108 protein-coding genes, 2 tRNA genes and 1 other RNA gene (2 of these 111 running past the window's edge) are annotated in these 113,789 nt (G+C 58.7%); 67 read left to right on the top strand and 44 right to left on the bottom strand.

The annotated features are described in order from the left end of the window. Positions 1–1,979: the 5' portion of an acyl-CoA dehydrogenase gene (locus EV660_RS10445; RefSeq protein WP_071480427.1), read on the bottom strand. 286 nt of this gene lie to the left of the window's left edge; only the first 1,979 of its 2,265 coding nucleotides appear in the window; the start codon lies at positions 1,977–1,979; its stop codon lies beyond the left edge, outside the window. Positions 1,980–2,352: 373 nt separating this feature from the next. On the opposite strand from EV660_RS10445, the gene galU reads away from it, so the two are divergent. The 3 genes from galU to EV660_RS10460 are packed head-to-tail and all read left to right on the top strand — an operon-like array spanning position 2,353 to position 3,654. Further along, a complete protein-coding gene (gene galU, locus EV660_RS10450; protein WP_071480428.1) occupies positions 2,353–3,252 on the top strand; it encodes a UTP--glucose-1-phosphate uridylyltransferase GalU in 900 nt (299 codons plus the stop codon). Positions 3,253–3,257: 5 nt separating this feature from the next. Beyond that, entirely contained in the window at positions 3,258–3,452 is a 195-nt protein-coding gene (locus EV660_RS10455; protein WP_084634825.1) for an NAD-dependent epimerase/dehydratase family protein, read from the top strand. A 1-nt stretch (position 3,453) separates the two neighbouring features. Further along, positions 3,454–3,654, top strand: coding sequence for a hypothetical protein (locus EV660_RS10460; RefSeq protein WP_084634826.1), 201 nt, complete (start codon positions 3,454–3,456; stop codon positions 3,652–3,654). A 152-nt stretch (positions 3,655–3,806) separates the two neighbouring features. Here the strand turns inward: EV660_RS10460 and EV660_RS10465 are convergent, their stop codons facing one another. Next, positions 3,807–4,130, bottom strand: a complete 324-nt coding sequence (locus EV660_RS10465) for a 2Fe-2S iron-sulfur cluster-binding protein (protein ID WP_071482025.1) — start codon at positions 4,128–4,130, stop codon at positions 3,807–3,809. Positions 4,131–4,303: 173 nt separating this feature from the next. Between EV660_RS10465 and EV660_RS10470 the strand changes: the two genes are divergently transcribed. Continuing rightward, positions 4,304–4,741: a peptidoglycan-binding domain-containing protein gene (locus tag EV660_RS10470; RefSeq protein ID WP_157798924.1), complete on the top strand. Its 438-nt coding sequence runs from the start codon at positions 4,304–4,306 to the stop codon at positions 4,739–4,741. Positions 4,742–4,813: 72 nt separating this feature from the next. Here the strand turns inward: EV660_RS10470 and EV660_RS10475 are convergent, their stop codons facing one another. From EV660_RS10475 to EV660_RS10505, 7 genes are all read right to left on the bottom strand, one after another. Beyond that, a complete protein-coding gene (locus EV660_RS10475) occupies positions 4,814–6,286 on the bottom strand; it encodes a Do family serine endopeptidase (protein ID WP_084634828.1) in 1,473 nt (490 codons plus the stop codon). A 145-nt stretch (positions 6,287–6,431) separates the two neighbouring features. Then, positions 6,432–6,635, bottom strand: a complete 204-nt coding sequence (locus EV660_RS10480) for a DUF2065 domain-containing protein (protein WP_071480431.1) — start codon at positions 6,633–6,635, stop codon at positions 6,432–6,434. 12 nt (positions 6,636–6,647) lie between these two features. Next, positions 6,648–7,652, bottom strand: coding sequence for a protease modulator HflC (gene hflC, locus EV660_RS10485; RefSeq protein ID WP_084634830.1), 1,005 nt, complete (start codon positions 7,650–7,652; stop codon positions 6,648–6,650). Further along, positions 7,652–8,776: an FtsH protease activity modulator HflK gene (gene hflK, locus EV660_RS10490; protein ID WP_071480432.1), complete on the bottom strand. Its 1,125-nt coding sequence runs from the start codon at positions 8,774–8,776 to the stop codon at positions 7,652–7,654. Before hflK ends, hflC begins: the two co-directional genes overlap by 1 nt. A 70-nt stretch (positions 8,777–8,846) precedes the next feature. Next, a complete protein-coding gene (gene gorA / locus EV660_RS10495; RefSeq protein ID WP_071480433.1) occupies positions 8,847–10,211 on the bottom strand; it encodes a glutathione-disulfide reductase in 1,365 nt (454 codons plus the stop codon). 9 nt (positions 10,212–10,220) lie between these two features. After that, positions 10,221–11,009, bottom strand: a complete 789-nt coding sequence (rpiA, locus tag EV660_RS10500; RefSeq protein WP_071480434.1) for a ribose-5-phosphate isomerase RpiA — start codon at positions 11,007–11,009, stop codon at positions 10,221–10,223. A gap of 99 nt (positions 11,010–11,108) precedes the next feature. Further along, complete coding sequence (locus EV660_RS10505) at positions 11,109–11,501, bottom strand: c-type cytochrome (protein ID WP_071480435.1); 393 nt, start codon at positions 11,499–11,501, stop codon at positions 11,109–11,111. A 150-nt stretch (positions 11,502–11,651) separates the two neighbouring features. On the opposite strand from EV660_RS10505, the gene EV660_RS10510 reads away from it, so the two are divergent. Together EV660_RS10510 and cutA are read left to right on the top strand one after the other, a co-directional pair. Continuing rightward, positions 11,652–13,022 carry an L-serine ammonia-lyase gene (locus EV660_RS10510; RefSeq protein ID WP_071480436.1) on the top strand — a complete coding sequence of 457 codons (1,371 nt, stop codon included), beginning with the start codon at positions 11,652–11,654 and terminating at the stop codon, positions 13,020–13,022. 416 nt (positions 13,023–13,438) lie between these two features. Then, entirely contained in the window at positions 13,439–13,771 is a 333-nt protein-coding gene (cutA, locus tag EV660_RS10515) for a divalent-cation tolerance protein CutA (protein WP_071480437.1), read from the top strand. Here cutA and EV660_RS10520 read toward each other — a convergent pair. Together EV660_RS10520 and EV660_RS10525 are read right to left on the bottom strand one after the other, a co-directional pair. Then, the gene (locus tag EV660_RS10520; protein ID WP_071482027.1) at positions 13,747–14,160 is read right to left on the bottom strand and encodes a VOC family protein; all 414 of its coding nucleotides are present in this window, start codon (positions 14,158–14,160) and stop codon (positions 13,747–13,749) included. The genes cutA and EV660_RS10520 overlap by 25 nt on opposite strands. 77 nt (positions 14,161–14,237) lie before the next feature. Continuing rightward, a complete protein-coding gene (locus EV660_RS10525; RefSeq protein ID WP_184409753.1) occupies positions 14,238–15,200 on the bottom strand; it encodes an L-threonylcarbamoyladenylate synthase in 963 nt (320 codons plus the stop codon). A gap of 129 nt (positions 15,201–15,329) precedes the next feature. On the opposite strand from EV660_RS10525, the gene EV660_RS10530 reads away from it, so the two are divergent. The 7 genes from EV660_RS10530 (at position 15,330) to fdhF (ending at position 24,269) form a co-directional block, all read left to right on the top strand. Next, positions 15,330–17,036 carry an acyl-CoA dehydrogenase gene (locus tag EV660_RS10530; RefSeq protein WP_071480438.1) on the top strand — a complete coding sequence of 569 codons (1,707 nt, stop codon included), beginning with the start codon at positions 15,330–15,332 and terminating at the stop codon, positions 17,034–17,036. Beyond that, a complete protein-coding gene (locus EV660_RS10535) occupies positions 17,033–18,109 on the top strand; it encodes an MBL fold metallo-hydrolase (protein WP_084634831.1) in 1,077 nt (358 codons plus the stop codon). The genes EV660_RS10530 and EV660_RS10535 overlap by 4 nt, the downstream gene beginning before the upstream one ends. A 57-nt stretch (positions 18,110–18,166) precedes the next feature. Next, entirely contained in the window at positions 18,167–18,301 is a 135-nt protein-coding gene (locus EV660_RS10540) for an aa3-type cytochrome c oxidase subunit IV (protein ID WP_071480439.1), read from the top strand. A gap of 30 nt (positions 18,302–18,331) precedes the next feature. Continuing rightward, positions 18,332–18,964, top strand: coding sequence for a hypothetical protein (locus EV660_RS10545; RefSeq protein WP_071480440.1), 633 nt, complete (start codon positions 18,332–18,334; stop codon positions 18,962–18,964). Between the two features lie 7 nt (positions 18,965–18,971). Further along, the gene (locus tag EV660_RS10550; RefSeq protein WP_071480441.1) at positions 18,972–19,622 is read left to right on the top strand and encodes an RluA family pseudouridine synthase; all 651 of its coding nucleotides are present in this window, start codon (positions 18,972–18,974) and stop codon (positions 19,620–19,622) included. A gap of 174 nt (positions 19,623–19,796) precedes the next feature. Next, positions 19,797–21,488: an NAD(P)H-dependent oxidoreductase subunit E gene (locus tag EV660_RS10555; RefSeq protein ID WP_071480442.1), complete on the top strand. Its 1,692-nt coding sequence runs from the start codon at positions 19,797–19,799 to the stop codon at positions 21,486–21,488. Positions 21,489–21,491: 3 nt separating this feature from the next. After that, positions 21,492–24,269 (top strand): formate dehydrogenase subunit alpha, encoded by a 2,778-nt coding sequence (gene fdhF, locus EV660_RS10560; protein WP_071480443.1) that lies wholly within the window; start codon positions 21,492–21,494, stop codon positions 24,267–24,269. Between the two features lie 121 nt (positions 24,270–24,390). Here the strand turns inward: fdhF and EV660_RS10565 are convergent, their stop codons facing one another. Together EV660_RS10565 and EV660_RS10570 are read right to left on the bottom strand one after the other, a co-directional pair. Further along, on the bottom strand, positions 24,391–25,695 hold the full coding sequence (locus EV660_RS10565; protein ID WP_071480444.1) for a DEAD/DEAH box helicase: 1,305 nt from the start codon (positions 25,693–25,695) through the stop codon (positions 24,391–24,393). A 212-nt stretch (positions 25,696–25,907) separates the two neighbouring features. Then, positions 25,908–26,264 (bottom strand): hypothetical protein, encoded by a 357-nt coding sequence (locus EV660_RS10570; RefSeq protein WP_071482030.1) that lies wholly within the window; start codon positions 26,262–26,264, stop codon positions 25,908–25,910. A 211-nt stretch (positions 26,265–26,475) separates the two neighbouring features. Between EV660_RS10570 and EV660_RS10575 the strand changes: the two genes are divergently transcribed. Further along, the gene (locus EV660_RS10575) at positions 26,476–26,682 is read left to right on the top strand and encodes a cold-shock protein (RefSeq protein WP_071480445.1); all 207 of its coding nucleotides are present in this window, start codon (positions 26,476–26,478) and stop codon (positions 26,680–26,682) included. Between the two features lie 27 nt (positions 26,683–26,709). Here EV660_RS10575 and EV660_RS10580 read toward each other — a convergent pair whose 3' ends face one another. Continuing rightward, the gene (locus EV660_RS10580) at positions 26,710–27,027 is read right to left on the bottom strand and encodes an arsenate reductase family protein (protein ID WP_071482031.1); all 318 of its coding nucleotides are present in this window, start codon (positions 27,025–27,027) and stop codon (positions 26,710–26,712) included. Between the two features lie 125 nt (positions 27,028–27,152). Here EV660_RS10580 and EV660_RS10585 point away from each other — a divergent pair, with 125 nt between their 5' ends. After that, positions 27,153–27,746, top strand: a complete 594-nt coding sequence (locus EV660_RS10585; protein ID WP_071480446.1) for a thymidine kinase — start codon at positions 27,153–27,155, stop codon at positions 27,744–27,746. On the opposite strand, the gene EV660_RS10590 is transcribed toward EV660_RS10585, so the two are convergent. Together EV660_RS10590 and EV660_RS10595 are read right to left on the bottom strand one after the other, a co-directional pair. Continuing rightward, positions 27,737–28,675 (bottom strand): alpha/beta fold hydrolase, encoded by a 939-nt coding sequence (locus EV660_RS10590; protein ID WP_071480447.1) that lies wholly within the window; start codon positions 28,673–28,675, stop codon positions 27,737–27,739. The genes EV660_RS10585 and EV660_RS10590 overlap by 10 nt on opposite strands. Then, a complete protein-coding gene (locus EV660_RS10595; RefSeq protein WP_071480448.1) occupies positions 28,675–28,962 on the bottom strand; it encodes an SCP2 sterol-binding domain-containing protein in 288 nt (95 codons plus the stop codon). The genes EV660_RS10590 and EV660_RS10595 overlap by 1 nt, the downstream gene beginning before the upstream one ends. 64 nt (positions 28,963–29,026) lie before the next feature. Here EV660_RS10595 and EV660_RS10600 point away from each other — a divergent pair, with 64 nt between their 5' ends. The 6 genes from EV660_RS10600 to EV660_RS10625 all read left to right on the top strand — a co-directional run bounded on the left by EV660_RS10600 (position 29,027) and on the right by EV660_RS10625 (position 34,784). Continuing rightward, complete coding sequence (locus tag EV660_RS10600) at positions 29,027–29,596, top strand: tetratricopeptide repeat protein (RefSeq protein ID WP_071480449.1); 570 nt, start codon at positions 29,027–29,029, stop codon at positions 29,594–29,596. Positions 29,597–29,636: 40 nt separating this feature from the next. Then, the gene (locus EV660_RS10605; RefSeq protein WP_071482032.1) at positions 29,637–32,384 is read left to right on the top strand and encodes a helicase-related protein; all 2,748 of its coding nucleotides are present in this window, start codon (positions 29,637–29,639) and stop codon (positions 32,382–32,384) included. 4 nt (positions 32,385–32,388) lie between these two features. After that, positions 32,389–32,766, top strand: coding sequence for an RNA-binding S4 domain-containing protein (locus EV660_RS10610; protein WP_071480450.1), 378 nt, complete (start codon positions 32,389–32,391; stop codon positions 32,764–32,766). A 71-nt stretch (positions 32,767–32,837) separates the two neighbouring features. Beyond that, a complete protein-coding gene (gene fdxA / locus EV660_RS10615) occupies positions 32,838–33,176 on the top strand; it encodes a ferredoxin FdxA (protein ID WP_071480451.1) in 339 nt (112 codons plus the stop codon). A gap of 220 nt (positions 33,177–33,396) precedes the next feature. Next, complete coding sequence (locus tag EV660_RS10620; RefSeq protein WP_071480452.1) at positions 33,397–33,906, top strand: CarD family transcriptional regulator; 510 nt, start codon at positions 33,397–33,399, stop codon at positions 33,904–33,906. A gap of 137 nt (positions 33,907–34,043) precedes the next feature. Next, positions 34,044–34,784, top strand: a complete 741-nt coding sequence (locus EV660_RS10625) for a YebC/PmpR family DNA-binding transcriptional regulator (protein WP_071480453.1) — start codon at positions 34,044–34,046, stop codon at positions 34,782–34,784. Between the two features lie 6 nt (positions 34,785–34,790). Here the strand turns inward: EV660_RS10625 and EV660_RS10630 are convergent, their stop codons facing one another. The 4 genes from EV660_RS10630 to EV660_RS10645 all read right to left on the bottom strand — a co-directional run bounded on the left by EV660_RS10630 (position 34,791) and on the right by EV660_RS10645 (position 40,004). Further along, a complete protein-coding gene (locus EV660_RS10630) occupies positions 34,791–35,690 on the bottom strand; it encodes a DMT family transporter (RefSeq protein WP_071480454.1) in 900 nt (299 codons plus the stop codon). A 77-nt stretch (positions 35,691–35,767) separates the two neighbouring features. Continuing rightward, positions 35,768–38,041 carry an ATP-binding protein gene (locus EV660_RS10635; protein ID WP_134013932.1) on the bottom strand — a complete coding sequence of 758 codons (2,274 nt, stop codon included), beginning with the start codon at positions 38,039–38,041 and terminating at the stop codon, positions 35,768–35,770. Between the two features lie 185 nt (positions 38,042–38,226). Beyond that, the gene (locus EV660_RS10640; protein ID WP_071480455.1) at positions 38,227–39,384 is read right to left on the bottom strand and encodes an RsmB/NOP family class I SAM-dependent RNA methyltransferase; all 1,158 of its coding nucleotides are present in this window, start codon (positions 39,382–39,384) and stop codon (positions 38,227–38,229) included. A 209-nt stretch (positions 39,385–39,593) separates the two neighbouring features. After that, on the bottom strand, positions 39,594–40,004 hold the full coding sequence (locus EV660_RS10645) for a PaaI family thioesterase (RefSeq protein WP_071480456.1): 411 nt from the start codon (positions 40,002–40,004) through the stop codon (positions 39,594–39,596). A gap of 107 nt (positions 40,005–40,111) precedes the next feature. Here EV660_RS10645 and EV660_RS10650 point away from each other — a divergent pair, with 107 nt between their 5' ends. Continuing rightward, positions 40,112–40,903: an enoyl-CoA hydratase gene (locus EV660_RS10650; RefSeq protein WP_071480457.1), complete on the top strand. Its 792-nt coding sequence runs from the start codon at positions 40,112–40,114 to the stop codon at positions 40,901–40,903. Between the two features lie 64 nt (positions 40,904–40,967). Here EV660_RS10650 and choV read toward each other — a convergent pair whose 3' ends face one another. The 3 genes from choV to choX all read right to left on the bottom strand — a co-directional run bounded on the left by choV (position 40,968) and on the right by choX (position 43,838). After that, positions 40,968–42,005, bottom strand: a complete 1,038-nt coding sequence (gene choV / locus EV660_RS10655; RefSeq protein WP_071480458.1) for a choline ABC transporter ATP-binding protein — start codon at positions 42,003–42,005, stop codon at positions 40,968–40,970. After that, a complete protein-coding gene (gene choW, locus EV660_RS10660; RefSeq protein WP_071480459.1) occupies positions 42,002–42,853 on the bottom strand; it encodes a choline ABC transporter permease subunit in 852 nt (283 codons plus the stop codon). The genes choV and choW overlap by 4 nt, the downstream gene beginning before the upstream one ends. Positions 42,854–42,914: 61 nt before the next feature. After that, entirely contained in the window at positions 42,915–43,838 is a 924-nt protein-coding gene (gene choX / locus EV660_RS10665) for a choline ABC transporter substrate-binding protein (protein ID WP_071482034.1), read from the bottom strand. 102 nt (positions 43,839–43,940) lie between these two features. On the opposite strand from choX, the gene betI reads away from it, so the two are divergent. From betI to EV660_RS10685, 4 genes are all read left to right on the top strand, one after another. After that, positions 43,941–44,525 carry a choline-binding transcriptional repressor BetI gene (gene betI, locus EV660_RS10670; protein WP_071480460.1) on the top strand — a complete coding sequence of 195 codons (585 nt, stop codon included), beginning with the start codon at positions 43,941–43,943 and terminating at the stop codon, positions 44,523–44,525. Then, positions 44,522–45,973 carry a betaine-aldehyde dehydrogenase gene (betB, locus tag EV660_RS10675; RefSeq protein WP_071480461.1) on the top strand — a complete coding sequence of 484 codons (1,452 nt, stop codon included), beginning with the start codon at positions 44,522–44,524 and terminating at the stop codon, positions 45,971–45,973. The genes betI and betB overlap by 4 nt, the downstream gene beginning before the upstream one ends. Before the next feature lie 156 nt (positions 45,974–46,129). Further along, the gene (gene betA / locus EV660_RS10680; RefSeq protein WP_071480462.1) at positions 46,130–47,779 is read left to right on the top strand and encodes a choline dehydrogenase; all 1,650 of its coding nucleotides are present in this window, start codon (positions 46,130–46,132) and stop codon (positions 47,777–47,779) included. A 129-nt stretch (positions 47,780–47,908) separates the two neighbouring features. Next, positions 47,909–48,571: a thermonuclease family protein gene (locus EV660_RS10685; protein ID WP_157798925.1), complete on the top strand. Its 663-nt coding sequence runs from the start codon at positions 47,909–47,911 to the stop codon at positions 48,569–48,571. A 154-nt stretch (positions 48,572–48,725) separates the two neighbouring features. Here the strand turns inward: EV660_RS10685 and rpsU are convergent, their stop codons facing one another. Then, positions 48,726–48,932 carry a 30S ribosomal protein S21 gene (gene rpsU, locus EV660_RS10690; RefSeq protein ID WP_037207819.1) on the bottom strand — a complete coding sequence of 69 codons (207 nt, stop codon included), beginning with the start codon at positions 48,930–48,932 and terminating at the stop codon, positions 48,726–48,728. Positions 48,933–49,040: 108 nt separating this feature from the next. Between rpsU and EV660_RS10695 the strand changes: the two genes are divergently transcribed. The 8 genes from EV660_RS10695 to katG all read left to right on the top strand — a co-directional run bounded on the left by EV660_RS10695 (position 49,041) and on the right by katG (position 58,254). Continuing rightward, positions 49,041–49,736, top strand: coding sequence for a COQ9 family protein (locus EV660_RS10695; RefSeq protein ID WP_071482036.1), 696 nt, complete (start codon positions 49,041–49,043; stop codon positions 49,734–49,736). Between the two features lie 60 nt (positions 49,737–49,796). After that, a complete protein-coding gene (locus EV660_RS10700) occupies positions 49,797–50,660 on the top strand; it encodes a branched-chain amino acid aminotransferase (RefSeq protein WP_071480463.1) in 864 nt (287 codons plus the stop codon). 85 nt (positions 50,661–50,745) lie between these two features. After that, positions 50,746–51,738 (top strand): NAD(P)H-quinone oxidoreductase, encoded by a 993-nt coding sequence (locus EV660_RS10705; RefSeq protein ID WP_071480464.1) that lies wholly within the window; start codon positions 50,746–50,748, stop codon positions 51,736–51,738. A gap of 192 nt (positions 51,739–51,930) precedes the next feature. Further along, entirely contained in the window at positions 51,931–53,040 is a 1,110-nt protein-coding gene (locus tag EV660_RS10710) for a polyamine ABC transporter substrate-binding protein (RefSeq protein WP_071482037.1), read from the top strand. 62 nt (positions 53,041–53,102) lie between these two features. Then, complete coding sequence (locus EV660_RS10715; RefSeq protein ID WP_071480465.1) at positions 53,103–54,236, top strand: ABC transporter ATP-binding protein; 1,134 nt, start codon at positions 53,103–53,105, stop codon at positions 54,234–54,236. 53 nt (positions 54,237–54,289) lie between these two features. Further along, positions 54,290–55,180 (top strand): ABC transporter permease subunit, encoded by an 891-nt coding sequence (locus EV660_RS10720; protein WP_198510688.1) that lies wholly within the window; start codon positions 54,290–54,292, stop codon positions 55,178–55,180. Continuing rightward, positions 55,180–55,980 (top strand): ABC transporter permease subunit, encoded by an 801-nt coding sequence (locus EV660_RS10725; protein WP_100319137.1) that lies wholly within the window; start codon positions 55,180–55,182, stop codon positions 55,978–55,980. The genes EV660_RS10720 and EV660_RS10725 overlap by 1 nt, the downstream gene beginning before the upstream one ends. A gap of 108 nt (positions 55,981–56,088) precedes the next feature. Then, positions 56,089–58,254 carry a catalase/peroxidase HPI gene (gene katG, locus EV660_RS10730; protein WP_071482039.1) on the top strand — a complete coding sequence of 722 codons (2,166 nt, stop codon included), beginning with the start codon at positions 56,089–56,091 and terminating at the stop codon, positions 58,252–58,254. A 318-nt stretch (positions 58,255–58,572) separates the two neighbouring features. Here katG and EV660_RS10735 read toward each other — a convergent pair whose 3' ends face one another. Then, the gene (locus tag EV660_RS10735; RefSeq protein WP_071480468.1) at positions 58,573–59,337 is read right to left on the bottom strand and encodes a lipopolysaccharide kinase InaA family protein; all 765 of its coding nucleotides are present in this window, start codon (positions 59,335–59,337) and stop codon (positions 58,573–58,575) included. 102 nt (positions 59,338–59,439) lie between these two features. On the opposite strand from EV660_RS10735, the gene EV660_RS10740 reads away from it, so the two are divergent. Next, entirely contained in the window at positions 59,440–59,847 is a 408-nt protein-coding gene (locus tag EV660_RS10740; RefSeq protein WP_071480469.1) for a fluoride efflux transporter FluC, read from the top strand. Next, a complete protein-coding gene (locus EV660_RS10745; protein WP_071480470.1) occupies positions 59,847–60,224 on the top strand; it encodes a fluoride efflux transporter FluC in 378 nt (125 codons plus the stop codon). The genes EV660_RS10740 and EV660_RS10745 overlap by 1 nt, the downstream gene beginning before the upstream one ends. On the opposite strand, the gene EV660_RS10750 is transcribed toward EV660_RS10745, so the two are convergent. The 3 genes from EV660_RS10750 to gltX all read right to left on the bottom strand — a co-directional run bounded on the left by EV660_RS10750 (position 60,221) and on the right by gltX (position 63,669). Then, complete coding sequence (locus EV660_RS10750) at positions 60,221–61,009, bottom strand: enoyl-ACP reductase FabI (protein WP_071480471.1); 789 nt, start codon at positions 61,007–61,009, stop codon at positions 60,221–60,223. The two genes, EV660_RS10745 and EV660_RS10750, sit on opposite strands and share 4 nt — an antisense overlap. Positions 61,010–61,021: 12 nt before the next feature. Then, on the bottom strand, positions 61,022–62,251 hold the full coding sequence (fabB, locus tag EV660_RS10755; RefSeq protein WP_071480472.1) for a beta-ketoacyl-ACP synthase I: 1,230 nt from the start codon (positions 62,249–62,251) through the stop codon (positions 61,022–61,024). Between the two features lie 83 nt (positions 62,252–62,334). After that, the gene (gltX, locus tag EV660_RS10760; protein ID WP_071482040.1) at positions 62,335–63,669 is read right to left on the bottom strand and encodes a glutamate--tRNA ligase; all 1,335 of its coding nucleotides are present in this window, start codon (positions 63,667–63,669) and stop codon (positions 62,335–62,337) included. 218 nt (positions 63,670–63,887) lie between these two features. Between gltX and EV660_RS10765 the strand changes: the two genes are divergently transcribed. Then, a complete protein-coding gene (locus EV660_RS10765; RefSeq protein WP_071480473.1) occupies positions 63,888–65,912 on the top strand; it encodes an AsmA family protein in 2,025 nt (674 codons plus the stop codon). A gap of 102 nt (positions 65,913–66,014) precedes the next feature. Here the strand turns inward: EV660_RS10765 and EV660_RS10770 are convergent, their stop codons facing one another. After that, positions 66,015–66,197: a PLDc N-terminal domain-containing protein gene (locus EV660_RS10770; protein ID WP_071480474.1), complete on the bottom strand. Its 183-nt coding sequence runs from the start codon at positions 66,195–66,197 to the stop codon at positions 66,015–66,017. Positions 66,198–66,370: 173 nt separating this feature from the next. On the opposite strand from EV660_RS10770, the gene murB reads away from it, so the two are divergent. The 6 genes from murB to ffs all read left to right on the top strand — a co-directional run bounded on the left by murB (position 66,371) and on the right by ffs (position 73,154). Next, the gene (gene murB / locus EV660_RS10775; protein ID WP_084634844.1) at positions 66,371–67,345 is read left to right on the top strand and encodes a UDP-N-acetylmuramate dehydrogenase; all 975 of its coding nucleotides are present in this window, start codon (positions 66,371–66,373) and stop codon (positions 67,343–67,345) included. 52 nt (positions 67,346–67,397) lie between these two features. Further along, positions 67,398–68,318: a D-alanine--D-alanine ligase gene (locus EV660_RS10780; protein ID WP_184409752.1), complete on the top strand. Its 921-nt coding sequence runs from the start codon at positions 67,398–67,400 to the stop codon at positions 68,316–68,318. Beyond that, positions 68,306–69,631: a cell division protein FtsQ/DivIB gene (locus EV660_RS18905; protein ID WP_232727393.1), complete on the top strand. Its 1,326-nt coding sequence runs from the start codon at positions 68,306–68,308 to the stop codon at positions 69,629–69,631. The genes EV660_RS10780 and EV660_RS18905 overlap by 13 nt, the downstream gene beginning before the upstream one ends. Beyond that, positions 69,631–70,965 (top strand): cell division protein FtsA, encoded by a 1,335-nt coding sequence (ftsA, locus tag EV660_RS10790; RefSeq protein WP_071482043.1) that lies wholly within the window; start codon positions 69,631–69,633, stop codon positions 70,963–70,965. The genes EV660_RS18905 and ftsA overlap by 1 nt, the downstream gene beginning before the upstream one ends. 185 nt (positions 70,966–71,150) lie before the next feature. Further along, positions 71,151–72,869 carry a cell division protein FtsZ gene (ftsZ, locus tag EV660_RS10795; protein ID WP_071480475.1) on the top strand — a complete coding sequence of 573 codons (1,719 nt, stop codon included), beginning with the start codon at positions 71,151–71,153 and terminating at the stop codon, positions 72,867–72,869. A gap of 186 nt (positions 72,870–73,055) precedes the next feature. Next, positions 73,056–73,154: signal recognition particle sRNA small type (gene ffs / locus EV660_RS10800), an RNA gene on the top strand. A gap of 18 nt (positions 73,155–73,172) precedes the next feature. On the opposite strand, the gene EV660_RS10805 is transcribed toward ffs, so the two are convergent. Both EV660_RS10805 and EV660_RS10810 read right to left on the bottom strand, forming a co-directional pair. Then, on the bottom strand, positions 73,173–73,577 hold the full coding sequence (locus EV660_RS10805; RefSeq protein ID WP_071480476.1) for a c-type cytochrome: 405 nt from the start codon (positions 73,575–73,577) through the stop codon (positions 73,173–73,175). A gap of 85 nt (positions 73,578–73,662) precedes the next feature. Further along, entirely contained in the window at positions 73,663–74,478 is an 816-nt protein-coding gene (locus EV660_RS10810) for an ABC transporter permease (protein WP_071480477.1), read from the bottom strand. Positions 74,479–74,642: 164 nt separating this feature from the next. Here EV660_RS10810 and EV660_RS10815 point away from each other — a divergent pair, with 164 nt between their 5' ends. Further along, on the top strand, positions 74,643–75,323 hold the full coding sequence (locus EV660_RS10815; RefSeq protein WP_071482044.1) for a GcrA family cell cycle regulator: 681 nt from the start codon (positions 74,643–74,645) through the stop codon (positions 75,321–75,323). Between the two features lie 70 nt (positions 75,324–75,393). Here EV660_RS10815 and EV660_RS10820 read toward each other — a convergent pair whose 3' ends face one another. The 5 genes from EV660_RS10820 to EV660_RS10840 form a co-directional block, all read right to left on the bottom strand. Then, positions 75,394–75,690, bottom strand: coding sequence for a hypothetical protein (locus tag EV660_RS10820; protein WP_071480478.1), 297 nt, complete (start codon positions 75,688–75,690; stop codon positions 75,394–75,396). A 143-nt stretch (positions 75,691–75,833) separates the two neighbouring features. Further along, entirely contained in the window at positions 75,834–77,486 is a 1,653-nt protein-coding gene (gene recN / locus EV660_RS10825) for a DNA repair protein RecN (protein ID WP_071480479.1), read from the bottom strand. A 40-nt stretch (positions 77,487–77,526) separates the two neighbouring features. Then, a complete protein-coding gene (locus EV660_RS10830; RefSeq protein ID WP_071482045.1) occupies positions 77,527–78,369 on the bottom strand; it encodes an outer membrane protein assembly factor BamD in 843 nt (280 codons plus the stop codon). Between the two features lie 108 nt (positions 78,370–78,477). Next, positions 78,478–79,398 (bottom strand): UDP-3-O-acyl-N-acetylglucosamine deacetylase, encoded by a 921-nt coding sequence (gene lpxC / locus EV660_RS10835; RefSeq protein WP_071480480.1) that lies wholly within the window; start codon positions 79,396–79,398, stop codon positions 78,478–78,480. 197 nt (positions 79,399–79,595) lie between these two features. Continuing rightward, a complete protein-coding gene (locus tag EV660_RS10840) occupies positions 79,596–79,805 on the bottom strand; it encodes a DUF6324 family protein (RefSeq protein ID WP_071482046.1) in 210 nt (69 codons plus the stop codon). 115 nt (positions 79,806–79,920) lie between these two features. Here EV660_RS10840 and EV660_RS10845 point away from each other — a divergent pair. From EV660_RS10845 to dacB, 3 genes are all read left to right on the top strand, one after another. Beyond that, positions 79,921–79,997: transfer RNA gene (locus EV660_RS10845), tRNA-His, on the top strand. Between the two features lie 101 nt (positions 79,998–80,098). Beyond that, positions 80,099–80,746: a nicotinate-nucleotide adenylyltransferase gene (locus EV660_RS10850; RefSeq protein WP_071482047.1), complete on the top strand. Its 648-nt coding sequence runs from the start codon at positions 80,099–80,101 to the stop codon at positions 80,744–80,746. Between the two features lie 196 nt (positions 80,747–80,942). After that, complete coding sequence (gene dacB / locus EV660_RS10855) at positions 80,943–82,361, top strand: D-alanyl-D-alanine carboxypeptidase/D-alanyl-D-alanine endopeptidase (protein ID WP_246028976.1); 1,419 nt, start codon at positions 80,943–80,945, stop codon at positions 82,359–82,361. Positions 82,362–82,406: 45 nt separating this feature from the next. On the opposite strand, the gene accC is transcribed toward dacB, so the two are convergent. Then, positions 82,407–83,756: an acetyl-CoA carboxylase biotin carboxylase subunit gene (gene accC / locus EV660_RS10860; RefSeq protein ID WP_071482049.1), complete on the bottom strand. Its 1,350-nt coding sequence runs from the start codon at positions 83,754–83,756 to the stop codon at positions 82,407–82,409. Positions 83,757–83,766: 10 nt separating this feature from the next. Then, positions 83,767–84,264 carry an acetyl-CoA carboxylase biotin carboxyl carrier protein gene (gene accB / locus EV660_RS10865; RefSeq protein WP_071480481.1) on the bottom strand — a complete coding sequence of 166 codons (498 nt, stop codon included), beginning with the start codon at positions 84,262–84,264 and terminating at the stop codon, positions 83,767–83,769. Positions 84,265–84,459: 195 nt separating this feature from the next. Between accB and EV660_RS10870 the strand changes: the two genes are divergently transcribed. From EV660_RS10870 to preA, 6 genes are all read left to right on the top strand, one after another. Beyond that, the gene (locus EV660_RS10870; protein WP_071480482.1) at positions 84,460–85,800 is read left to right on the top strand and encodes a helix-turn-helix domain-containing protein; all 1,341 of its coding nucleotides are present in this window, start codon (positions 84,460–84,462) and stop codon (positions 85,798–85,800) included. A gap of 128 nt (positions 85,801–85,928) precedes the next feature. Further along, the gene (locus tag EV660_RS10875) at positions 85,929–86,297 is read left to right on the top strand and encodes a response regulator transcription factor (protein WP_071480483.1); all 369 of its coding nucleotides are present in this window, start codon (positions 85,929–85,931) and stop codon (positions 86,295–86,297) included. Continuing rightward, positions 86,294–86,599: a hypothetical protein gene (locus tag EV660_RS10880; protein ID WP_071480484.1), complete on the top strand. Its 306-nt coding sequence runs from the start codon at positions 86,294–86,296 to the stop codon at positions 86,597–86,599. Before EV660_RS10875 ends, EV660_RS10880 begins: the two co-directional genes overlap by 4 nt. 4 nt (positions 86,600–86,603) lie before the next feature. Beyond that, a complete protein-coding gene (locus EV660_RS10885) occupies positions 86,604–89,330 on the top strand; it encodes an ATP-binding protein (protein ID WP_071480485.1) in 2,727 nt (908 codons plus the stop codon). Between the two features lie 218 nt (positions 89,331–89,548). Then, positions 89,549–90,892, top strand: coding sequence for an NAD(P)-dependent oxidoreductase (locus EV660_RS10890; RefSeq protein ID WP_071480486.1), 1,344 nt, complete (start codon positions 89,549–89,551; stop codon positions 90,890–90,892). A 27-nt stretch (positions 90,893–90,919) separates the two neighbouring features. Continuing rightward, positions 90,920–92,221, top strand: coding sequence for an NAD-dependent dihydropyrimidine dehydrogenase subunit PreA (gene preA / locus EV660_RS10895; RefSeq protein WP_071480487.1), 1,302 nt, complete (start codon positions 90,920–90,922; stop codon positions 92,219–92,221). Here the strand turns inward: preA and EV660_RS10900 are convergent, their stop codons facing one another. Further along, a complete protein-coding gene (locus EV660_RS10900; protein WP_071480488.1) occupies positions 92,222–92,872 on the bottom strand; it encodes a TetR family transcriptional regulator C-terminal domain-containing protein in 651 nt (216 codons plus the stop codon). A 156-nt stretch (positions 92,873–93,028) separates the two neighbouring features. Between EV660_RS10900 and EV660_RS10905 the strand changes: the two genes are divergently transcribed. The 6 genes from EV660_RS10905 (at position 93,029) to EV660_RS10930 (ending at position 99,678) form a co-directional block, all read left to right on the top strand. Further along, positions 93,029–94,279 carry a Zn-dependent hydrolase gene (locus EV660_RS10905; RefSeq protein ID WP_071480489.1) on the top strand — a complete coding sequence of 417 codons (1,251 nt, stop codon included), beginning with the start codon at positions 93,029–93,031 and terminating at the stop codon, positions 94,277–94,279. 58 nt (positions 94,280–94,337) lie between these two features. Beyond that, positions 94,338–95,789 (top strand): dihydropyrimidinase, encoded by a 1,452-nt coding sequence (hydA, locus tag EV660_RS10910; RefSeq protein ID WP_071480490.1) that lies wholly within the window; start codon positions 94,338–94,340, stop codon positions 95,787–95,789. Next, positions 95,789–96,580: an ABC transporter ATP-binding protein gene (locus EV660_RS10915; RefSeq protein WP_071480491.1), complete on the top strand. Its 792-nt coding sequence runs from the start codon at positions 95,789–95,791 to the stop codon at positions 96,578–96,580. Before hydA ends, EV660_RS10915 begins: the two co-directional genes overlap by 1 nt. Positions 96,581–96,653: 73 nt before the next feature. Next, positions 96,654–97,550, top strand: a complete 897-nt coding sequence (locus tag EV660_RS10920; protein WP_071480492.1) for an ABC transporter permease — start codon at positions 96,654–96,656, stop codon at positions 97,548–97,550. A gap of 278 nt (positions 97,551–97,828) precedes the next feature. Continuing rightward, positions 97,829–98,641, top strand: coding sequence for an ABC transporter permease (locus tag EV660_RS10925; protein WP_071482050.1), 813 nt, complete (start codon positions 97,829–97,831; stop codon positions 98,639–98,641). 47 nt (positions 98,642–98,688) lie between these two features. Further along, positions 98,689–99,678: an ABC transporter substrate-binding protein gene (locus tag EV660_RS10930; RefSeq protein ID WP_071480493.1), complete on the top strand. Its 990-nt coding sequence runs from the start codon at positions 98,689–98,691 to the stop codon at positions 99,676–99,678. Between the two features lie 398 nt (positions 99,679–100,076). Here EV660_RS10930 and pepN read toward each other — a convergent pair whose 3' ends face one another. Both pepN and EV660_RS10940 read right to left on the bottom strand, forming a co-directional pair. Beyond that, on the bottom strand, positions 100,077–102,638 hold the full coding sequence (gene pepN, locus EV660_RS10935; protein WP_071480494.1) for an aminopeptidase N: 2,562 nt from the start codon (positions 102,636–102,638) through the stop codon (positions 100,077–100,079). A 64-nt stretch (positions 102,639–102,702) separates the two neighbouring features. Continuing rightward, positions 102,703–103,152, bottom strand: a complete 450-nt coding sequence (locus tag EV660_RS10940; protein WP_198510676.1) for a CAP domain-containing protein — start codon at positions 103,150–103,152, stop codon at positions 102,703–102,705. A 189-nt stretch (positions 103,153–103,341) separates the two neighbouring features. Between EV660_RS10940 and gatC the strand changes: the two genes are divergently transcribed. The 4 genes from gatC to EV660_RS10960 are packed head-to-tail and all read left to right on the top strand — an operon-like array spanning position 103,342 to position 106,638. After that, a complete protein-coding gene (gene gatC / locus EV660_RS10945; RefSeq protein ID WP_071480495.1) occupies positions 103,342–103,632 on the top strand; it encodes an Asp-tRNA(Asn)/Glu-tRNA(Gln) amidotransferase subunit GatC in 291 nt (96 codons plus the stop codon). Beyond that, positions 103,629–105,110, top strand: a complete 1,482-nt coding sequence (gene gatA / locus EV660_RS10950) for an Asp-tRNA(Asn)/Glu-tRNA(Gln) amidotransferase subunit GatA (RefSeq protein WP_071480496.1) — start codon at positions 103,629–103,631, stop codon at positions 105,108–105,110. Before gatC ends, gatA begins: the two co-directional genes overlap by 4 nt. A gap of 34 nt (positions 105,111–105,144) precedes the next feature. Then, positions 105,145–105,945, top strand: a complete 801-nt coding sequence (locus tag EV660_RS10955; protein ID WP_071480497.1) for a RodZ family helix-turn-helix domain-containing protein — start codon at positions 105,145–105,147, stop codon at positions 105,943–105,945. Positions 105,946–105,954: 9 nt separating this feature from the next. Then, entirely contained in the window at positions 105,955–106,638 is a 684-nt protein-coding gene (locus tag EV660_RS10960) for an N-acetylmuramoyl-L-alanine amidase (RefSeq protein WP_244927319.1), read from the top strand. Here EV660_RS10960 and EV660_RS10965 read toward each other — a convergent pair. The 3 genes from EV660_RS10965 to lipB form a co-directional block, all read right to left on the bottom strand. Continuing rightward, the gene (locus tag EV660_RS10965; protein ID WP_244927318.1) at positions 106,612–107,049 is read right to left on the bottom strand and encodes a DUF2244 domain-containing protein; all 438 of its coding nucleotides are present in this window, start codon (positions 107,047–107,049) and stop codon (positions 106,612–106,614) included. The genes EV660_RS10960 and EV660_RS10965 overlap by 27 nt on opposite strands. A gap of 117 nt (positions 107,050–107,166) precedes the next feature. Beyond that, the gene (ctaD, locus tag EV660_RS10970) at positions 107,167–108,834 is read right to left on the bottom strand and encodes a cytochrome c oxidase subunit I (protein ID WP_071480500.1); all 1,668 of its coding nucleotides are present in this window, start codon (positions 108,832–108,834) and stop codon (positions 107,167–107,169) included. A gap of 268 nt (positions 108,835–109,102) precedes the next feature. After that, positions 109,103–109,765 (bottom strand): lipoyl(octanoyl) transferase LipB, encoded by a 663-nt coding sequence (lipB, locus tag EV660_RS10975; protein ID WP_071482052.1) that lies wholly within the window; start codon positions 109,763–109,765, stop codon positions 109,103–109,105. A 90-nt stretch (positions 109,766–109,855) separates the two neighbouring features. On the opposite strand from lipB, the gene EV660_RS10980 reads away from it, so the two are divergent. The 4 genes from EV660_RS10980 to EV660_RS10995 all read left to right on the top strand — a co-directional run. After that, positions 109,856–111,529, top strand: a complete 1,674-nt coding sequence (locus EV660_RS10980; RefSeq protein WP_071480501.1) for a peptidoglycan-binding domain-containing protein — start codon at positions 109,856–109,858, stop codon at positions 111,527–111,529. 159 nt (positions 111,530–111,688) lie between these two features. Then, positions 111,689–111,775 (top strand) — tRNA-Leu (locus EV660_RS10985). A gap of 266 nt (positions 111,776–112,041) precedes the next feature. After that, positions 112,042–113,154: an ABC transporter ATP-binding protein gene (locus EV660_RS10990; RefSeq protein ID WP_134047589.1), complete on the top strand. Its 1,113-nt coding sequence runs from the start codon at positions 112,042–112,044 to the stop codon at positions 113,152–113,154. A 95-nt stretch (positions 113,155–113,249) separates the two neighbouring features. After that, on the top strand, positions 113,250–113,789 hold the 5' portion of the coding sequence (locus EV660_RS10995) for an ABC transporter substrate-binding protein (protein ID WP_071480503.1). It continues 564 nt past the right edge of the window; only the first 540 of its 1,104 coding nucleotides appear in the window; the start codon lies at positions 113,250–113,252; the stop codon falls past the right edge of the window.

Consider the following 113,789-nt stretch of genomic DNA (forward strand, 5'->3'; position numbering starts at 1 on the left):
GACAGGTCTTTTCCCAACCGGTCACGCACCGGGCCTGGTTCGCTGACAAGCGCGGCGCAACGCGCTGTCAGTGCATCTGACGGGGGGCGCGCAACGGCGCGTGGGCGGGTAATGGCGCGCAAGATCAATGCCGCCCCGCGAGAGGGAAAGTTGGCAATCGTCTCGTCCAGCGAGGCGCTGATCCGTGCGAAAGAGCTTTGCGCGTTGTACAGGACCAGATCAAAATCCTCTGCCCGTCTGCCATCGTCCTGCCACCGCTTCAGCACGGCGGAGGTGAGATACAGCTCGCTCAGGATATCAGCCATGCGCCCTGACAGCATTTCCATCCGCTTCAGCCCGCCGCCGATTGTCAGAAACGCCATATCTGCGGTGATGGCATAGGCCGAGGACCAGCGCGCCAACTCGCGATACAGCGGCGCATCGCGTGCTTCGGTCGCGCGCGCCGGTGCAGGCGCGAAGCGCGCGCCTGTCAGCGCGCGGCCAAGACTGCGGCCGACTGTGCGGATCGAATGGCCGACATGAGCCCAAAAATGTTTATCAAACGCGGCCAAGCCTTCGTCTTCCTGCCCGTCTTCCAGCGCAAGAATTTCATTCAGCAGATGCGGGTGCGCCCGGATCGCGCCCTGTCCAAACACCATAAGCGACCGAGTCACAATATTCGCCCCCTCCACGGTGATGCCGATCGGCACCGCGCGGTAATTGGCAGAGAGGTAATTCATCGGCCCATCTATGACTGCTTTGCCTGCGTGGATATCCATCGCGTCGTCAATTGCTGCGCGCATCCTGTCGGTTGCGGTGTATTTCATCAGCGCTGAAATAACTGATAAAGCACGCCCTTCATCAAGGCCCGCGCAAGTCAGATGGCGTGCAGCCTCAACCGCATAGGCGCTGGCGGCAAGCCGCGCGAGGGGTTCCTGAATGCCGCCGAACTTGGCGATTGGCAGGTTGAACTGTTCGCGTATGCGCGCGTAAGCGCCGCTGGAATACGCTGCCAGGGTTGTGCCCGCACATGCAAGCGATGGCAGCGACACACCCCGGCCTGCCGCGAGTGCACTCATCAGCATCATCCAGCCCTTGCCTGCCTGTTCCGCGCCGCCAATGATGTTGTCAATCGGGATGAACACATCCGTGCCGGTGGTTGGTCCATTCTGGAACATTGTGCCGGACGGAATATGCCTGCGCCCGGTCTCGACCCCCGGCAAATCGGTTGGCACAAGGGCGCATGTGATGCCCGGCTCAGGGTCTTCCCCCAAAAGGCCATCGGGGTCCTCTAATTTGAATGCCAGACCCAGCAGCGTGCAAACAGGCGCAAGCGTGATATAGCGTTTGGCCCAATTCAGCCGGATACCCAGAACCTCTTTTCCCTGCCATTGGCCATGACCGACAACGCCGGTATCCTGCATCGCAGAAGCATCGGACCCGCCTTCGTCGCTGGTAAGGCCGAATGCCGGCAGTTCGCGGCCATCCGCCAGACGCGGCAACCAATGCTCTTTCTGTGCGTCTGTGCCAAACAGATGCAGCAATTCGCCCGGACCCAGAGAATTGGGCACCATTACGGTGACCGCAGCAGGGATGGACACCATTGATATGCGGCGCACCACCTCGGAATGGGCATAGGCCGAGAACCCCAGCCCGCCATATTTCTGCGCAATGATCAGACCAAAAAATTTGTGCGTGCGCATGAAAGCCCAGATTTCAGGGCTTAGATCACCATCGATGCGGTTGATTTTCCAGTCGTCCAGCATTCCGCATAGCGTTGTGCAAGGGCCGTCTAGGAAATCCTGCTCTGCCTCGCTGAGTGTCGGCGGGCTGACGGATAGCAGCTTTTGCCAATCAGGATTGCCCGACATCAATTCTGCGTCCCACCAGACTTCACCGGCTTCCAAGGCTTCTCTTTCAGTCTGGGAAAGTCCGGGCATGGCGCGCTTGGCCCAGTGATAGATAGGGCGGGTGATGTGCTTGGTGCGGAATGATGGCATGATGTCCTCCAGACAAACCAACGTTCCGGCACGCGATCCGTTCCGTGGTTAGCGCGAGCTGCAGGGTCTGAACTGGGCACGTGCTGCGCGCCGGATTTGGATTATTGCGAAGGGATGGACGCACTGAATGCAGCCAGACTTTGGAACAAGAGTTCACCGTGAATGATCGGTGAAAATTTACACGTGCCGCAGAGAATTCTTCGCATCATCACTGTTGCAGTGTCACATGGTGTTCAAGAAAACCGCATAAATAATGGTCAAATATACAGAAACTCCTGTGGATTGTTGACAACTCGCCTAAAGGTTGGATGTTTGTCTGAAACTCGGTATCTTCGCTCAGAACTCAGGATCTGACCCCAAAAGAAAGTGAGATATGTCATCAATCACAAAAGCCGTGTTCCCAGTTGCAGGCTTCGGAACAAGATTTTTGCCGGCGACCAAAGCAATGCCGAAAGAGCTTTTGCCGATTATCGACAAGCCGATTGTGCAATATGCCGTCGAAGAGGCCGTTCAGGCTGGTATAACCGAGTTGATTTTTGTCACCGGGCGCAACAAGCGCGCTGTGGGCGACCATTTTGACGCCAATCTGGAACTTGAAAGCCAGCTTCTTGCCAAAGGCAAAAGCGACTTGCGCGATATGGTGCGCAATATCGTGCCAGAAGGGGTGTCGTGTATTTTCGTCAGGCAGCCAGAGCCGCTGGGGCTTGGCCATGCGGTTCTGTGTGCGGCCCCGGCGGTGGGGAAAAACCCATTTGTGGTGCTTCTGGCCGATGACCTGATGCAGGGCAGTTATTTGCCGACGCAAGCTTTGGTCGAAGCGTTTTCGCGTTATCCGCATACGATCCTGTCCGTCTCAGAAGTGGATGCGGAAGATGTTTCAAAATACGGGATATTGAAGCCGGGTGTCACCGGTGACGACGGCATGATCAATGTTGATGGTCTGGTCGAGAAGCCTTCGATAGAAGATGCCCTGTCCCGAATGGCATCTTTCGGGCGCTATGTGTTCACGCCAGAGATTTTCGATATTCTGCGCGGATTGGCCCCGGGGGCGGGCGGTGAAATCCAACTTGCTGATGCGATTGATCATCTGGCCAGACAAGGCAAGGTGTCTGCTATTCTGAATGCGGCAAAGCGCTATGATTGCGGTGATAAATTCGGCTATCTGACTGCGATTGTTGATGTTGCTCTGTCCAACCCGGTTTATGGGGCACAGTTTCTTGCCTTGCTTCGGGATCGGTTGGAACGCCCTGAGAGTGGAAATCCAGATGGGTAAGCGTCATGCAAGCTGAACTGATCGACGCATCCGCGCCGCATGTTCATGTGACCGGCAGCGCGGGTTATATTGGTCGGCATGCTTGCAAGCAGTTGGCGCGCGCCGGGTATGTTCCAGTCACATTTGACAATCTGTCCACGGGCTGGGCGGGGCAGTCAGGTCTTCAATCTTGGCACGGGCGAGGGGTTTTCAGTTGGTGATGTGATCGGGCATTGCGCCTCTGCCATTGGCATTGATGCCCCCCATGAATACGGACCGCGCCGCGCAGGCGATGCCGTGGCGCTGGTCTCTGGCAGCCAGCGCGCTTGTGATGAACTGGGCTGGATTGCCGAGCGCTTGACCCTGGGTCTGATGTTCGCAGATCCGTGGCGGTGGCATCAGACAGGCGGGTATTCAGGCTAGATTCTGACAGCGCAGGTGCGGGCAGCTGGCGTTACTGGCCAAGCCCTGTACAAAACAGGTGACACGTCACGCAGCGGCGGGATGTCCCGCCACTGTAGCATTTCAACAATCTATCCAACGTCAAACCGACTGCCTGCAAAAGGCAAAATCGTTCAGATTTGCTTTTCAGGCATATGAACGGTCAGGCCGTCAAGCGCATCGCTGACCTTGATCTGGCATGTCAGACGAGAGCGCGCGGGGTCTGGTTCATAGGCAAAATCCAGCATGTCTTCTTCCATCGGATCTTTTGCCGGCAGTTTTTCGACCCAATCAGCGGCCACATAAACATGGCATGTGGAACATGCACATGCACCGCCGCAATCGGCTTCAATGCCGGGAATGCCGTTGTCGCGTGCACCTTCCATAACGGTCAATCCGTTGGCAACTTCGACGACATGTTCTTTACCGTTAAATTCGACATAGGTGATCTTGGCCATGAAACCCTCTTTCTGACGCATCTCGCAGGGCGGAGATAAGCCAGCAGACGGGGTTTGACCAGCCGAATTTCTGCCGTGATATTCGTGCCATTTGTCACACAACGGACCATTTTTGGCCGGAATCGGATGTCATGTTTTCAGAAAGTTGCGATATGCGTTACCTTGAGGAAGATATGTCACACAGAGAATCACATACACGCTGGAGTGGTGCAGCCCTTGCCTTGCTTGCTGCCGTTATTGCCGGTCCGGCCAGCGGCGATTCTGTCATGGTCACTCAGGCCAAGGTGCAATTGGCAAGTATTTCATTATCTGCCCCCACCGCACGCGAATGCTGGGCGCGGTATTCCTCTGCGTCTTCTTCCACTGTTATCGAGGAGGTCGCCTTTCGTGTGCCTTGCCCGGAACAGATCACACATGATTTCATGCAGGCGTTGCAACGCAGCCTCGCGGCGCGCGGCTTTTATGACGGGCAGGTGACCGGTAAACCGGATGCGCAAACGCGCGCGGCCGTGCAGGCATTTCAGGGCGCAAACGGGTTCAATAGTCCGATCCTTACGCTAGAGGCGGCGCAACAACTTGGCTTGCTGCCGATAGATGTGCAGCGCAATTGATCTGCAAGTGATGACATGAAAAACGCGCGCCTGTCGGGCGCGCGTTTTCTGTTATTGCATGTCTGAGTTGCCTCAGTCCTCCAAGCTTAGCGCCACAAACCGTGGGTCACCATCGCGGCGCAGCAGAACCAGCAAGGAACGGCGGCCCGCATCGCGCGCTTCTTCTGCACGTGCTTCCAGATCTTCGATTGTAGCGATTGGCTGTTGGTTGGCCTCGGTAATCAGATCACCTGCCATGATGCCTTTTTCAGCAGCATCGCTTCCTTCCTCAACCTCGCGCACAACCAGACCGGTGGCGCCAGCGGCAAGGCTTAATTCGTCGCGCACTGCATCATCAAGCTCTTGCAGGGTCATGCCAAGCAGGCTGGATGGTTCGGGCGCTGTGTCTTGCGAAGGTGCCGTTTCGCGGGCCGCTGCTTCGAACAATTCGCGCTGTCCGAGTGTGACGGTGAGGGCAACCTCTTCGCCACTGCGATACACGATCACCTCAACATCGCGGCCGACACCGGCATCGCCGACCCGGCGCACCAGCATGCGCGTGTCATTTACATCGCCATCGTCAAAGCGCAAGATCACATCTCCGGCCAGCATACCTGCATCCAGCGACGGGCCTTCCATCACGTCCGTGACCATGGCCCCACGCGCCTCTTCAAGTCCGATTGCCTCTGCCATCTCTTCGGTCAGGTCCTGAATACGGACACCAAGCCAGCCACGACGGGTGGAGCCGAATTCCTGCAACTGATCGACGACATTCAGCGCAACATTGGATGACATCGCAAAGCCGATCCCGATAGACCCACCAGTGGGCGACAGAATAGCGGTATTCACACCGATCACTTCGCCATCCAGATTGAACAATGGACCACCAGAATTGCCCCTGTTGATCGCGGCATCTGTCTGGATGTAGTCGTCATAATTCCCCTGCAAGGCGCGCCCGCGTGCCGAGATGATCCCGGCGCTGACAGAGAAGCCCTGACCAAGCGGGTTCCCGACAGCAATCACCCAGTCACCCACACGGGCGGCTTCCGCGTCCCCCCAAGGCACGAATGGCAAGGTGCTGTCATGGTCGACCTTCAGCAGGGCAATGTCGGTTGCCGGGTCGGTGCCGACAAGTTCAGCGTCCAGTTCAAGCCCCGAGAAGAACTCGACACGGATTTCATCGGCGCCCTCGATCACGTGGTTATTGGTTACGATATACCCGTCTTCCGAAATAACAAACCCGGAGCCAAGCGCCTGATTGCGGCGCGGCCGGTTGGGCTGTCCTTCGGGGGCGTCAAAGAAGTCGCGGAAGAAATCCTCGAACGGGGACCCTTCGGGCAGGCGTGGCGCATCATCAAGGCGGGATGCGACTGTCGTGGTCGTCGTAATGTTCACCACAGACGGGCTGACCCGTTCCGCCAGATCTGCAAAACTCTCGGGGCGGTTATCTTGTGAATGTGCAACTGTGACCAGTGCGACCACAAAGACCAGTGCCAGAGTAAGGGCATGCAGCATTTGCACAATGCCGGGATGCTCTGGGCGCTTGGTCATGACGTGAGACATCATGGAATTCTCCTATTCATGTTTTCGTTGGGCCAGCAACGCTGCCAATAGTCTTGTATGCAATCTATGACGTGTTTGCGGAAACGCAATTTTCGTTTCACTCTTTCAACCAGACGTGAAAACCTGTCAGACGCAACTGCCGCGTTGGTCAGCCTGCGCCCAGCATGCCTGAAAGCGTGACCACCACTGCCCCGATCACCAGCGCCACAAGGCCGATCATGCGGCGCGCCTCAATCGGCATGCTTGCCAACAAGCGCAGTATATCCTCAATGCGACGAGGGGCCAGTACAAAGACCAGCCCCTCGAAGACCAGAACCAACCCAATGGCCAGAACCAGTGTTTGCAATGTCATCTGCGCGTGCCCTTAATTGCCGATAATGGCTTCAAGCTCGCGCACTGCGTCGGGTTCTTCGGGGTCCGATTCCGGCGCACGTTGCAAGATCATGTCCGGATCATCGGCCAATGCGTCAGCGGCGTCGCGTGCGGCCTGAAAGATGCTTTCAGATGAACCGTCCGAGCGCAGGAAGGCGAAGAACTCGCTATCGGGGCGCAAGACCATGTTGGAATTGTCGCCGCGCAATGCACGTTCATAGCTTTGCATCGACCGCGTGAAGGCAAAGAATTCCGGGTCCAGATTGAAGGCTTCTGCATAGATGCGGTTACGCTCTGCGTCTGCCTCGCCTCGGATGATCTCTGCTTCGCGGCGCGAGGCGGAAACCAGCTCGATCACAGTACGATCTGCCAGCGCGCGAACACGCTGTGCTGCCTCGTTCCCGCGGGCCCGTTCGTCGGCTGCTTCGCGTTCACGTTCTGCGCGCATCCGGGCAAAGGTTGCTTCAAGGTTCTCTTGCGGCAGGTCGGTACGGGTCAGGCGCACGTCGATCACTTCGATCCCGAGGGTTTGCGCCTCGCGGCGTGCCAGATCGCGGATGCGGTTCATCAAACCTGTACGATCTTCCGACAACACCGCGTTGGATGGGACCGAACCCAGCACTTCACGAATGGCAGCATTCATGATGCGGTCCATGCGGCCCTGTGCTGCGCGGACACCATCAACACCAACAGCTTCGCGGAAGCGCCGCACATCGACCAGACGCCAGCGCAGGAACGCATCGACGACCAGACGGCGGTCATCCAGCGGCGTGACTTCCAGTGGCTGGGTTTGCAGGCCCAGAATACGCGAGTCGTAACGCACCACTTCCTGAATGAAAGGGATCTTGAAGCCCAGACCGGGCTCTGTGATCTCTTGCTTGACCTGACCGAATTGCAGCACCAGCACGTTTTCACGTTCGTCCACGATGAACAAAGCCGAAAACGCTGTGATAATTGCTACAACCAGAACCGGCAGAAAAAATCCTGCTTTTTTCATTAGTTGGCACTCCTTGTCCGGCTCAGCGAGTCGAGTGGCAGATACGGCAACACACCAGAGCCACCAGCTTCAGCGCCGGTTACATTGTCAAGAATGGTCAGGCTCATATCACCCAGAACGCGTTCCATCGTTTCCAGATACATACGCTTGCGTGTCACTTCGGGTGCATTCACATATTCCGAATAGACCGACACGAAACGCGCAGCTTCACCTTGTGCGTTATTCACAACTTCGGCGCGGTAGGCTTCAGCTTCTTCCTGAAGCTGTGCTGCCTGACCACGTGCCTGCGCAAGAACACGGTTTGCATAGGCATCCGCTTCGCGTTCCAGACGGTCACGTTCCTGACGCGCGGTCTGCACATCGCGGAAGGCGTTGATCACCTGCTCTGGCGGGTCGGCCTTGTCGAAGTTGACACGAATGACGTTGATCCCGGATTCGTAGCTGTCCAGAAGCCCTTGAACCGCTGCACGCAGATCCGCCGCGATCGAGCCGCGGTCGCGGTTCAGAATTGGCGACAGTTCAGAGCGTGCGATAATATCACGCATCGCAGATTCTGACGCGGCGCGCACTGTTTCGCGCGGATCGGCCAGATTGAACAGGAAGCGCGCGGGATCGGTGACATTCCAGACGACCTGGAATTCAATGTCCACAACCGCTTCGTCGCGGGTCAGCATCAGGCCGGTATCCAGCGCGCTGCGCCCTGTGCCCACCTCGGTCACGCGCTCGGTGGTGACCTGCACGACCTCATGCGAGACGACAGGCCAAGGGGCGAAGTTCAGGCCCGGATTGCCAGTCTTGTAATACTGCCCGAACAGCAGTTCGACCGAACGCTCTTCGGGGCGTACAGTGTAGAACGATGCGAAAGCCCACATCACCACCAGCGCGACAAGGCCGATAAGAACGCCACGTTTCGAAAAACCAGGCCCCCCGGTTCCATTGCCGCCGCGACCACCGCCACCGCCGCCCATCAGAACGCGCAACTGCTCTTGGCCTTTTTTCACGATCTCATCAATTTCGGGCATGGGAGGCTGGCCATCACCGCCGCGGCCACCGCCGCCGCTGCCGCGATTTCCACCGCCGCGATTGCCGCCCCCTCCCCAAGGTCCACCGTTGTTCCCAGACATCCGGACTCCATTCATTGTTTTGGTTTCATGTTTTGTCAGAAGGTGGGCTGAAGCCCGCCTAAATCAACCCTCAATCAGTGTGGCTGCGCGTCGCAGTCCGCATTGTGACCAGTTCCTCCGCCATCGTCGGATGCACAGCCAAGGTACGGTCAAAATCCGCTTTCGTTGCATCCATGGCAACAGCGACCCCCGCAAGCTGGATCATCTCCCCCGCATGGTCAGAAACGATATGGCACCCTAGCACCTTGTCGGTCTTGCGGCAAACGATCAGCTTCATCATCGCGCGATTGTCACGGCCTGCGAACAGGCTGTGCATGGGCCGGAAGGCCGCGCAATAGACATCGACAGGGCCTTGCGCGCGGGCGTCCTCTTCGGTCAGGCCGACCGTGCCATATTCCGGCTGCGTGAAAATGGCAGTGGGGATCAGGCCATGATCGAAATATGTGGGTTTGCCGCCGAACACTGTGTCGGCAAAAGCATGCCCTTCGCGGATGGCCACCGGGGTCAGATTGGCGCGGTCAGTCACATCGCCCACAGCATAGATCGAAGGGATGCTTGTCTGGCTATACTGATCGACCTTGATCGCACCATTTGCTTTCAGCTCCATCCCAAGCGCCTGTAGCCCTAGGCCATCGGTATTAGGGCGACGCCCGGTTGCAAACAGCACTGCATCATAGCTGCCATCATGGCCCGTCGTCGCCTTGACCCATGTCTGCCCGTCGCGTTCTTCCATTTCCAGCACATCCGTTCCCAGTTGCAAATCAACGCCATTTCCCAGCATTTCATTCGCAATATGGCCGCGCGCCTCTTCATCGAAGCCGCGCAGGATTTGCGCGCCGCGGTAGAATTGTGTGGTCTTGACCCCAAGGCCGTTAAAGATGCAGGCAAACTCGCTGGCAATATATCCGCCCCCAACAATCAGCAGCGATTTTGGCAATTGTTCCATCTTGAACACGTCGTTCGAGGTCATGGCCCCGAAACCCTGCCACTTCTCCGGAACGACGGGGCGCCCACCCGTGGCAATCAAGATATGCTTGGATGTGACCTCTCGCCCGTCGGCAAGGCGTATCTCATGCGGGCCTGCGACTGTGGCGCGACAGTCGAAAATCTCGACGCCCGCGCGTTCCAGATTGCCGCGATATGCGCCTTCCAGCCGGTCAAGTTCGCGGTCCAGCTTGTTGCGGAATGCACTCCAGTCAAACCCTGCGATTTGCGCATCCCAGCCATAAGCCTGCGCATCCGCAACCGCGCCGGGAAAGCCAGAGGCAAAAACCATCAGCTTCTTGGGAACACAGCCACGAATGACGCATGTGCCCCCCATGCGGTATTCTTCTGCAAGCGCGACCTTTGCCCCGTATTCTGACGCGGCAATCCGTGCAGCACGCACGCCGCCAGAGCCGCCGCCTATGACAAACAGGTCGTAGTCAAAACTCATCGTCACCCCTTACAGGTCAGAGAAAATGTTGCGCGAATCCTCAAGGTCGATCTGGCGGGTGCTTGTCTCGGGGGTGCCGCTGCTGAGGTCGCGTAATTCGCATGTTCCATCGGCATGGCCAATCACAACCTGATCCGCAATATCGACGAACAATCCATTCTCGACCACGCCGGGCACCTGATTCAGCACCAATGCCAACTGGCGCGGATTGCCGATCCGGCCAAGGTCCAGATCAAGGATATAGTTGCCTTCATCCGTCACAAAGGGCTTGTCGCCATTCACGCGCAGGCTGGAATTCTGGCCCATCACATCCATCGAGGCCAGAACCTCTTCGACAAGTGCCTTGGTCGCGCGCCAGCCAAAGGGGATCACCTCGACAGGAAGGGGGAAAGCGCCCAGCGTCTTCACTTCCTTGGCCGCATCGGTGATCACGATCATCTGGTCAGAGGCGGTCGCCACAATCTTTTCTTGCAACAGTGCCCCGCCGCCACCCTTGATCAATGTCAGTTCGGCATCGAATTCATCAGCGCCATCTATGGTCAGGTCCAGCCAGCGCGCCTCGTCCAGCGAGACGACATTAATCCCGACATCGCGCGCCAGTTGCGCCGTGCGCGTAGATGTCGGCACCGCGATTATGCGTAGCCCTTCCTGCTTAATCCGTGTGCCAAGCCGACGCACCATCCATGCCGCCGTGGACCCGGTTCCAAGCCCGACCCGCATACCATCCTGCACGAAATCGGCTGCGCAATGCGCGGCTGTGTATTTGGCGCGGTCAATGGGAGTAAGTTGGTCGGTCATCGCGGTCCCTCTATCTCGGTCGCGCGCCTTATAGGCTTTTTGCGGGGTAGGATAAAAGCAGAATCGGTCCTGTACTGGCGTGATCGTACAGCGGCAAGCTTAACGCTGGATCGACTGTAGATAGGCATCAAGCGCGGCGATCCGTTCGGGCACAGGACAAGAGAGGCCCTGATCCGTCTGCACTCTGGTCAGCCTGCCGGTCAACAGATCACCGAAATTTGGCATTTCGATATCCGAATAGACAACGGCACCGCGCGCGTAACCATCAAGCTTGTCCAACACCATGCTTTGCGGATAAGTGCCACCGGCACGCGCCGCGATACCGGTCAGGTCCGGCACCTGCGCCCCGCCGCGCCCGTCGTCACCATGACATGCGGCACAGTTCTGCGCATAAATATTGCTGCCTGCTTGCGGGCTGGTCCAAGGCGAACAGGCCGCGCCAGAGAGCATCAGCAAAGCCGCAAGCGACACGATTTTTCCAGTCGGTTTCATAGCCGCAAGACTGCCGTATTTTGCGCCCCCTGCCAAGGGGCGATAGCTGCCGCTGGTCTGGTTTCGCGCAATTCATGTCGCTGCGCGCTATCTCAAGCACGCAGTTTACGGTTAGACAGGTCCAAGTTTGCATCACGAAGGAGCGCGCGCATGTTCTTGTCAGTCTTCGACATGTTCAAGATCGGGATTGGACCATCTTCATCTCACACAATGGGGCCTATGGTGGCGGCGGCACGGTTTCTGGACCATTTGCGGGGACTGTCCTTTTCTGTTGCAGGGCTGCGCGCATCGTTGCACGGATCACTTGCTTTCACCGGGGTTGGTCATGCGACAGATCGTGCGGTGATCCTTGGCTTGGCTGGGTTTACGCCCGACACCTATGACGCCGCGCAGGCAGAGCAGGCATTGAGCGATATTGCCGCCAATGGCTGGATTGATGCAAAAGGTCTGGGCAGGCTGTCATTTGCACCCAAGACCGATTTGATCTTTGACTATGACACACGGCTTCCTGGCCATTCAAACGGTCTGCGCCTGATGGCAACTGATGCGCAGGGCGACGTGATTGCGCAGGAAACCTATTATTCAATAGGTGGCGGTTTTGTTGTGACCGAGGCAGAGCTTAGCGCGCCACCGCGCAAACCCACAGCCGATTTCCCCTATCCCTTTGAGACCGCGGCGCAGATGCTGGTCATGGCGCGCGACAGTGGCAAGTCCATCGCCGCCATGAAGCGGGCAAACGAATTGGCCGTTCGTGGACCGATTGCGCTGGATCAGGGGATGCGGCGGATCTGGCAAGTGATGAATGACTGTATAGACCGGGGGATGACAGCCGAGGGAATTTTGCCGGGGGGGTTGCAGGTGCGCAGGCGCGCGGCTGCTATTCGCGCAGCGCTGGAGGCAGAGCGCGGCCTAAACCTGAACGCGCCACATACGATCAATGACTGGATCAGTGTGTATGCAATGGCGGTAAACGAAGAAAACGCCGCAGGCGGGCAAGTGGTGACAGCCCCGACCAATGGTGCCGCAGGCGTTGTGCCTGCAACGATCCGATACTGGCTGGACCATGTGCCCGGCGCAAGCGAGGCGCGTGTGGGCGAGTTTCTACTGACTGCTGCTGCGATCGGTGGGCTGGTCAAGCACAATGCCTCAATCTCTGGCGCGGAATGCGGTTGTCAGGCCGAGGTGGGGTCTGCGGCTGCAATGGCGGCTGCCGGGCTTGCCGCAGTGCTTGGCGGCACGCCTGAACAAGTTGAAAACGCCGCCGAAATTGCGCTGGAACACCACCTTGGCATGACATGTGACCCGGTGAAGGGGTTGGTTCAGGTCCCATGTATCGAACGCAATGGGCTGGGTGCGATCAAGGCGATATCAGCCGCCAGCCTTGCGCTGCGCGGGGATGGGACGCATTTCATGCCGCTGGACAATTGCATCGAAGCCATGCGCCAGACAGGCGCGGACATGTCGGAAAAATACAAGGAAACTGCGCTTGGCGGCTTGGCGGTGAATGTGCCGAACTGTTAGGGTGTGGCGCTGACACATGAGGCTCCGATGGTGGGTTTGGGGGCCGTTGCCGTTTTTAGGCAGCGCGGAAGCAAGGCCGCAGGCCGCCGTGACTTAAAGGGCCGCACCCACGGCACGGCGATTTGGCTACGCCCAGCGCAACGATCTGATCTCTCAAGGACTTGGCCAGCATAAAGCGCTATAGAGTAAACCTTGGATCGCCGCACCGCGGCCCGACGCGACGCGACGCGGCGTTGCACCCGGCTTTGCTATGTCCGCAAAGTCCCGCGAACACTGAACGTCGTCGCTCGAGGTAGCACTTTGTGCGCGGGGCAGAACACTGGGGCGGCTTCGTGGCGATTTGCGGCAGATCATGGTTTTTGTACCACCGCATACGCATAGTGAACACTCTGGCATACTGATCTAAGGAGGCATGGATGGATCTGTTCGAAGTCGAGGTCACCTGTCCCGACAAGGACAGTGCACGAAAGATCGCAAGTGCATGTCTGCGCAAGAAACTGGTCGCTTGTGCCAATCTTCTGCCGAAGATTGAGAGCCTGTTCATCTGGCAGGGTCAGATTGATTCAGAATCCGAAGTCTTGCTACGGTTGAAGACTCCGGCGGATAATTTCGACGCGGTTTGTGCGCAAATCCGTGCCACGCATCCCTTTGAATTACCTGCAATCATCGCGCTCCCTGTACAGGCAGTGGGGCCGGGTGTCGCCGACTGGATTGCGCAGGAAACTCAGCTTGCGAAGATCTGCGACTGATCGGCAAAACCCTTTACCTCGATAGGGTTGCCGGACGGGTCGCGGAAAAACATTGTCCATTGTTCACCCGGTTGCCCTTCGAAACGCAGGGACGGGGGCAGGACAAATTCGACACCGGCCACTTCCAGCCGTTTCGCCAGTTCCGAAAACCGCTCTGCATCCAGCACCAGACCGAAATGGGGCATCGGGACCATGTGATCTCCGACCTTGCCGGTGGGGGCATTGCTGAAGGGTTCGCCCTTGTGCAGGCTGATCTGATGGCCAAAAAAGTCGAAATCGACCCAAGTGTCCGTGCTACGCCCCTCTTTGCATCCAAGAATCTGGCCGTAGAACTGGCGCGCCTCATCCAGATCGCGGACGTGATAGGCGAAATGAAACGGCATTAACATGGCTTCTCCTTCATGGCGCTGTGAACGGTGCACGAGTTGGAACGCATGTCCCACAAGTTACGCAAGATTTGCAAGGCTCATCCCGAACGTGGTGCCGCCGCGCGCCGTAACCGGTCGTTTATCGCAGCACCCAGCCCGTGATCTGGCACAGGGGCAACAGCAATCGGCTGGCCGGTCGCATCTGCTTCATGCAGCACGGCAAATAGCCGAGAGGCGGCCTCGTCCAGGTTGCCTGTCGGTGAAAGGGTCAGTCTGGCTTCGGCACATTGTGGGCCAAAGCCGATCCAGATCTCACCGGGTTTCGGGGCATTTGCGTTCAGGCGCAGTGTCGCGCGCGGCGCATAATGGGATGCAAGCTGACCGGGCGCGGTGATCTTGTCCCTCGTGGAGGGGGCGGCGCAGGTGCCGAGGCAGTTTGCGATTGCCTCGCGGCTAATGCCGCCTTCGCGCAAGATAACTGGCATGCCGTCTTCGAAACCGACGATGGTGGATTCCAGCCCGACCGCGCAGCTTCCGCCATCCAGAATGGCCGCAATGCGCCCTTCAAGCCCGCCCAGAACATGCGCCACCGTTGTCGGGCTGATTCGTCCCGATGGGTTGGCGGATGGCGCGGCAAGCGGTGCGCCAAATTCGGCAAGCAGCCTCTGCGCCAGCGGGTGCGCAGGCACCCGGATGGCCACTGTCTGTAGCCCCGCCGTGACTGCTGGTGCCAAGCCATGACCCGTGCGAAGCGGCGCAACCAATGTCAGCGGGCCGGGCCAGAAAGCGGATGCCAACGACAGGGCGGCTGGCGGTAATTCGGCGATGCGCTGCGCCTCTGCCACAGAGGCGACATGCACGATCAGCGGATTGAAGGACGGGCGCCCTTTGGCAGCGAAAATGGCCGCGACCGCATCTGCATTACGCGCATCACCTGCCAGACCATAGACAGTTTCCGTTGGCATTGCGACCAACTGGCCTGCGCACAGCAAGCGTGCAGCATTGGCAATGCCGTCTGGGTCCGGGGCAAGTATCAGTGTCTTGTGGGGCAGATGTTTCATAATTGTGACGCGGCGTTTCGGTTTGGAATCCTGCCTTACATCGCTATGACAGGGGGGTTGCATCGTCATATGCGCTTGGTGTCACCTTGCCAAGTCAGTCTGACTTTACTCTTTCTGAAGGAGCCAAGAATGCCTTATCGCGCCCCGATCCCGGATTTTGCCTTCATACTGGATCATGTGGTCGCATTTGATCAGGTGCGCCAGACAGAGCGCTTCAGCGAGGCCACCCCCGAGACAACCCGCGCAATCCTGACCGAGGCAGGCAAACTGTGTGAAACAGTGCTGGCCCCGTTGCAGCGTGTGGGTGACCAGAATCCGGCGCGGCTGGAAAATGGCGTGGTGCGCACCAGCCCTGGCTTTGCGCAGGCATTCGCGGCAATGGCAGAAGGGGGCTGGCTGGGCATGGCCGCCGACCCGGAATATGGGGGGCTTGGACTGCCGCAAACCCTTGCCACAGCGGTCAATGACATGATGTCTTCGGCCTGTCTGGCTTTGCAGCTTTCGCCGCTCATGACCCAAGGTCAGATCGAGGCGCTGGAAAACCACGCGGATGAGACGCTGAAAACATGTTACCTGCCGAAGCTGATTTCGGGGCAATGGTGCGGCACGATGAACCTGACAGAGCCGCAGGCCGGCAGTGATGTCGGCGCGCTGCGCACCAAGGCGGACCCCAATGGCGATGGCACCTATGCGATAACGGGGCAGAAAATCTATATCTCTTGGGGTGATAATGATTTCACGGAAAATGTGTGCCATCTGGTCTTGGCGCGCTTGCCCGACGGCGCAGCGGGGACACGTGGAATCAGCCTGTTCATGGTGCCAAAGCATATCCCTGACGCGCAGGGCAATCCGGGCACGCGCAATGCTCTGCGTGTCGTCAGTCTGGAACACAAGATGGGGCTGCACGGCTCTCCGACTGCGGTGATGGAATATGACCGTGCCACGGGCTGGCTGGTGGGCGAGGCGCATCAGGGTATGGCGGCCATGTTCACCATGATGAATAATGCGCGTGTGGGCGTCGGTGTTCAGGGCATCGGGGTCGCCGAAGGTGCGTTTCAGCATGCGCTGGGCTATGCGCTGGATCGCAAACAGGGCAAGACACCGCTGACCGGGGCCGGGGCTATCGTGGAACATGCAGATGTGCGGCGCGCGCTTTCGGTCATGAAGGCCGAAATTTTCGCAGCGCGCGCGATTGCGCTTGCCAATAGTGTTGCCATCGACATGGCGCGCGCGACCGGGGCCGAAGAGTGGCAGTCCCGTGCAGCGCTGCTGACCCCGATCACAAAGGCGCATGGCACCGATATCGGATGCGAGGTTGCCAGTGCAGGAATGCAGGTGCATGGCGGCATGGGCTTTATCGAGGAGACAGGGGCTGCGCAGTATCTGCGTGATGTGCGTGTGACCACGATCTATGAAGGCACAAACGGTATTCAGGCGATGGACCTTGTCGGCCGCAAGATGATGGATGGCGGCGAGGCCGCGTTTCGCCTGTTGCAGGAAGTCGAGGATGGTGCCGAAGCCGCACGAGAGAGCTTGCCCGATCTTGCCGAACAGGTCTGGCAGGCCGCAGAAAGCCTGCGCGAGGCGACAGAGTGGCTGGTCGCGCAGGATATGCAGGACCGGTTTGCCGGGGCGACAGCCTATCTGCGCGCCTTCGCCCGCATCCTCGGCGCGCATTACCACCTGAAAGCCGCCTTGGCCGGTGATGCACGGCGCCGCGCACTGGCCGAAGTTTTCATCACGCGGGTGTTGCCCGAACATGTCGGTTTGCTGGCACAGGCACGGGCAGGGGCGGCATCGCTCTATGCGCTGAGCGACGAGGATCTGGCCGCATGATGGATGGCGGGGAAATGGGCGGGTTGCGCTATCCTTTTGAGGTGGTCCCCGAAGAGGGCACGGTCACTGAAATCGCGCCCGGTGTGCTGTGGGCGCGGCTGCCCCTGCCGATGGCGCTGGATCATGTGAATGTGTATATTCTGGACGATGGCGATGGCTGGACAGTCTTTGATACCGGCCTTGATACACGGCGCACCCGCGGGATCTGGGCCAAGCTGTTATCCGGCCCCTTGCGCGGCAAGCGTGTCCGGCGCGTGATTGCCAGCCACCACCACCCCGACCATATCGGACTGGCGGGCTGGTTTCAGGCTGATGGCGCAGAGCTTTGGGCCAGCCGCACAGCGTGGCTTTTTGCACGTATGCTGGTGCTGGATGAACAGGATCGCCCCGCCCCTGAAACGGCAGAATTCTGGCGCAAGTCGGGGATGGACCCGGAGATCCTTGAGCGTCGCCTGCAAGAGCGCCCGTTCAATTTCTGCGATAGGGTGGCCCCGCTGCCGCTGGGGTTCCGTCAGCTTCGCGAGGGGCATGTGTTTCGTGCGGCAGGGCGTGACTGGGATATCCGGCTGGGGCAGGGCCATGCGCCCGATCAGATCACACTCTGGAGTCGCGATTGCAATCTGGTGCTTGGGGCAGACCAGCTTTTGCCCTCGATCTCGCCCAATCTTGGGGTCTATGCCACCGAGCCAGAGGCCGACCCTGTTGCGGACTGGCTGCAAAGTTGCGAGGCGTTTCAAAAGGTCGCGCGCGAGGATCATCTGGTCTTGCCCGGTCATAAACTGCCTTTCACCGGGCTGCCGCTGCGCCTGAGCCAGAAAATCGAGAACCACCACGGCGCATTGCGCCGCCTTCATGCGCATCTGGCCATGCCGCGCAAGGCGTCGGACTGTTTTGCCCCGCTTTTCAAGCGTCAGATTTCTGAAGATGTCTATGGGCTGGCCTTGGTTGAAGCTGTGGCGCATCTGAATCATCTGGTCGCAACAGGGCGCGTGCGGCGTTATGCTGGCGAAGATGGCGTCTGGCTTTGGCAGGCCCTTGGCGAAACGGGGCAGGTCGCGGTGCAAGGGGGGTGACAGGGGCGGATGGATCGGCTATCGGACAGATAAAAGTTGAATCTGCAGGAGGTTATTATGGCAGAGCATGAGCATGGCAAGATGGATATCAGCGAACAGGAAAAAACCTTTAACGGGTTTGTGCGCTGGTCAACCTGGGGCGCGGTTATCAGCATCGGCGTTCTGATCTTTCTGGCACTTGCCAATTCCTGATACCGCGAACGCGCGCACAAGGCCCAGAATATGATCTTATCAGGCAGTGTCCGGCATCTGCGCCGGCTAACTATCGGCGTTTTCGTGCTTTGCAGTTTGTTTCTGCTGTCAGCTTGCGCGCAACAAGTCTGGGCCACTGACGAAGCTGTGCAGGCGGCGCGGCATAACCATGGCGGCGCACCCGAACTGACGCTGGTGACGATCATGAATTATGGCTCAGGCCGGGGCGATCATACGGCCCTGTTCATCAACGGATCGGAACGTGTAGTTTTTGACCCCGCGGGTAGCTGGTCGCTTGCCACCATCCCCGAACGCAATGATGTCCATTTCGGAATGACCTATGCGGCAGGCGCGTCCTTCTACGCCAGCCATGTGCGCCCGTCACATTATGCCGTAGTGCAAAGGCTTGTCGTGTCGCCAGAGGTGGCAGAACAGGCAATGGCACTTGCGCTACAAGCCGGGCCCGTCCCCCCTGCGCGCTGCGCCTCGGCGACTGCGGCGCTTTTGCGCCAGCTTCCAGGTTTTGGGGGCATTCGTACGACATTCTTCCCCAATGTCCTGATGCAGAATTTTGCGCAAATCGAAGGTGTGCAGACCTTTGAGTTGCACCATGACGCACCCGATTATCAGACCGATCTTATGCGGGTGCAGCGGCCGCTGTGACGCAGGGATGACAGATTTCGTCTACGCGCCACCCGATGCGGCCCCTGTCATCCTTTATGAAGATCATGAACTGGTTTTCGTCGACAAGCCTGCTGGTCTGCTGTCGGTTCCCGGCAAAGGCCCGGATCTGGCGGATTGCATGATCGCGCGATTGCGCGTCGGGTTTCCGGAAATCCTGCTGGTGCACCGGCTGGATCTGGACACGTCCGGGGTCATGGTTTTCGCGCGCACACCTCATGCACAGCGCCATCTGGGCCTTCAATTCGAGAAACGTCAGACCCGCAAGACCTATATCGCGCGCGTTGCCGGGCAGGTTGCACAGCGGTCGGGGCAGGTCGATCTGCCCTTGGGCGTGGATTGGCCAAATAGGCCACGCCAGATGGTATGCCACGAGACAGGGCGCCCGGCCCTGACCGACTGGGCGTTGATCCGCCATGAAGAGGGCACCTCCAGACTGCGCTTAATGCCGAAAACCGGGCGCAGCCACCAGTTGCGCGTGCATATGCAGGTGATCGGGCACCCGATTCTGGGCGATCCGCTATATGCAAGCGGTACTGCACGGGACTATCCGCGTATGATGTTACATGCAAAAGAATTGCGGCTGCGCCATCCCGACGGGGGCCGCGGACTGACCATTTCTGCCAAGGTTGCGTTCTGATCTGATGGCTATGGGGGCGACTGCCCCCTCTTGCGCCAAGGCGCAATTCACCCCCGTGAGTATTTTGAGCAAGAAAATGTTGATAGACATTGCCTATCAAATAACGATTTTCTGATATTGCTTTGTGGGTGTTCCTTTGGCAGCACAGGGTAGGGCTGGCAGAGGGTTTGTGACATGGCACTGGATAACGCGGGCGGCAAGGGGGTCTGGAAGTCGGGCCGGGGCAAGGGGCGTCATATGCCCAAGGGCCGTCAATTCGAGGATCAGGCGCTGGAAGAGGTGCAAGCGCTGTTGGGCGCATCGCCGCGCCGACGCGATCTGCTGATCGAGTTTCTGCATTTGATTCAGGACGCATATGGTCATCTTTCAGCGCGTCATCTGCGCGCTCTCGCTCATGAGATGCGCCTGTCGATGGCGGAAATCTGGGAAGTGGCAAGTTTCTATGCCCATTTCGATCTGGTCAAGGAAGGTGAGGTGCCGCCACCTGCATTGACGATCAGGGTGTGCGAGTCGCTTTCATGCGAACTGGCCGGGTCCGAGGCGCTGTTTGATGCGCTGGAGTCGGGCATGGACCCCGCTCAGGTGCGGGTTTTGCGTGCCCCTTGCATGGGGCGCTGTGATACAGCGCCTGTTCTGGAATTGGGACATAACCATATCGATCACGCAACGCCTGAAAAGGTTGAAGCTGCAATTCAGGCCGGTGCGACCCATGCCCATATCCCGCCCTATCAGTCATTGGAGGCCTATCGCGCCGAGGGTGGCTATCAAGTGCTGACCGAGCTGAGGTCTTCGGGAGACTGGGAGGCGGTGCAGGACAAGGTGCTTGCCTCTGGCCTGCGGGGGCTTGGCGGTGCGGGGTTCCCCTCGGGCAAGAAATGGGGATTTGTGCGGGCCAATCCCGGCCCGCGCTATCTGGCCGTAAACGGGGATGAAGGCGAGCCGGGCACGTTCAAAGACCGCTACTATCTGGAGCGCGTGCCACATCTGATGCTGGAAGGGATGCTGATCGCTGCCTGGGCGGTCGAGGCTGCGCGCTGCTACATCTATATGCGTGACGAATACCCTGCCGTTCTTGAAATACTGCGCCGCGAGATCGCCGCATTGGAGAGCGCAGGGATTGTTGAGCCGAACTATATTGAACTGCGGCGCGGTGCAGGCGCGTATATCTGCGGCGAGGAATCCGCCATGATCGAATCGATCGAGGGCAAGCGCGGCTTGCCGCGGCATCGCCCGCCCTATGTGGCGCAGGTGGGGTTGTTTGATCGGCCCACATTGGTCCATAACATCGAGACCCTGCATTGGGTGGCGCGGGTGTGCCGTGAAGGGCCGGAGATACTGAGCGCGGTCGAAAAAAATGGCCGCAAGGGGCTGCGCAGCTACTCTGTTTCCGGGCGCGTTGCGACGCCGGGTGTTTACCTTTTGCCTGCCGGGTCAACTATCCGCGATGTGATCGACGCTGCGGGTGGCATGGCGCAGGGCCACAACCTCAAGGCCTATCAGCCGGGGGGGCCGTCATCTGGTCTGCTGCCTGCGAGCATGGATGACATACCGCTGGATTTTGACACGTTGCAGCCACATGGCACATTCATCGGGTCTGCCGCTGTCGTGGTCTTGTCAGATCAAGACAACGCCCGCGATGCGGCGCTTAACATGCTGCGGTTTTTTGAGGATGAAAGCTGCGGACAATGCACACCGTGCCGCGCAGGCTGCGAAAAAGCGGTAAAGTTGATGCAGGCTGAACATTGGGACCAGCCGCTGCTGGAGGAACTGTGCACGGTGATGCAGGATGCCTCGATCTGCGGGTTGGGGCAGGCGGCCCCAAACCCGATCCGGCTGGTCATGAAACATTTTGCAGATGAGGTCTGAGCCATGAGCCGCACAGTTACATTCACGCTCGACGGTCGCGAAGTCACTGCCGAGGCAGGGCAGACGATCTGGGAAATTGCCAATGGGCGCGGGCTGGTCATTCCGCATCTGTGCCACAAGCCTGCACCCGGATACCGCCCTGATGGCAACTGCCGTGCCTGCATGGTCGAGATTGAGGGCGAGCGTGTTCTGGCAGCAAGCTGCATTCGTGAGCCCGCTGAGGGAATGGTGGTCCATACCGACACGACCCGTGCGAAAACCGCCCGCAAGGCCGTGATCGAGTTGTTGCTGGCAGATCAGCCCGAGAAAGAGGTGGCCCATGACCGCGGCAGCCACTTGTGGGATATGGTAGAAGCAACTGGCGTCAGTGAAAGCCGCTACCCGACGCTGGAGGCAGAGCGCATTCCGCTGCTGGATGACAGCCATGTGGCCATGCGCGTCAATCTGGATGCTTGTATCCAATGCGGGCTTTGCGTGCGCGCCTGCCGTGAGGTGCAGGTCAATGATGTGATCGGCATGGCCGGGCGCGGGCATGATGCCTATCCGGTGTTCGATTTCGACGATCCGATGGGCGAGAGTTCCTGTGTCGCATGTGGCGAATGCGTGCAGGCCTGCCCGACCGGCGCATTGATGCCCGCGACCATGCTGGACGATGCACAGACGGGCGACAGCACCAATTTCGACCGTGAGGTGAAATCCGTCTGCCCCTTCTGCGGGGTGGGCTGTCAGGTCAGCCTGAAAGTCAAGGATGACAAGGTTGTCTATGTCGAGGGGATCAACGGCCCCGCCAATGAAGGACGCCTTTGCGTCAAGGGCCGCTTCGGGTTTGACTATATTCACCACCCCCACCGCCTGAGCGTGCCGCTGATCCGGCGTGAGGGCGCGCCAAAGGGCTTGAATGTGGACCCCGGCAATTGGCAAGAAGTATTCCGAGAGGTCACTTGGGATGAGGCACTAGACGCCGCTGCCAAGGGCCTTGGGGGGCTGCGCGATACGCATGGCGGGTCCAGCGTGGCGGGCTTTGGCAGTGCCAAATGCACCAATGAAGAAGCCTATCTGTTCCAGCGCCTGATCCGGGAAGGTTTTGGCCATAACAATGTCGATCACTGCACGCGGCTGTGTCATGCGTCATCCGTGGCTGCGCTGATGGAGAATGTCGGCTCTGGCGCTGTGACTGCGACGTTCAATGAAATCGAGAATGCCGATGTGGCAATCGTGATCGGGGCCAACCCGATCGAGAACCACCCGGTTGCCGCGACTTATTTCAAGCAATTCACCAAGCGCGGCGGCAAGCTGATCGTGATGGACCCGCGCGGTCAGGCGCTGAAGCGCTTCGCCACCCATATGCTGCAATTCAAACCCGGTGCCGATGTCTCCATGCTCAATGCAATCATGCATGTGATCGTGGAGGAGGGGCTGTTCGATACCCAATATATTCAGGCCATGACCGAGAATTGGGATGCGATGCGCAGCCATCTGGCTGATTTCACGCCCGAGAAAATGGCGCCGATCTGCGGCATAGACGCCGATGTGTTGCGCGCGGTCGCACGCGAATTCGCCGGGGCGAAGGCAGGCATGATCTTCTGGGGTATGGGGGTCAGCCAGCATATTCATGGCACCGACAATTCCCGCTGTCTGATCTCGCTTGCGCTGATGTGCGGGCAGGTGGGACGACCGGGCGCGGGGCTGCATCCGCTGCGGGGGCAAAACAACGTTCAGGGCGCATCCGACGCCGGGCTGATCCCGATGTTCCTGCCAGATTATCAGAGCGTTATGGATGACTCCCTGCACGGCAAGTTCAGCGCCTTGTGGGATGGGGCCAAATTCTCGTCCGAAAAGGGGCTTACCGTCACCGAGATCCTGGATGCCGTGCATGATGGTCTTATCAAGGGCATGTATATTCTGGGCGAAAACCCGGCAATGTCCGACCCGGATGTGACCCATGCGCGCGAAGCTTTGGCGAAGCTCGATCATCTTGTAGTGCAGGATATCTTCCTGACTGAGACCGCCAATTATGCAGATGTGATTTTGCCTGCGGCCGCTTTCTACGAGAAATCCGGCACCGTGACCAATACCAATCGGCAGGTTCAGATGGGCCGCCCTGCCGTGCCGCCACCGGGACAGGCGCGCGAAGATTGGGCCATCACGGTGGAACTGGCGCGGCGCTTGGGGTTGGATTGGGGCTTCACGCACCCATCGCAGGTCTTTGCCGAGATGAAGCAGGGTATGAAGAGCCTCGATAACATCAGCTGGACGCGGTTGGAGGCGGAAGGTGCGGTCACCTACCCCTCGCTTTCTCCAGAAGATCCCGGCCAGCCCATTGTCTTCGCCGATGCGTTCCCGCGCGCCGGTGGCCGAGCCAAATTCACACCCGCCAGTGTCATTGCGCCCGATGAACTGCCCGATGCCGAATATCCAATGGTGCTGACAACCGGGCGCCAGTTGGAGCATTGGCACACGGGCGCGATGACGCGGCGCTCGAAAGTGCTGGATGCCGTGGAGCCAGAGGCGAATTGCTCGCTGCACCCCTCCACGTTGCGGCGTCTTGGCGTAGAGCCGGGGGGGCTGGTGCGCCTGTCAACACGGCGCGGGGCGGTCACGGTGATGGCGCGCGCAGATCGCGCGGTCAGCCCGGATATGGTTTTCCTGCCCTTTGCCTTTGTCGAGGCGGCGGCGAATATCCTGACCAATCCTGCGCTCGACCCTTATGGCAAGATCCCGGAGTTCAAATTCGCAGCAGTGCGGGTCGATGCCGTCGATGAAACTGTGGCGGCAGAGTAACCCCAACCTGCATTTTCTTGCCATAAATACTCTGGGGAGTCGCGGCTTGCCGCGACGGGGCGAAGCCCCAGACCACAGAAACCATAAAGAAAAAGGGGCGCAGTGATGCGCCCCTGTCTGGTTATGCTGACCGACGCTGGCCGTCGCGGCCACCGGACTTGGCTGGCCCTTGCCGCTTGCCAAAGCTTTTCTGCCGCGGCTTGCGGGCGTGCCCGTCGCTGTCACCATGACGGGCCGGACGTTGGCCGCCGCCATTGCGCTTGCGCGCGGCTGTGCGGGCCGGGCCTGCAAGCTCGTCTGACCAAGGCGCGCCGCCTGCAACGGCCAGTGTGATTTTCATCAGCCGCTCAATCGCGCGCAGATCGCCCATTTCCGCAGGTGCACAAAATGCAAGCGCGCGACCGGATGCCCCGGCCCGCGCCGTGCGGCCGATGCGGTGCACGTAGTTTTCGGGCACTTCGGGCAGATCGAAGTTATAGACATGGCGCATGTCTGGAATATCGATCCCGCGTGCGGCCACATCGGTTGCAACCAGCACCTTGATCTTGCCTTCACGGAAGCCCTGCAAGGTCCGCTCGCGCTGGCCCTGTGACTTGTTGCCGTGGATAGAGCCTGCGGGAATGCCCCAGCCATTGAGCAGTTTCATAAGCTTCTCGGCCCCGTGTTTGGTGCGCGAAAAGACCAGCGCCAGATCATCTGGGTGCTGTTTGAGATAGCCTTCAAGAACGCGGGCCTTGTCGCCTTGCGGCACGAAATGCACCGACTGGTCGATCTTGTCTGCCGGTTTTCCGGGTGCTGCGACCTGAATGCGTTCGGGCCGGTCCAGATAAGCATCAGCAATCTCGTTCATCTGCTTGTTCATCGTTGCCGAGAACATCAGTGTCTGGCGTTCTTTCGGCAGCAAGGCTGCAATCTTGCGCAGCGCATGGATAAAGCCAAGATCCAGCATCTGGTCGGCTTCGTCCAGAACCAGCATCTGTGTGGCATTCAGCGACAAGGCGCGCCGGTCCAGCAGGTCCAGCAAGCGGCCCGGTGTGGCAACCAGAATATCACAGCCCTTGGCCAGTTTCTGGATTTGGGGGCCAATGCCCGCGCCACCGACAACGCGCTGCACTTTCAGCGGTGTTTTCTGGGCAAAACTGTTCAGTGTTTCGGCGATCTGGTTCACCAGTTCGCGCGTTGGCGCAAGGATCAGCGCCTGTGTGGTTTTGGGTTCAGGGCGGCCAGCGCCAAGCAGGGCATGCATGACAGGCAGGCCAAAAGCCAGCGTCTTGCCCGTGCCGGTCTGCGCAAGCCCTAGCAGGTCACGGCCCTGCATGATCACCGGGATCGCGCGGGCCTGAATCGGGGTGGGGGTGCCAAAACCTTGGGCTTCAAGGCCCGTCATCAGCACCGGGCGCAGCCCGAACATGGTAAAATCAGTCAAAATCTGTCCTCTCACGGCCCGTTCACACAGGCGCAATGCCCCTGATTGCTCAGGGGCGGGTTTGGGGGCGCATGATCTATGCGCCGCCCCCCACGCGTGATGTCGGGAAGCTGTGGTCGGGCCTCATGCCCTGGCTGCAACACGAATTCAAGCTCACGCGGCAAGTTGCAGATGTCGTGCAGATGGGGGGGATTTGCCCGAAAGTCAAGATTTTAATGCGGATCGGGCTGGCGTGCGGCAAGGGCCAATGCGCCAGCAACTGCGCACATTGCGATCGGGAACATGGTGAAAACACCAAAGCCGAAGGTGAAATACATCCCCGCGGATGAGATCAGCAACAACACCCCCGCCGCCAGATTGGCTGAGCGCGCCATTGCAGCCCCGGCAATCGCAAGGATCGGGGCAAGCAGGCTCATGGTGCGGATCAAGCCCATATTCGCCACGCCCCCGGTGAAATCCTCTAGTTCTGGGTATCGAATCAGCAAGTCTGTATAGCCGAAGCTGAAAAACCCCACCAGCATTCCCCATAGCCCGCCAATTAGTCCCAATGTCAGGGCTGCGTTGCGCATCTTCTCGGCATCCTTCCTGCTCATGCGCAAATCTGCGCCATGACCCGTAGTTATATCCAAAACTCTTGCGTTTTAACCCGTCTATGGCAAAATTCGGCGTGGGATGACAGACTTTCCAAGACGCCTCTGTTTTCGCAGCCGGCCAAGGAAGAGCTGGCTGAACGATCTCGGGGCAATTTCGCCTCGGGAAGCGACAACGAGGAGACGACCCATGCCGACAGGCACAGTGAAATGGTTCAATACATCCAAAGGCTACGGATTCATCGCGCCCGATGATGGAGGGAAGGATGTCTTTGTCCATATTTCCGCAGTCGAACGCGCGGGCCTGACAGGATTGGCAGACGATCAGAAGATTGCATATGAATTGCGGGCAGGCCGCGATGGTCGGGAATCTGCCAGCGATTTGCAATTGCTCTAGGGGGCGGTTGCGTCGAAGACGACGTGGTCAGCCAAGCCCCAGTGCGGTTTGCACATCAGCTTTCCAGCCCAGATAAAGTTTGTCATCGGCGCGAATGACAGGACGCTTCATCAAAGCCGGGTGTTGCGCAATCAAGCTGTCCGGTGTTTGTGTTCTGGCCGCTTCATCCAGCCCGCGCCAGGTGGTCGAGGCGCGATTGACCAGCGCATCCCCGAACGCGGCCAGAAATTCCGCGCGTTCGCTTGCGTCAAGCGGTTCTGCACGGATGTCGCGGAATTCTGCGTCTGATAGGGCTTTCATCGCCTTTCGGCAGGTGTCGCAAGTTTTGATGCCATAAATGGTGATGGTCATGGTCAGCACTCCTGAATTTGGGGCAAGACTATCGCAGCCTGTGAGGCGATGCCACCAGCAAACCGGATGTTGTCCATCAGCACTTCCGGCCCCCGCAAAAAGCCGCTAAGGCGCGACGCATGGCCAAATTGTATTTCCATTATTCGACCATGAATGCGGGCAAATCGACCGTGCTGTTGCAGGCGGCCCATAATTACCGCGAACGCGGCATGCAGCCAATATTGTTGACGGCAGCGCTTGATGATCGTGCAGGGCCATCTCGAATAGCCTCGCGTATCGGGATCTGCGCGCCCGCGCAGACATTCACACCGCAAACCGACATGTTCGCCTGCCTCGAGGGCGCGCGGCAGCAAGGGCCTGTGCATTGCGTATTCATTGATGAGGCGCAGTTTCTGACCGAAGCGCAGGTCTGGCAACTCGCGCGTGCCGTGGATGATCTGCACCTGCCGGTCATGTGCTATGGTCTGCGCGTCGATTTTCGTGGCCAGCTTTTCCCCGGATCGGCTGTGTTGCTGGCATTGGCGGATGAGATGCGCGAAGTGCGCACCATCTGCCATTGCGGCAAAAAGGCCACGATGGTTGTCCGCATGGGGCCGGATGGCGTGGCGCTGCAAGAAGGCGCACAGGTGCAGATCGGGGGGAATGAGACTTATGTTTCACTCTGTCGGCGGCATTGGCGCGCGGCCATGGAGCGCCAGCCAGATCAGGACTGACTGGCGTCAAAGAGGCGGATCGTTTCATGAAGGAACGCGTTTCGGATTTCGGGCCGTTCCATCAGCAATTCATGCAGGGCACCGTCATAGATGTCCAGCCGCCCATCAGGCCATTGTGCCATGCGTGCCTCTATCGCCTGTGCTGAGACAAGCATTTCACGCGTCCCAAGCCCACAAAACGCCGGAAGATCGGGCGATGGGGTGTTATCGAGAGCGGCCAGTTCTGAAAGGGCGGCCGCCAACCAGCGCAGGCTGGGCGCGCCAAGGCGCAGGTCAGGCTGCAATGCGACCTGTGTCTGTATCCAGCCGTATGTTTCAGCGTCGCCGGTCAGTTCATTATTGTCAAACGGGTTTTCCCAAAGGCGGAATTCAATTCCAGCCCCCGGAATTTCGCGCAGGTCCAGACGTGTCAGCCGCAAGGCAGAACGAAGCGCATTGATCGCGCGTGTTGTTGTGCCGTTCAGCGGCAAGCCCCACATGGGCGCACTGAAACTGACAGCCCGCGCGGGAAAGCCATTGATCAGCGCGCGCAGGGCAATACAACCGCCCATCGAATGCGCCAGTACGAAGCGCGGCGCGCTTGGCGCGTGGTTGTCCAATATGGCCTGAAAGGCCGCAACATCTTGCTGATATAGCGAAAAATCTGCCACATCACCCAGCAGGGGCGTTGCTTGCAAGCGGTCTGAAAGGCCCTGACCACGCCAGTCTATCGCGGCCGCGCCATAACCTGCCTTGGCCAGATCCGCGACAACGCGCCCGTATTTTTCGATAACTTCCGTGCGGCCGGGGAAAATGGCGACTATGCCCTTTGGCCCTGTTGGCCAAAGGGCAAGACGCAAGCGCGTGCCGTCCTGTGCCTTTTGCCAGATCACCCGCTCTGGGGGCGGTGCATCTGCGATTTCGGCAAAGAAGGGCGCGGGATCGTGCATCAACTCAGTGCTGCGCCCAGCTTCATGGCCATTCCCATGTCGCCCTCGACCTTTAGCTTGCCGGACATGAAGGCCATTGTCGGGTTCACATCGCCCTCGATGATGCCCTGAAATGTTTCGGCACTTGCGATCATTGTCACATCTGCCGCGTCATCGCCTGCGCGCACGCCAGAGTCGTCCACCATGATGGTGCCTTCGCCCTCAATCTCGAATTTTGCGGTTCCGTCAAACCCGTCTGACAGGCGTTTGCTTAGCGCGGTGATGGCGTGGGTGATGATGTCGCTCATGGTCTGCTCCGTTTTGTGATGACACGCTTCTGGATTCGCGCATGAAATACGCTACACTTGAGTTATGACCATGCGCATCGCCTTTCTCAATCCTGTCGTTGCGGCATTTGCCGGGTTTTTGATGCTTGCGCCCGCACAGGCCAGCGACCTGCACCTCTCGGATGAAGAGGCCAGCCTGCTGGAGCAACTGCGCGATCCGCAACAAGAAGCCTGGCAGCGTATTGAACGGCAATTGACCCGTCATTGGTCACGCTCGGGGTCTGCCAGCGCGGATTTACTCTTGCAGCGCGGGCGTGACGCAATGCGGCGCGGCAATAGTTCTGTCGCGATTGAACATTTCTCAGCCTTGATAGACCACGCGCCCGACTTTGCAGAAGGGTATCATGCCCGTGCAACCGCGTGGTTCATGGATGGAAAGCTTGGGCGCGCGCTGTCTGATCTGCAAGAAGCGCTAGTCCGAAACCCGAATCATTTCAGTGCGTTGACGGGGCTTGGGCGGATTTTCGAGGATTTGTCCGACTTTGACCGCGCGCGCAAAGCCTATCTTGCAGCCGAAGCTATACACCCGCATCGCAATGACGTAAAAGCCGCCCTAGAACGGCTGGAGCAGCGTTTGGGTGGCGTCACACTCTAAGTGCGCCGGGTGTAAGTTTTAGGGGGTAGGGCAGATGAATATGCGTGCGCAGTCCAGGGCTGTTGCCGTGCTCGGTCCCACGAATACTGGCAAGACACATTATGCCATCGAGCGTATGCTGGCCTATCGCACTGGCGTCATTGGGTTGCCGCTGCGCCTGCTGGCACGCGAGGTTTATGACAAAATCCGCGCGCTGCGTGGGCCGGATTGCGTGGCGCTGGTTACAGGGGAAGAACGGATCGTTCCCGACCGCACGCAATACTGGGTCTGCACGGTCGAGGCGATGCCGCTGGAGATTGGCGCGGATTTTGTTGCCATTGACGAAATCCAACTCTGCAATGACCCGGATCGCGGACATGTCTTTACAGATCGCCTGTTACACGCCCGCGGACTGCATGAAACGCTGTTCATGGGTTCTGACACAATGCGCAGTGCCATTGCGGCCCTTGTGCCGGGTGTGCAGTTTCAGCGCCGTGAACGCATGTCGCAGCTTAGCTATTCCGGCTCGAAGAAAATCAGCCGGATGCCTGCGCGCAGCGCGATTGTTGGTTTCAGTGTCGAAAACGTCTATGCGATTGCAGAACTTATCCGCCGCCAGAAGGGCGGCTGCGCTGTCGTGATGGGGGCGCTTTCACCCCGCACGCGCAACGCACAGGTTGAATTGTATCAGAATGGCGATGTCGATTACCTTGTGGCCACAGATGCCATCGGGATGGGCCTGAACCTCGATATCAAGCATGTGGCATTCTCGGCAACGCGCAAATTCGATGGCCGACGCATGCGTCCGCTTGGCCCTGACGAATTGGCCCAGATCGCGGGCAGGGCAGGGCGCTATCAGAATGATGGCAGCTTCGGCGTGACGGGAGAGGCGCGCCCCTTGCCAGATGAAGTGATCGAGGCCATCGAGACTCACCAATTCCTGCCTGTGCGCAAGCTGCATTGGCGAAATGCGCGGCTTGAATTCGGAACACCGGAACGGTTGATCGCCTCGCTGGAAACGCACACAAATAATGACTGGCTGACGCGTGCCCGCGATGCGGATGATGTTCTTGCACTGAAAACACTGGTTGAGCAGCCGGAAATCCGGGACCGCTTGCGCGATGCGCGCGACCTGCGTCTGTTGTGGGATGTCTGCCGCGTTCCTGACTTTCGTGGCATCTCGGCGGCGGAACATGCCAGCTTGCTAAGTCAGGTGTTCGAGTTCCTGCATATTGCGGGCCGGATTGATACGGATTGGCTGGCGCGCAACATCCAACGCATTGACCGAACGGATGGGGATATCGACGTCTTGTCCAAAAGGTTGGCTTATATCCGCACATGGACCTATATCGCGCAGCGCAAGGGCTGGATTGATGACGAAAAGCATTGGCGCGACGCGACGCGCGCTGTAGAAGACCGGTTGTCGGATGCGCTTCACGCGCGTTTGACACAAAGATTTGTTGACCGGCGCACCAGCGTCTTGCTGCGCCGGTTGAAGCAAAAGGAGAGCCTTGTGGCTGAGGTGAATGACAAAGGCGAAGTGACCGTCGAGGGCGAGTTGATCGGGCGACTGGAAGGTTTCCGCTTCCGGCAGGACCAGACTGCCAGCGCAGATGAGGCAAAAACCCTTCGGCAGGCCTCTTTGGCGGCATTGACGCCATTGTTCCACCTGCGTGCGGATAAATTCTACAATGCCGCCGATACCGAGTTCGACCTGACCGAACAGGGCGGGTTGATGTGGGGTGATTCGGCTGTGGGCAAGCTGATCCGTGGCGATGATGCGATGCGCCCGCAGGTTCATGCCTTTGTCGATGACGAAGCGGGCCATGATGTCGCCGAAAAGGTGCGCCGCAGATTGCAGCATTTTATTGACCGCAAGATTGCAGCCTTGTTCGAGCCGTTGATGAATATGTCACGTGACGAAGGCTTGAACGGTCTGGCGCGCGGGATTGCCTTTCAACTGGTCGAGGCAATGGGCGTGATCCCACGTGAACGCATTGCGTCAGACATAAAGGCACTGGATCAGGATGCGCGCGGCCTGCTGCGCAAGCATGGTGTGCGTTTTGGTCAGTATACAATATTCCTGCCTTTGCTTTTGAAACCTGCACCAACGCGGCTGCGACTGGTTCTGCGCTCGCTTGCAGATGGTCTGGATGAATTCCCCGAAAGCCCGCCGCCCGGTCTGGTGACCATTCCGCATTTGTCAGAAGTGCCTTCGGATCATTACATCATGGCGGGCTACCGCCCCTCGGGTGCGCGCGCGATCCGCATTGATATGCTGGAACGTCTGGCCGATCTCTTGCGCGCCTGTGACAGCCGGTCCGGGTTCGAGGCAACGCCGGATATGCTGTCGATTACTGGCACCACGCTGGAACAATTTGCGGATATGATGGAAGGGCTGGGTTACATGGCTGAACGCGGCGAACGCGCGAAGGCCAAGCCGGAGCAGCCCGCTGAGACGGCCACCCCAGAGGCCGCGCAATCACCTGTGCCACCCGTGCAGGATGAGGGGCCCGCGCCAGAGGCAGCCGAAACACCAGCAACTGCCGAAGGCGATGAAGAAAACCCGCCAGAGGTTTTCTACACCTTTACCTGGGCACCGCGCCCGCGCAGGGAACAGCGCCCCCAGAACCGGCCCCAAGACGCCCGTCCAAAGGGCGGCAAGCCGAAAGGCGCCAAGCCAAAGGGCAAGAAGCCAGAGAAGGCCAAGCGCGAGTATGCAGCGCAGTCGTCGCCGCGCAAGTCAGACCGGATCGACCCTGACAACCCGTTTGCTGCGGCCCTGATGGGGTTAAAGACAAAAGGCTGAACTGTTGACGGAACCGCGCCCGATCTTGAGGCTGGACAAATGGCTATGGCAGGCGCGGTTCGTCAAGTCGCGGGCGCTTGCGGCCAAACTGGTCGAAGGGGCCGGGGTGCGGGTGAATTCCAATCGCATTGCGAAACCCGCTTACAATGTGGGCGCTGGGGATGTTCTGACCTTTGCCCTTGGTGAACGTGTGGTCGTGCTGCGTATCCTTGCACTGGGCACGCGCCGCGGTCCTGCACCCGAAGCGCGCGGGCTCTATGAAGACCTGTCACCACCGCCCCCATCAAAAGACCTTTCGCGTCCGGTTCCGGTGGCAGGCGGCCGCCCGGACAAGCGCGCGCGCCGCCGTTTTGACGCAGGGCAGACAGATGCGCTTGATTGATCGAGGGGGCTGGATTATGTCCCCTCCGAACCCAATGCGTTCGCGCAGATACCCAGACAGAGGATGGCTTCATGACCTATGTGGTGATCGACAACTGTATCGCCTGTAAATACACCGACTGCGTTGAAGTCTGTCCGGTGGATTGCTTTTATGAAGGCGAAAACATGCTGGTGATCCATCCGGATGAATGCATCGACTGTGGTGTATGTGAACCCGAATGCCCGGCCGACGCGATCCGCCCGGATACCGAGCCGGAAATGGAACAATGGGTAGAGTTCAACCGGAAATACTCTGAAAAATGGCCGGTCATCATCACCAAGAAAGACCCGCTGCCCGAAGCGACAGAGCGGGATGGCGAGACGGATAAGCTGAACAAGTATTTCTCCGAGAACCCGGGCGAGGGCGGCTGACGTCACAGCGCTGATCGCGGCAGTGTGTTACAGAACTCTTACCAAAGTGCTTTGTTTTTTGGCAGTTTTGTGATATAGAATCAATCACAGTCAAATTCGTCTCGCATCGGCAGTTCTGCCAACTGCCGATTTTTTATCGCAAAAATCCCGTGTTTGCAGGAACCTTGGGGGGCCTGACAGCGTTTTTTTGCAGTAGTGGGGCCTAGTGGGGAAGATCTGAATGTCGAAAGCGAAGAAATCCGAGTTTCGTCCGAACGAATATGTTGTTTATCCTGCTCATGGTGTCGGGCAGATCGTCTCCATAGAGGAGCAGGAAATCGCCGGGCTGAAGCTGGAACTTTTCGTCATTTCTTTTGAAAAAGAGAAGATGACCTTGCGTGTGCCCACAAACAAGGCAGTCACCGTTGGAATGCGGTCTTTGTCCTCACCCGAACTGGTGGACAAGGCGCTTGCCACGTTGAAAGGCAAAGCGCGGGTCAAGCGGGCCATGTGGTCGCGCCGCGCGCAGGAGTATGAGCAGAAAATCAACTCCGGCGATCTGATGGCCATCGCAGAAGTTGTTCGTGATTTGCACCGCAGTGACGATCAGCGCGAGCAGTCTTACTCCGAGCGGCAGCTTTACGAAGCGGCGCTTGAGCGGTTGACCCGTGAAGTTGCAGCCGTTGTTGGCGGTGACGAAGCGATTGCACAGAAGCAGGTCAATGATATGCTGATCTCGCGCGCGGCCTGAGCCTATTGCATAACCTGATTTGAAACGCCCGCAAATGCGGGCGTTTTCATGTTTGATGCCAATGCAGGGGGCTTGCCTGTCCCTATGGCACTGGTCTAAGACATCGCGCAACGCATGTACCAACCTTGGAGGATTTCATGGCAGGCCATTCCAAATGGGCCAATATTCAGCATCGCAAGGGCCGTCAGGACGCGGTGCGCGCGAAGCTTTTCTCTAAGCTGTCCAAGGAAATTACTGTTGCAGCCAAGATGGGCGACCCGGATCCTGACAAGAACCCGCGTCTGCGTCTGGCGGTGAAAGAGGCCAAGGCCGTCTCGATGCCCAAAGACAATATCGAACGCGCGATCAAGAAGTCTCAGGGCGGGGATGCCGAGAATTACGATGAAATCCGCTATGAAGGTTACGGCCCTGGCGGCGTTGCGGTGATTGTGGAGGCGATGACTGACAATCGCAATCGTACTGCATCCAATGTGCGTTCAACCTTTTCCAAGAACGGCGGCAACCTTGGTGAAACGGGGTCTGTCGCGTTCATGTTCGACCGGAAAGGGCAGGTGGTCTATCCGCTTGCTGCTGGCGATGCAGATACGATCATGCTTGCGGCAATTGATGCTGGTGCTGAAGATGTCGAAACCGGTGACGAAGAACATGTGATCTGGTGCGCAGATACCGATCTGGCAGCCGTGTCATCGGCACTGGAAGAGGCCTTGGGCGAAGCAACCAGCACCAGACTTGTCTGGAAACCACAAACCACGACAGAGCTGGACCTTGACGGTGCACGATCGCTGATGAAGCTGATTGACGCATTGGAAGATGATGACGACGTCCAGAATGTAACGGCGAATTTCGAGATTTCAGACGAGGTGATGGCCGAGCTTTGATGCAGCTTATTGCGTTGCAAGCTCGCGCCGTGCCTGTCGGCGCAACATGGCCTCTCTCCAGGTGATGAACAACACCGAGGCCATGATCACGACCCCGCCAAGGACAACGAAATAGTCGACTCCCTCGCCAAAGACGACTGCGCCAAGGATCACTGCCCAGACCAATTGCAGGAAAGTGACAGGCTGGGTGACGGTTACAGGCGCGGCCGCAAAGGCGAGGGTCATGGAATAGTGGCCCGCAGTCGCAAAGGCCGCGACCCAGAACAGCCAGAACAACTGTGTTGCGGTTGGTGGGGTCCAGACTGCGAACGCAAACGGGGCCAGGCAAATCGTTACTGTGATCGACAGCATTCCGACAACAACTGCTGCATTGACCTGACCCGACATGCGTTTTGCCATCAGATAGGATGCGGCAAAAAGTATGGCAGTGCCGATCATGGCAATATGCCCCGGAGAGATTTCGCGCAGCCCCGGTCGCAAAATGATGAGTGCGCCAGCAAAGGCCACGAAAACTGCCATGATCCGGCGTGTGGCCAGTTTCTCGCCCAGAAACAGGGCTGCGCCCAACGTCACATAGATTGGAGAGAGGTAATTCATCGCAGTTACCTCTGCCAAAGAGATCTGCGTCATTGCGAAGAACCACAATATGACACCAAGCGCATGTAGAAATCCGCGTAGCCCAAAGAAAGCAAGGCTGCGCCGCGTGAAACTGACGGCCCGGAGCGAGGAGAGCATTGGCAATAAAAAGACAAGCCCCAGAAAGTAACGTAGAAATGCTGATTGTGCGGCGGGCATGTCATCGCCCAGATATTTCACTAGGGCCGTGACCGCGACAAAGCACAGCCCTGTCACAAACATCCAGAAAACGCCAACAAGCGGGCGGGGCTCTGCCTCGGTATTTATCATGTTCACTATTTTGCACGTCTCGTTGCGCGCGACAAGTGTGGCGAGACCACTTTGCAGCTATCTTGTCTGCGCGGGGGTTATGCGGCTTTGTCGGGTTCGCTCAATTGCGAATTTACGGCCTTGGTAAATTCGGCAAGTGAGAATGGCTTGCCCAGAAATGTTGCCTTGCTGATGCGCGCCTGTGCCGCAACGCGGCTATCTTCCGCGTAACCGGACATGAAGATGACGGGGGTTTCCGGGAACCTGTCGCGGATCTGGGCAACCCAGCTTGGCCCGTCCAGCCCTGGCATAATGACATCAGTCACAAAGCAATCCGGCCGGATTGCTTCGTCTTGCAAGATCTCCAGCGCGGCTTCGCCGCAATCCGCCTCGATGACCCGGTGACCTTGCAATTCAAGAGCGCGTGCCGCGAAAGAGCGTACCGGGGTTTCATCCTCGACCAGCAGGATCAGCGCGTGGCGCGTGTCAAGCGCGTTGCTCTGCACGCTATTGGTGCGCGGCGTGGTTGCTTCTGGCGCTTCGGGCTGTTGTGCCGCGAAATACAGGGTGAAATTCGTTCCGACCCCTTCTTCACTGTCGACAAAAATATAGCCGCCCGATTGCTTGACGATCCCGTAGACCGTGGACAATCCAAGGCCGGTACCTTCACCCACGCGTTTTGTGGTGAAGAACGGTTCAAATACCTTATCAACCAGCTCTTGCGGAATTCCGACACCATCATCGCTGATCTTGATCATCGTATAGGTGCCCGGCGGAACCCGAACATTGTCACGCGCCAGTCCTTTGGGGAAGGCACGTGTTTCTGTCTGAATACGGATCTCACCGCCAAGGGGAAGCGCGTCGCGTGCGTTCACAACAAGATTCATCAGAACCTGTTCAAACTGGCGCTTGTCAGAGCGGATGGGTGCGACATTCTTGCCGTGCCGCAAGGACAAGGTCACTTTCTCACCGACAAGACGATTCAGCAGGTGAATAACATCTTCCATCGTCTCTTGCAGATCAAGGGTGACGAATTTCAGGGTCTGTTGGCGGGACAATGCCAGCAATTGGCGCACAAGTGCCGCGGCGCGATTGGTATTTTGCTGAATTTGCATCAGATCGGGAAAATTCAGGTCGCTGCGATCATGGCGCAACAACAGCAGATCGCAATGCCCGGAAATGGCTGTCAGCAAATTGTTGAAATCATGCGCAACGCCGCCTGCCAACTGTCCAATGGCTTGCATTTTCTGGCTTTGGGTGAATTTCGCTTCCAGCGATTTCATTTCAGTGACATCGCTGAATACAACGACAAGAAAGCCTGCGTTTGCATGGGGCGGTGCGGTCAGTGTCACCTTCAGATAGGTTTTTGATAGTTCGGATTTCAAACACAAGACTTCGGTCGATCGCGCGATCCTGCCGGAGGCCACATCGGCAATCCATTCGGAAACTGGACGTCCAAGCCCTTCGAGGATCGCGCTTAACATGGGCAGTTGTTTATCCCGCAACTGTAATAAGCGCTTTGCTTCATCATTCACATAGATCAACTGACCGTCGATGCTTATCCGCGCCAGTCCGAGCGGCAGCATCTGTAATTGATGCGTGTCGTCGAAATGATCACTGCTTTTTGTTGGTTGCGTCATCTCTGTGGGCGAAAACAAAAGGACTGTTTCCGACTTGTCATCATGGGATTGCAGTCGCAGGGCCTGATATGTGGCGCCGCCATTGCCCAAAGTGACCGCGGTAATCTCGCCGATCGGCGGCGGCGCGCCATCGAAAAACTGAGCCAGAGACGTGCCCTTGGTCGGCAATATCGCGCGAAGACCAGCGCTGATCTGCTGAATTTCACCGTCCTCAGAGAACCGTACGTGTTCAAAGAGAGAATCTTCATGCGCCGCTGCATTCTTGTTCAGCTTGATGCGCCACAAAAACTGATCATCATCCAGTTTCTTGACATGGTAAGTTCTGCTCTCACCCTGAAGATCCAGGTGGTGTTCGGCATAGCCCCTTGCGGTGGCCACATCATGCAGGCGGGAGACAAACTGTTCCGGGTCGGCATGGAGGTTTGTAAATAAACTGCTGATATTCTGAGGCAGCGTTATATCAAAATTTTCAGTGGCTGCGGAATTGTACCAATGGATGCTCCCGCTGTCGTCATCGGTCAGGATACAGGCTGTCTCACTGTCTCCAAGAAGTTGTGTCAAACGAGTCAGGTCGCGGCGCTGATTTGCGGCCGCGATCAGTTTGCCTACCCATACCACCAAGGTCAGGATCAGGATGGCGGTTCCCGCCGTCAGAAAACTGAGGGCAGTTGCCGAAGGCCCCGAAGACAACCCGAAAATGCCAAGCACAACCCCGGCGAGTGCCAGGATCACCAATGATCCTCCGGGAAGTGCCGTGGCGGTCCGTGCCAGCTCGCGCCCCAGAAATTGCAAACCTGTAAAGCGCAAAGGCAACCTCAATATTATCTGCGAATGATGTTTTACTGGAGATCGGTTAAGTTCACGTTAACGTTAAAATCCAAGCCGCGGCGAACGCCTAGCAAAACCGCGTGTTTTTATCAAGCCGCACGCGCTTTCAACAGGGCCAGATAAAAACCGTCGCCGCCCTCCAGCGGGGTGAGTTGGCGCTCTTTCACAAGCTCAAACTCGGGGGCTCTGTCAAGAAAATTTGCAATCTGGAGTTGATTCTCTGATTTGAGCATTGAGCAGGTGACATAGGCCAGCCAACCATCAGGCCGAGTATGCAATCGTGCGTTGTCGAGGATTTGCATTTGCGCAAGGTGAAGTTGGTCCAGCGCGTTTCGCGTTAGCGACCATTTACCTGCCGGGCTGCGCCGCCAACTGCCCGAGCCAGAGCAGGGCACATCCGTCAAAACGAGGTCAAACTTGCCTTCCGGCTGCTCGCTCAGTGCGATCTTTGCACCTGCACGCGCGGCCCTGTTCGGCAAGTCCTGCATCCGTGCGGGATTCGCGTCATGTGCGGTGACTTTCGCGCCAAGTGCCGCGAGGGCCAGAGCCTTGCCGCCCCCGCCCGCGCAATAATCAAGCACGGTCTGATTTTGCACATCCGGCAGTTCCGAAATGACCGCCTGAGAGGCCGCGTCCTGCAATTCTACCAGACCATCCAGATAGGGCCGCGACCGCTGTATCGCGCGGGGGTTGTCAATGACCTCCAGCGCTGTTGGGGCAAGCAGATGGGGCAGCGCGCCAATCCCATCTTGCGCAAGCTGTGCGATGGCATGCTCGCGGCTGATACGCGCCAGATTGACGCGCAGAAAAACCGGCGCGCGTTGGCGCAGGCTTTCAAGAACAGGTGCCAAATCTGTGCCGAGACTGGTTTTCATATCCGGGGCCAGCCAATCAGGACAGTCCAACGCGACGAGTTCGGGCATGGGCGCAGGCGTATAGGTTGCCTCGAGCGGTGTGAGCGCCGACGGGGCATGCCGTTCGCCCGTGAAATATTGCGTTGGGTCCGCGCCGCGGGAACGCAAGGCCCCAAGAACCAGCCCTCTGCCGGTTTCAGCACCCCCCAGATGCGCATAAGAGCGTTTGCAGCGCAATGCGTCATATACGATGTCGCGGATCGCAGCCCTGTCTTTTGATCCGGCATAACGGCTGTTGCGGGCCCATCGGGTCAGGCATTGTTCGGCGGGCATTCCACTCAGAAACTGGTCCAGAATTTCGGCAGCGGCCTGAAAGCGGGCGGCAGGTGTCATAAAAGCCTCTCGGGTCGGGTTGTGTGTCTGTCCCTATCAGGCGCAGGTGTTGCAGGGAAGCCGCCTCGCCGCACAGGCGCCCACCCACCCGCCCATTGATGCAGGCCCCGCTGGGCCCTGCATCTCGCGCCTGTGCGGCGAGGCGGCGGTTTTTTCGGGTGGCGTGGGGGCAGGCTGAACAGGTTTGGGGCAGGGTGACCCGACCGTGATCATCCGTCTGGCGGGATCGAATAGGTCAGCGAGGCCCGGGCGACGGCGGCGTCATGTCCTTCGGCGAAAATCAGGCAATCGCCAACGGCCAGCACGCGCCCCAGTTTCAACAAGCGCGTCTCGCAGATCAGATCGACGCCTGAGGCTGGTTTGCGCATGAAATCAATCGCGCAATTGGTGGTCACGCTCAGGGCTTTGGGGCCGATCATGGCCATGATGGCAAGATAGACCGATACATCGGCCAGCGCGAACATGGCCGGACCTGAGACCGTTCCACCGGGCCGCAAGTGACGTTCATCGTTCAGCAGGCGTATCGTCGCGGTCATCGGGGCAACGTCGTCGATTGCAAACATCTGGGCGACTTGTTGAAATTCGTCTTCAAGGAACTGCGTCAGTGCTGCGCGGTCCATTTTCAGGGTTTTGGGTGTCACCTGTTCCTCCTCTTGGTGCGCGCTGCGGGCTTTTCCTGAACATGTTATCTGTCTACACTCGCATCAAAAGCAGAAGGGTGTGCGAGATGGAAGATGAAATTTTACGCTGTGACGTAACGGATGGTGTGGCGCGGCTGGAAATGAACCGGCCCAGAAAGCTGAATGCGCTATCCGATGCAATGCTTGCGGCGCTGAAGTCAAAGTTCAGTACCCTGGCCGACGACCGGAGCGTGCGGGTGATCATCCTCTCGGGCGCTGGCAAGGCGTTCTGCGCGGGCCATGACCTGAAAGAGATGCAGGCCGGGCGCGCCAGCGCAGACAAGGGGGCTGGCTATTTCGCGGATCTTTTTGCGCGCTGCACCGAAGTAATGCTGATGATCCCGGCGCTGCCGCAGCCTGTCATCGCTGAGGTGCATGGCATTGCCACTGCGGCGGGGTGTCAGCTCGTTGCCTCTTGTGACATGGCCGTTGCGGCTGAGGGGACGCGTTTTGGTGTGAACGGCGTGAATATCGGGTTGTTCTGTTCCACGCCCATGGTGGCCCTGTCGCGCAACATACCGCGCAAGGCAGCATTTGAGATGCTGACAACTGGCACCTTTATTGATGCAGAGCGCGCGCAAGCGCTGGGGCTGGTCAATCATGTTGTGCCCCATGCCGAGTTGCGCTCCCATACAGACCAACTTGCCAAGACAGTTGGTGCCAAGCTGTCATCGGCGGTGCGGATTGGCAAGCAGACATTCTACCGGCAAGCCGAGATGGATGTCGCGGATGCTTATGCCCATGCCGGGGCGGTCATGGTGGAAAACATGCTCTGGCGCGACACGGAAGAGGGGATTTCTGCCTTTCTGGACAAGCGCAAACCTGATTGGGCCGACTGATGCCCGCCGGAACGCGTGGGGCTGGCCATTTCTGGATATTTGTACAAGGGTGAATTGGCAGGCGTCAGTGTGTGCTGCGGCGGGCCGTCAAGGCATTCATGACCGAGGCGCGGGTGACGTGGCCGACAAACTGCGCGCCGTCCCATACGCCAAGCGTATCATGGTCCTGATCGAACTGTTCCATGACCTGTCGGATCGGTGTGCCTATCTCTATGCGCTGCCCCTCTGGGATAACGGAGCCGGCAATCATTGCATCGCTTGCGCGTAGCACACCCAGCGGATTCATATTTGCCACGAAATCCGCCACATAGTCATTGGCAGGCTGAGAGAAGATTTCAGGTGGTGTGCCGCATTGGATCATACGCCCGCCTTCGAGAATGGCGATCCGGTTGCCCAGTTTGAACGCTTCGTCCAGATCATGGCTGACAAAAATGATGGTGCGTTTCAGGCGGGCCTGCAATTCCAGCAATTCATCTTGCAGCCGGGCCCGGATCAGCGGGTCGAGCGCCGAGAAGGGTTCATCCATAAGCAGAATGGGGGCATCTGTCGCAAAGGCGCGTGCCAGGCCCACGCGCTGCTGCATCCCGCCTGACAGCGCACTGACCGGTTGATCGGCCCATTGCGTCAGGCCGACCAGTTCAAGCTGGGTGTCGATCTTCTCGCGCCGTTCCCGCGCGCCCATGCCCGCCAGTTCCAGACCCAACCCAACATTTTCGCGCACCGAACGCCACGGCAGCAGGCCGAATTGCTGAAACACCATTGCCACGGTTTTCATACGCAGTTGCCGCAGCTTCGCGCGGCTTGCCTTTGGTACAGAGATCAGTCCTGTCCCGTCATTCACCAGAACATCGCCTTGAACGATGGGGTTCAGTCCATTGACCGCGCGCAAAAGGGTTGATTTGCCGGACCCTGACAGGCCCATGAGCACGACGATTTCCCCCATGCCGACATCAAGCGAACAATCATGCACGCCAAGCACCTGTCCCGTGGCACGTTTGATCTCATCGCGGCTTTGGCCCGCCTCCATCAGGGGGATGGCCTTTTGCGGCTTTGCGCCAAAGACGATCGAGACATTCTGGAACCGTACGGCAGGCTGGGTCATCGCTTCACCTCCACGCGCAGCATGCGGTCGAGCATGATTGCGACTGCAACGATGACAGCGCCCGCCTCAAACCCAAGAGCTGCATTCACCGTATTCAAGGCGCGTACAATCGAAACGCCTAGCCCCGGAGCGCCGACCAGACCAGCGATCACCACCATTGACAGTGACAGCATGATGGTCTGGTTCAGTCCGGTCATGATCTGCGGAAAGGCATAGGGCAGCTCCACTTTCCAGATACGCTGGGCCGTGGTCGCGCCAAAGGCGGTTGCGGCTTCTGACAATGCGGTCGGGGTGGAGCGGATGCCCAGTTCTGTCAGCCGGATAGCAGCAGGCATGGCAAAAATGACAGTCGCAACCAGACCGGGCACCATGCCCAGACCGAACAGGACCAGTACTGGGATCAGATAGACAAAGACAGGCAAGGTCTGCATCAGGTCCAGCACCGGGGTCAGGGCGCGGTAGAAGCGGGGGTGATGGGCCGAATATATGCCCAGTGGAACGCCGACCCCCATGCAGACGATGCAAGAAGCAATAACCAGCGTCAGGGTTTGCATTGTCAAAATCCAATACCCTTGGTTCAGTGCGAACAGTGCGCAGGCGGCGACAATTGCGACAGGTGCAAGCTTGCGCTGCAAGACCCATGTGATTGCGCAGAACCCTAGTATGACAACAAACGGGTGCGGGCCTTGCAGGGCTTGTGCCAACAGGCCGATAATGCCGCGCAAACCTGCCTCAAGCCCGTCAAAAGCGGTGATGAACGTGTCTTGAAGCCAATTAAATGCATTGGCGACGCTGCGCCCGACCGGGATCTTTGCGTCAGTAATTGTCCTGGTCAGAATGTCAGACATCGTATTCCCATGCGAAGGCGACAGACCCCGGCCACGCCGGGGCCTGTCGCGTCCCGGTTAATCAGTCCAGTGCGGCCATGACGGCGTCATCCGCGTCACCGCCGTCGCGGGTCGTCACACCCTCCAGCCACGGAGCGATGGCATCCCGATTGGCCGAGAGCCAGGCGCGCGCAGCGGCTTCGGGCTCTGTTCCGTCATTCAGGATCGCGCCCATGATTTCATTCTCCATCTCGAGCGTGAATTCCAGATTGTTGAGAAACACACCCAGATTCGGACATTCCTCGACCAGCCCGGCGCGGGTGTTGGTGTAGACCTCTGCCCCGCCGAAATCAGGGCCGAACCAGTCGTCGCCACCCGCCAGATAGGTCAGGTCAAAATTCGCGTTCATCGGGTGCGGCTCCCACCCCAGAAAGACAACAGGCTCTCCGCGCCGGTCCGCCCGCGCGACCTGCGCCAGCATTCCCTGCTCAGAACTTTCCACGACCTCAAACCCGGCAAGTCCAAAGGCATCAGCCTCTATCATATCAAGGATCAGGCGATTGCCGTCATTGCCCGGTTCGATCCCGTAGATGCGGTTTTCAAGCGCCTCTGCATGGGTGGCGATGTCCGCAAAGTCGGAAATACCAAGGGCCGAACCGTGGGCATTGGTGGCGAGGGTGTATTTCGCACCGGCAAGGTTGCGGCGAACAGTGTCAACCGTGCCCGCGTCACGGTAGGGGGCAATGTCGGCTTCCATGGTGGGCATCCAGTTGCCAAGGAACACATCGACATCGCCATTGGCCATCGAGGTGTAGGTCACAGGTACCGACAGGACCAGAGTGTTGGTTTCATACCCGAGCGCGTCCAGCAGCGTGGTTGCCACAGCAGTTGTGGCGGTGATGTCGGTCCAGCCGACATCCGAGAATGTGACGGATGTGCAGTCTGCAAAAGCTGGCGCAGCGGCCAAGCTGGCTGCGGTTGCGAAGGTTGTCAGGCGAAGGTTCATTTCATCTCTCCCGGTTGCGGTTTTTTCTTGATTGACCAATCAATAAACAATCGGCTAGTCATTCTGCAATGAAAAACTGACTCTGGATTGCAGGTTAACAAAATGCCGAAGCTTGGGATGGAGCCTATCAGGCGCGACGCATTGATCAAGGCCGCGATTGTCGAGATCGGGCAGACCGGCTCGCTTGATGTGACGGTTAGCCGGATTGCCAAGCGGGCAGGGATGTCCTCGGCGCTGGCGCATCATTATTTTGGATCCAAGGATCAGATGTTTCTGGCCGCCATGCGGCATGTCCTGTCTGTTTACGGGGCAGAGATTCGCGGTGCTTTGGTGGCGGCAGAAACCCCGCAGGGGCGTTTGCGGGCGCTGATTCTCGTATCCTTTACCGGTAGCAATTTCCGGCGCGAAGTTGTCGCGGCATGGCTGAATTTTTACGTCATGGCGCAACGCAACCCGGAGGCAGCACGCCTGCTGCGCGTTTATCAGGCGCGGCTCAGATCCAATCTGCGCTTCGTGTTGCGCCCGATGGTGGGCGCAGGCGCGGCACAACTGGCGGACGGGGCGGCCGCAATGATCGACGGTGTCTATCTGCATGAGGCGCTGGGCACGGGAGAGCCCGATGGCATGCGTGCTGCGCAGCAGGTTCAGACTTGGATTGAGGCCGCCATCGCAGGAGAGCAACGATGAGAGCACAACCGAAAGCCAGCCATTTCATTGCAGGCACATGGACAGAGGATCGGGCAGGAGCGCGCTTCGACAGTGTCTTTCCGGCCACTGGCGAAGTGGTTGCACAGCTGCATGCCGCGACGCCAGACATACTTGAGAAGGCAATGAATGCCGCTGTCGTGGCGCAGAAAGAATGGGCCGCGCGCCCGCCGGTCGAGCGGGGGCGCATCTTGCGCCGTGCGGCTGATATTATCCGCGCGCGCAATCACGACTTGTCGGTTCTGGAAACGCTGGATACCGGCAAACCCTTGCAGGAAACGCTTGTGGCGGATGCAGCCTCTGGCGCGGATGCGTTGGAGTATTTCGCAGGGTTCGCAGCAACCGTCACAGGCCAGACCATCCCTTTGGGGCAAGACATGGCCTATACATTGCGCGAGCCCTTGGGCGTTTGCGTGGGCATCGGGGCCTGGAACTACCCCATGCAGATCGCCTGCTGGAAAGCGGCGCCTGCATTGGCCTTTGGAAATGCAATGGTGTTCAAACCCTCTGAACTTACACCATTATCCGCACTTGTGCTGGCAGAAATCCTGCAAGAGGCAGGCTTGCCTGATGGGGTATTTAATGTTGTGCAGGGGATGGGCGATGTCGGAGCGGCACTTGTCAGTGATCCCCGTGTGGCCAAAGTCTCGCTGACGGGCTCGGTCCCGACGGGGCGCAAGGTCTATGCCGCTGCGGCCGAGGGGATCAAATCCGCGACAATGGAACTGGGTGGCAAGTCCCCCTTGATCATCTTTGAGGATGCCGATCTCGACAATGCCGTGGGCGCTGCGATGCTGGCAAATTTCTATTCCGCCGGGCAGATCTGTTCAAACGGGACACGGGTATATGTGCACCGATCGGTGAAAGCGGCCTTTCTGGACAAGCTGGCAGCACGCACCAGTGCAATAAAGATGGGCGACCCGCTGGATGAAGCCACGCAGATGGGGCCGCTGGTATCGGAAGGGCAGATGACACGGGTTCTGGGCTATGTCGAACAAGGCAAGACAGAAGGGGCGCGGCTGGTGTGTGGCGGGCAGCGTGAGGGCGCGACAGGCTGTTATGTGCAGCCCGCAATCTTTGCGGATGTGACCGACCATATGGTGATTGCCCGCGAAGAGATATTCGGCCCTGTCATGACGGTGCTGGATTTCGAGGATGAGGCTGATGTTGTCGCGCGCGCCAATGCGACGGAATATGGCCTTGCTGCCGGGGTGTTCACGCGTGACATCTCGCGCGCGCATCGCGTGGTTGCGCAGCTGGAGGCGGGAACCTGTTGGATCAATGCCTATAACCTGACACCCGTGGAAATGCCTTTTGGCGGGGTGAAGGCCAGTGGCGTGGGGCGCGAGAACGGGCATGCTGCGCTGGAGCATTATACCCGGATCAAGTCCGTCTATCTGGGGTTGGGGGATGTGGACTCGCCTTATTGAGCGGTATGCCCGGCTGCGGAGGCTGACCAAATTGCCGCGCCTAACGGCGCGAAGAGATAGTTTGGCGGGCCTGGACGGCCCGCGCGCCCGGCCTGTGGCTTTGCTTGGAAATGCAAGCGGTCGAAGCTGTGGTTTCTGGAGTTTCAGGGGAACAGAATGACAGAGGCAGATTATATCGTCGTTGGCGCAGGCTCTGGCGGGTCTGCGGTGGCCTACAGGCTGGCCGAAGCCGGACACTCTGTCTTGGTGATCGAAGCGGGTGGATCGGACGCTGGCCCTTTCATCCAGATGCCGGGTGCTCTGTCCTATCCGATGAATATGCGCCGCTACGATTGGGGCTATCAGACAGAGCCGGAACCGCATCTGGGGGGGCGCGTGCTGGCATGTCCGCGTGGGCGTGTGATTGGCGGGTCGTCAAGCATAAATGGCATGGTCTATGTGCGCGGCCATGCACGGGACTATGACCATTGGGCCGAACAGGGTGCCGATGGCTGGCGCTATGCAGATGTGTTGCCCTATTTCAAGCGCATGGAAAATTGGCATGGTGCCGAGGGTGCCACCTCTGCGTGGCGCGGGCAGGGCGGGCCAGTGCATATCAGCCGTGGTGCGCGGGAAAACCCCTTGTTCGATGCATTCATCGAGGCGGGGCGCCAAGCCGGTTACAATGTGACCGAAGATTATAACGGGGCGCAGCAAGAAGGCTTTGGCGCGATGGAGGCCACGATCTGGCAGGGCCAGCGCTGGTCTGCTGCGCGCGCCTATTTGCGGCCCGCGCTGGCTGGCGGGCGCACGAAGCTTTTGCGTGGAGAGGTCGCGCATGTGGTGTTCGACTCTGAGAACCGCGCCAGCGGCGTGCGCTTGCAAGATGGACGCGAGGTGACAGCCCGCCGCGAGGTTGTGCTTGCCGCCTCCAGTATAAACACGCCGAAACTGCTGATGCTATCCGGCATCGGTCCGGCCATGCATCTGGCGGAACACGGGATTGAGGTTCGGGCGAACCGGGCTGGTGTGGGGCAGAACCTGCAAGATCATCTGGAACTCTACCTGCAATATTCGGCAAGTCAGCCCATCACGCTTTACAAATACTGGAACCTTGCGGGCAAGGCTTGGGTGGGCGCGCAATGGCTGTTTGCCCGCACAGGGCCCGGAGCGTCGAACCAGTTTGAGGCCTGTGCCTTTATCCGGTCGCGCGCGGGCGTGGACTACCCAGACATCCAGTATCATTTCCTACCCATTGCAGTGCGTTATGATGGCAAGGCGGCTGCGCAGGGGCATGGTTTTCAGGCGCATGTGGGGCCGATGCGCTCTGAAAGCCGTGGTTGGGTAAAGCTGCGTTCGGCTGATGCCCGGGACGCGCCACGCATCTGTTTCAACTACATGAGTGATCCGCAAGACTGGGAAGATTTTCGCACCTGTATCCGCCTGACACGCGAGATCATGGGGCAGGCGGCGTTTCAACCGTTCATCCGTGATGAGATCCAGCCCGGTGCCGAGACCCGGGATGATGACGCGCTTGACGCCTATATAAAGGCGCATGTGGAAAGCGCTTATCATCCTTGCGGCACCGCGCGCATGGGGCGGTGCGATGACCCAATGGCTGTGGTCGACGCTAAGGGAAGAGTGATCGGCGTCGATGGGCTGCGTGTCGCCGACAGCTCGATTTTTCCGCGGATCACCAATGGCAACCTGAACGCGCCCTCGATCATGGTGGGCGAGAAGATTGCCGATCATATTCTGGGCCGGTCCTTGCCAGCAGAGAATCTGGAACCCTGGGTTCATTCGGATTGGGCGACGGCGCAGCGCTAACCCTGCCGCAAGCTGCGCTACGACCCGTATTAATAAAAGTTAATAAAAGGTTAACAAAACCTTTGACCTAGACATGTGTTCCGGGGCATGTCTGGTGTCATGTTAAGGATTTGTTCACTTTTTGTATGCATGTTGCTGGCGCTGCCCGTCTGGGCGGCGCAGCGAGAGCTTTCGGGCGTTCCGCGTGTGATTGACGGGGACACGCTGGAAGTTGCGGGACAGCGCATTCGCCTTGGCGGCATTGATGCCCCGGAAATGCAGGAAGACTGCCTGAACAATTCTGGGCAGCGCTGGGCATGTGGCGCCTGGGCCACGGAGGTGGCACAGGCCATGTTGGCGGGCCGAACCGTTCAATGTGTCGATCTTGGGCAAAGAAGTTATGATCGTATCGTTGGTCGGTGTTATCTGGGTGGGCAGGATGTGGCTGTCGCCCTGATCGAGGCTGGCGCGGCGCGGCCCTGTCTGCGATTTGCGCGTGAACAGGGGCAGGAACAGGCTTATCTGCGTGCAGAACAACAGGCCAAGCGCGCCAATGCAGGGGTTTATGGCGGGCCGCTGAACCCTATTGCCGGGTTTTGTGAGCCATCGCGTGCAACGGTGAGCATATCCGCGCCGGCCGTTCCCCCATCAGCGGATTGCGTGATAAAGGGCAATGTTTCGTCCAATGGTCGGATCTATCACATGCCCGGACAACGCCATTATGATCAGGTGACAATGCGCAGCGATCAGACCCGCTGGTTCTGCTCAGAAGCAGAGGCACGGGCGGCAGGCTGGCGACGGGCACGGCAATAGCGGCAAGCAGCCAAGTGCAACTATAAACCGTGGCATCCTTAAAACGGCACGCCCCGCCTTGATACGATGCAATAGAAAAACCCCCGCAGGCCATGCCTTCGGGGGTCGCTCTTTCCAAGTCCGGGCAAGGGCCCCAACCTGGTATCTTGCCGGTCTAGAGACCGCCTTCACGCTGCGCCTTCTTGCGCGCCAGTTTGCGCGCACGGCGAATTGCTTCGGCCTTCTCGCGGGCTTTCTTCTCGGACGGTTTCTCGAAATGCTGCTTGAGCTTCATTTCACGAAACACACCTTCACGCTGGAGCTTCTTCTTCAGTGCACGAAGTGCCTGATCGACATTGTTGTCGCGAACAGATACCTGCATGTGGTTTTCACCACCTTTCCAAGTTAGAGTTACGTTCAAGTGCAGGAATAGGTCGTCTAGCAAAATGCGCGTGCTATGTCCAGCCGCAAGCTGAAACGGAGAATTGACATGAATGATCAGATTGAGACCTTGCTGGATGCCGCCCTTCTTCATGTTCCCTTTGACGGCTGGAGTGATGAGGCATTGAAGGCGGCAGCCAGTGATGCGGGGATTGATCTTGCCACGGCGCGGGCCCTGTTTCCGCGGGGCGGGGTCGATCTGGCGCTTGCCTATCATCGCCGTGGCGATTCGCAGATGGCCGCAAAGCTGGCGTCAGAGGATCTGAGCCATTTGCGTTTTCGCGATCGTATCGCAACGGCTGTGCGCACCCGCATTGAAGTAGCTGAAGATCGAGAGCTGGTGCGTCGAGGCACAACACTTTTTGCGCTGCCACCCTATGCACCAGACGGCGCGCGCGCAATCTGGGGAACAGTCGATCTGATCTGGACCACGCTTGGCGATACCTCGACTGACTACAACTGGTATACGAAACGGGCAACGCTGGCCGGGGTGTATTCGTCTACTGTTCTGTACTGGCTGGGCGATGACAGCCCTGACGCGCAGGCGACCTGGAATTTTCTGGATCGGCGCATCGACGGGGTGATGCAGTTCGAGCGCGTGAAGGGCGCGGTCGAGAAAAACCCCGCTTTGCGGGCCGTCTTTGCAGGGCCGCGCGCCATTCTGTCTTGCATCAAGGCACCGGTCGGAACACCAAAGACCGATCTGCCTGGATATGTCACCCAGCCCCCGCGCCAACAGGGTTGACGCCCGCGCGATTGCAACGCAGGTTGCAGCCCGGATGAGCGGGGCTGGAAGGGACGAGGCATGGCTGTTGGCAAGGAAATCGTGACATGGGTCGATGGCCAGTGGCACAGGGGCAATGCACCTATAATTGGTGCCGCAGATCATGCCGCATGGCTTGGCTCTCAGGTGTTTGACGGTGCACGGCAGTTTGAGGGGGTGCGCCCCGATCTGGACCTGCATGCTGCGCGCATCATCCGTTCGGCCGAGGTCATGAATATGCTTCCCCCGGTCGATGCGGCCACGGTGCAGGGATTGATGGAAGAGGGGTGCGGCATGTTCGCGCCCCATGCGGCCCTATACTTGCGCCCGATGATGTGGTCCCGCGAATCCAGCCCGGGCATTATTGACGCAACCCCGGAAAGCACAGGCTTCGCAATCTGCATCGAATCGCTTGCCATGCCCGATCCGGGTGAATTTTCGTTGACAGTGTCGCCCTATTGTCGCCCGCGCCCTGATATGGCCCTGACCGAGGCGAAGGCTGGCGCGCTCTATGCCAATAATGCGCGCATCATGGCCGATGCGCGCAAGCGCGGCTTTTCCAATGCGCTGTCGCTTGATGTGAATGGCCATGTGGCGGAAACCGCTTCGACCAATGTGTTCATGGTGCGCGATGGTGTGGTTCTGACCCCCGCGCCCAATGGGATGTTTCTGAACGGGATCACCCGACAAAGGGTGATTGGTCTGTTGCGTGCCGACGGGCTGGATGTGATCGAGACCAGCCTGACCCTGACGGATTTTGATCAGGCCGAAGAGATTTTCGTGACCGGCAATATTGCCAAGGTCATGCCAGTCACGCGCTATCAGGACCGGGAGCTTGGCAAGCCCAAGATCGGGCTTAGGGCGCGAGAGCTGTATTGGGATTACGCTTTGTCAGCGCGCGTGTAGGGGGGCGCTGCCCCCTCTGGCGCGGAAGGCCGCGCCATTCACCCCCGGAGTATTTCGGGCAAGAAAATGAAACGAAGGAAATGCCATGGACCTTCCAGATACGATGCGTGCAATAGAAATTTCTGAACCGGGTGGGCCAGAGGTCCTGCGCGAAGTGCGCCGTCCGGTGCCTGTGCCGGGCGCAGGGCAAGTGGTTATTCGGCTGTCCTATGCCGGGGTTAACCGGCCTGATGCTTTGCAGCGCGCCGGGGCCTATAATCCGCCACCCGGGGCAAGCGACCTGCCCGGTCTGGAAGGGGCTGGTACGATCGTGGACGTAGGGGCCGGGGTGTCGCGCTGGGCGGTGGGCGATAAGGTCTGCGCCTTGTTCCCCGGTGGAGCTTATGCGGAATACGCGCTGACAGATGCGGGGCAGGTTCTGCCCGTGCCCGAGAATATGGCGCTGCGCGAAGCGGCCTGTCTGCCAGAGACGTTCTTTACCGTCTGGTCCAATGTCTTCATGCGAGGTGGATTGACCGCCGGGGAAAGATTCCTTGTGCATGGCGGGTCATCTGGCATTGGGACGACAGCGATACAGTTGGCCCATATCTTTGGGGCGCGGGTGTTTGCAACGGCAGGCTCTGACGAGAAATGTGCGGCCTGTCTGCGCTTGGGCGCTGAGCGGGCGATCAATTACCGCGACGATGATTTTGTGAAAATACTGCAAGCAGAGGGCGGGGCCAATCTGATCCTTGATATGGTGGGGGGGGATTATCTGCCGCGCAACCTGAAGGCGCTGGCGGAGGATGGACGGCTGGTGCAGATCGCCTTTTTGCAAGGGCCGAAAGTGGCTGTGAATTTTGCCCCGCTGATGATGCGCCGTCTGACGATCACGGGCTCGACCCTGCGTCCACAAACCGATGCTGCAAAGGCGGCAATTGCCACGCAGTTGGAGCGCGAGGTGTGGCCATTGCTGTCTGCGGGCAAGCTGGCGCCGGTTATGGATAGTGAATTCCCCCTTCGGGAGGTATCGCTTGCGCATGCCCGGATGGAGAGCTCGGCCCATATTGGCAAGATCGTGCTGCAGATTGCTGAGTGAGAGCCATGATTCTGGCTGAAAGGGCGTCATCGCGGGCCAAATTGTGGATGATTTGATCAAATTATCTGCAGGTTGCGCGATGCGGGCTTGCCAAACCCTGATGTTTTCTTGTGGAATGCAAGTCACAACAATGCCGAGTCAAGGGTCGCGCCCCGCGCGATGATAACCTGACTTTATAACAGGGAGATGAAAATGCCAGACACACGTAAATCCAGGACCAAAATGGCGGCAGTCGCGACCGGTGCGGCTTTCGTCCTGCAAGCGGGCTTCGCGTCGGCTGAGACCGTGAATGTGTTCAACTGGTCCGATTACATTACCGACGAGGTGCTACAGCAGTTTACGGAAGAAACCGGAATTACGGTGAATTATGATGTCTATGACAGCAACGACACTTTGGAAGCGCGGCTGCTGGCGGGGTCATCGGGCTTTGATGTCGTGGTGCCAACAGCCACATTCCTGCAACGCCAGATTGCGGCCGGGGTCTATCAGCCGCTGAACCGCGACTTGCTTCCCAATATGGAAAACATGGACCCGGAACTGATGGCGGCTGCCGCCAGTCATGACCCGGATAATGTCCATGCGACAATCTACATGTGGGGCACCACCGGGATCGGCTATAACATCGATATGGTTGCCGAGCGTCTGGGCGAGGATTTCGAAGTGGATACCTGGGCGATGATCTTTGACCCTGAGATTGCTTCGCAACTGGCGGATTGTGGCATCTCCTGGCTGGATTCACCTGCGGATATGTTCCCGGCGGCCTTTGCATGGATGGGGCTGGACCCGCAATCCACGGATGCAAATGATTTTGAGGCGGCGACCGAGATGATGCTCGCCGCGCGGGAGCATGTGCGTTATTTCCACTCATCCCAGTATATCTCTGACCTTGCGAATGGGGAAACCTGTGTCGCTGTGGGCTGGTCGGGTGATGTGTTGCAAGCCGCCGACCGGGCTGAAGCTGCGGGGCAGGGGGTTAATGTCTGGTATGCCATCCCGCGCGAAGGTGCGATGCAATGGTTTGACATGATGGGCATTCCCGCCGATGCACCCAACCCCGAAAATGCACATGCTTTCATCGATTTCATCATGCGCCCCGAGATCAGCGCAGCGATCACGAATTATGTCTGGTTCCCGAACGCCAATGCCGCGTCATGGGAATTGGTCGATGAAGAAATCTTTACCGATCCTGCGATTTTCCCGACGCCGGAAGTGACCGAAACCCTGTTTACCGGCGTCACCTATGACAGCCGTACCGACCGCACGGCCACGCGCCTGTGGACGCGTGTCCGCACGGGCCAGTAAGTGCATCCAGCCCTGTCCGCCACGCGGGCAGGGCTTTTTTCCCGACAGACAGGTGCAGGGCGATGTCACAACCAGCAATTGCCGCGGATACGAAACCTTGGCGACGCGAAGGTGCGACGCCCTTCATTTCCGTGCGCGGTGTCACAAAACAGTTCGGAGATTTTACCGCCGTCGCGGATGTCGACCTTGAGATATACAAGAGCGAGTTGTTTTGCCTGCTGGGGGAATCCGGCTGCGGGAAATCGACATTGCTGCGTATGCTGGCAGGGTTCGAACAGGCAACCAGCGGCACGATCACCATTGATGGCGAAGATATGGCCCGTGTGCCGCCCGACCGCCGTCCGACGAATATGATGTTTCAATCCTATGCGCTGTTTCCGCATATGACGGTTGAGAAGAATGTTGCCTATGGGCTGCTGCGCGAGGGGCTGAAGAAATCTGTGGCCTATGAACGGGCTGCCGAGATGTTGCGCATGGTCAAGCTGGAAAAGCTGGCGCGACGCAGGCCCGACCAACTCTCTGGCGGGCAGCGCCAGCGCGTTGCCCTTGCGCGCGCCTTGGTCAAGCGGCCCAAGTTGTTGCTGCTGGATGAACCTCTCGGTGCGTTGGACAAGAAGCTGCGCGAAGAGACGCAGTTCGAATTGATCAAGATTCAGGAAACGCTGGGCGTCACATTTATTGTTGTGACGCATGATCAGGACGAAGCCATGACCTTGGCCACGCGGATTGGCGTGATGAAAGATGGCAAGATTGAACAGATCGGAGAGCCGCGCGAGATTTACGAGACACCCAATTCGCGCTTTGTTGCCGATTTCATAGGCTCGGTAAATTTGTTTGAGGGCAAGGTCGATGCTGTTGCCCCGGATATGATGCGCATTGAGACTTATGAGCTGGGCCCGGTCCTGTTGCCGCCACAAGCCGGTCTGACATTGGGCCAGCAGGTCTGGGGTGCGGTGCGCCCGGAGCGTTTTGCTATCTCGCGCAGCAAGCCGGAAAACACACCCAACACCTGGCAAGGTGTGGTCGAGGAGATGGGGTATATCGGGCATATGTCACAATATCGGATCAGACTGTCCAATGGTGTCCTGATCCGGGCAAGCCAATCCAACCGCTTGCGTGACGAAGATCCGATTTCATGGGATGAAAAGGTCTGGATTTCGGTTCAGCCCTCGGCATTCCGGGTGCTGACCCGATGAGCGCGGGCAATGCGCTGACGCGCTCGGCGCCGTGGCGCGGCACGGCATGGCTGATGGGAAAGCTTGGGATCAGCGGGCGCACCCTGGTTATTGCCGTTCCCATGCTGTGGCTGGGTGTGTTCTTTCTTGCGCCATTTTTTGTACTGGGGCGCATTTCACTGGCCGAAGCGTTGATTGCCCGCCCGCCCTATACGCCCCTGTTTGAACGCGGCCCTGACGGGTCCTTGCAGATCATCGCCAGTCTGGAGAATTATCGCTTCCTGATGACCGATGCGCTGTATCGCAATGCCTATCTGTCCTCGATCCGGGTTGCGCTTGTCTCGACGATCTTTGCGTTGCTGATCGGCTATCCGATTGCCTATTACATCGCCCGCGCGCCAGAGCCGAAACGCTCGATCCTGCTGCTGATGGTCATTTTGCCGTTCTGGACCAGCTTCCTTTTGCGGGTCTATGCGTGGATGGGGTTTCTGCGCTCAAACGGAGTGATCAATAACACGCTGATATCGCTGGGCATCATCGATGCGCCATTGCGCATGATGCAGACTGATTTCGCGGTCTATATCGGTATTGTCTATACCTATCTGCCTTTCATGATCCTGCCGCTATATGCCAACCTGACCAAGCTGGATTCAGCCCTGCTGGAAGCAGCGAGTGATCTGGGCGCCTCGCCCTTTGTGACGTTTTTCACAGTCACGCTGCCTTTGTCATTGCCCGGCATCGTCGCAGGGTCCATGCTGGTGTTCATTCCGGCGATTGGGGAATATGTCATTCCCGCACTACTGGGCGGGCCAGATACGCTGATGATCGGCCGCGTTCTGTGGGATGAGTTCTTTTCCAGCCGTGACTGGCCTGTGGCCTCGGCGGTGGCGATTGTCATGCTGGTGCTGGTTGTTGCGCCGATCATGTGGTTGCAATCCATCCAAAACCGACGGGAGGAGGGCTGATGCGTGGCTGGTTCCTGCCACTGGCGGTCGCTTTCGGTTTCATCTTTTTATATGCGCCCATCGTCTCGCTTGTGGTGTTTTCGTTCAACGAAAGCCGTCTGGTCACGGTCTGGGGCGGGTTTTCAACGCGGTGGTATGGTGAATTGCTGCGCGACCGTCAGATCCTCGGGTCGGCATGGATCAGTCTTCAAGTGGCCTTTGCAAGCGCCACCCTAGCTACGGTGATTGGCACTTTGGGCGCGTTTGTATTGACGCGGTTCAGCAGTTTTACGGGGCGGCTGTTGTTGACAGGCATGATCACGGCACCGCTGGTGATGCCAGAGGTGATAACCGGCTTATCACTGTTGTTGTTGTTTGTGTCGATGGAACTGACGCTGGGCTGGCCCGCTGGGCGCGGACTGACGACGATCATCATCGCGCATACGACCTTTTGTGCGGCTTTTGTGGCGGTCATTGCGCAGTCGCGTTTGCGCAGCATGGATGAATCGTTGGAAGAAGCCGCGCGCGATCTGGGGGCAGGGCCGGTTCGGGTGTTTTTTGATGTGACCTTGCCTGTGATCGCGCCGGCCTTGGTGGCGGGTTGGCTTCTCGCCTTCACCCTGTCGCTGGACGATCTGGTGATTGCAAGCTTCGTGTCCGGCCCCGGTGCCTCGACCCTGCCGATGGTGATTTTTTCAAAGGTGCGTCTGGGGGTCAGCCCGGATATCAATGCACTGGCAACGATCATCATTGGTTTTGTGCTGGTTGCTGTGCTGATTGCGGGATGGCTGATGCGGCGTGCATTGCGCAAGGGCGGCTGAAGCATATTAATGATAAGAAATTCTGATATTAATTATCAGTAAAAGCAACTTAACCTGATGATCCTTTCCTGTTAGAACCATTCCAGAAATCCACAGATGGAGGGAATCATGGACGGTTCTGATAAAGCAGGCAAATGCCCAGTTATGCACGGCGGGCAAACCAACACCGGCAACGCGGTGATGGATTGGTGGCCAAAGGCGCTCAACCTCGACATTCTGCACCAGCACGACACCAAGGTGAACCCGCTAACCGGTTTCGACTATCGTGAAGAGGTCAAGAAACTGGATGTTGAAGCGCTGAAAGCAGATGTTCACGCGCTTCTGACCGACAGTCAGGATTGGTGGCCAGCAGATTGGGGTCACTACGGCGGGTTGATGATCCGCATGTCCTGGCACGCAGCGGGCACCTACCGCGTGCAGGATGGTCGTGGCGGTGCAGGCACCGGCAACCACCGTTTCGCCCCCCTGAATTCTTGGCCGGACAATGCCAATCTGGACAAGGCGCGCCGCTTGTTGTGGCCGATCAAGAAGAAATACGGCAACCAGATCAGCTGGGCCGATCTGATGGTTCTGGCAGGCACGATCGCATATGAAAATATGGGCCTGAAAACCTTTGGTTTTGCCTTTGGCCGCGAAGATATCTGGCACCCTGAGAAAGATGTTTACTGGGGGTCCGAGAAAGAATGGCTCGCGCCATCGGATGAGCGTTATGACAATGTCGGCGACGCCTCGACCATGGAAAATCCGCTTTCAGCTGTTCAGATGGGCTTGATCTATGTGAACCCCGAAGGCGTGAACGGCCAGCCCGACCCGCTGAAAACTGCTGCTCACGTGCGCGAGACTTTCGCACGCATGGCGATGAATGACGAAGAAACCGTTGCACTGACCGCTGGTGGCCACACTGTCGGCAAAAGCCACGGCAATGGCCGTGCCGAAAACCTTGGACCTGCCCCTGAAGGCGCAGCGCTCGAAGAAGCAGGCATGGGCTGGATGAACCACAAGACCCGCGCTGTTGGGCGCGACACGGTGACTTCCGGGATCGAAGGCGCATGGACCACCGAGCCAACGAAATGGGACATGGGCTATTTCAAGTTGCTGTTCGGCTATGAATGGGAATTGAAGAAATCCCCCGCAGGTGCATGGCAGTGGGAGCCCATCAACATCAAGGAAGAAGACAAGCCGGTGGATGTGGAAGACCCGTCGATCCGTCTGAACCCGATCATGACCGACGCCGACATGGCCATGAAGATGGACCCGACCTATCGCGCCATTTGTGAAAAGTTCATGGCCGACCCAGCGAGCTTCGACGACGCATTTGCCCGCGCATGGTTCAAGCTGACCCATCGCGACATGGGCCCGCAGGAACGCTATATCGGCCCCGATGCGCCGAAAGAGATTCTGATCTGGCAAGACCCTGTTCCAGCAGGGAATGCTGATTACGATGTTGCTGCTGTAAAGGCCAAGATCGATGCCGCAGGGCTGTCGGTGTCTGATATGGTTGCGACCGCTTGGGACAGTGCGCGCACATTCCGCCAGTCCGACTATCGTGGTGGCGCAAATGGTGCACGTATTCGCTTGGCACCGCAAAAGGATTGGGCCGGAAACGAGCCTGATCGCCTGCAAAAGGTGCTGTCGGTGTTGGAGCCGATTGCTGCCGAAACCGGAGCGTCAATTGCCGATGTGATCGTTCTGGCTGGTAATCTGGGTGTCGAAAAGGCCGCTAAAGCAGCAGGTTTTGACATCGAGGTACCATTTGCACCCGGTCGCGGTGACGCCACGGATGAGATGACCGATGCCGACAGCTTCAAGTGGCTGGAACCCGTTGCCGACGGATTCCGCAACTGGATGATGAAGGATTACGTTGTCTCTGCTGAAGAGCTGATGCTCGACCGCGCACAATTGATGGGGCTGACGGCCCCTGAGATGACCGTTCTTCTGGGCGGTATGCGGGTCATGGGCACAAACCACGGTGGGACAGCGCATGGTGTGTTCACTGACCGTGTTGGCGCGTTGACCACTGATTTCTTTGTCAACCTGACAGATATGGCATGGAAGTGGGAACCAAAGGGGTCGAACCTGTATGAGATTCAGGATCGCAAGACAGGTCAGGCAAAATGGACAGCGACACGCGCTGATCTGGTATTTGGTTCCAACTCGATCCTGCGCGCTTACGCAGAGATCTATGCGCAGGACGATGCTGGCGAGAAGTTCGTGAAGGATTTCGTTGCAGCATGGGTCAAGGTGATGAATGCAGATCGCTACGATCTGGCATAAGGCTTAGCCATAACAATCACAGCGGCGCGCCATTCAGGCGCGCCGTTTTCGATTCAGCTACTGTTCGCCACCTGAAAAAGGTTCCCGCGCCCCAAGATATGCTTTCGCGAGGAGCGGCTTTGGCGGGACTTTGCAGAGATAGCGAGGCCGGGTGAAAAAGCCGCGCAGCGTCGGGCCGCGGTGCGGCGATGCGCGGCGGCCTTTGGCCTTGATTCCGCGCAGGTCAAACACTGCAACGCCCGCCAAGCAGTCAGAGGTATCTTGTGTCAGGCGGCCAACACTACGAACAGAGTCTAATTGGTCGAGCGGCAATCTGGCCTATTGCGCGGCGAGAGCCTTTTGTCGTGACAGCACGCAGCGCCTTGCATGTTGGATGGCAGCGAATTCGCTTTTCTCAATATGTCTGAGGCGGTGCCACGCAACAACAGGGGCTGCGAGCCATTCCATCCACCATATCTTTCGCGCCAAGGTATGGGCCTCTTTCCATACCTCGTCGGGTGCATCCGCGAAATAGGCGTTTAGAAACATGTCTCCTGCATTGGGATGCCGCTTCTTCCAGACCGAGATTGAGTGCAGCAGCAACAAGACATCGCGTGCTTTGTCATATTGGGTCGCCTGCAATTTCGCACCTGCTTCCAGATCGAGGAATGTCAGGTTTTGCCCATCCCAGCAAATATCGCGCATCACTGGTCGCCCATGCGCAAGGCCCAACCGGTGTAATTCTGCCAACTCTTGTCCAATGCGTTGCATCATTTGAACGGGTGATGCCCCCTTCTTGATGGCCTTCATCACCAGCATACCGTGATCCGCCATAACGAAGCACGTGTCATCTTGCGCAAGTATCTCGGGGACCGAAGCACCCCGCGCGCGAAACTCTTTCAGAAGCTGGGCCTCGCGGCGCAGGGCCTGTTCTGGATTGCCTTTGAAAAACTTGAGCCATAGGGTCTTGTGCTGTTCTGTCTTCTTGGCGAAGTACAACCTGCCCTCGAACTCGAAGCGCACAAGTCGGGCATCGCCACTTGCATGCGCTTGCTCGAGAAGTGCGCGCGAAAAAATCGCGTCTGAAGGGGTGTTTATCTGCATGCGCTTCTCTTAAACATATCGAAATTCGTGTCAATTCGCGGTGGTTGACCTTTCGGGGTCATTTGCTTTTTCAGCGTTTGGGGGATCTGGTAGAATGGCGTCATGAACATCTCCCTGACAGATTTTCTGATGCTTTGCTTGGCCGGCGGTGTGGGCAGTATGGCGCGGGCAGGGCTTGCCGCTGGTTTGACCCGGTTTTTCCATCCGGCCGGAGCAATTTTCGTGATTAATGCTTTGGGCAGTTTCCTGATTGGGGGGGCGCTGGGTATTCTTCTGTCAGGGACTTCAGTTTTGGATGCTGCGCAAGCGCCAGTTGGGTTTACCCTGTTTTCGGTTGGGCTGCTGGGCGGGTTTACGACCGTATCGACGTTTGCGTTGCAAGTGCATGCCTTGTGGCAGGAAGGTCGTCAGGCTTGGGCAGGGGGTGTTGCCTTGGGGTCGGTGCTCCTTTGTCCTGTGTTTGCGCTGGTCGGATTTGCGCTGGCTTCATTTGTGTATGGAGGCGGCTGATGCAGGCGACGATTATCAACATGCTTGCTGTGGGCCTTGGGGGCGCAATGGGCACGGGGTTGCGCGTCTTGCTAAGCCTTGGCGCATTCAGAATATGGAATGACTACGCCTTTATCGGCACGCTGGCGGCAAATATTCTTGGGGCGGCGCTGATCGGTTACCTGGCCACGCGTGACATGACGGCGAGAGCCAAAGCAATGTGGATGACAGGGTTTTGTGGCGGGTTTACAACGTTTTCGCTGTTCTCGCTCGAAATCCTGATCCTGTCAGACCGCAGCATTACGCTGATGCTTGGCTATGGTGCCGCCTCGCTGGTGCTATGGGTGCTGGGCGTCTGGGGCGGGTGGCGTCTGGGGCAACCCGCCGCCAAAACCTAGATGTTTTCGACCCGCGGCATCCCCATCACGTGATAGCCGCCATCGACATGGATGATTTCGCCCGTTGTATGGGAACCATAATCAGATGCCAGATAGACCGCTGTCCCACCCACACTTTGCAGCGTTGCATTCGTACCAAGCGGGGCATTGGCTTCGGCGTGACGAAATGTCTTGCGCGCCCCGCCAATGGCTGCGCCTGCCAGGGTTTTCATCGGGCCGGGGCTGATCGCATTCACCCGGATCCCCTCTGGCCCCAAATCATTTGCAAGATACCTGACAGAGCTTTCCAGCGCGGCCTTGGCCACCCCCATCACGTTGTAATATGGCGTGACAGAGTTTGATCCCTGAAAGGTCAGCGTCAGCAGACAGCCGCCATCGGGCATCAGCTCTGACGCTCTGCGCCCCACATCAATGAAGCTGTAGCAACTGATGTTCAGCGAATGCGCAAAGTTTGCGCGACTGGTGTCACGAAAACGCCCGGTCAGTTCCGTTTTGTCCGAAAATGCAATGGCATGGACCAGAAAATCCATCTTACCCCAGCTGTCGCGCAACTTGCCAAAGGCCGCGTCCATCGAGGCGTCATCACTGACATCGACATCCAGAAGCAGGTCTGACCCAAGACTCGCGGCCAGGGGTTCGACGCGTTTGCCAAACGCCTCGCCCTGATAGCTGAAGGCAAGCTCTGCCCCCTCAGCCGCCAGGGCCGCCGCTATACCCCAGGCGATCGAGCGCTCATTCGCGACGCCCATAACAAGCCCGCGTTTTCCCTGCATCAGTCCGGTCATGCTGTTTACCCCTCAGTCGCGAAAGGCGCTCATGACAAGCGTCGCATTCGTGCCGCCAAAACCAAAGCTGTTGGACAGGACTGTGTCCAGTTCGACATTCTCGACCAGTTTGGTGGCGATTTCACCCTCGCGGATGGCCGGGTCCAGTTCGGTCACATTGGCCGAGGCCGCGATGAAATTGCCCTGCATCATCAGCAGCGAATAAATCGCTTCCTGCACACCTGTCGCGCCAAGGCTGTGGCCGGTCAGCGACTTGGTTGACGAAATCGGCGGCACATTGCCTTCGCCCCAGATGCGCCGGATCGCTTCAACCTCGGTCACATCGCCCGCCGGGGTCGAGGTGCCATGTGCGTTGATATAGCTGACCTTGCGCCCTTCGGGCAGGGTGCCAAGTGCCAACCGCATCGACCGCTCGCCCCCTTCGCCCGAAGGGGCGACCATGTCATGCCCGTCCGAGGTGGCGCCGTAGCCAGTTACTTCGGCGTAGATCTTTGCGCCGCGTGCTTTCGCATGTTCCAGTTCTTCCAGCACCAGCATCCCGCCACCGCCGCCGATCACGAACCCGTCGCGGGTCGCATCGAAGGCGCGCGCGGCGGTTTCGGGGGTGTCATTGTATTTTGAGGACATCGCGCCCATTGCGTCAAACAAGCACGACAGGGTCCAGTCCAGTTCCTCGCCACCACCGGCGAAAATGATGTCCTGCTTGCCCATCTGGATCAACTCTGCAGCGTTGCCGATGCAATGCGCAGAAGTCGAGCAGGCAGAGGTGATCGAGTAATTCACGCCCTTGATCTTGAACGGCGTTGCCAGACAGGCCGAATTGGTCGAGGACATGCAGCGCGTCACCATGAATGGCCCCATGCGCTTTGGGCTGCCTTTCTCGATGACGATCTTATGGGCCTGAAACAGGTTCGCCGTAGATGGCCCGCCAGAGCCGGTAATCAACCCTGTGCGCGGGTTTGAGACATCCGACTCTTCCAGCCCGGCATCGGCAATGGCCTGTTCCATCGACAGGAAGTTATAGGCCGCGCCCGCACCCATGAACCGAAGGTTGCGCTTGTCGATATGGTCTTCCAGCACGATCTGAGGCTGGCCGTGGACCTGGCTGCGGAACCCATGCTCGGCATATTCGGGGGCAAAAATAATTCCCGATCGCCCGGCGCGCAAACTCTCCGACACTTCCGTGGCAGAATTCCCGATGGGCGAGATGATCCCCAGCCCGGTAATAACAACTCGACGCATACCGCCTCCCATATCAAATTTAGTGCCTGTCTAGGCCAGCATAGCCTTTGGGGCAAGCCTGAAGCCTGCTTGGCGCGCGTGCCTCATGCCTGATCGCGTGCGGGGATGCGCTGCAAAAGCGGCATCAGGGCGGACATGTCCGGGCCATGCGCCTGACCGGTCAGGGCTTTGCGCAACGGCATGAACAGCCCTTTGCCCTTGCGTCCCGTTGCGGCCTTGACGGCGCTGGTCCAGTCTGACCAGGCATCCGGCCCATAAGGCGGTGAGGGCAGAAGTGTCAGGGCTTGGGCCACAAACTCGGCATCTTCTGGCGCGATATCGGGCGCTGCGCCATCGCGGCACAGGGCCCACCATGCCCCCAGATCATCCAGACGGGTGATATTCTCTCTCGCCACCTGCCAGAATTGTGCGCCCAGTTCCGATGGCACGCCAAGGGCCGCGATCTGGTCCGCGACGGCCTCATAGGGGCGGGTTTGCAGGTCGGCGCGCGTCAGCGGCCACAGGTCTTGGGCGTCGAATTTCGTCGGCGCAGACCCGAACTGGTCAAGCGCGAAGCCTTCGGCAATCTCGTCCAGTGACATGCGCAGTTCAACCGGCTGGCTGGAGCCAAGCCGCGCCATCAGCGACAGCAATGCCGCCGGCGTCACCCCTTGCGCGCGCAGATCACGCAGGGACAAGGTGCCAAGGCGTTTAGATAGCGCCTCACCCTGTGCGCCGGTCAGCAGCGAATGATGCGCGAAGCCGGGGGGCGTGCCACCCAATGCTTCGATGATCTGAATCTGTGTGGCAGTGTTGGTTACATGGTCCGACCCGCGCACGATATGAGTGATGCCCATGTCCATGTCATCGACAACCGAGGCAAGTGTGTAGAGTACCTGACCATCAGCACGGATCAGGACCGGGTCAGAAACACTGGCCGCGTCGATTGATAGCGGCCCCAGAATGCCATCATCCCATTCAATCCGGGTCTGGTTCAGCAAAAAGCGCCAATAGCCTGCACGCTCTGCCCGTAGCCTGACCCTATCTGCATCTTCCAATGTAAGGGCGGCGCGGTCATAGACAGGGGGGCGGCCCATGTTCAGTTGCTTCTTGCGCTTGAGGTCCAGTTCGCCCGGTGTCTCGAAACATTCATAGAAGCGGCCATCTGCGCGCAATTGCTCCGCCGCGTCATTATAGCGCTCCAGCCGTTTTGACTGTTGCTCGATCCTGTCCCATGTCAGGCCGAGCCATTCCAGATCATGCTGAATGGCGTCGATATACTCCTGTTTCGAGCGTTCGGCATCGGTGTCATCCAGCCGCAGAACAAATTCGCCACCTGATTTTCGTGCAATCAGGTAATTGAAAAGCGCCGTGCGCAAATTCCCGATATGCAGATATCCTGTCGGGGACGGGGCGAAGCGCGTGACAATACGGGACATGGGCAGACCTCCTGAAACCAGCCTTCCTCTTTCACATGGCATGGCGCAGTGCAAGGCCCTGACCTTAAACGCGCCGCCACTGGGCGCATTTGATGCGCCCTCGAAAGTCACAATCTCGCGCAGAAAACGAAATGCACGGATTTTGGCCGCGACATGTGATTGGGGCAAGGATAGACTCTGGACAACTGGTTTGTCGCGCGGGGTGTTCGGAGGGGTTCATGCGTTTGCTCAAAGCTTTTGTCGCCATGATCATTGGTCTGTCAGTCTTGTTCGGTGTCGCAGCCCTTGTGATGCCTGCGGACCGGATCGCAAATATTGCCGCGCAACAATTTCAGAACACCACCGGACGCAGTCTGCATTTTGGTGGCGATGTGAAGGCCAGTTTTTACCCTGTCATCGGGGCGACCGCGCAATCCATACAGATTGGCAACCCGGATTGGGCTGGCGACGCGCCGATGTTGTCTGCCGCAGAAATGGATTTCGGCCTTGATGTCATGGCACTGATCCGCGGCGATATTGTCGTCGAACGGGTTGTTCTGCGTGACCCCGACTTGCACCTGATCCGCGATGCGCAGGGCCGCACGAACTGGACATTGACACAGGCTGAGGGCAGCGGGACCTCTGAAGCTGCGCCAAGTGACGCGCCCAGCGAAGCGCAACCCTCTCGGCAGCAGCGCGGCTTCTCGCTGGCCGAAGCGCGTATCATAGGGGGCAATCTGCGGTTTGAAGACCGGCAATCTGGCACCGATCTGCGCGTTGAAGGGCTGGAGGCCGGTTTGCGTTTGCCCAGCTATGCGGGTGCAGCGGAACTGGTCGCTTCTGGCCGGATGAATGGCCAGCCCTTTCAGATGACAGCCCAGACGGAAAATGCGGAGCGTCTTGTTTCCGGCGCGGTCACTCCGATCACGGTAGAGGCGACAGTTGCGGGTGCGACCCTCAGTTTTGCTGGGCGCGCGGGTCTGGAGGCGCTTGCGCTGGAAGGGCAGGTGACCACCTCGATCCCGGCCCTGTCCCCGCTTATGCAACTTGCGGGCCAGAGTGGCGGAGATATTTCTTCGGATTTCTTGCCACTTGGCATGTCGGGGCAGTTGACACGCACAGCCGATGGCCGGGTATTTGCGCGGGATGCCCAATTCCGCGCGGGCGGGGTGCGCCTGTCAGGGGCGCTTGATCTGGTGCCGGGCGCGGACCTCCCGCGTCTTACGGGGCAATTATCTGGCGCTGTGCTGGATCTGCGCAGCGCTGGCGCAACGGGTCAGAGCGGGCAGGGCGGACAAAGCGGGCAGGCAGGCGGTTCGAATGGCTGGTCGCGCGCGCCCATAGATGCCGATGCGCTTGGCCTTCTGGATGCCGAGATTACGCTGGCTTTGGCCGGGCTGCGCACGGATCTGACAACGCTGGGCCGCACAAGGCTTGGCCTGACGATTGATCGCGCCCGCGCTGTGTTCGATTTGCGCGAAGTCGCCGCATTCGGGGGGCAGGTGGCAGGCGAATTCGTGATGAACAACCGCTCTGGCCTGTCCGTCGGCGGCAACTTGCGCGCGCGCGGCATAGATTTATTGCCTTTGCTTACCGAGCTTGCCGATTATCGCCGTTTACAGGGGCTGGCCAATGCAGATCTGCAATTTCTGGGTGTCGGCAATACCATGCATGACATTATGAATTCGCTGCGCGGCGAAGGGTCGCTGGCCTTTTCGCAAGGCGAGATCATCGGCTTTGATCTTGCCGGGATGCTGCGCAATCTGGACATGTCTTATATGGGAGAGGGGAACCGCACAGTCTATCAGTCGATCAATGGCAGCTTCACTATCGCCGATGGGGTATTGCGGAACAATGATCTGCGGCTGGATGCTTCGCGCCTATCGGTTGTCGGACAAGGGCAGGTCGGTCTTGGGGCGCGCAATCTGGATTACCGGATCATACCCGCCGCCTTGGGAAGTGACGCCGGTGAGGTGCTGCGTGTCCCGCTGATGATTACCGGGCCGTGGGAGTCACCGCGTTTCCGTCTGGATCTGGAGGCGCTGGCGCGAGAGCAGTTGCGCATAGATCAAGAACGACTGGAGGATATGGCGAGAGAAGAGGCGCAGCGCCTAGAAGAGCGCGCGCGCGCACAAGCCGAGCGGCGATTGCAGCAGGAGCTAGGGGTCGAGCGGCAAGACGGCGAGCGCATTGAAGATACATTGCGCCGCGGGCTTGAAGCCGAGATTGGCAGCCGCTTGAGAGGGCTGCTTGGGGGGAACTGAGGGCAATACTCAAGGTTTGGGGTCCTGCCTCCAGCTATCACCTGTTCTAGCTATCTGTCGAAGTCTGACATGCCAAGGTCACGGGGCGCGTGGCCGCACCCTTCAAGTTTTCTTAGGCCCGGCAATAAACCAGATGATCAAGCCGACCACCGGGAAGAGCAAGACAAGCAATATCCAAAGCACTTTCTGCAATTGCGTCGCACCTGAACCAAGGATCGCGACAGCCGCCCAGACAACAAGCGCAAGATGAATTAACCCAAGGAAGCCGGAAAAATTTGCGTTCATAATTTCCCTCGAACAGTTTTCTTTCGTTATCTTAGTAAGCGCTCAATGTCGTTTTGGTTCCATGGACCCGAAGCCTTTCTGCGTTTGTCCGGTGCGCGTGGGTGCGGATAATCGATGCAGGCGCGTTTCCGATCCTCTCGACAAGGCCCCCGTTTGCGCGCTAATCACGCAGCATGACACCTGACCAAATCCCAGTACGTGGCACCTTGAGTGCGCAAAAACCGCTCGACACGCTGACATGGCTGCGCGTGGGCGGGCCAGCCGACTGGCTGTTTCAGCCCGCTGATGAGGCAGATCTCAGCAGCTTTCTGGCCGCGCTCGATCCGTCTGTTCCTGTCTTTCCAATGGGGGTCGGTTCCAACCTGATTGTACGCGATGGTGGGTTGCGGGCGGTTGTGATCCGGCTGGGGCGAGGGTTCAACGCCATCGAGATCGGCGAAACACTCACCGCCGGTGCGGCTGCGCTGGACGCGCATGTGGCCCGCAAGGCGGCCGATGCCGGGCGCGACCTGACGTTTTTGCGCACCATTCCCGGCAGTATTGGCGGCGCCGTGCGAATGAATGCGGGCTGCTACGGGTCTTATGTCGCGGATCATCTGATTGATATAACAGCCATCGACCGTCAAGGGCAGCGGCATGTGATCCCGGCTGCCGATTTGAAACTGGCCTATCGCCAGTCGGACCTGCCAGAGGGGATGGTCATCACGCAGGCGCGCTTCAATGCGGCGAAGGGGGATGCGGCCGCGCTTCATGCGCGTATGGAGGACCAGCTTGCAAAGCGCGACGCAACCCAGCCCACCAAAGAGCGTAGCGCGGGTTCAACCTTTCGTAATCCAGCCGGTTTCAGCTCTACCGGGCTGGCAGATGACAGTCACGAGCTGAAGGCGTGGAAAGTGATTGAAGAGGCCGGTCTGCGCGGCGCGCGCCTTGGTGGCGCGCAAATGTCGCCCAAACACCCGAATTTTCTGATCAATGCACAGGGCGCGACCGCGGCAGAATTAGAGGCATTGGGCGAAGAAGTGCGAAAAAGGGTTTTGCAAGTGCGCGGTATTTCGCTACAGTGGGAAATACGACGGGTTGGCGAAGCAGTGCCAAATGTCGAATTGCCGCGACTGGAATTAACCTCTGGCGCGGAAAAGACGAAATAAAACGCCCTGAAATTGGGGCAATAAAGGCCAAAAAGGCCATGAGGCAGTGGGAATGGGCATGTCGAGCAGGGCAGCCCCCCGGATATGTGTTCTGAAAGGCGGACTCTCGGCTGAGCGCGAGGTGTCGCTATCGTCAGGCCATGAATGCGCGAAGGCGCTGCGGGTGGCGGGTTTCGAGGTGATCGAGCTGGATGCGCGCGGCGATGTCGTGCAGCGTCTGGTCGAGATTGCGCCGGATGTTGTTTTCAACGCATTGCATGGCCGTTACGGCGAGGATGGCTGCATTCAGGGCATTCTTGAATGGTTGCGCATTCCCTACACGCATTCAGGCGTTCTGGCTTCTGCGCTGGCAATGGACAAGGACCGCTCCAAGGCGGCGTTTGTGTCTGCGGGACTGCCGATTGTTCATAGCATCATTGCGCCGAAATCCGATGTGATGGCGCGGCACCTGATGGAGCCGCCCTACGTGGTCAAACCCAACAACGAGGGTAGTTCTGTCGGGGTCTATCTGGTTTCGGATCGGGCCAATACCCCCCCGCAACTGGGGCCAGAGATGCCAGAGCAGGTGATGGTCGAGGCTTTCGCGCCGGGGCGCGAGTTGACCACCACGGTCATAGGTGACCGGGCGCTGACCGTAACCGATATCGTGACCGATGGCTGGTATGATTATGATGCAAAATACAAGCCCGGCGGCTCTCGCCATGTTGTGCCCGCAGACATCCCGACCGAGATTTCGGATGCCTGCCTTGATTATGCGCTTCGCGCGCATCAAGCGCTGGGCTGTCGGGGTGTCAGCCGCACCGATTTTCGTTGGGATGCGGCGCGCGGGCTGGATGGGCTGATCCTGCTTGAGACCAACACACAGCCGGGAATGACCCCAACCTCGCTGGTGCCAGAACAGGCTGCGCATTGCGGTATCAGCTTCTCTGCCTTGTGTCAGTGGATCGTGGAGGATGCGTCATGCGACAGATGACGCCTGCCACGGCGCATGACCTGGGCGCGCAGTCGCCCGAACTGGAACGCGAAGACGCTGCTGTGCCAGTGTCGGCAATGTCGCAAACACGCAGTTTCTGGGATCATCTCAGCGCGACCCGCGCAGAGGAATATGCGCAGGATGATGTGTTGCCGCATGTCCTGTTGCCTGACATGGTACCAGATCCTCAGGCGGCATATCATTCCGAAGTCGCTTTCCATCCAGCTCTGGATATGTCCGGCATCCAGACTGCCAGTCTGGTTGAAACCCTGGACGCCCCGGCAGTGGATATGGGGCCGGAACCAACGCCCTCGCCAGAGCGTCAGCCCTACCCGTCGACTGCTCATTCTGGTCCGGACAGCGATATGCCGTGGCGTGACCCTCAGGAAATCCCGCTTGTTCCTGAAGCGCCCATCGCCGCCGGGCTAGAGCATCGGCCACAGTCGCGGCGTATGCGCGCAGGTCGGGTGCGCGACGGCAGGCTGGCATATCGGCTGCAACGGGTTTGGCTGACCCCCAGCTATCGGCTATTCATCAAATTCGGCGCACCGGTCATTTTCGCTATGGCGCTCGCCGCGACATTTTTTGCAGATGAATCGCGCCGCGATACATTTGCAGGTCATGTCGAAGCGCTGCGTGATGCATTCGTGGATCGCCCGGAATTCATGGTGACGAGTCTGCAATTGCCCGAAATGTCGCCGGAACTTGAACAGGCTTTGCGCGAGAAGCTGGATATCGACCTGCCGCAATCCTCTTTCCGAATTGACCTTGATGCTTTGCGTCTGGAGGTCGAGACGCTGGATTGGGTGCGTTCTGCAAATCTGCGATTGCTGTCAGGTGGGGTGATTGCGCTGTCAGTCACAGAACGCACGCCCGCAATCCTGTGGCGTTCAAGCAATGGGCTGAAGCTGCTGGATGAGGAAGGGGTGCGCGTTGCCTATGTAGCGCATCGCAACATCCGGTCCGACCTGCCGCTTATCGCGGGCGAAGGGGCAGATCTGCATATCCCCGAAGCATTGCAACTGCTCGATGCAGCGGCACCGCTTGGGCACAGGTTGCGGGGGTTGGTTCGCATGGGGGAACGGCGCTGGGACGTTGTGTTGGACCGTGACCAGCGCATTCGGCTGCCAGAGGTGGGCGCTGTCGCCGCGCTGGAGCGGGTGATCGCGTTGGAAAAGGCACAGGATTTATTGTCGCGCGATCTGTTGATTGCCGACATGCGCAACCCGTCCCGCCCCATTCTTCAAATCAGTTCAGGGGCAATGGAAACCCTGCGCGAAATTCGTTCACAGACCACGGAGGCCTTACAGTGATTACAGACCCCTATGCCTCGCAACGTGCCATGCGCCAGATGCGGCGCGCAGCCATGCAACGCGGCGTCATCGCGGCGCTGGATATCGGCACCTACAAGATTGCAGCGCTGGTCCTCAAGCTAGAACCTGAAAGCACGGTGCAGGATCACCCTGGCATTGGAAATATGGCAGGGCAGGCTGCGTTCCGTGTGATCGGTGCGGGGACAACCCGCTCTCGTGGGGTGCGATTTGGCGAAGTCTCAGCAATGGCAGAGACGGAAAGCGCAATCCGCACCGCATTGCAGGCGGCCCAGAAAATGGCGCAGACGCGGGTTGATCATGTGATGGTCTGCCTCTCTGGCGGCAATGTTCGGTCTTACGGGTTGGCGGGCGAAACCGAGGTTGAAAACGGCACCGTTGCAGAGAATGATATCGCCTGCGTCATGGCCGCGTGTGAAATGCCCGATTTCGGGGCAGGGCGCGATGTCCTTCATGCGCAGCCGATCAACTTCGCGCTCGATCACCGCACGGGACTGTCCGATCCGCGTGGTCAGAGTGGCCGTATGCTGGCCTGCGATATGCACTTGCTGACAGTCGATGCCAGCCTTATCCAGAACGTGTGCAACTGCCTGAAGCGCTGCGATGTGGAACTGGCAGGCATCGCATCCAGTGCCTATTCGGCGGGAATGGCGTCGCTGGTCGAGGATGAGCAGGAACTTGGCGCGGCCTGTATTGATCTGGGGGCAGGGTCGGCCAGTGTTTCGGTCTTTATCAAGAAGCACATGATTTATGCCGACAGCGTCCGCATGGGCGGCGCCCATGTGACTTCTGATATCTCAAAAGGTCTGCAGATCGACTTCTCCACCGCCGAGCGGATCAAGACAGTGCATGGCGGGGTTCAGGCCACATCCATGGATGACCGGGAAATGATCGCACTGACAGGCGATAGCGGCGATTGGGAAAAAGACCGGCGCAGCGTCAGCCGGGCCGAGTTGATCGGTATCATGCGCCCGAGGATTGAAGAAATACTTGAAGAGGTGCGCGCGCGTCTGGATGCGGCTGGGTTCAACCATCTGCCCAGCCAGCAAGTGGTCCTCACTGGTGGCGGATCACAGGTGCCTGGCATAGATAGCCTTGCCGCGCGCATTTTCGGGCAACAAGTGCGGCTAGGCCGGCCCGTTCGTGTAAGGGGTTTGCCGCAAGCAGCGTCCGGCCCCGCATTTTCAAGTGCGGTGGGGCTGAGTTTGCTGGCAACACATCCCCAAGATGAATGGTGGGATTTCGATCTGCCTGTTGACAGCTATCCGGCACGATCGCTCAAGCGGGCGGTGAAATGGTTCAGAGATCATTGGTAAGGGCAAAATCTGGTCTGCACACCGAAACACGGCGGAAAACAGGAAAAAAATTGCCATATATGGTGTTGAAATGTGAATTTTTTGGTGACCTTGTGGCGCAACATCTGTAGGATTCATAAAAAAGCGGTAATTCGACGACAGCTTGTGGCAGGGTGCGTCGGCAAAAAGAGAGGCGGAGTGAGCAAATGGCACTGAACTTCACGGAAAATACACGTCATGACGACCTGTCCCCCCGGATCACGGTTTTCGGTGTTGGTGGTGCAGGCGGGAACGCGGTCAATAACATGATCGAAAAGGCGCTTGAAGGCGTGGAGTTCGTGGTTGCGAACACGGATGCGCAGGCGCTTCAGCAAAGCCGCGCACCGGGCCGCATTCAGATGGGTGTCAAGATCACCGAAGGTCTGGGCGCGGGCGCACGCCCCTCGGTTGGTTCTGCTGCGGCAGAAGAAACGATCGAGGAGATCATCGATCATCTGGCCGGGTCGCATATGTGCTTCATCACGGCAGGCATGGGCGGCGGAACCGGGACCGGCGCCGCGCCGATCATTGCGCAAGCCGCGCGGGAATTGGGCGTGCTGACTGTGGGGGTGGTGACCAAACCCTTCCAGTTCGAAGGCTCCAAGCGGATGCGTCAGGCCGAGGAAGGGGTCGAGGCGCTGCAAAAGGTGGTTGATACACTTATCATCATTCCCAACCAGAACCTTTTCCGTCTTGCGAATGAAAAGACGACATTTACCGAAGCCTTCGCGATGGCCGATGACGTTTTGTATCAGGGTGTCAAGGGCGTGACCGACCTGATGGTCCGTCCGGGGCTGATCAACCTTGATTTTGCAGATGTGCGCGCCGTCATGGATGAAATGGGCAAGGCCATGATGGGGACGGGCGAAGCTACGGGCGAAGATCGCGCCATTCAGGCCGCTGAGAAAGCCATTGCCAACCCGCTTCTGGACGAAATCAGCCTGCATGGTGCGCGTGGCGTACTGATCAACATCACAGGCGGTTACGACCTGACTCTGTTCGAATTGGATGAGGCTGCGAACCGTATCCGCGAGAAGGTCGATCCCGAGGCGAATATCATTGTCGGCTCCACACTCGATCCTGCAATGGAAGGCGCGCTGCGTGTGTCTGTTGTCGCAACAGGCATTGACGTGGCCCCGAATACCCAGGTCGAAGCCACACCGCGCCGCAGCATGTCGACGCCGGTACGCGCAGAAATTGCGGAAAAGCCAGCCTCACAGCCAAGCTATGCTGAGCAAGCGCCCGCACCAGCCCCGGCCCCTGCCGCGCGTGATGCAGAGGATCATGCAGAGCAAAGAAACCTGTTTGAGCGTGTACCTGCCCCGGAACCTGTCCGGCAGCCCGCCTCGCAGCCGGCAGCCGCGCAGCAGGCCCCTGCGCAAGACAGCTACCGCCCGCAATCTGACAATGCTGGCCAATACGCAGGGGACTATCCGCAGCAAGCCCCGCGCTACACTGGTCGGGCACAAGCGCCGGTAGAAGCGCATGAGGATCAGTTCGATATCGACTCGGTTCTGGCAGATCAGCAACGCGCTGCCGCCGCACGCCCGATGCCGGGCGCCGATTTCACCGCGCCGCGTCGTCAGATGCCGGGGACGCCTTCTCCCGAAACACTGGCGAAACTGCAACGTGCGGTTCAGAAAGCGCCTGAAGCCGGGTATAATCGCCCCCCTGTAGAGCGTGAAGAGGCGGCTGCCGACAGAAGCGCTGGCAGGTTCGGGATTGGCTCTCTTATCAGCCGGATGGCAGGCCATGCATCGGAAGGGCAGGGTGCGGCACAGCGCCGTGTGGCCCCGCCTGTCACGCAGTATGATGAAGACCCTACACCTGCGCCATCGGATGATCGCATCGAGATCCCGGCCTTCTTGCGCAGACAGGCAAATTAAGGCGTAGGCAATACTTTGCACAAAGATAAAAGGGCCAGCCATTGTGCTGGCTCTTTTTGCTTTGTACTCCATCGGATTTCCGGCAGAAGGACACCTGCGATATTGCTATGAATGCAGGTAGGTTTTCGGGTACGAATGCGGTCTTGTGTGCTTGCAAAGCTTGCGCGAAACACTTAAGTGACGCGGTGAGAGGCTGGCGCGGGCAGACGCCTTGCCAACCCGGTCAGGTCCGGAAGGAAGCAGCCGCAGCATTTTCCGTCTGGGTCGCTGTCCAGTCTCTCACCTTCCCAAAATCAGGTTTGGTCAGTTGGACAATCCGCGCAGGTAGTCAAACAGCTCGGTCGCACCGCGCCGCAGTTGCACATGCATCCCGCTTTCCGCTTCTGGATTACCGGTTGCGGATCGCAGAAACTGGTCTGGATCAGCAAGATATTCAGCGAAGTTAGCTTCACTCCAGCGCAGACCTGCCGCGCCTGCGGCCCTAAGATCGTCACTATAGAAACGAAACGCCGAATCGCCTGCAAGGGGGCGGTTGGCGATCCCATACAAGTTTGGACCGCTGCGCCCACCGCGTGCAAGCTCTGTCCCATCGGGGGCAACGACCGCATGGCAGGTACGACAGTCCCGCCACCGAGAGTCATCGGCCAAGGCAACAGTTGTCGCGGTCATCGTAAAAGCTGAAGCAATAACAAGAGCAGAAATTTTCATGCTGGGCGCACCTTTATTAGAAACTCGACTGTATCATGTCTTGTGGTGCTGACAACTCGTCGCCGCTCACGACTTCGGCAGCCCATCAGGGCTTCAGGCGATAGCCGCTACGCAGCCATTGCCAGCAAAGTGTCCCCATCAGGGCAATCACTCCTGCAACCACACCCGCCCCCAGAACTGGCGATGCATCAGATACACCGATCATTCCATAGCGGGCACCATCAATCAGGTAAAACACCGGATTGAAGCGGCTGATTGTTTCCAGTGTCGGTGGCAGGGTGGCGATGGAATAGAACGTTCCCGACAAGAAGGACAAAGGCACCACGATGAAATTGGTGATCGCTGCAATCTGGTCGAACTTGTTCGAGATAATACCAGCGGCAATGCCAATCAGACCAAGCAGGCCAGCGCCAAGGATCAAAAACAACAGCAACCAGGCAGGATGCGCGACAGTCTGTCCAAGAAACAGCCATAGCGCAAGGGTGATGACTGTCCCGACCATCAAGCCCCGCGCGATGCCGCCAGCCAGATAACCCAGCAACAACTCTGTCGGTGAAAGCGGGGGCATCAGTGTATCGACGATGTTGCCTTGCACTTTAGAGATCACGATGGAGGAGGATGTGTTCGCAAAACTGTTCTGGATGACGGTCATCATCAGGATACCGGGCGCAAGAAACGCGATGAAGGCCACGCCGAACACCTCTCCGCGTGAGGGGCCGATGGCCAGCGAGAATACGGCCAGGAACAGACCCGCCGTCACCAGCGGCGCAGCAAGCGTTTGTGTCCATACAACAAGAAAGCGCTGCACCTCTCGATTGGCCAGCGCAGCCAGTCCCAACCAGTTGACCCGCCCAAAGCGCCGCGCGCCCATTGGAAACTTCTGTGCTGTGTTGTCGGCCATGCCAGTCCCCCGAATTATGCAATAAAGGGCAGGTCGCGTTTTTCCTGCCCAGAGTGATTGTATTTAGCCCCGTTGCCATGTATTTCATCCACTCGCCCGATGCTATGGGCAAGTTACATGCCAAGGGATGCCACGCGCCCCTTCCGCCTGCCGGAGAACCAAAGATGTCCTGGACTGATGAACGCGTCGAACTGCTGAAGAAGATGTGGAATGAGGGGCACTCTGCCTCTCAGATCGCGAAAGAGCTGGGCGGCGTTACGCGCAATGCCGTGATCGGGAAAGTCCACCGCCTCGGATTGTCGAACCGCAATGCCCCCGAAACAGAGGCAAAGGCTGAACCCAAGCCCGTGGTAACACCTGATCCGAAGGGTGCGATAGAGGATGTGCCGCCGGTTCAGACCCCGGCATCGCCCCCCCCTTCAGCGGTCAAGCCAGCGCAGCCAAAGCCCGCTGTGGAGACGCCGGTCGTGGATCTTGCCAAGGCGAAGGCAGAACGTGCCGCAGCCGCTGGGACGACCAGTGCGCCCGAGGAGCAGGAAGAGGATGAGCCAGAGGTTTACACGCCGCGTGCTATTATCCCGGCTGGTCAGCCCTTGCCACCGCAACCTTCTGCCAACGAAATTGACCCAGAAGCACTCGCCACTGTGCGCGAGGTTGAGAAGACCGCGCGCAAACTGTCCCTGCTGGAACTGACCGAAAGAACCTGCAAATGGCCCATCGGTGACCCAGCGACAGAAGATTTCTGGTTTTGTGGGCTGCCTGTTAAAGCGGGAAAACCCTATTGCGAGGCGCATGTCTCGGTTGCGTTCCAACCGATGAGTTCACGCCGGGACCGTAAACGCTGATTGCGCATATTCCGGTATCCGTCAGCAGATGAACGTAAACCCAAGGCGTAAAACGCCTTGGGTTTATTCTTTAAATCAGCATGATGCGCGCAAGCCCTGTGCTGCTGACATAGTTGCAGCGCACTTCAATTTCCGCGCCGTTGCGGCGCACGCGCAGCATGACATCGCGCGAGGCATCGCCATTCGCATCGCTCGCACTTCGCGACCCCACAACGCCAATCACATCCAGATCGCGTTCACGCCCTGCACCCATGCAAGCCTGTTCAGCCGCAGACGCTGTTGTGCCCGCCGACATATCTGTTGAGGTGGTGCCGGTCATGGGCGCAGACGGGGCGACAGATACAGGGCGTGGGGCTGGTTGTCCCATTGGGTTCAAGGTGCAGCCAGCCAATGCAAGTATGGCTACTACGCCGCATACGGGGCCTATGCGGCGGCCTTTTACACGAATTAACATAAGATCTCTCCGTCTTCTGGCAGGATATGCGCGATATGCGGCCATCTTGTGCGGTCTTAGCCCGCACCAAGCAATTCCTTCGCTGCCGCCCGCGCGACATCAGTGATGGTATCACCCGATAGCATTCTTGCAATCTCTTCAATCCGATCGTCGGCGGAAAGTGGCACAACCCGAGAGAGAGTCATGTCATCCGTGACCTGCTTTTCAACCCGCCAATGGTGTTGCCCGAGTGCGGCAACCTGCGGCGAATGGGTCACGACCAGCACCTGAGCGCCGCCAGAGAGCGCCAGCAAACGCCTGCCCACCGCATCGGCGGTCGCGCCGCCGACACCGCGGTCGATTTCATCAAAGATCATGGTCATGCCCGTCGTGCCGCGGGTCAGGCACACTTTCAGCGCCAGCAGAAAACGCGACAATTCCCCGCCTGACGCGATGCGCGACAATGGGCCGGCAGGGGCACCAGGGTTGGTGGCAACTTCAAAACTGACCTGATCGCGGCCATCGGGGCCGGGGTCGCCGCTGATGATGGCCGTACGAAATTCGGCGCGTTCCATCCTCAAGGGCGCGAGTTCCTGTTTCATGGCAGCGTCCAGCTTGCTGGCGGCCTGATTGCGCTCTTGTGACAGAATCTCCGCAGCGGCGTCATAGGCCTTTTGCGCCTGTGCCATGTTGCGTGCCATTTCCTCAATCTCGCGGGCGCTATTGTCCAGCCGCGCGAGGCGAGCAGACAGCGTTTCCGTCAATGTTGCCAGATCATCCGGTAGGCAGGAATGCTTGCGTGCCAGCCCGCGCAAGGCAAATAACCGCTCTTCAACGGCCTCCAACTCGCCAGGATAGATGTTCAATGCCTCCAGGCAATTTTCGACACCTTGTTGCGCGTCACCCAAGGCATCAAGGGCGCGGGCCAGTGCCTCAAGCGGCGCGTGTGCTTGCCCGTCAAGCCCGTCAGAAGCACCTTCCAGCCAGCGGATCGAGTCGACCAGAAGCCGCTCTACCCCTTCTTCGGAAAGGGCAGTATTCGCCCGCGCGACATCTGCGCGCAAGCGCTCAGCAGCCTGCATTCTGCGCCGTGTTGTGTCGAGTGTCGCCTCTTCCCCCGGCTCTGGGGCCAGCGCTTCAAGCTCTGTGACTGCGTGGCGCAGAAAACCTTCCTCTGCGGCCAATTCCTGCAGGCGCGCTGTTTCTTCTGTATGGGCCTTGGTGGCATTTCGAAGGGCGCGCCACGCGGCGCGGCAGTCTGCCAGCGCGGCCTCTGAGGTGCCAAAGGCGTCCAGCAGGTTGCGATGTTCGCGTGGGTTCAGCAGTCCCTTGTCATCTTGCTGGCCATGCAGTTCGACCAGTGTGTCCGACAGCGCGCGCAGCACCTCGCCCGAGGCACGGCGGTCATTGATCCATGCCGTCTTGCGCCCATCGCGGCTGTTCACGCGGCGCAGCAACAACGTGTCAGCACGCGGAAGCCCCGCTTCAGCAAGAATATCCTGCGCTCGATGGTCGGGGAACAGGTCGAATTCCGCGATGACTTCGCCCTGATCCGCGCCCTGCCGGACCAGATCGGCACGCCCGCGCCATCCCAGCACAAACCCAAGCGAATCCAGCAAGATTGACTTGCCTGCGCCGGTTTCGCCGGTCAAGACATTCAGGCCGGGCTGAAAGCGAAGCTCCAGTCGGTCAATGATCAGCACATCGCGGATGTCGAGCGACAAGAGCATTCTGTTTGCTCAGCCCCTTGCGTGAAAATGTTGTGCGCAATCAGATCCAGTCGCCACGCAAGGCCTGCCGGTAAATTGTGCGCAACCACCCTTCGCCGCGCGCTTCAGGCTCCAGCCCCTGACCGCCAAGCAGGCGGAAGCTGTCCTGATAGAAGGGGTTGGCTTCGAAGTTGTAGCCAAGAATGGCGGCGGCGGTCTGTGCTTCGTCACGCAGTCCCAGCGACAGGTAAGCTTCGACCAGCCTGTGCAGGGCTTCTGGTGTATGGGTAGATGTCTGGAAATCCTCGACAACGACACGGAACCTGTTGACGGCAGCGTTGAAATTGCCGCGCCGCAAATAATAGCGCCCGATTTCCATTTCTTTGGCTGCCAGATGGTCAAATGCCAGTTCGAATTTCAGGATGGCAGAGCGGGTATAGTCTGTGTCGGGGTATTGCTCAATCAGGCGGCGCAGATGTTGCAATGCCTGAAATGTCACGCCTTGGTCGCGCCCAACATCGTCGATCTGGTCATAAAACGACAGGGCCAGCAGATAGGCGGCATAGGGTGCGTCTTCGTCTGTCGGGTAAGTGTCAAGGAACCGCTGGGCTGCGGCGCGGCTTTCTTCATACTCGCGTGCGCGATGATGCGCGTAGGCCTGCATGATCAAGGCCCGGCGCGACCACTCCGTGTAGGGATAAAGGCGTTCTATTTCCTGAAAATACCGCAGTGAGGAGGCACTCCGCCGCGAGGTTTCCAATTCATATTCGCCGCGCTGAAAAATCTCTTCCGCCGAAAACCCTGCCAGGGATTCGTCGGGGCCGGTATTTCGGTTGCAAGCGGAAGCAGCCGCCACAACCAGTATGACAGCCCCCAGATTCCGGATTCCAGACTTCGAAATCATCTCCTGCCACCCCATCGCGTTTCTGACTTTCTGCTCTGTTATCACAGAAAAAACGGTGGCGCAAAATGCCTTTTTCCACTTGGCACCGCTTTACCGCGCAGCATGTGTCTAAGCGGACAAGCGCATCTCGTCAATTGACAGACCCAGTCCGGGAAGAGAGCCACAAATCGCGGGGTTGCAGGTAATCAATTCGTAGTTTTCGGTGCTGGAAAACAGCGCTTGCAACGCGCGCCCGGTCAGCGCGTGGCCAGCACGCACCCCCTCGTAGCGCCCGATCAATGGATAGCCTGCGACATAAAGATCGCCCATCGCGTCCAAAATCTTGTGGCGCACGGGTTCGTCAGGCCGCCTCAGGCCACCGGGGCTGAGCACTTCGCCATCATGAAACACCACAGCATTGTCGAGGCTGCCACCGAGGGCAAGCCCGTGCTGCTGCATGAGTTCGACATCCTGGCGCATGCAGAACGTGCGGCAATCGCTGAGTTCGCGCAGAAATGTGCCGTTGCGCATATTCAGATTTTTGTGCTGTTGGCCAATGGCCGGGTCGGTAAAGTCGATCCTGAAATCGATTTCCAGTCGCTCGGAGGGCAGCAGCCGCACCGACGCCCCGTCTTTTTCGACGCTGACAGGCTTCAGAACCCGCACTGCTTGCAAAGGCGCATCCAGTGGTTTGATCCCCGCATCAAGGATCAAGCGGACGAAAGGGGAAGCGCTGCCATCAAGAATGGGCACTTCCGGTCCATCAATTTCGATAATCGCATTATGGATGCCGCAACCATGCAGGGCCGCAAGCAGATGCTCTACCGTGCTGACGCGCACGCCAGCGCTGTTTTCCAAAACAGTGCACAAGCTGGCTTCAACCCAGCTGTCGGGGCTGACCTGCACCACCCGCTCGTGTTTCGCGCGATCCACCCGATGAAATTGTAGCCCGGTATCTGCCGCCGCAGGGCGCAAACGCAAACAGACAGGCATGCCACTATGAAGGCCTGTCCCGATAACCTGTCTGTCTGACCTGATGGTATTTTGCATCTGATTGGCCCGCTCTAACCGTTTCTTTTTGTGTTAACGATTGTATGTGCGGTAGTTGTTGGGGACAATTCACAGATTGTGACGCAATGTAACAATGGCCGTTGCTTGCTGATTCTTGCAGGTGCAAGCTGCAGCGATGTGATATATTCTATATATATCAGTGACTTGGCGATCTTGGCGGGTGGCAGGAAATTGCCTTAGCGTTTTTTTCCCTTTGGCTTTTCTGACATCTTGCGCGCCGCCTGGGCTGCGCCGCGCAACTCATCCGCGATCTCTTCGGCTTCTTCTGGGTCAAAATCCAATGGAAGGTCGATGCCGTCACCCGCAACATAGATGCGCACCATCCCCGCAGTTGTTGGCCCGATTTGTAGATTTGCTGAAATATCGCTTTCGCTATTGATGCCCATGACGTGTTTTCCTTGTCCGCTGACTGATCTTTCTGTGCGATACGGCTTCGGAAGATGATAATCAAGCATCCGCCCTCTTGCATTCATCCGCGTCCAAGGCTAAATCGCGCCAAGTGCCGCCTTAGCTCAGTTGGTTAGAGCGCTGGATTGTGGATCCAGAGGTCCCCCGTTCAAGCCGGGGAGGCGGTACCATCGCCCTAAAGCAAAAATCCGATGAAGCGGCGCTTGCCAGTGCCGCGCGGGTTCCGTATCTGGCTAGGCAGATACAAATTTACCAATAAAGTATGCGCGTCATGCCTGTTCTTCCCCGCCACGCTCTGCCATCTGCGCCCATCGGGGCGGCCATTGGCCTGTTTGGCGGCTCGTTCGACCCTGCGCATGAGGGGCATGTGCATGTGACGCAGCACGCCCTGCGCCGGCTGCAACTGGACCAGATTTGGTGGCTTGTCTCACCACAGAATCCCCTCAAGCGATCGGGCCCTGCGCCGCTGGATACGCGACTGGGACAGGCCCGCAGTCTGATGCGCCATCCGCGTGTTCAGGTAACCCCGATTGAGGCGCAACTGGGCACGCGCTACACGGCCGATACGCTGCGCGCGCTGTTGCGTCTGTACCCGCGCCGCCGCTTTGTATGGATCATGGGTGCAGACAATCTGGCCGGATTCCACCGTTGGGACAACTGGCGTGTGATCATGGAAAGCCTGCCAATTGCTGTGGTGGCGCGCCCTGGCCAACAATTGGCCGCGCTGTCTTCGGTCGCCGCACGCCGATATATGCATGCCCGGTTGCCACAGCGCGCGGCCCCGCTCCTTAGCAAGGCACGCGCCCCGGCATGGTGTTTCCTGACCGGACCGATGCGGGACATCTCATCTAGTGGGTTGCGGGCGAAAGGCGTTTGGCAGGGCGCGGATAATCAATACCCAGATGGCACAGGAATATGACCGCCAACCACGGCTAAAAGCTTGCTTGAGCCGTCAAAATTTTCTTAAGCTAACGCAGCTGAAGAAGATTAGACGCGCAACACAGGATTGAAATTCTTTATCCCGTTCAAGCAAGGCAGGGTTCGTGACAGACATGGTATCGCAAAAAATGTTGCATCGGCGCAGACTCCTGAATCTCTTGATGGGTGGGGCTGCGATGATGGCGATGCCTGCCTGCGCCAACGCGCCCGAACGCTCGATCCGTCCGGCATTGAAACCCGCCCCCCCTGTTGAAGGGATCGTGGCAAGATCCGCGCTTGGGGGGGAGCTGGCCTTTGCCGTGATCGACATGCAGTCGGGTAATCTGTTGGAAGGGCAGGGTGCGAATACCGCGCTGCCGCCTGCAAGTGTCGCAAAGGCGATGACCGCACTTTATGCGCTGGAGGCTTTGGGCGCAGGGTATCAGTTCCGTACCCGGCTGGTTGCGACGGGACCTGTCAGCGATGGTGTCTTGCGCGGCGATCTGGTGTTGGCAGGTGGGGGCGACCCGACACTTGATACCGATATGCTGGCGGCAATGGCTGCGGAGTTGGTGCGTGGCGGTGTCCGGCAAGTTACGGGTAAGTTTCTTGTCTGGGGCGGTGCCTTGCCCTTTGTTGAGGCGATTGCCGATGACCAGTCTGTTCAGGCTGGGTATAATCCATCGGTATCGGGGATGAATCTGAATTATAACCGGGTCCATTTCGAATGGCAGCGCGCCGGGTCTGATTATTCCGTCTCGATGGACGCCCGATCAAACCGCCATCGCCCAGCTGTCAGTATGGCGCAAATGCAGGTCGCCAACAGGTCCAGCCCGCTTTACACTTATCGACGCACGGCCGTGCAGGACCAATGGAGTGTCGCGCGCAGTGCCTTGGGCAATTCCGGCTCTCGTTGGTTGCCTGTGCGGCATCCAGAACTTTACGCGGGCGAGGTGTTTCGCGGCCTTGCACAGGTGCAGGGGCTGGCCCTTCCTGCGCCTGAAATCACTCGAAATGCGCCCGCAGGCCAAGACCTGGTCACCCATCGATCAGAGCCGTTACAGGCGATGCTGCGCGATATGCTGCGCTTTTCGACCAATCTCAGCGCCGAGGCAATCGGCATGACGGCCAGTGCTGCACGGCAGGGGCGGCCCGCCAGTCTGGGCGCGTCGGCAGCGCAGATGTCCGATTGGGCGCGGATGCGCTTTGGCATGTCCAGTGCACGTATGGTTGACCACTCAGGGTTGGGGGCAGATTCGCGGGTATCGATGACCGATCTTGCCAATATGTTCCGGCTTTCCGGTCAGGATGGCGCCCTGCGCGCGATTCTGCGCGAACACCCTTTCCGTGACGCTAGTGGCAACTTGCGCCCCCGGACGGATATGGATGTCCGGGCGAAAACAGGCACGCTGTATTTCGTCTCGGCCCTGGGGGGATACTTGCGTGCGCCGGGGGGGCGGGATCTGGCCTTTGCCATCTGCTCGGCGGACCTTGCACGCCGTGCACGCGTGGCGGGCGGTCAAGTTGACCGGCCAGAAGGGACTGCCGCCTGGTCGCAGCAAGCCCGCCTGATGAAGCAGGAATTATTGCTTCGGTGGGCGCAGGCGCATTCCTGAGCGCTGCGCGAGGAACCGGGGCCAGCGTCACATCTGGCCGCCGGATTACTGCACAGGTGGCTGGGCCAAGAACGATTCCAGCCAGTGGATGTCGTAATTACCGCTTTGGACATCAGGTTCTGCAAGCAACGCCCGAAATAACGGGATCGAGGAATCCACGCCATCAATGATCAATTCGCCCAAGGCCCGGTTCAAGCGCGCCAGTGCTTCGGGGCGGTCCCGGCCATGCACGATCAGTTTCGCAATTAGGCTGTCGTAATAAGGTGGGATCGTGTAGCCCGAATAAAGCGCTGAATCCATCCGAACACCCAAACCGCCAGGCGCGTGATATGTCGCAACGCGACCGGGGCAGGGGGTGAAATTCGGCAGCTTTTCGGCATTGATGCGCACTTCGATAGCATGGCCGTTCACCTGCAAATCTTCTTGCCCGAAGGAGAGCGGCAGACCGGCAGCAACGCGAATCTGCTCGCGCACCAGATCAACACCAAAGATTGCTTCGGTCACAGGGTGTTCGACTTGTAGGCGTGTGTTCATTTCAATGAAATAGAACTCACCATTTTCATAGAGAAATTCAATCGTGCCCGCGCCGCGATAGCCAATCCGGGCGACTGCTTCTGCACATGTCTGGCCGATGCGGGCACGGGTTTCCGGGTCAATCGCGGGGCCGGGGGCTTCTTCCAGAACTTTCTGATGGCGGCGTTGCAGTGAACAGTCGCGCTCTCCCAGATGGACGGCGTTGCCTTTGCCATCGCCAAAGACCTGAATCTCGATATGGCGCGGTGCGCCCAGATACTTTTCGAGATAGACCTCGTCATTGCCAAAGGCCGCCTTTCCCTCGGATCGGGCCGTGCGGAATGCATTCTCAAGCTCGGCTGCACTGCGCGCAAGTTTCATGCCGCGCCCGCCACCGCCTGCGGTTGCCTTGATGATAACAGGGTAGCCGATCTGCTCGGCCACGGTCTTGGCCGTTTCATAATCCGGCACCCCCCCGTCAGAGCCAGGAACGCAAGGCACGCCCAGCGCTTTCATGGTTTCCTTGGCCGTGATCTTGTCACCCATCATGCGGATATGCTCGGCAGTGGGCCCGATAAAGGTGATCCCGTGATCTTCGACCACCTGCACGAAGGCGGCATTTTCGGACAGGAAGCCATAACCGGGATGGATCGCATCCGCGCCCGAAATCTCGCAGGCTGAGATGATAGAGGGAATATGCAGATAGCTTTGGCTTGAGGCCGGAGGGCCGATGCAAATCGCTTCATCTGCCATGCGCACATGCATCGCGTCAGAATCGGCTGTGGAATGGACGGCGACCGACGCGATTCCCATTTCACGACAGGCCCGGATAACCCGCAGGGCAATTTCTCCACGATTGGCGATCAGGATCTTGCTTATCATCATCCGCGCCTTATTCGATGATCATCAAGGGTGCGCCGAATTCGACCGGGCTGCCATCGCTGACAAGTATGCGCTTGACGGTGCCAGCGCGCGGTGCCGGAATGTGGTTCATGGTCTTCATCGCTTCAATGATCATCAGCGTATCCCCTTCTGCCACTTGCGCGCCGATGCTTACAAAGTTTGCGGCACCGGGTTCCGCCGCAAGATAGGCCGTGCCAACCATGGGCGAGGTTACCGCGCCGGGGTGCTGAGCCGGGTCAGCGGGTGTTTCGGCCTTTGGAGCAGCTGGGCTGGCTGGCGAGGATGCAGGGGCTTGTGGTGCAGTCGCTTGTGGCGCTGCATATTGCATCGGGACAGGCTGCGCAGAAAGCTTGGAAACCTTGACGTTCAGGCTGTCATTCTCGCCATAGTCGCGCTTCACGCTCAGTTCGGACAACTCGTTCTCATTGAGAAGTTCCGCAAGTGCTTTGATAAAGGCAACATCGGCGTCATTGCGGCTCTGCGTCATCTCAATCCTCAACTGTTGGGCTTTCTGTTACACGGTCGCTGTCGCGCCGCGCAGGTCGTGGGCCTTATACTTGAGGCTATTCCCCCTGTGAAGCCGCCTTTTTCGCGATCTGGGACAGCTACGGAGTCAATCTGGGAAAAAAGGGCTTTCTTCATTTGTAAGTTTTTGTAAATTGACGCGAGAGGGGGCGACCTTATGCCACGCGCGGCTTTGACAGGAACTCGGATACGCGCCCGCCGCAATCTGCGTGGGTTACGTCAGGCTGAACTGGCGCGCGTGGTCGGGGTGTCGCCTTCCTATCTTAACCTGATCGAGCATAATCGCCGCAAGGTCGGCCCCGATTTGCTGAGCGCGCTTGCGCATGCATTGGGGGTTTCGTCTGATGCTTTGGTCGAAGATACAGACGCGCGCCTTGTCGAGGGGGCGCGCGCCGCCGCGTTGCGCTGTGATGCGGAACTGGCAGAGTTGGAGCGGATCGACGAATTCACCGGGCGGTTTCCGGGTTGGTCCAAAGTGCTGGCCGAAACGCAAGCGCGGGTCGAGCGGTTGGAACGTGTGGTCGAGCAGTTGAATGACCGAATGACCCATGATCCTTATCTGGGCGAAGCGCTACACGAAATCATCTCGGCCGTGACATCCGTTCAATCAACGGCAAGCATTCTGAATGATTCGGGCGAGATTGAACCTGATTGGCAGACGCGCTTTCATCAGAATATCTTGCAAGACAGCGCGCGACTGGCGGAAGGTGCGGTTGCGCTGGTCAACTATCTGGATGCGGGCAAGACCGAAGAGACTGGCCTTGCAGCCCCGCAAGAAGAAGTCGAGGCGTGGCTTGCAGCGCGCGATTTCCACCTGCCGCAGCTTGAGCAGGGCGACGCGGATATTGCGGCGATGGTGCAGGGTCAGATCGAACTGTCTTCCGATGCGTCCCGCGCATTGGCGCGCCAGTGGATAGGGCGGTTTCAGGCAGATACCTTGGCATTGCCGCTGGACAAGGTTCTTGCCGCCCTCTCAGTCCACGGTTTCGCGCCGGACGCCTTGGCGCAACAGTTCAATGTGCGCTTTGATCAGGTTTTGCGCCGACTGGCCATGTTGCCGCCCAAGGCGTGTGCTGATCTGGGCCTGCCAGCGCCGGGGCTGGTGATTTGCGACAATTCCGGCACGCTGATGTTCCGGCGCGGTGTCGAAGGTTTTGCCTTGCCGCGCTTTGGTGGTGGTTGCCCGCTTTGGCCGCTGTATCAGGCACTTCAGCGCCCGCATCAGCCCATGCGCCAGCGACTGGTGACCGCAGGTCGACTGGGCCGGTCATTCCAGAGTTATGCCTATGCGGCGACCGAAGTTGTGCTGGGATTTGACAAGCCGACAGTTTTGCAGGCCAGTATGTTGATTATTCCCGCCGACAGCGCCAATGCGTCAGAGCTTGGCGCGCCGGTGGTCGTAGGCGCAAGTTGCAGGACATGCGCGCAAATGGATTGCGCGGCCCGACGAGAGCCGTCGATACTTATGTCAGCCACCGAGTCCGCAGACGCGCTTTGACATGAGGGAGCGGTGCTGGAAGACTACGATCGCAAGGCGGCAGCAGGAGGCGACCGGTTTGCACAGGTGATCAGGGCGCGCTTGCGCAACATTGCCCCGGTCCCCGCAAGGGAGGGAGGAACCTTGTGATGGAAAAGAGAGTGTTGGTGATCGAGGATGAGCCAAACATATCAGAGGCATTGCGCTTCATCCTGACCCGCAATGGCTGGCAGGTTGATGTGTCTGCCGATGGTGATACGGCATTGGGGGCGCTTCGCAGTGATCCGCCGGATTTGTTGATACTTGACCTAATGTTGCCCGGGATAAGCGGGTTTGACATCCTTAAATCCCTGCGCGCTCAGGATGGCACACGCGATCTGCCGGTCCTGATGCTGACCGCCAAGGGCCATGCTGCGGACCGGTTCGAGGCCGAAAGGCTGGGTGTGACGCGCTTCATGACCAAGCCATTCGCAAACGCTGAGGTGCTGGACGCCGTCAGAGAATTGACCGCGTCATGAAGCCCCCGCAAAGCGCCCAGTTTCTGGCCCGTGACAGCTACCGGATTCGCCGGTTGATGGACGCTGCACGCTTCTTGCCTGCTTTCGGGCTGGTTTTGCTGTTATTGCCGTTGATGCGCCATGATTACAGCAGTGAAGCGCCCCCGACTGCCGCGGAAAGTGTCTATCTGTTTGCGGTCTGGATTTCGCTGGTGCTGGCAGCGTTTTTCATGTCTTTGGGGTTGCGCCGGACATTGGACCCCCCGAAAAAGGGATTGCCGCAAAAAGAGGACTCCCGCCCGGACCCCGACCAGAAAGACTAGATGCATGTCCTTTAACCTGTTGGTGCTGACCTGTCTGGCCTATGTGATCTTGCTGTTTGCGGTCGCATCTGCCGCAGAGCGCCGCGCCGCAGAAGGGTACGCGCGCTGGCTGCGTTCGCCTATGGTCTACACGTTGTCGCTCTCGGTTTATTGTACCGCGTGGACGTTTTATGGGGCGGTCGGTTACGCAGCGCGCTCTGGTCTGGAATTCATGACCATCTATCTTGGGCCGACACTAGTCTTTGTTGGCTGGTGGGTCATCCTGCGCAAACTTGTACGCATCGGGCGCGAGAACCGCGTGACATCCATCGCGGATATGATTTCGGCGCGTTATGGAAAATCCAATCTTTTGGGTGTGATCGTTACGCTGCTATGTGTTTCGGCCGGAACCCCCTACATTGCTCTGCAACTGCAATCAATTTCACAGTCTTTCACAGTCTTCGCGACCGATCAGGTCGGATCTGGCCTAGCTGCGGATCGCAACCTGATTGCGCTTTGGGTCGCAGGGGGGCTTGCACTCTTCACGATTGCCTTCGGGACACGCAATCTGGATGCAAATGAACAGCATCCCGGCGTCGTTACCGCCATTGCGGTTGAGGCTGTGGTCAAGCTGCTGGCGCTTATTGCAGTGGGTATTTTTGCGGTCTGGTTCGTGGCCTCTGGCCCTGCGGATATTCTGGCCCGCATAGATGCCCAGGCCCTGCCGGAATGGCAAATTCAGCCGGGGCGCTGGACTGGGCTGATTCTTCTTTCGGCGATTGCCATCATCTGCTTGCCGCGCATGTTTCAGGTGATGGTGGTCGAGAACACAAATGACCAGCATCTTGTCACTGCCAGCTGGGCCTTTCCGCTGTATCTGTTCCTGATCAGTTTGTTTGTGCTGCCGATTGCCGTAGTCGGGCTGGAGGTCATGCCGCCGGGCACAAACCCGGACATGTTCGTGCTGACCCTGCCGCTGTTTCTTGGGCAAGACGGGCTGGCGCTGTTGTCCTTTCTGGGCGGGTTCTCTGCGGCGACATCCATGGTCATCGTGGCCTCGCTCGCACTGGCCACGATGGTGTCGAACCACATAGTTGTTCCGCTCTGGCTCAAGGTGCGCTCGGCGCAGAATCTGGATACGGGTGATATGCGGCTGCTGGTGCTGAGTGTACGGCGCTTGTCGATCACCCTCGTGCTTGGGTTGGGGTATATCTATTACATCGTTTCAGGTGGCTCGGCTGCGCTGGCTGCCATCGGTCTGATCGCCTTTGTCGGTGTCGCACAAACCATGCCTGCGCTTCTGGGGGCCTTGTTCTGGCGCGGGGCGAGTCGCACGGGGGCGGCCCTTGGGTTGATCGTCGGAACATTGCTGTGGTTCTACACTTTGTTCCTGCCAAGTTTTGGCCCGGATATTTTTTTGTCAGCGCAAGTCATGGACCAGGGGCCCATGGGCCTGTCATGGCTGCGCCCCTACAGCTTGTTTGGCCTAAATGCCCTTGACCCACTGCTGCATGCCTTGTTCTGGTCGCTTGCATTGAATGCGCTTGCATTCTGCCTTGGGTCTTTCCTCAGTTTTCCCAGCCCGATCGAGCGGGTTCAAGGCGCGTTATTCGTCAATATCTTTGATCGGCCAGGCCCTGCACGCAGCTGGACCAGACCCGTGGCCGAAGCAGAAGATCTTCTACCCATGACCCAGCGCATCCTTGGCACGACCGAGGGGCAGGCGTTTTTCAGTGCGCAGGCGAAGCTGCAAGGGAAACAAGGGTATTTGCCAGATATCACGCCAGAATTTCTGGAAGCGCTGGAACTGAAACTCTCTGGCTCTGTCGGGTCTGCGACGGCACATGCGATGCTGGCGCAGACTGTGGGCACCGCAGTCGTATCGGTCGAGGATTTGATGGCCGTGGCATCAGAGACGGCGCAGATCATGGAATATTCCGCCCAGCTAGAGGCGAAGTCGAATGAACTCTCTCGCACAGCCCGGAAGCTGCGCGATGCCAATGAGATGTTGCAGAAACTGTCTGTGCAGAAAGATGCGTTCCTGAGCCAGATCAGCCACGAGTTGCGCACACCCATGACCTCTATCCGGGCGTTTTCCGAGATATTGATGGATAATGAGGACATGACGCCGGAAGAAAGAAACCACTTTGCCCAGATCATCCATGACGAGTCGATCCGTCTGACGCGCTTGCTGGATGATCTTCTTGACCTGTCGGTTTTGGAGCACGGGCAGGTGCAGTTGAACATCGCGCCTGTCAGTCTGAAGACATTGATTGACAAGGCGATGACCGCGTCCAATTCGGTACAGGCTGATCGCAAGTTCCGAATTTTGCGCAGTCGTGACCCCGAAGCGATAGAGGTCATCACAGATGCCGGACGCCTGACACAGGTTTTCATCAATATCCTGTCGAATGCGCGAAAGTATTGCGATGCTGCTGTTCCTCAGGTGCAGATCAAAGTGCGGCAAAACAAATCTATGGTAGAGGTCGATTTCATCGATAACGGTTCCGGGATTCCCCGGGACAAGCAGGCGCTGATCTTCGAGAAATTCTCCAGATTGACAGATTCGATGCATGCTGGCGGGGCGGGCCTGGGCTTGGCGATCTGCCGCGAGATCATGCATAATCTGGGCGGGGATATCAGCTATGTGCCGGGGCAGGGTGGTGCTGCGTTTCGGGTCAGCTTCCCGCTGGAACTGACACCTCGCCCGGCGGCAGACACTGCCGCGATCAAGCCGGTTGCCGCACAATAGGGCAAGGCAGGGCCGACGGTTTATCGCAGATATAGCTTTGTTTTATCTGCACCAGAGGCGGCGTTTTCAGCACGTTGCATAGTGTCTGTCAGTGTCGGAAATGATCGGTTCGGAGTGATGGAAATTTAGGCAGTTTTAAAAAATTTTACTAATTGATAAAAATTTTGATCCGTGTTTTGATCTTTCACACAAGAGCCAGTCAACCAAAGGCCAGCCACATGTCCAACAGCCTGACGACCCCCGGAATTGTGCCCGCACGTCTGAACCCGGACGCATATGCCGAACAATTCGACGATCTTTACCCCGACTATGACCCGCATGAAGCGATGGTCGCGGCGGATCGGTGCTATTTCTGTCACGATGCACCCTGTATTACCGCCTGCCCGACAGAGATTGATATCCCGCTTTTCATTCGCCAGATACAGGCAGGCCAGCCCGAAGCGGCCGCGCGCACGATCTTTGATCAGAACATCCTGGGCGGAATGTGCGCCCGTGTTTGCCCGACCGAGACGCTTTGCGAAGGGGCCTGCGTGAGAGAGGCGGCAGAGGGCAAACCGGTCGAGATTGGCCGCTTGCAGCGCTACGCAACCGAGACGCTGATACAGAAAAATGCACACCCCTACACACGCGCGCCCTCGACCGGCAAGCGGGTGGCCGTTGTGGGGGCTGGGCCAGCCGGGCTGGCATGTGCACACAGGCTTGCCATGCATGGCCATGACATCACCATCCTGGACCGGCGCGAGAAACCGGGCGGTCTGAATGAATACGGGATTGCCGCCTACAAGGCCGCGCACGGATTTGCGCAGGCCGAGGTCGATTGGCTGATGCAGATCGGCGGCATCACCTTGCGGCAGGGCTGGACATTGGGCGCTGATGGCACCTTGGCCGATTTGCAGGCAGAGTTTGATGCGGTGTTCCTTGGAATAGGGCTTGCTGGCGTAAATGCGCTTGGGCTTGACGGTGAAGTGGTTCTGGGTGCGCGTGATGCAGTCGATTTCATTGCAGAGTTGCGCCAGACAGAGGATCTGTCCACGCTTCCGATTGGCCGGCATGTTGTGGTTATCGGCGGCGGCATGACTGCGGTCGATGCCGCGGTTCAGTCGCGCCTGCTGGGGGCAGAGCATGTCAGCATGGTCTATCGGCGCGGACGCGACGCAATGAGCGCGTCGGATTATGAGCTTAGTCACGCAGCCAATGAAGGCGTCAAGATCATCACAAACGCCATGCCAATTGCCATCCACGCCAATGGCGCTGTGCGCGAAGTGGAGTTTGCTTATACCCATGCCGGAGAGACCGGCATGGAGCCTACGGGCGAGACATTTCGCCTGAAGGCCGATCAGCTGTTCAAGGCCATCGGACAAACGCTGGTTGGCGCGCCTGAGGGTGTGGCGCTGGATGGTCGCAAGATCAAGGTCGCGGCTGATGGCAGCACTTCGGTTCCCGGTGTCTGGGCCGGGGGGGATTGCACGGGCGGCGGCGAGGATCTGACTGTCACGGCGGTGGCGCAGGGGCGCGATGCAGCCGAGAGCATTCACGCAAGCCTGATGAAAAGCGGCGCGTAGGATACCGCGCTCATAGGAGTTTTTGACATGGCAAACCTGACCACGAATTTCATCGGTATCAAGTCACCCAATCCCTACTGGCTGGCTTCTGCCCCGCCGACCGACAAGGAATACAACGTTGTGCGCGCCTTCAAGGCGGGCTGGGGGGGCGTTGTCTGGAAGACGCTGGGCGCCGAAGGGCCGCCCATCGTCAACGTCAATGGCCCGCGTTATGGTGCGATCTGGGGCGCAGACCGGCGTTTGTTGGGGCTGAACAATATCGAGTTGATTACCGACCGCCCGCTGGAGGTGAACCTGCGCGAGATCAAGCAGGTCAAGCGCGACTGGCCCGACCGCGCAATGGTCGTCTCGCTTATGGTCCCTTGTGATGAGGAATCCTGGAAAGCAATTCTGAAACATGTCGAGGATACAGAGGCCGATGGAGTCGAGTTGAATTTCGGCTGTCCGCACGGCATGTCCGAACGCGGCATGGGTGCGGCTGTGGGGCAGGTGCCCGAATATATCGAAATGGTCACGCGCTGGGTCAAGCAGCACTCGCGCATGCCCTGCATCGTGAAACTGACCCCGAATATTGCCGATATCCGCAAACCGGCAGAGGCCGCAAAGCGCGGCGGCGCGGATGCCGTCAGCCTGATCAACACGATCAATTCGATCACAAGCGTCAATCTGGACACGTTCAGCCCCGAACCGATGATCGACGGGAAGGGCGCGCATGGCGGGTATTGTGGTCCGGCAGTCAAGCCAATTGCCCTGAACATGGTGTCAGAGATTGCCCGCTCTCCCGAAACGGCGGATTTGCCGATCAGCGGAATTGGCGGCGTCACGACATGGCGCGATGCGGCGGAATTCATGACGCTGGGCGCGGGCAATGTGCAGGTCTGTACGGCGGCCATGACCTATGGGTTTGGGATCATCAAGGAACTGACGGCTGGCCTGTCACAGTATATGGATCAGAAGGGCTTTACTTCTGTCGATCAGCTTGTTGGCCGTGCGGTGCCGAATGTGACGGATTGGCAGTATCTCAACCTGAATTACGTCACCAAGGCGAAGATCAATCAGGATCTGTGCATTTCTTGTGGGCGCTGTTTCGCAGCCTGCGAAGATACTTCGCATCAGGCCATCTCTATGTCGCCCGACCGGGTGTTTGAGGTGATTGACGAAGAATGCGTGGCCTGCAATCTGTGTGTCAATGTCTGCCCTGTGCAGGATTGCATCACAATGGAGGAGATGCCCAAGGGGGCTGTCGATCCGCGCACAGGTGAAGTGGTCGGTGATTATGGCAACTGGACAACTCACCCCAATAACCCGATGGCCAAAGCGGCAGAATGATCAGGGCGCAAGCAGGCGGGTATAAAGATGCTCGAGGAACACTTCGGCGCCTTCGTTCGGGTCATGCCCTTCCCCCCGGATCATGCTGATCTGGGGGGCGAAATCGGCGTAATGCTGCGTCAGCGCCCAGATCGAAAAGATCAGATGATAGGGGTCAATCTTCGCAATACGCCCGGCATCGGCCCATGCCTGCAAAAGCTGTGCCTTCTCATCAACAAGGGCGCGCAAGTCATTGCGGATAAAGCTTTCCATACGCGGCGCACCTTGCAGGATTTCATTGGCAAACAACCGGCTTTCGCGCGGAAAGTCCTGCGACATCTGCAATTTGCGGCGCATATAGGCCATGATCTCGGCTTGCGGGTCGCCATTTGCATCCAGAATGCGCAGGGGGTCCAGCCAGTTATGCAGCAATCGCGTCAGCAATTCGCAGTGAATGGCGTCCTTGCTGTCGAAGTAATACAGCAGATTGGGCTTCGACAGCCCCGCTTGCGCGGCAATTTGGTCAAGTGTTGCCCCGCGAAATCCATGTGTCGAAAACACCTCCAGCGCGGCATCCAGAATGATCTGGCGATTGCGCGTCTGGATGCGCGAGCGCGGCGCTTTTCGCGCGCTGCCAGCTTTTTCAGCGATGGGTGGTCGATGCGCGGTCATTGCAGGACAAGCTTCTTGACTGGATGGTCAAACTTGATAGCGTCCCGCAAGCCCAAGCGCAAGCAACACCAGCACACCCGCTTGTCGGCGACGATCATCCCCGGATGAAAAACCGGCAAAGAAGAACAAGAAACGCTGTGACACGAGGAAGTTAAGATGTCTGCACCAGCCGAGAACATGAAGATCAACAGCGAAAGACTGTGGGACAGTCTGATGGACATGGCGCAGATCGGACCCGGTGTTGCAGGTGGGAACAACCGTCAGGCCGTTACCGATGAGGATAGCGAAGGCCGCCACCTGTTCCAGAAATGGTGCGAAGATGCAGGCGGCACGATGGGCGTGGATGAGATGGGCACCATGTTCGCGCGGTTTGAGGGGAGCGACCCAGACGCCTTGCCGGTCTATGTCGGCAGCCATCTCGACACCCAGCCCACCGGTGGGAAGTATGATGGCGTGCTGGGCGTGCTTGCCGGGTTGGAGATTATCCGCACCATGCGCGATCTGGGCATAAAGACCCGTCGGCCGATTGTGGTAACAAACTGGACCAATGAGGAAGGCACGCGTTTCGCCCCCGCCATGCTGGCCTCTGGTGTCTTCGCAGGCGTGCTGGAGCGTGACTGGGCCTATGACCGGGTTGACGCCAAGGGCAAACGGTTTGGCGACGAGTTGGCGCGTGTCGGCTGGAAGGGCAGCGAATCTGTCGGCGCGCGCGAAATGCATGCCTTTTTTGAACTGCATATCGAACAAGGCCCGATTCTCGAGGCCGAAGGCAAACAAGTGGGCGTTGTCACCCATGGTCAGGGCCTGCGCTGGATCGAATGCACCGTGACTGGCAAGGGCCAGCACACCGGATCAACCCCCATGTATATGCGCCGCAATGCAGGTCGCGGGCTGGCACGGGTGACCGAACTGGTTCATGAAATCGCCCTGAAACACCAGCCCAACGCCGTGGGTGCGATCGGGCAGATTGATGTCTACCCCAATTCGCGTAACATCATCCCTGAAAAGGTGGTGTTCACCATCGACTTTCGGTCCCATGTGCTGGACACACTGGACGCGATGGTGGCCGAACTCAATGCCCGCGCACCGGGCTTGTGCGCCGATATCGGTGTGAAATTCTCCGCCGAGCTGGTCGGTTTTTTCGACCCGCCCGCCTTTGATGAAGCCCTTGTTGGCCGCGTGCGCGATGCGGCCGAGAGGCTGGGCTACAGCCATATGGATATCATCTCGGGTGCAGGGCATGATGCCTGCTGGATCAATCGCCTTTACCCTACCACAATGGTTATGTGCCCCTGCGTGGATGGTCTGTCCCATAATGAGGCCGAGGAGATATTTCCCGAATGGGCGGAAGCGGGCGCAAATGTGTTGATGCATGCCGTGCTGGAAACCGCCGAGGTTGTGGGCTGACGGGCAGCACCGGAAATTACAGCCGCGACATGCGGCAGATGAAACAGGGAGTAACCACATGAGCACCGTCATCAAGAACGGCACCATTGTCACCCATGACCTGACTTATAAGGCCGATATCCGCATCGATGGCGGCAAGATCATTGAAATCGGCCCGAACCTGTCGGGCGACACGGAACTGGACGCGACAGGCGCCTATGTCATGCCCGGCGGGATAGATCCGCATACGCATCTGGAAATGCCCTTCATGGGCACCTATTCCAGCGATGATTTCGAATCCGGCACCCGCGCGGCGCTGTCGGGTGGCACGACGATGGTGATCGATTTCGCGCTGCCCAGCCCCGGTCAGGGGCTGCTTGATGCGTTGAAGATGTGGGACAACAAATCTGGCCGCGCGCATTGTGATTATTCCTATCACATGGCGGTCACATGGTGGTCGCAGCAGGTCTTTGACGAAATGCCCGAAGTGGTCGCGCGCGGCATTACCAGCTTCAAACATTTTCTGGCCTATAAGGGCGCGCTTATGGTCAATGATGACGAACTTTTTGCATCTTTCCAGCGGTTGCGCGAATTGGGGGCCATTGCCATGGTCCATGCCGAAAACGGCGATGTGGTGGCGGAACTCTCCGCCCGCCTGCTGGCCGAAGGCAATACCGGCCCCGAAGCGCATGCTTATTCCCGCCCCTCGCAGGTCGAGGGCGAGGCCACAAACCGCGCCATCATGATCGCGGATATGGCTGGTGTGCCGCTCTATGTTGTCCATACATCCTGCGAGGAATCGCATGAAGCGATCCGGCGGGCCAAGCAGGCGGGCAAACGTGTCTGGGGCGAGCCGTTGATCCAGCATCTGACCTTGGACGAGTCCGAGTATTTTCACCCCGACTGGGACCATGCCGCGCGCCGCGTCATGTCGCCCCCGTTCCGCAACAAGGCCCATCAGGACAGTCTCTGGGCCGGTCTGGCATCGGGGTCGCTGTCTGTCGTGGCGACAGATCATTGCGCCTTCACCACGGACCAGAAGCGATACGGTGTGGGCGATTTCACCAAGATCCCCAATGGCACCGGCGGGCTTGAAGATCGGATGCCCATGCTCTGGACGCATGGCGTGCGCACAGGCCGGATCACAATGAACGAATTTGTCGCCGTCACCTCGACCAATGTGGCCAAGATTTTCGGGATGTATCCGCGCAAGGGGGCGGTGGCCGTAGGCGCAGATGCCGATCTGGTGGTCTGGGACCCCGAAGCAACGAAAACCATTACTGCCAGCAAGCAGGCGTCGAATATCGATTATAACGTGTTTGAGGGGCAGGAAGTCACTGGGCTGCCGCGTCATGTGCTGTCGCGCGGACGTGTGATGGTGAATGACGGGGTGTTCGATGGTCAGGAAGGGCATGGCCAGTTTGTCGAACGCTGCCCTAACGGCCCTGTGAACCAGGCGCTTTCAACCTGGAAGGATCTGACGGCGCCCCGGCCTGTGCAACGCAGCGGCATCCCCGCGACGGGGGTCTGATGCGCGACATTGCCACCGCGCCTGTGATTTCGGCCCAGAACCTCAATCTGACCTTTCAGACCGGGGATGGGCCTGTCCATGCCCTCAAGGATGTAAATCTTGACATCGCCAAAGGCGAATTCGTCAGCTTTATCGGCCCGTCGGGCTGTGGCAAGACCACGTTCCTGCGCGTGATCGCCGATCTTGAACAGCCCACATCCGGCACAATCTCGGTCAATGGTCTGTCGTCCGAAGCAGCGCGCAAGGCCCGTGCCTATGGCTATGTGTTTCAGGCGGCAGGGCTGTATCCCTGGCGCACCATTGCCGGGAATATAAAGCTGCCGCTGGAAATCATGGGTTATTCCCGCGCCGATCAGGACAGCCGCGTGAAAAAGGTGCTGGAACTGGTCGAACTTTCGGGTTTTGCGCGGAAATTCCCCTGGCAGCTTTCCGGCGGGATGCAGCAACGCGCCTCGATCGCCCGCGCCTTGGCTTTCGATGCCGACATCCTGCTGATGGACGAGCCGTTCGGCGCATTGGATGAAATCGTGCGCGACCGCCTGAACGAGCAACTTCTGGAATTATGGGCACGCACCGAAAAGACCATCGCTTTCGTGACCCACTCCATTCCAGAGGCAGTCTATCTGTCCACCAAGATCGTGGTCATGTCGCCCCGTCCCGGGCGCATCTCGGATGTCATCGACAGCCCGCTGCCGCGAGAGCGGCCATTGGATATCCGCGACACGCCGGAATTCATCGAAATTGCGCACCGCGTGCGCGAAGGGCTCAGGGCGGGGCATCTTGATGACTAGTCAGCTTTCATCCTTGCAAAAATATCCCGGGGGGGGCGAGGGGGGCAGAGCCCCCCAAACCCCGGCAATGCTCATGCGCAACGTAATCCCGGTCCTCACCGTCACCGCCGCTTTGGTTGCGCTTTGGTATGCGGCTGTCATCCCGATGAACGCGCAATGGGCGCAGGATCAGGCCCGGCGCGCTGGCGTCGAATTGACACTGCCCACGCTTGTTGCAGACACCATGTCGCAACAACGCCCCCGTCTGCCTGCCCCGCATCAGGTGGCGACAGAGTTGTGGAACTCTACTGTGGTTGAGGAAATGACCGGGCGGCGTGGCTTCATGAATACCGGCAGCCTGTCTAATCGCAGCCTGATTTATCATGGTTGGGTCACGCTTTCAGCCACGCTTCTGGGCTTTGCCATCGGATCAGCCCTTGGTATCGCGCTTGCTGTGGGGATCGTGCATAATCGCGCGATGGATGTCTCTGTCATGCCCTGGGCGATTGCCAGCCAGACCATTCCAATCCTTGCCATCGCGCCCATGATTATCGTGGTCCTCAATGCGGTGGGGATTACCGGGTTGGTCCCCAAGGCGATTATCTCGACCTATCTCAGTTTCTTTCCGGTCGTCGTTGGTATGGTCAAAGGGCTGCGCGCGCCTGACCAGATGCAACTGGACCTGATGAAAACCTATAGCGCGACGGGTGGACAGGTCTTTGCGAAACTGCGTTGGCCCTCGGCAATGCCCTATCTTTTTGCCTCGCTGAAAGTGGCGATTGCGGCCGCGCTTGTCGGGGCCATTGTCGCGGAACTGCCGACAGGGGCTGTCGCGGGACTGGGCGCGCGGCTGCTATCGGGCAGCTATTACGGCCAGACCGTACAGATATGGTCGGCCCTTTTTGCCGCAGCCATCCTTGCCGCCAGCATGGTGGCGCTGATCGGTGTGGTCCAGCGTGCAACGCTGAAACGGATGGGGATGGCGGCATGACGGTCCTGCGTGACACCGGGGGTGTCCATTGGGTGGGCATGACATTGGCCTTTCTTCTGGCTGCTGGTCTTGGCGTTACAGGCGACCTGTCGGCAGGCACGCTGCTTTTGTTGCTGGCCGTGGTCATGCTGGGCGTCTTGCCGCAATCGCGTAAGGGCTGGGCCTGGTCATTTGCGGTTGCGGCGGCGCTGGCCGGTGCGGCGCAGGCACTTTTGCCCTTTGCGACATCCAGTTTGCCGGTCTGGGGTGCGGTTATTGCTGTCTGGCTTGGGGCCTGGATGCTGGTGGCGCAACTGGCCGATCGTCCGCGCCTGCCTGGCATTCCGGGGCGGTTGCAGGGCTTGCTGGCGCCGCTGGCCTTCGGGGCAACGCTTTTGTGGTTGTGGGAAGTGGTTGTGCGCGCGTTGGAAGTCCCGCGCGTGATCCTGCCAGCGCCAAGCATGATCTGGGAACGAATTCTGCGGTCAACAGATGTGCTTTGGGTCGATTTTGTGCAAACCTTTATCAAGGGCGCCTTGTCGGGCTATGCCATTGGTGTGGGCGCGGCGCTGGTATTTGCGCTGCTGGTGGACCGGTCCGATTTCCTGCGCCGGGGGCTGTTGCCCGTGGGCAATTTTCTGGCCGCCCTGCCAATTATCGGCACCGCGCCGATCATGGTCATGTGGTTTGGCTTTGACTGGCCGTCCAAGGCGGCGGTGGTTGTGGCGATGGTGTTTTTCCCGATGCTGGTCAATACCGTACAGGGCTTGGCCGCGACCGAGGCAATGCAACGCGACCTGATGCGCACCTATAACGCCAGTTGGGCGCAGGCGCTGATCAAGCTGCGCTTGCCCGCTGCGATGCCCTTCATTTTCAACGGGCTGAAAATCTCATCAACACTGGCACTGATCGGGGCTATTGTTGCTGAATTTTTCGGCTCTCCGACACGTGGGATGGGCTTTCGCATCTCAACCGAGGTCGGGCGGTTGCAACTGGATATGGTCTGGGCAGAAATTGCCGTAGCTGCCCTTGCGGGCTCGCTGTTCTACGGCCTTATCGCGCTGGTGGAGCGAGGGGTGACCTTCTGGCACCCGTCACAACGCGGGCGTTAACACCCTGCGCCCGAAAAACGGGTCAGGCAACATGGAGGTGAAAGTAAATGAAGAAAGTGGTTTACGGGTCGGTTGCGGCCCTTGGTTTGGGTTTTGCGCCTGCGGCATGGGCAATGGATGATGTGACACTGCAACTGAAATGGGTGACACAGGCACAATTCGCGGGCTATTATGTTGCGCTTGAAAACGGGTTTTACGAAGATGAAAACCTGAATGTCACCATCCGCGCGGGCGGCCCCGATATTGCCCCCCCGCAGGTGATCGCAGGTGGTGGTGCCGATGTGATCGTCGAGTGGATGCCAGCAGCTTTGGCCGCGCGTGAAAATGGCCTTCCGCTGGTGAATATCGCGCAGCCCTTCAAGGCGTCAGGCATGATGCTGACCTGTCTGGCCGAAACCGGTATCAGCGGGCCAGAAGATTTCCCCGGTCGGACTCTGGGTGTTTGGTTCTTTGGCAATGAATATCCGTTCCTAAGCTGGATGAGCACACTTGGCATTCCCACCGATGGCGGTGATGAAGGGGTCGAGGTGCTGCGTCAGGGGTTCAATGTCGACCCGCTGTTACAGCGTCAGGCCGATTGCATCAGCACCATGACCTATAACGAATACTGGCAGGTCATTGATGCGGGCATCTCTGAGGACGAGCTTGTGACCTTCAAATATGAGGATCAGGGCGTCGCCACGCTGGAAGACGGGTTGTATGTGCTAGAAAGCAATCTGGAAGACCCGGAATTCGTGGACAAGATGGCGCGTTTCGTGCGGGCGTCCATGCGCGGCTGGGAATGGGCCGCAGAGAATGTCGAAGAAGCGGCCATGATCGTGCTGGAATATGACGACACTGGCGCACAGACCGAAGAGCACCAGATTCGCATGATGGGCGAGGTTGCCCTGCTGATCGAAGGGTCAAACGGTACTCTGGACATGGAAGATTATGAGCGCACAGTGGCCACACTTCTGGGTGGGGGTTCTGATCCGGTCATCACGGCTGAACCGGAAGGGGCTGTGACCTCTGCCGTGACAGACGCGGCGTTTGACTAAGCTGAATTCGTGATCCCGGCCATTTGGGGTCGGGATCAACTGCACGGCGACATATCCCGGCGGTGACGCCGGGATATTTCAGTCTCTGGTGTTCGCCACCTGACACATTGTTTCGCAATGCGAGGTAAGGGGCCGCTAAGAGGGGTTTTGCAGTCTTTGACCGGCGCGGAATCGAGGCTGAAGGCCGCCGCGACTCAAAGGGCCGCCCCCACGGCACGGGGATTTGGCTGCCCCAAGCGCAACGATCTGATCTTTCAGGGACTTGGCCAGCATAAAGCGCTACAGAGTAAACCTTGGGTCGCCGCACCGCGGCCCGACGCTGCGCGGCTTTGCACCCGGCTTTGCTATGTCCGCAAAGCCCCGCGATGCCGCTATAGAGTTTTTGTGTCAGGTGACGACTAGCCCAGCATCCGTCCCACCATCTCGCCCATATCCCGGCTGAGGCGGTCTTGCGCCATGATGCGGTCCAATTCTGCGCGGATCAGGCTTTGTCGCGTCTCATCATATCGCTTCCATGTCTCGAACAAGGTCGAGACACGCGCCGCAGCTTGCGGATTAACGCCATCGAGGCGAATTAACCAATCCGCGACCAAGCGATACCCCGCGCCATTGCGATTATGGAACCCCGCCGGGTTGGCCCCCAGCGCGCCGATGACCGAACGAAAACGGTTCGGATTCTTCCAATCGAAATCCGGGTGCTGTGTCAGCTCTTGCGCAAGGCTTGCTGCCTTTGCAGGGGCTGCATGCATCACCTGCGCCGAGAACCATTTATCGACCACCAGCCGTTCTTCGGTCCCTTGCCGGTAGAATTGCGCGCCCTCTTGCTGCCCTTTGCCAATCGCCAGCAGCGCGCCCCACGCGCCCAGTTGTTCTGTCATGTTGTCTGCGCGTGCAAACAATTCAGCTGCTTTTTCGCCCTGATCCGCGCGTGCCAGCAGGGCGACCGTCTGAACGCGCAGCGCGCGCCGCCCGGCATCTTTGGCATCGGGGCTATAGGGGCCGGGGGTCTGCATGGACTCATAGACCTGCAAAAGGTCATCGATCAGGGCTTCGGCAATCAGGCGCAAGGCCGTGCTGCGCGCAGAGTGAATGGCGTCCGGGTCCGGCACATGGCCTGCGGCGTGCAGTGACGCGGCCAGATCGTCTTGTCCGGGGATATGCAGCGCAAGTGCCCGAAATGCAGGGTCAAGCGCCTCATCCCGCAGCATGACACGCAACGCCTGCACGTAATCGGGGCCGGGCTTCGCGCCCTCCAGCACCATCGCGTGCAATATCTCGCGCGCCAATGTGCGGCCTGCTTCAAAGCGGTTAAACGGGTCGGTGTCATGGGCCAGCATCAACGCGCGGTGTTCGCGGCTAAGGGATTGGTTCAGCACAACAGGCGCACTGAACCCCCGCAAGAGAGAGGCCACGGGCCGCTCTGGCAGTCCCTCAAATGAGAAGCTTTGCTCGGGGCTGTCGAGTTCCAGCACCTGAGTGGGCAACAACTCGGTCCCGTCTGCCGCCAGAAGCCCCATCGCGACCGGAATGACCAGCGGTTCTTTCAGCGGCTGTCCGTGGCTTGGTGGAGTATGTTGGCGCAGGGTCAGCGTGTAAGTGCCGTCATCCCACGCGTCAGATACATCGACACGCGGGGTGCCTGCCTGTTCATACCAGCGCTTGAATTGCGACAGATCGCGCCCGGCCGCTTCTTCGAACACGGCGATCCAGTCTTCGATCGTGCAGGCCTGCCCGTCATGGCGGATGAAATACAAATCCAGCGCAGCGCGGTAGCGGTCTTCGCCGACCAGTAGCTGCAACATGCGGATCAGTTCAGCACCTTTTTCATAGACAGTGGCGGTGTAGAAATTATTGATCTCGACATAGCTTTCAGGTCGCACCGGGTGGGCCAGAGGTCCGTCATCTTCGCGGAACTGGCGCGCGCGCAGGGTCAAGACATCCTCGATCCGCTTGACGGCATGGCTGCGCATGTCACCCATGAATTGCTGGTCGCGGAAGACCGTCAACCCTTCTTTCAGCGACAGTTGGAACCAGTCGCGGCAAGTGATGCGGTTGCCGGTCCAGTTGTGGAAATACTCATGCGCGATAATCCGTTCGATACTGGCATAATCGCTGTCGGTCGCGGTCTGCGGAGAGGCCAGAACATAGCGCGAGTTGAAGATGTTCAGGCCCTTGTTTTCCATTGCGCCCATGTTGAAATCGTCGACCGCCACGATGTTGAACACATCCAGATCATAGGCGCGTCCATAGACCTGTTCATCCCAGAGCATCGAGCGTTTGAGCGCGTCCATTGCATAGGCTATCTTGTCCTCATCGCCCCTGCGTACCCAGATGTTCAGCGCTACATCGCGCCCCCCCATTGTGGTGAAACGGTCGGTTGTGGCGACCAGATCACCCGCCACCAACGCAAAGAGATAGGCAGGTTTGGGGTGGGGGTCGTGCCATTCAGCCCAGCCGGGGCCTGAAGATGCAGGATTGCCGTTCGACAAAAGGATCGGCAGATCGGATTCGATTCGCACCCGAAACGGGGCCATCACATCGGGTCGGTCGGGGTAAAAAGTGATCTTGCGAAAGCCCTCGGCTTCGCATTGGGTGCAATACATGCCGCGCGACATGTACAACCCTTCCAGCGCAGTATTGCCTTCGGGTGCTATTTCTACCTCGCATGCCCAGTCAAAGGGGCCCTCGGGCAGGTCTTGCGCTGGGATGGTCAGGCCGGTTGCATCTGGTGTGGCTGTAATTTCCGTGTTGTTGAGACTGGCTGAAATCAGTTTCACGCCTTCGCCGTCAAGGCGCAGGTCATGGCCGGGTGTGGCAAGTGGATTTGGGCTGAAGCGGATATGTGCGATGACGCGGGTCGCCGTTGGGGCAAGGCGAAAGGTTAGCGCCACATCCTCGACCAGAAAGGGCGGGGGCTGATAGTCGGCCAGATGGATGGGCTGCGGGGCTGTATCGCGCATGTCTCACTCCTGCGGGCTGTACCAGATCTGGGTCAGATGTAGCGCAGGGCGCGTGCATGGACAATCAACAAGGCCGCGCGAAAACCTGAACCCAGTTCGGCCCGTCAGCGCGACCAAACCCGACAAGCGTGTAATCGCTGTCCAGAATGTTGCGCCTGTGCCCGGCAGAGCGCATCCAGCCCTCCATCACACTGGGCACATCGCGTTGGCCGCGTGCGATATTCTCGCCCATCGCGCAAAGCCCGCTTAGCCCGGCCTGGCCCAACCGGGCGGACATGCTGCGCCCATCGGGGCTGGTATGGCTGAAATAACCGCGCCTCGCCATATCACAGGCATGGGCTTGCGCCACGCGGCTAAGGTCGGGTGCAAGCGCAAGCGGCGCGCGTCCCGCCTTGCGCCTCTCTGCATTCACGGCGGCCAGATGAATTTCCATTTCTGCGGCTGGCGGGGCAGGGCAGGCCAAAGCAGGGGCGGCAAGGGCGCATAGACCCAAAATAGCAAGGACACGCAGCATGGTCAGAAATCTCTTTAGGCACAGCCCTTGCAACCCTAGCCATGGGTTGGGTTCAGGTTAATTCACATTTCGTTGCGTGGTTCTGGTTGGGCGCATTCCTGCATGTCACCTGTCAGCATTCCCTGTGCTTGCACCTGTCGCGGCATCGGGCTAAACGCGGCTGTAAATGCCAGAAAACCCGGAGGGGTCATGTCCGAGATCGACCTGGAGACAGCGCGCAAGGTGGCCCATCTTGCCCGCATTGCAGTTCCCCAAGAAAATCTGCCCGCCTTGGCGCAGGAACTCAGCCAGATTCTGACCTTTATGGAAGAATTGAACGAGGTAGATGTCGAGGGCGTGGAGCCGATGACATCGGTGACGCCCATGCGCCTGAAACGCCGCAAGGACGGTGTGACCGATGGCGATATACAGGCCAGGATCCTGTCCAATGCGCCTGACGCGCGCGAAGGTTTCTTTGCTGTTCCAAAGGTGGTGGAATGAGTGATCTGAACAAACTGACAATTGCCGAGGCGCGCGATCACCTGCGTTCGGGCGATGTGACATCGGTTGCTCTGACCGAAGCCTGCCTTGCGGCAATAGAGGGGGCGGGCAAGCTGAATGCGTTCGTCCATCACACACCTGAAATTGCGTTGGACCGGGCGAAGGCCGCCGACGCCCGGATCAAGGCAGGGGATGCGCCAGCGATGTGCGGCATCCCGGTGGGCATCAAGGATCTGTTTTGCACAGAGGGGGTCGCCTCTCAGGCCGCGTCACGTATCCTTCAGGGGTTCCGGCCCGAATACGAATCCACTGTGTCTGCGCAACTGCGTGATGCGGGGGCCGTGATGCTGGGCAAGCTGAACATGGACGAATTCGCCATGGGGTCCAGCAATGAAACTTCGGTCTATGGAAATGCGATCAACCCGTGGAAGATTGATGCCCGCGATCTGACACCGGGGGGGTCATCCGGCGGATCAGCGGCGGCAGTTGCGGCGGACCTCTGCCTTGCTGCAACCGGCACAGATACGGGCGGCTCGATCCGCCAGCCGGCGGCCTTTACCGGCACAGTCGGGATCAAGCCCACCTATGGGCGTTGTTCGCGCTGGGGGATCGTTGCATTTGCCTCGTCACTGGATCAGGCGGGGCCAATGACCAAAACCGTGCGCGACTCTGCGATCATGTTGCAGGCGATGTGCGGCCATGACCCGAAAGATTCGACCAGCGCCGAATTGCCCGTGCCGGATTTTGAAGCAATGCTGACAGGTGACATTCGTGGCACCAAGATCGGCATTCCGCGCGAATACCGGCTGGACGCAATGCCCGCCGAGATTGCGGCGCTCTGGGACAAAGGCGCAGAGATGCTCCGCGATGCGGGTGCGGAAATTGTCGATATTTCGCTGCCGCACACGAAATACGCGTTGCCCGCCTATTACGTGATCGCTCCGGCAGAGGCGTCGAGCAACCTCGCCCGCTATGACGGGGTGCGCTATGGGCACCGCGCCACCTTGGGGCCGGGCGATGGCATTACCCAGATGTATGAGAAAACCCGCGCCGAAGGGTTCGGGATGGAAGTGCAGCGGCGTGTCATGATCGGCACTTATGTGCTGTCTGCGGGGTTCTATGATGCCTATTACAACCGCGCGCGCAAGGTTCGTACCCTGATCAAGCGTGATTTCGAGGCGGTGTTTGCCCAGGGCATCGACGCAATCTTGACGCCTGCAACACCATCGGCGGCCTTTGGGCTGGGCGAAATGGCGGATGCTGACCCGGTAGAGATGTATCTCAATGACGTGTTCACTGTGACGGTGAACCTTGCGGGACTGCCGGGTATTGCCCTGCCTGCCGGGCTGGATGCGAAAGGGCTGCCGCTGGGGCTGCAACTGATCGGGCGGCCTTGGGAAGAAGGGGCGTTGCTGAATACAGCACATGTTCTTGAAGCGGCATCCGGCTTTGTTTCCAAACCTGAAAAATGGTGGTAACTTACCCTATGGCTTTGCAAGGCTGAGAGGTTTGATGCGTTTTCCCAAAGCACTGATCGTGATAGGCGCCACCGCCGTGGTCTTGGCAGGGTGCGACACCTCTGCGCCCTATTCCAACGTTATCGACACCACAGGGCGCGGTGTGGGCTTCAGCGATTACGCGCAATACATGCGCGCGCAAGAAGAGTTGTCGCGCATTCGGCGCAATGAGGCCGCGCAGGCCCGCAATACACAAGCACCTGCGACAAGCGGCCCCCAATTCGCGCAACCGTCAGGTCAACCGACCTCGATCGGGCAGGAAGCGGTTGCGGCTGTGCGGGGCAGCGCGCCTGCCGAACCATCGCAGCCCACAGCGCAGCAATTCCCCGTTGCACAGCAAGAAGCTGGCGCGCCGCTATCTGCCCTGTCGCCAACGGCTCCCACACAGACTGCGAGCCCAGCAACCGGGGTCAGCGAGCAGCAATTCACACCGCAGCCATTTGGCACCGCCCAGCCTGACAGGCTGGTAGAGCGGGATTTCGTGCCGCAAGTGCGCGTCAGCGAAAGCGAGATGTCGGCGGGGACAAGCGGCCCAAACCTGTTTGTCTATGCCTTATCCACGCAGCATAATGTGGGCGAGCAGCGTTATAACAGAACCAATCCGTTCCGCTGGCGCCGTTCGGAAACGGCTTGTGCGCAATTCCCAAGCCAGGACCTTGCGCAAGAGGCGTTTCTTGCAGCTGGCGGGCCAGAGCGTGATCCCAATCATCTGGACCCGGATGGCGATGGCTTCGCCTGCTGGTGGGACCCCACGCCATTCCGGCAAGCTGCCCGCACAGTACGCGCGCGCGAGTGATCGCGGCTGTTGCAGTCAAACTGGACCCCATCCCCCAATTTTGGACAGCGCCGCAATGGCGCGCGTCCATCCTTGATCGTTCTGCACTACACTGGAATGCGCGATTCCGACGCCGCACTCGATCGGCTATGTGATCCAACGGCGGAAGTTTCGGCGCATTATGTTATCTCGCCATCGGGGCAGGTCTGGCAACTGGTGCAAGAGGCTGATCGCGCATGGCATGCCGGGGCAGGGTCTTGGTGTGGGGTGAGTGACATCAACTCTCATTCCCTTGGCATTGAACTGGTGAATACTGGTGCGCAACCTTTCCCAGAGCCACAGATGCACCGCCTTGAGATGCTGCTCAGCAGTATGATGGACAGGTGGAATATTCCGCCGCATCAAGTCATAGCCCATTCCGATATGGCACCAGAGCGGAAGGAAGACCCCGGCCCACGCTTTGACTGGCGGCGGCTCGACCGCCTCTCGCTAGGGTTTTGTCCTGATGGCATGGGCGATGATCTGCCGCTTGCCGATAGTCTGGATGCTATCGGCTATCCGGCGGTGGAGGCCGAAAAACGCCTGCAAGCTTTTCGCTTCAGGTTCTTGCCGACTGCGCGTGGCCCGGAAACTGTTGCCGATCGTCGCCGGGCCAATGCGATTGCCATTGCTTTTCGAAACGCGCGTTCAGCGCATTTGCCGCAACGCGCGTGATAACTCGTGATAGAGTGATGCGCGTTCTTCCGGGCTGAGAAATGCGCCCAGTTCCACCTCGCGGCCATTGCCTTCCAGCGTCAGGTAGTTTTCCACCGCCCCCCCTTTTTCGGCCAGCTTTACTCTGACCCAATAGGGATTGGCATGCCAGTGCTGCGCGGGCTTGCGCGGGTTCACTCGCGTAATCTCGATCCGCTCTTTGGTAAGCAAGACATCTTCGCGCAGGGCGCGTCTTTCGGCGCTGTTGCGACTGAGCGCATACCATAGCGCCCAAAGTGCAAGGCCCGCAAATGGCAGCAGTCCCCATAGAACAGGCGTCCCCAGAACACCCAGAAGTGGCAGGGCCAGAACTGTGGCACTGATTGCAATGATGCGGACAAACCCACGCGGCCCCATTGACAGATGGGGCATCAGCGACAGCCGGTATTCTGCACGATCACTGGACGCGAGTGCAAAAGCCCCGGGCGCAGTGCCCGGGGCTTTTGGTGTTATCGACCAGATGACAGGCATAGTTTCTGTCTTGAGCCCTTAATGTGCAGGCTGTTTATCCCAGTCCTCGCGCTTTGGAAGCTGCTCGAACGTATGTTCGGGCGGGGGCGAGGGCAGGGTCCATTCCAGCGTATCTGCATGCTCGTTCCAGTAGTTCTTTTCAGTGACGCGGCGGCCATATTTCAGCGTGTAGAACACGATCCCGATGAAGAACAGGAAGGACGCAAAGCTGATGAATGCACCGATCGAGCTGACATAGTTCCAAAGCGCATAGGCCTCGGGATAGTCGATATAGCGGCGCGGCATACCCTGACGACCGAGGAAGTGCTGCGGGAAGAAGGTGATGTTTGCACCGATGAACATGGTCCAGAAATGCAGCTTGCCGGCCCATTCAGGGTATTGGCGACCAGACATCTTGCCCATCCAGTAGTAGATGCCGGCAAACAGGGCAAAGACCGCGCCAAGCGACATCACATAATGGAAATGCGCCACCACATAATAGGTGTCATGGTAGATGCGGTCGATCGGCGCTTGGCTCAGCACGATTCCGGTCACACCACCGACGGTGAACAGGAACAAGAAGCCGAAAGCCCAGAGCATCGGTGTCTCAAAGCTGACAGAGCCGCGCCACATCGTTGCGATCCAGCTGAAGATCTTGATGCCGGTCGGCACCGCAATCACCATCGTCGCCAGCATGAAGTAGGTTTGCTGTGTCAATGACATTCCGACTGTGTACATGTGGTGCGCCCAGACGATGAAGCCCAGAACCGCAATCGCAATCATCGCCCAGACCATTGGCAGGTAGCCAAAGATCGGCTTGCGCGAGAAGGTGGCGATCACGTGGCTGATGATGCCAAAGCCCGGAATGATGATGATATACACTTCCGGGTGGCCAAAGAACCACAGGATGTGCTGATACAACACAGGGTCACCGCCTCCGGCCGGGTCAAAGAAGGCTGTGCCGAAATTGCGATCCGTCAGCAGCATGGTGATCGCACCTGCCAGAACCGGCAGCGCCAGCAGGATCATCCACGCGGTGATGAAGACAGACCATGCAAACAAAGGCACCTTGAACAATGTCATGCCGGGGGCACGCATGTTCAGGAATGTGGTGATGATGTTGATCGCACCCAGAATGGACGAGGCACCCGACACATGGACCGCAAAAATCGCAAGGTCCATCGAATAGCCGGCCTCATTGGTGGAGAGTGGCGGATACAGAACCCAGCCCACACCAGACCCAAGCTGGCCATTACCACCCGGCGACAGCACCGATGCGACTGCCAGCGCCGAACCTGCAACAAACAGCCAGTAGCTGAGGTTGTTCAGCCGTGGAAACGCCATATCCGGCGCACCGATTTGCAGCGGCATGAAGTAGTTGCCAAAACCACCGAACAAGGCCGGGATCAGCACAAAGAACATCATCAGGATGCCGTGCGCCGTGACCAGCACGTTCCAGATATGACCGTTGGGCGTACAGTCATCCTGTGCAGTGAAGCTTGCGCCTTCCATACACATGTACTGAACGCCCGGTTCCATCAGCTCCAGACGCATGTAGACCGAAAAGGCCACAGCGATGAAGCCGACAATTCCGGCCGTGAAGAGGTAAAGGATACCAATATCCTTGTGGTTGGTGGACATGAACCAGCGGGTGAAGAACCCGCGGGTATCTTCATGTCCGTGGTCATGCGTGGCTGCATCGGCCATTGGCTACTCCAGTTCCCGATTCCTGTTGCGTTAATCGCAACTGTTGTCGTGCATGGCCCGGACAATTGTTGAACGAGCCGGTCTGCTTTCGCGATCCTAAGGGCACAGAACACATCCCTGTGTATCGCGGTATACTATGCTTTTAGGATGTGACTTTTGATAGAGCAATGCTCCAAGTGTCGCAGAGGGTAGATTTTTTGACATGGATCAAGGCAATTGCTGCGGTGCAGCTGAGGGATGAGGTGCGAATCAGCCAGCCAAACGCATGTCAATCACCGAATATGTGCATGAATTGCCTTTTTAGCGCCAAATCGAGATCGCCCATAGTGACAGGCAAACCCAGATCGACCAGCGACGTGACGCCATGTTCGCGGATTCCGCAGGGAATGATTCCCTCAAAATGGCTCAGGTCCGGCTCGACATTGATTGAAATGCCATGAAAGCTGACCCAGCGGCGCAACTTGATTCCGATCGCGGCAATCTTGTCCTCGCGGGGGCTGCCGTCGGGTAGGGGGCTTTTCTCCGGGCGGGTAACCCAGACGCCGACACGGCCCGCGCGGCGCTCTGCGCGGATGCCGAATTCACCCAGTGTATTGATCACCCAGCTTTCCAGATTATGCACAAAACACCGCACATCGCGCCCGCGTCGGTTCAGGTCCAGCATGACATAGACAACACGTTGGCCGGGTCCGTGATAGGTATACTGACCGCCCCGACCGGCGTAATGAACAGGAAAGCGATCAGCTTGGGTCAGGTCCGCGGGCAAGGCACTTGTTCCGGCCGTATAGAGCGGCGGATGTTCCAGCAGCCAGATTGCTTCTGGTGCATTGCCCTTGGCAATATCCGCGACGCGCGCCTCCATCGCTTGAAGGGTTTCCTGATAATCTGACAAGCCTTGCTTGTAGGTCCATTCAGGCGGTTGTGTTGACATCTGGATGCTGCGCTCCGCGATCAAAAAAACGTTAGTCAGATTTGAGCGCAGGCGCTAATCTGGTGTCAGGCATTTTTCGGGGGATATGATATGGTTTTCAAATACAGTCTAATTGCCGCCCTGTCCATCAGCACTGTCGCTTTTCCTGTTACTGAAGCGCGCGCGCAAGATGGTCTGGTCGGGGGTATCATTGGCGGCATCATCGGTGGTGCGATTGCCAATCAACAACGCGCGCAGCCCCAAAGGGCGCAACCACAACGCACGACCCAGCAGCGCACAGCGCCGCGCCCCACAGTCAACACGGTACAACGAGAGCAGAACCGCGCTGTGCAGACGGCCCTTAACCACTTTGGCTGGAATGTTGGCACCGTAGATGGTGCGATCGGGCCGCGCTCGCGCGAGGGGATTTCGCAGTACCAGGCGTTTCTGGGCTTTTCCGGCACGGGCCAGTTGACCGAATTCGAACGCAACATTCTGATAACAGCACATCAGCGCGCAATCATCGGCGGGCCTCAGGTTGCACAAGCTGTCTCGTCCCATCCTCAGGGCATGCGAGGGTTGTTGCTGATGGTTCGTGATGAGATGTCAGGACGCTCGCCCGTGCAATCTGCGGGCAATTACGGGTTGCCTGCCGCCGTCGCTAACGCAGTTGATGAAATCGCTGCCTCATCCGACCCGTCATCTTCACAGCTTGTCCAGCGTGCTGGGTTCATCCAGCTTGCCGATCTGAATGGCGATGGCCGAACGGATTACATCATCGACACTTCTGTGACGGGAAGTGCCTTCTGGTGCAGCGCGCAAGCCTGTACGGTTCAGGTTTTTGTCTCGACTCCGGAAGGTTATGTTCGCAATGACTTTCAGGCATTCAATGTGACACCGGCCATGTTCGCATGTACGCGTGGCACCTGCGAGATGACCGACACTCAGGCCCCTGTCATGGTTGCGGCGCCTCAAACAGATGCGGCGCAGCCCTCTGCCACAACAGAAGTTGCATTGTCTGTGCCCTCTGCCCAGCCGGCCGCGCGCAATCCCGATGCCGGTTCTGCCGAGGCGTCACCAGCAATCCCCAGCTTTTTCGGTGGTGGGCAGGCCGAACGATCGCTGGCGTCGCATTGCAACCGCGTCAGTTTGCTGACCAGCGCCAATGGCGGCTTTACGACGCAGGCCACAATGACCGACCCGCTTATGGTGGTGAATGAACAATTCTGCCTTGCGCGTACCTATGCAATCGCGGACGGCGAAGAGCTGATTACCAAGGTTCAAGGTGCAACGCCCGAGCAGATCGTGACCCAATGCCAGCAATTCGCGCCAACGCTGCGCCCCCATGTTTCAGCGCTCTCGTTGCAGCCACGGGATGAGGTGATGCGCTCTGTCGGCGGGTTTATCCTTGAATCAGGCATGAGTCCCGAACAGCTTGCCGCGACTGCGCGCATCTGTCTGGCTGTGGGCTACAAGCTGGACGACATGGATCTGTCACTTGGTTCTGCCTTGTTGCTGGTCGCTATGGGCGAACGCGCTTATGGCGAGTTGCTTGCGCACCATCTGGGGCAGGGCTACGGCGCCACGCAGCGCGAGGATCTGGCTGCAGCCTGGTATGAATATGGGCTTGATCCTGCAAAGCAGGCGGTATTTGCACCGATGCAGCCTGAACGAGATGCGTTGTTGCGTGCGGCTGTGTTCGGTATGTCAGGCGAACAGCCCGCGCTGACAGAAGACGCGGGGGCAGAGGCCACGGTGCCAGTGTTCATGGTTCCGCAAGACTGAGCGCGAGCTTACGCGTCTGGCTTTGTTGCATGGCGCGCCTTCGGTGCGCCATGCTCCGTTTTGCGGTGCCAGCGTTTGATAGAAAACTTGATGCTCAAGGTGTTTTTCCCTCTTCACAAGGCCGGTGTGAATGGCTATCAGGCGCACACCAAGTCATGTGCGGTCGTGGCGGAATTGGTAGACGCGCAGCGTTGAGGTCGCTGTGGGGTAACTCCCGTGGAAGTTCGAGTCTTCTCGACCGCACCAAATCTTCTTGAAAAAAGATCGACTTTTGCAGCGACGCTGACTTCTGGCAGCGTATGTCTTGAGAGGTTGGATATTTGCAAGGTTATGCTTTTTTGCTGTTTCTGGGCGGATACCAGAACAAACGACTTAGATGCTTGCAGAAAAAAGTTCATACGCCTTAAAACAGCTCAAATCAGCGTTAATCAAAGTTATCGGTTGCATTATATATCCTCCTTGGTTTTTACTTGAGGCATGAAGAGAGCGGAATACCGCCGATTTACGGGGAGATGAACGTGGTCGCAGCACAGCAGGGCGACGGATTTGTCGTATATGATGGTGTCCAGAAGAGCTACGATGGGGAAACCCTTGTAGTCAAAGACCTTAACCTTTCAGTGGCTAAAGGCGAATTCCTGACCATGCTTGGGCCTTCGGGGTCCGGCAAAACCACCTGTTTGATGATGCTGGCCGGGTTCGAGACCGCGACAAGCGGTGAGATCTTGCTGGATGGCAAGCCGATCAATTCCGTTCCGCCCCACAAGCGCGGCATCGGGATGGTGTTTCAGAACTATGCGCTTTTCCCACATATGACAGTCGGCGAAAACCTGTCTTTCCCGCTGGAAGTGCGCGGTATGGGCAAGTCAGAGCGCGAAAAAAGCGTGATGCGCGCCTTGGACATGGTCCAAATGGGGGCATTTGCCAATCGCCGCCCCGCGCAACTGTCTGGCGGTCAGCAGCAGCGTATTGCGCTTGCACGTGCGCTGGTTTTCCAGCCTGAACTGGTGTTGATGGATGAGCCGCTGGGCGCGCTTGACAAGCAGTTGCGTGAACACATGCAATTCGAAATCACCCGTCTGGCACATGATCTGGGCATCACCACGGTTTACGTGACCCATGACCAAACAGAAGCGCTGACCATGTCGGATAATGTTGCCGTGTTCGAGGATGGCCGCATTCAACAACTCGCGCCGCCAGATGTTCTCTATGAAGAACCGCGCAACAGTTTCGTTGCGCAGTTTATCGGCGAAAACAATACCATTGACGGTGTGGTAAAAGAGATCAAGGGCGAGACATGCGTTGTGCAACTAGACGGCGGTGTCCTGATTGATGCCAAGCCGGTCAATGTTTCGAAAGTCGGGGAAAGAACCCGCGTTTCGATCCGTCCGGAACGTGTCGAAGCCAACAAGGATCGTCTGGCTGAGGATGCGCATACGATCAAGGCAGAAGTGCTTGAATTCATTTATATGGGCGACGTTTTCCGCACGCGCCTGAGAGTTGCTGGAAACGAGAATTTCGTCATGAAAACCCGCAATGCGCCCGATCAGGTGCGCCACAAGCCGGGCAGCATGATCGAAATCGGCTGGATGCCGCAAGACTGTCGCGCGCTTGACTGTCCAGAGTGACGGGCAAGCGGCGTAGCATACGGTCCGAGGGATGGGACTGTCTGAAAAAGCACAGGCTTTTGTCTGTGACTGATAACAAACCAAGGAGGTTACCAATGTCATCCAAATTGAAACTGATCGGCCTAAGCTCGGCTGTCAGCGTTCTGGCACTAAGCGCCGCGGCGCAGGATCCTGTATCGCTGACGATCGTCTCCTGGGGCGGTGCCTATACCGCCAGCCAGCAGCGTGCCTATCATGAGCCCTTCATGGAAGCCAACCCGCATGTCACCATCATCAATGATGACGGTTCTGCCAATGCTCTTGCAAGTTTGCGTGCGCAGGCACAGGCAGGCAATGTGACATGGGATCTGGTGGACATGCTGCCATCCGATGCACAGCTGGCCTGTGATGAAGGCATCATCTTGCAGATCGACCATGATGCGATGCTGGCCGCTGCACCAGATGGCACCCCTGCCAGCGAAGACTTCCTGCCCGGTTCGCTGGGTGAGTGCTTCATCCCGCAGATCGTGTATTCAACAGTGCTGACCTATCGTCCGGGTGCATTCCCGGATGACGCGCAGCCCAGCTCGATCGCGGATTTGTTCGATGTCGAGAACTTCCCTGGCCGCCGCGCGCTGCAGGATCGTCCCGGCACC

It is taken from the genome of Roseinatronobacter bogoriensis DSM 18756, from assembly GCF_004366635.1.
GTDB classification, from domain to species: domain Bacteria; phylum Pseudomonadota; class Alphaproteobacteria; order Rhodobacterales; family Rhodobacteraceae; genus Roseinatronobacter; species Roseinatronobacter bogoriensis.

Bases quoted from the DNA above. Each gene is read 5' to 3' on its own strand.
- galU (WP_071480428.1), top strand. From the start codon at position 2,353: ATGTCATCAATCACAAAAGCCGTGTTCCCAGTTGCAGGCTTCGGAACA.
- EV660_RS10455 (WP_084634825.1), top strand. From the start codon at position 3,258: ATGCAAGCTGAACTGATCGACGCATCCGCGCCGCATGTTCATGTGACC.
- EV660_RS10465 (WP_071482025.1), bottom strand. From the start codon at position 4,130: ATGGCCAAGATCACCTATGTCGAATTTAACGGTAAAGAACATGTCGTC.
- EV660_RS10470 (WP_157798924.1), top strand. From the start codon at position 4,304: ATGTCACACAGAGAATCACATACACGCTGGAGTGGTGCAGCCCTTGCC.
- EV660_RS10475 (WP_084634828.1), bottom strand. From the start codon at position 6,286: ATGATGTCTCACGTCATGACCAAGCGCCCAGAGCATCCCGGCATTGTG.
- EV660_RS10480 (WP_071480431.1), bottom strand. From the start codon at position 6,635: ATGACATTGCAAACACTGGTTCTGGCCATTGGGTTGGTTCTGGTCTTC.
- hflC (WP_084634830.1), bottom strand. From the start codon at position 7,652: ATGAAAAAAGCAGGATTTTTTCTGCCGGTTCTGGTTGTAGCAATTATC.
- hflK (WP_071480432.1), bottom strand. From the start codon at position 8,776: ATGTCTGGGAACAACGGTGGACCTTGGGGAGGGGGCGGCAATCGCGGC.
- gorA (WP_071480433.1), bottom strand. From the start codon at position 10,211: ATGAGTTTTGACTACGACCTGTTTGTCATAGGCGGCGGCTCTGGCGGC.
- rpiA (WP_071480434.1), bottom strand. From the start codon at position 11,009: ATGACCGACCAACTTACTCCCATTGACCGCGCCAAATACACAGCCGCG.
- EV660_RS10505 (WP_071480435.1), bottom strand. From the start codon at position 11,501: ATGAAACCGACTGGAAAAATCGTGTCGCTTGCGGCTTTGCTGATGCTC.
- EV660_RS10510 (WP_071480436.1), top strand. From the start codon at position 11,652: ATGTTCTTGTCAGTCTTCGACATGTTCAAGATCGGGATTGGACCATCT.
- cutA (WP_071480437.1), top strand. From the start codon at position 13,439: ATGGATCTGTTCGAAGTCGAGGTCACCTGTCCCGACAAGGACAGTGCA.
- EV660_RS10520 (WP_071482027.1), bottom strand. From the start codon at position 14,160: ATGTTAATGCCGTTTCATTTCGCCTATCACGTCCGCGATCTGGATGAG.
- EV660_RS10525 (WP_184409753.1), bottom strand. From the start codon at position 15,200: ATGAAACATCTGCCCCACAAGACACTGATACTTGCCCCGGACCCAGAC.
- EV660_RS10530 (WP_071480438.1), top strand. From the start codon at position 15,330: ATGCCTTATCGCGCCCCGATCCCGGATTTTGCCTTCATACTGGATCAT.
- EV660_RS10535 (WP_084634831.1), top strand. From the start codon at position 17,033: ATGATGGATGGCGGGGAAATGGGCGGGTTGCGCTATCCTTTTGAGGTG.
- EV660_RS10540 (WP_071480439.1), top strand. From the start codon at position 18,167: ATGGCAGAGCATGAGCATGGCAAGATGGATATCAGCGAACAGGAAAAA.
- EV660_RS10545 (WP_071480440.1), top strand. From the start codon at position 18,332: ATGATCTTATCAGGCAGTGTCCGGCATCTGCGCCGGCTAACTATCGGC.
- EV660_RS10550 (WP_071480441.1), top strand. From the start codon at position 18,972: ATGACAGATTTCGTCTACGCGCCACCCGATGCGGCCCCTGTCATCCTT.
- EV660_RS10555 (WP_071480442.1), top strand. From the start codon at position 19,797: ATGGCACTGGATAACGCGGGCGGCAAGGGGGTCTGGAAGTCGGGCCGG.
- fdhF (WP_071480443.1), top strand. From the start codon at position 21,492: ATGAGCCGCACAGTTACATTCACGCTCGACGGTCGCGAAGTCACTGCC.
- EV660_RS10570 (WP_071482030.1), bottom strand. From the start codon at position 26,264: ATGCGCAACGCAGCCCTGACATTGGGACTAATTGGCGGGCTATGGGGA.
- EV660_RS10575 (WP_071480445.1), top strand. From the start codon at position 26,476: ATGCCGACAGGCACAGTGAAATGGTTCAATACATCCAAAGGCTACGGA.
- EV660_RS10585 (WP_071480446.1), top strand. From the start codon at position 27,153: ATGGCCAAATTGTATTTCCATTATTCGACCATGAATGCGGGCAAATCG.
- EV660_RS10590 (WP_071480447.1), bottom strand. From the start codon at position 28,675: ATGCACGATCCCGCGCCCTTCTTTGCCGAAATCGCAGATGCACCGCCC.
- EV660_RS10595 (WP_071480448.1), bottom strand. From the start codon at position 28,962: ATGAGCGACATCATCACCCACGCCATCACCGCGCTAAGCAAACGCCTG.
- EV660_RS10600 (WP_071480449.1), top strand. From the start codon at position 29,027: ATGACCATGCGCATCGCCTTTCTCAATCCTGTCGTTGCGGCATTTGCC.
- EV660_RS10605 (WP_071482032.1), top strand. From the start codon at position 29,637: ATGCGTGCGCAGTCCAGGGCTGTTGCCGTGCTCGGTCCCACGAATACT.
- fdxA (WP_071480451.1), top strand. From the start codon at position 32,838: ATGACCTATGTGGTGATCGACAACTGTATCGCCTGTAAATACACCGAC.
- EV660_RS10620 (WP_071480452.1), top strand. From the start codon at position 33,397: ATGTCGAAAGCGAAGAAATCCGAGTTTCGTCCGAACGAATATGTTGTT.
- EV660_RS10625 (WP_071480453.1), top strand. From the start codon at position 34,044: ATGGCAGGCCATTCCAAATGGGCCAATATTCAGCATCGCAAGGGCCGT.
- EV660_RS10630 (WP_071480454.1), bottom strand. From the start codon at position 35,690: ATGATAAATACCGAGGCAGAGCCCCGCCCGCTTGTTGGCGTTTTCTGG.
- EV660_RS10640 (WP_071480455.1), bottom strand. From the start codon at position 39,384: ATGACACCTGCCGCCCGCTTTCAGGCCGCTGCCGAAATTCTGGACCAG.
- EV660_RS10645 (WP_071480456.1), bottom strand. From the start codon at position 40,004: ATGGACCGCGCAGCACTGACGCAGTTCCTTGAAGACGAATTTCAACAA.
- EV660_RS10650 (WP_071480457.1), top strand. From the start codon at position 40,112: ATGGAAGATGAAATTTTACGCTGTGACGTAACGGATGGTGTGGCGCGG.
- choV (WP_071480458.1), bottom strand. From the start codon at position 42,005: ATGACCCAGCCTGCCGTACGGTTCCAGAATGTCTCGATCGTCTTTGGC.
- choW (WP_071480459.1), bottom strand. From the start codon at position 42,853: ATGTCTGACATTCTGACCAGGACAATTACTGACGCAAAGATCCCGGTC.
- choX (WP_071482034.1), bottom strand. From the start codon at position 43,838: ATGAACCTTCGCCTGACAACCTTCGCAACCGCAGCCAGCTTGGCCGCT.
- betI (WP_071480460.1), top strand. From the start codon at position 43,941: ATGCCGAAGCTTGGGATGGAGCCTATCAGGCGCGACGCATTGATCAAG.
- betB (WP_071480461.1), top strand. From the start codon at position 44,522: ATGAGAGCACAACCGAAAGCCAGCCATTTCATTGCAGGCACATGGACA.
- betA (WP_071480462.1), top strand. From the start codon at position 46,130: ATGACAGAGGCAGATTATATCGTCGTTGGCGCAGGCTCTGGCGGGTCT.
- EV660_RS10685 (WP_157798925.1), top strand. From the start codon at position 47,909: ATGTTGCTGGCGCTGCCCGTCTGGGCGGCGCAGCGAGAGCTTTCGGGC.
- rpsU (WP_037207819.1), bottom strand. From the start codon at position 48,932: ATGCAGGTATCTGTTCGCGACAACAATGTCGATCAGGCACTTCGTGCA.
- EV660_RS10695 (WP_071482036.1), top strand. From the start codon at position 49,041: ATGAATGATCAGATTGAGACCTTGCTGGATGCCGCCCTTCTTCATGTT.
- EV660_RS10700 (WP_071480463.1), top strand. From the start codon at position 49,797: ATGGCTGTTGGCAAGGAAATCGTGACATGGGTCGATGGCCAGTGGCAC.
- EV660_RS10705 (WP_071480464.1), top strand. From the start codon at position 50,746: ATGGACCTTCCAGATACGATGCGTGCAATAGAAATTTCTGAACCGGGT.
- EV660_RS10710 (WP_071482037.1), top strand. From the start codon at position 51,931: ATGCCAGACACACGTAAATCCAGGACCAAAATGGCGGCAGTCGCGACC.
- EV660_RS10715 (WP_071480465.1), top strand. From the start codon at position 53,103: ATGTCACAACCAGCAATTGCCGCGGATACGAAACCTTGGCGACGCGAA.
- EV660_RS10720 (WP_198510688.1), top strand. From the start codon at position 54,290: ATGGGAAAGCTTGGGATCAGCGGGCGCACCCTGGTTATTGCCGTTCCC.
- EV660_RS10725 (WP_100319137.1), top strand. From the start codon at position 55,180: ATGCGTGGCTGGTTCCTGCCACTGGCGGTCGCTTTCGGTTTCATCTTT.
- katG (WP_071482039.1), top strand. From the start codon at position 56,089: ATGGACGGTTCTGATAAAGCAGGCAAATGCCCAGTTATGCACGGCGGG.
- EV660_RS10735 (WP_071480468.1), bottom strand. From the start codon at position 59,337: ATGCAGATAAACACCCCTTCAGACGCGATTTTTTCGCGCGCACTTCTC.
- EV660_RS10740 (WP_071480469.1), top strand. From the start codon at position 59,440: ATGAACATCTCCCTGACAGATTTTCTGATGCTTTGCTTGGCCGGCGGT.
- EV660_RS10745 (WP_071480470.1), top strand. From the start codon at position 59,847: ATGCAGGCGACGATTATCAACATGCTTGCTGTGGGCCTTGGGGGCGCA.
- EV660_RS10750 (WP_071480471.1), bottom strand. From the start codon at position 61,009: ATGACCGGACTGATGCAGGGAAAACGCGGGCTTGTTATGGGCGTCGCG.
- fabB (WP_071480472.1), bottom strand. From the start codon at position 62,251: ATGCGTCGAGTTGTTATTACCGGGCTGGGGATCATCTCGCCCATCGGG.
- gltX (WP_071482040.1), bottom strand. From the start codon at position 63,669: ATGTCCCGTATTGTCACGCGCTTCGCCCCGTCCCCGACAGGATATCTG.
- EV660_RS10765 (WP_071480473.1), top strand. From the start codon at position 63,888: ATGCGTTTGCTCAAAGCTTTTGTCGCCATGATCATTGGTCTGTCAGTC.
- EV660_RS10770 (WP_071480474.1), bottom strand. From the start codon at position 66,197: ATGAACGCAAATTTTTCCGGCTTCCTTGGGTTAATTCATCTTGCGCTT.
- murB (WP_084634844.1), top strand. From the start codon at position 66,371: ATGACACCTGACCAAATCCCAGTACGTGGCACCTTGAGTGCGCAAAAA.
- EV660_RS10780 (WP_184409752.1), top strand. From the start codon at position 67,398: ATGGGCATGTCGAGCAGGGCAGCCCCCCGGATATGTGTTCTGAAAGGC.
- EV660_RS18905 (WP_232727393.1), top strand. From the start codon at position 68,306: ATGCGACAGATGACGCCTGCCACGGCGCATGACCTGGGCGCGCAGTCG.
- ftsZ (WP_071480475.1), top strand. From the start codon at position 71,151: ATGGCACTGAACTTCACGGAAAATACACGTCATGACGACCTGTCCCCC.
- EV660_RS10805 (WP_071480476.1), bottom strand. From the start codon at position 73,577: ATGAAAATTTCTGCTCTTGTTATTGCTTCAGCTTTTACGATGACCGCG.
- EV660_RS10810 (WP_071480477.1), bottom strand. From the start codon at position 74,478: ATGGCCGACAACACAGCACAGAAGTTTCCAATGGGCGCGCGGCGCTTT.
- EV660_RS10815 (WP_071482044.1), top strand. From the start codon at position 74,643: ATGTCCTGGACTGATGAACGCGTCGAACTGCTGAAGAAGATGTGGAAT.
- EV660_RS10820 (WP_071480478.1), bottom strand. From the start codon at position 75,690: ATGGGACAACCAGCCCCACGCCCTGTATCTGTCGCCCCGTCTGCGCCC.
- recN (WP_071480479.1), bottom strand. From the start codon at position 77,486: ATGCTCTTGTCGCTCGACATCCGCGATGTGCTGATCATTGACCGACTG.
- EV660_RS10830 (WP_071482045.1), bottom strand. From the start codon at position 78,369: ATGATTTCGAAGTCTGGAATCCGGAATCTGGGGGCTGTCATACTGGTT.
- lpxC (WP_071480480.1), bottom strand. From the start codon at position 79,398: ATGCAAAATACCATCAGGTCAGACAGACAGGTTATCGGGACAGGCCTT.
- EV660_RS10840 (WP_071482046.1), bottom strand. From the start codon at position 79,805: ATGGGCATCAATAGCGAAAGCGATATTTCAGCAAATCTACAAATCGGG.
- EV660_RS10850 (WP_071482047.1), top strand. From the start codon at position 80,099: ATGCCTGTTCTTCCCCGCCACGCTCTGCCATCTGCGCCCATCGGGGCG.
- dacB (WP_246028976.1), top strand. From the start codon at position 80,943: ATGATGGCGATGCCTGCCTGCGCCAACGCGCCCGAACGCTCGATCCGT.
- accC (WP_071482049.1), bottom strand. From the start codon at position 83,756: ATGATAAGCAAGATCCTGATCGCCAATCGTGGAGAAATTGCCCTGCGG.
- accB (WP_071480481.1), bottom strand. From the start codon at position 84,264: ATGACGCAGAGCCGCAATGACGCCGATGTTGCCTTTATCAAAGCACTT.
- EV660_RS10870 (WP_071480482.1), top strand. From the start codon at position 84,460: ATGCCACGCGCGGCTTTGACAGGAACTCGGATACGCGCCCGCCGCAAT.
- EV660_RS10875 (WP_071480483.1), top strand. From the start codon at position 85,929: ATGGAAAAGAGAGTGTTGGTGATCGAGGATGAGCCAAACATATCAGAG.
- EV660_RS10880 (WP_071480484.1), top strand. From the start codon at position 86,294: ATGAAGCCCCCGCAAAGCGCCCAGTTTCTGGCCCGTGACAGCTACCGG.
- EV660_RS10885 (WP_071480485.1), top strand. From the start codon at position 86,604: ATGTCCTTTAACCTGTTGGTGCTGACCTGTCTGGCCTATGTGATCTTG.
- EV660_RS10890 (WP_071480486.1), top strand. From the start codon at position 89,549: ATGTCCAACAGCCTGACGACCCCCGGAATTGTGCCCGCACGTCTGAAC.
- preA (WP_071480487.1), top strand. From the start codon at position 90,920: ATGGCAAACCTGACCACGAATTTCATCGGTATCAAGTCACCCAATCCC.
- EV660_RS10900 (WP_071480488.1), bottom strand. From the start codon at position 92,872: ATGACCGCGCATCGACCACCCATCGCTGAAAAAGCTGGCAGCGCGCGA.
- EV660_RS10905 (WP_071480489.1), top strand. From the start codon at position 93,029: ATGTCTGCACCAGCCGAGAACATGAAGATCAACAGCGAAAGACTGTGG.
- hydA (WP_071480490.1), top strand. From the start codon at position 94,338: ATGAGCACCGTCATCAAGAACGGCACCATTGTCACCCATGACCTGACT.
- EV660_RS10915 (WP_071480491.1), top strand. From the start codon at position 95,789: ATGCGCGACATTGCCACCGCGCCTGTGATTTCGGCCCAGAACCTCAAT.
- EV660_RS10920 (WP_071480492.1), top strand. From the start codon at position 96,654: ATGCGCAACGTAATCCCGGTCCTCACCGTCACCGCCGCTTTGGTTGCG.
- EV660_RS10925 (WP_071482050.1), top strand. From the start codon at position 97,829: ATGCTGGTGGCGCAACTGGCCGATCGTCCGCGCCTGCCTGGCATTCCG.
- EV660_RS10930 (WP_071480493.1), top strand. From the start codon at position 98,689: ATGAAGAAAGTGGTTTACGGGTCGGTTGCGGCCCTTGGTTTGGGTTTT.
- pepN (WP_071480494.1), bottom strand. From the start codon at position 102,638: ATGCGCGATACAGCCCCGCAGCCCATCCATCTGGCCGACTATCAGCCC.
- EV660_RS10940 (WP_198510676.1), bottom strand. From the start codon at position 103,152: ATGCTGCGTGTCCTTGCTATTTTGGGTCTATGCGCCCTTGCCGCCCCT.
- gatC (WP_071480495.1), top strand. From the start codon at position 103,342: ATGTCCGAGATCGACCTGGAGACAGCGCGCAAGGTGGCCCATCTTGCC.
- gatA (WP_071480496.1), top strand. From the start codon at position 103,629: ATGAGTGATCTGAACAAACTGACAATTGCCGAGGCGCGCGATCACCTG.
- EV660_RS10955 (WP_071480497.1), top strand. From the start codon at position 105,145: ATGCGTTTTCCCAAAGCACTGATCGTGATAGGCGCCACCGCCGTGGTC.
- EV660_RS10965 (WP_244927318.1), bottom strand. From the start codon at position 107,049: ATGCCCCATCTGTCAATGGGGCCGCGTGGGTTTGTCCGCATCATTGCA.
- ctaD (WP_071480500.1), bottom strand. From the start codon at position 108,834: ATGGCCGATGCAGCCACGCATGACCACGGACATGAAGATACCCGCGGG.
- lipB (WP_071482052.1), bottom strand. From the start codon at position 109,765: ATGTCAACACAACCGCCTGAATGGACCTACAAGCAAGGCTTGTCAGAT.
- EV660_RS10980 (WP_071480501.1), top strand. From the start codon at position 109,856: ATGGTTTTCAAATACAGTCTAATTGCCGCCCTGTCCATCAGCACTGTC.
- EV660_RS10990 (WP_134047589.1), top strand. From the start codon at position 112,042: ATGAACGTGGTCGCAGCACAGCAGGGCGACGGATTTGTCGTATATGAT.